The organism is Stenotrophomonas sp. AS1 (genome assembly GCF_048957655.1).
Classification (GTDB): Bacteria; Pseudomonadota; Gammaproteobacteria; order Xanthomonadales; family Xanthomonadaceae; genus Stenotrophomonas; species Stenotrophomonas bentonitica_A.
In genome coordinates this window covers 115344-230686 of record NZ_JARVXM010000010.1, presented here as the reverse complement: position 1 = coordinate 230686, position 115343 = coordinate 115344, and the positions used below count along the sequence as shown (strand labels likewise).

99 protein-coding genes (1 of these 99 only partly in view) are annotated in these 115343 nt (G+C 67.6%); 57 read left to right on the top strand and 42 right to left on the bottom strand.

The window, feature by feature from the left end; genetic code table 11:
- The first annotated feature begins 157 nt into the window (after positions 1 to 157).
- The gene (locus tag PV764_RS19930; RefSeq protein WP_284128145.1) at positions 158 to 841 is read left to right on the top strand and encodes a pentapeptide repeat-containing protein; all 684 of its coding nucleotides are present in this window, start codon (positions 158 to 160) and stop codon (positions 839 to 841) included.
- Positions 842 to 1012: 171 nt separating this feature from the next.
- On the opposite strand, the gene dapE is transcribed toward PV764_RS19930, so the two are convergent.
- From dapE to map, 5 genes are read right to left on the bottom strand one after another with little or no spacing between them, the layout of a single operon-like run.
- Positions 1013 to 2140 carry a succinyl-diaminopimelate desuccinylase gene (gene dapE, locus PV764_RS19925; protein WP_343312141.1) on the bottom strand — a complete coding sequence of 376 codons (1128 nt, stop codon included), beginning with the start codon at positions 2138 to 2140 and terminating at the stop codon, positions 1013 to 1015.
- Positions 2137 to 2499 carry an arsenate reductase gene (locus PV764_RS19920; protein WP_046272041.1) on the bottom strand — a complete coding sequence of 121 codons (363 nt, stop codon included), beginning with the start codon at positions 2497 to 2499 and terminating at the stop codon, positions 2137 to 2139. The genes dapE and PV764_RS19920 overlap by 4 nt, the downstream gene beginning before the upstream one ends.
- A gap of 12 nt (positions 2500 to 2511) precedes the next feature.
- Complete coding sequence (dapD, locus tag PV764_RS19915; protein ID WP_019184386.1) at positions 2512 to 3591, bottom strand: 2,3,4,5-tetrahydropyridine-2,6-dicarboxylate N-succinyltransferase; 1080 nt, start codon at positions 3589 to 3591, stop codon at positions 2512 to 2514.
- Complete coding sequence (locus PV764_RS19910) at positions 3591 to 6212, bottom strand: [protein-PII] uridylyltransferase (RefSeq protein WP_421117409.1); 2622 nt, start codon at positions 6210 to 6212, stop codon at positions 3591 to 3593. The genes dapD and PV764_RS19910 overlap by 1 nt, the downstream gene beginning before the upstream one ends.
- 20 nt (positions 6213 to 6232) lie before the next feature.
- A complete protein-coding gene (gene map, locus PV764_RS19905) occupies positions 6233 to 7006 on the bottom strand; it encodes a type I methionyl aminopeptidase (protein WP_026069972.1) in 774 nt (257 codons plus the stop codon).
- 273 nt (positions 7007 to 7279) lie between these two features.
- Between map and PV764_RS19900 the strand changes: the two genes are divergently transcribed.
- The 24 genes from PV764_RS19900 (at position 7280) to PV764_RS19785 (ending at position 35423) form a co-directional block, all read left to right on the top strand.
- Positions 7280 to 7804 (top strand): spore coat U domain-containing protein, encoded by a 525-nt coding sequence (locus tag PV764_RS19900; RefSeq protein WP_421117398.1) that lies wholly within the window; start codon positions 7280 to 7282, stop codon positions 7802 to 7804.
- 8 nt (positions 7805 to 7812) lie between these two features.
- Entirely contained in the window at positions 7813 to 8559 is a 747-nt protein-coding gene (locus tag PV764_RS19895; protein ID WP_284128147.1) for a fimbrial biogenesis chaperone, read from the top strand.
- 7 nt (positions 8560 to 8566) lie between these two features.
- Positions 8567 to 10921, top strand: coding sequence for a fimbria/pilus outer membrane usher protein (locus PV764_RS19890; protein ID WP_421117397.1), 2355 nt, complete (start codon positions 8567 to 8569; stop codon positions 10919 to 10921).
- The gene (locus tag PV764_RS19885) at positions 10918 to 11967 is read left to right on the top strand and encodes a Csu type fimbrial protein (RefSeq protein ID WP_284128149.1); all 1050 of its coding nucleotides are present in this window, start codon (positions 10918 to 10920) and stop codon (positions 11965 to 11967) included. Before PV764_RS19890 ends, PV764_RS19885 begins: the two co-directional genes overlap by 4 nt.
- A 75-nt stretch (positions 11968 to 12042) precedes the next feature.
- Positions 12043 to 12333, top strand: a complete 291-nt coding sequence (locus PV764_RS19880) for a hypothetical protein (protein WP_019184393.1) — start codon at positions 12043 to 12045, stop codon at positions 12331 to 12333.
- Complete coding sequence (locus PV764_RS19875) at positions 12333 to 13043, top strand: molecular chaperone (RefSeq protein ID WP_421117396.1); 711 nt, start codon at positions 12333 to 12335, stop codon at positions 13041 to 13043. Before PV764_RS19880 ends, PV764_RS19875 begins: the two co-directional genes overlap by 1 nt.
- Before the next feature lie 214 nt (positions 13044 to 13257).
- Positions 13258 to 14085, top strand: coding sequence for a 30S ribosomal protein S2 (rpsB, locus tag PV764_RS19870; RefSeq protein ID WP_102789182.1), 828 nt, complete (start codon positions 13258 to 13260; stop codon positions 14083 to 14085).
- A 126-nt stretch (positions 14086 to 14211) separates the two neighbouring features.
- The gene (gene tsf, locus PV764_RS19865; RefSeq protein WP_019184396.1) at positions 14212 to 15090 is read left to right on the top strand and encodes a translation elongation factor Ts; all 879 of its coding nucleotides are present in this window, start codon (positions 14212 to 14214) and stop codon (positions 15088 to 15090) included.
- A gap of 192 nt (positions 15091 to 15282) precedes the next feature.
- On the top strand, positions 15283 to 16782 hold the full coding sequence (locus tag PV764_RS19860; RefSeq protein ID WP_046272043.1) for a GGDEF domain-containing protein: 1500 nt from the start codon (positions 15283 to 15285) through the stop codon (positions 16780 to 16782).
- Between the two features lie 133 nt (positions 16783 to 16915).
- Positions 16916 to 17644: a UMP kinase gene (gene pyrH, locus PV764_RS19855; protein WP_019184398.1), complete on the top strand. Its 729-nt coding sequence runs from the start codon at positions 16916 to 16918 to the stop codon at positions 17642 to 17644.
- Between the two features lie 99 nt (positions 17645 to 17743).
- Positions 17744 to 18301 (top strand): ribosome recycling factor, encoded by a 558-nt coding sequence (gene frr, locus PV764_RS19850; protein WP_046272044.1) that lies wholly within the window; start codon positions 17744 to 17746, stop codon positions 18299 to 18301.
- Positions 18302 to 18342: 41 nt separating this feature from the next.
- Positions 18343 to 19077: a polyprenyl diphosphate synthase gene (gene uppS / locus PV764_RS19845; RefSeq protein WP_087947514.1), complete on the top strand. Its 735-nt coding sequence runs from the start codon at positions 18343 to 18345 to the stop codon at positions 19075 to 19077.
- Positions 19074 to 19898 (top strand): phosphatidate cytidylyltransferase, encoded by an 825-nt coding sequence (locus PV764_RS19840; protein ID WP_046272045.1) that lies wholly within the window; start codon positions 19074 to 19076, stop codon positions 19896 to 19898. The genes uppS and PV764_RS19840 overlap by 4 nt, the downstream gene beginning before the upstream one ends.
- 2 nt (positions 19899 to 19900) lie before the next feature.
- Positions 19901 to 21091, top strand: a complete 1191-nt coding sequence (locus tag PV764_RS19835; RefSeq protein WP_070473284.1) for a 1-deoxy-D-xylulose-5-phosphate reductoisomerase — start codon at positions 19901 to 19903, stop codon at positions 21089 to 21091.
- Between the two features lie 34 nt (positions 21092 to 21125).
- Positions 21126 to 22484 carry an RIP metalloprotease RseP gene (gene rseP / locus PV764_RS19830; RefSeq protein WP_266085645.1) on the top strand — a complete coding sequence of 453 codons (1359 nt, stop codon included), beginning with the start codon at positions 21126 to 21128 and terminating at the stop codon, positions 22482 to 22484.
- Positions 22485 to 22557: 73 nt separating this feature from the next.
- Positions 22558 to 24924 carry an outer membrane protein assembly factor BamA gene (gene bamA / locus PV764_RS19825; protein ID WP_070426936.1) on the top strand — a complete coding sequence of 789 codons (2367 nt, stop codon included), beginning with the start codon at positions 22558 to 22560 and terminating at the stop codon, positions 24922 to 24924.
- A gap of 512 nt (positions 24925 to 25436) precedes the next feature.
- Positions 25437 to 26459, top strand: a complete 1023-nt coding sequence (gene lpxD / locus PV764_RS19820; RefSeq protein ID WP_421117395.1) for a UDP-3-O-(3-hydroxymyristoyl)glucosamine N-acyltransferase — start codon at positions 25437 to 25439, stop codon at positions 26457 to 26459.
- Positions 26456 to 26911, top strand: coding sequence for a 3-hydroxyacyl-ACP dehydratase FabZ (gene fabZ / locus PV764_RS19815; RefSeq protein WP_019184406.1), 456 nt, complete (start codon positions 26456 to 26458; stop codon positions 26909 to 26911). Before lpxD ends, fabZ begins: the two co-directional genes overlap by 4 nt.
- 19 nt (positions 26912 to 26930) lie before the next feature.
- The gene (gene lpxA, locus PV764_RS19810; RefSeq protein ID WP_421117394.1) at positions 26931 to 27722 is read left to right on the top strand and encodes an acyl-ACP--UDP-N-acetylglucosamine O-acyltransferase; all 792 of its coding nucleotides are present in this window, start codon (positions 26931 to 26933) and stop codon (positions 27720 to 27722) included.
- Positions 27723 to 27781: 59 nt separating this feature from the next.
- Positions 27782 to 28999: a lipid-A-disaccharide synthase gene (gene lpxB, locus PV764_RS19805; protein ID WP_343312385.1), complete on the top strand. Its 1218-nt coding sequence runs from the start codon at positions 27782 to 27784 to the stop codon at positions 28997 to 28999.
- Complete coding sequence (locus tag PV764_RS19800) at positions 28996 to 29658, top strand: ribonuclease HII (protein WP_421117393.1); 663 nt, start codon at positions 28996 to 28998, stop codon at positions 29656 to 29658. Before lpxB ends, PV764_RS19800 begins: the two co-directional genes overlap by 4 nt.
- A 203-nt stretch (positions 29659 to 29861) precedes the next feature.
- Entirely contained in the window at positions 29862 to 33443 is a 3582-nt protein-coding gene (dnaE, locus tag PV764_RS19795) for a DNA polymerase III subunit alpha (protein WP_070473290.1), read from the top strand.
- Positions 33444 to 33477: 34 nt separating this feature from the next.
- Entirely contained in the window at positions 33478 to 34350 is an 873-nt protein-coding gene (locus PV764_RS19790) for a hypothetical protein (protein ID WP_019184411.1), read from the top strand.
- A 113-nt stretch (positions 34351 to 34463) separates the two neighbouring features.
- The gene (locus PV764_RS19785) at positions 34464 to 35423 is read left to right on the top strand and encodes an acetyl-CoA carboxylase carboxyltransferase subunit alpha (RefSeq protein WP_421117392.1); all 960 of its coding nucleotides are present in this window, start codon (positions 34464 to 34466) and stop codon (positions 35421 to 35423) included.
- A gap of 222 nt (positions 35424 to 35645) precedes the next feature.
- Here the strand turns inward: PV764_RS19785 and PV764_RS19780 are convergent, their stop codons facing one another.
- Positions 35646 to 36101, bottom strand: a complete 456-nt coding sequence (locus tag PV764_RS19780; RefSeq protein ID WP_019184413.1) for a CopD family protein — start codon at positions 36099 to 36101, stop codon at positions 35646 to 35648.
- Between the two features lie 160 nt (positions 36102 to 36261).
- Here PV764_RS19780 and PV764_RS19775 point away from each other — a divergent pair, with 160 nt between their 5' ends.
- Entirely contained in the window at positions 36262 to 36858 is a 597-nt protein-coding gene (locus tag PV764_RS19775; protein ID WP_046272054.1) for a class I SAM-dependent DNA methyltransferase, read from the top strand.
- A 57-nt stretch (positions 36859 to 36915) separates the two neighbouring features.
- Positions 36916 to 38271 (top strand): polyhydroxyalkanoate depolymerase, encoded by a 1356-nt coding sequence (locus PV764_RS19770; RefSeq protein WP_172838054.1) that lies wholly within the window; start codon positions 36916 to 36918, stop codon positions 38269 to 38271.
- A gap of 252 nt (positions 38272 to 38523) precedes the next feature.
- On the opposite strand, the gene PV764_RS19765 is transcribed toward PV764_RS19770, so the two are convergent.
- Entirely contained in the window at positions 38524 to 39504 is a 981-nt protein-coding gene (locus PV764_RS19765; RefSeq protein WP_421117390.1) for a sensor domain-containing protein, read from the bottom strand.
- The gene (locus tag PV764_RS19760) at positions 39501 to 39866 is read right to left on the bottom strand and encodes a PadR family transcriptional regulator (protein ID WP_070473296.1); all 366 of its coding nucleotides are present in this window, start codon (positions 39864 to 39866) and stop codon (positions 39501 to 39503) included. Before PV764_RS19760 ends, PV764_RS19765 begins: the two co-directional genes overlap by 4 nt.
- A 150-nt stretch (positions 39867 to 40016) precedes the next feature.
- Between PV764_RS19760 and PV764_RS19755 the strand changes: the two genes are divergently transcribed.
- Positions 40017 to 40916, top strand: coding sequence for a peptidylprolyl isomerase (locus tag PV764_RS19755; protein WP_421117389.1), 900 nt, complete (start codon positions 40017 to 40019; stop codon positions 40914 to 40916).
- A gap of 79 nt (positions 40917 to 40995) precedes the next feature.
- Here PV764_RS19755 and PV764_RS19750 read toward each other — a convergent pair whose 3' ends face one another.
- Positions 40996 to 41874 (bottom strand): DMT family transporter, encoded by an 879-nt coding sequence (locus PV764_RS19750; RefSeq protein ID WP_019184419.1) that lies wholly within the window; start codon positions 41872 to 41874, stop codon positions 40996 to 40998.
- A 159-nt stretch (positions 41875 to 42033) separates the two neighbouring features.
- Here PV764_RS19750 and PV764_RS19745 point away from each other — a divergent pair, with 159 nt between their 5' ends.
- Both PV764_RS19745 and PV764_RS19740 read left to right on the top strand, forming a co-directional pair.
- Positions 42034 to 42984 carry a LysR substrate-binding domain-containing protein gene (locus PV764_RS19745; RefSeq protein WP_421117387.1) on the top strand — a complete coding sequence of 317 codons (951 nt, stop codon included), beginning with the start codon at positions 42034 to 42036 and terminating at the stop codon, positions 42982 to 42984.
- 87 nt (positions 42985 to 43071) lie between these two features.
- Positions 43072 to 43365, top strand: a complete 294-nt coding sequence (locus PV764_RS19740) for a hypothetical protein (RefSeq protein WP_019184421.1) — start codon at positions 43072 to 43074, stop codon at positions 43363 to 43365.
- A 45-nt stretch (positions 43366 to 43410) separates the two neighbouring features.
- Here the strand turns inward: PV764_RS19740 and PV764_RS19735 are convergent, their stop codons facing one another.
- Entirely contained in the window at positions 43411 to 44181 is a 771-nt protein-coding gene (locus PV764_RS19735; protein ID WP_421117386.1) for a DUF4349 domain-containing protein, read from the bottom strand.
- Positions 44182 to 44337: 156 nt separating this feature from the next.
- On the opposite strand from PV764_RS19735, the gene PV764_RS19730 reads away from it, so the two are divergent.
- A complete protein-coding gene (locus PV764_RS19730; protein ID WP_421117385.1) occupies positions 44338 to 46146 on the top strand; it encodes a DUF885 domain-containing protein in 1809 nt (602 codons plus the stop codon).
- Positions 46147 to 46274: 128 nt separating this feature from the next.
- On the opposite strand, the gene smrA is transcribed toward PV764_RS19730, so the two are convergent.
- Both smrA and PV764_RS19720 read right to left on the bottom strand, forming a co-directional pair.
- Positions 46275 to 48107: a multidrug efflux ABC transporter SmrA gene (gene smrA, locus PV764_RS19725; protein ID WP_046272060.1), complete on the bottom strand. Its 1833-nt coding sequence runs from the start codon at positions 48105 to 48107 to the stop codon at positions 46275 to 46277.
- A gap of 89 nt (positions 48108 to 48196) precedes the next feature.
- The gene (locus PV764_RS19720; RefSeq protein ID WP_284128156.1) at positions 48197 to 49774 is read right to left on the bottom strand and encodes a serine hydrolase; all 1578 of its coding nucleotides are present in this window, start codon (positions 49772 to 49774) and stop codon (positions 48197 to 48199) included.
- Positions 49775 to 49885: 111 nt separating this feature from the next.
- On the opposite strand from PV764_RS19720, the gene PV764_RS19715 reads away from it, so the two are divergent.
- On the top strand, positions 49886 to 50326 hold the full coding sequence (locus tag PV764_RS19715) for a VOC family protein (RefSeq protein WP_399622275.1): 441 nt from the start codon (positions 49886 to 49888) through the stop codon (positions 50324 to 50326).
- Complete coding sequence (locus PV764_RS19710) at positions 50323 to 51141, top strand: DUF72 domain-containing protein (RefSeq protein ID WP_341986612.1); 819 nt, start codon at positions 50323 to 50325, stop codon at positions 51139 to 51141. Before PV764_RS19715 ends, PV764_RS19710 begins: the two co-directional genes overlap by 4 nt.
- 4 nt (positions 51142 to 51145) lie before the next feature.
- Here the strand turns inward: PV764_RS19710 and PV764_RS19705 are convergent, their stop codons facing one another.
- Positions 51146 to 51802, bottom strand: coding sequence for a Pr6Pr family membrane protein (locus tag PV764_RS19705; RefSeq protein ID WP_046272063.1), 657 nt, complete (start codon positions 51800 to 51802; stop codon positions 51146 to 51148).
- A 77-nt stretch (positions 51803 to 51879) separates the two neighbouring features.
- On the opposite strand from PV764_RS19705, the gene PV764_RS19700 reads away from it, so the two are divergent.
- Complete coding sequence (locus PV764_RS19700) at positions 51880 to 52827, top strand: DMT family transporter (protein ID WP_019184429.1); 948 nt, start codon at positions 51880 to 51882, stop codon at positions 52825 to 52827.
- Between the two features lie 48 nt (positions 52828 to 52875).
- On the opposite strand, the gene PV764_RS19695 is transcribed toward PV764_RS19700, so the two are convergent.
- The 5 genes from PV764_RS19695 to PV764_RS19675 form a co-directional block, all read right to left on the bottom strand.
- Positions 52876 to 53946: a GGDEF domain-containing protein gene (locus PV764_RS19695; RefSeq protein WP_421117383.1), complete on the bottom strand. Its 1071-nt coding sequence runs from the start codon at positions 53944 to 53946 to the stop codon at positions 52876 to 52878.
- Positions 53947 to 54014: 68 nt separating this feature from the next.
- Positions 54015 to 54737 (bottom strand): pseudouridine synthase, encoded by a 723-nt coding sequence (locus tag PV764_RS19690; protein WP_019184431.1) that lies wholly within the window; start codon positions 54735 to 54737, stop codon positions 54015 to 54017.
- A 56-nt stretch (positions 54738 to 54793) separates the two neighbouring features.
- Positions 54794 to 56428, bottom strand: coding sequence for a diguanylate cyclase (locus PV764_RS19685; protein WP_399622292.1), 1635 nt, complete (start codon positions 56426 to 56428; stop codon positions 54794 to 54796).
- Positions 56429 to 56530: 102 nt separating this feature from the next.
- Complete coding sequence (locus PV764_RS19680; protein WP_421117381.1) at positions 56531 to 58912, bottom strand: putative bifunctional diguanylate cyclase/phosphodiesterase; 2382 nt, start codon at positions 58910 to 58912, stop codon at positions 56531 to 56533.
- Positions 58913 to 59135: 223 nt separating this feature from the next.
- Positions 59136 to 61079: a DEAD/DEAH box helicase gene (locus PV764_RS19675; RefSeq protein WP_399622278.1), complete on the bottom strand. Its 1944-nt coding sequence runs from the start codon at positions 61077 to 61079 to the stop codon at positions 59136 to 59138.
- Positions 61080 to 61347: 268 nt separating this feature from the next.
- On the opposite strand from PV764_RS19675, the gene PV764_RS19670 reads away from it, so the two are divergent.
- A complete protein-coding gene (locus PV764_RS19670; RefSeq protein WP_019184435.1) occupies positions 61348 to 61578 on the top strand; it encodes an RNA-binding S4 domain-containing protein in 231 nt (76 codons plus the stop codon).
- A 23-nt stretch (positions 61579 to 61601) separates the two neighbouring features.
- Here PV764_RS19670 and ubiM read toward each other — a convergent pair whose 3' ends face one another.
- The 4 genes from ubiM to PV764_RS19650 all read right to left on the bottom strand — a co-directional run bounded on the left by ubiM (position 61602) and on the right by PV764_RS19650 (position 65004).
- Complete coding sequence (ubiM, locus tag PV764_RS19665; protein ID WP_019184436.1) at positions 61602 to 62774, bottom strand: 5-demethoxyubiquinol-8 5-hydroxylase UbiM; 1173 nt, start codon at positions 62772 to 62774, stop codon at positions 61602 to 61604.
- A gap of 89 nt (positions 62775 to 62863) precedes the next feature.
- Positions 62864 to 63253 carry an MAPEG family protein gene (locus tag PV764_RS19660; RefSeq protein ID WP_019184437.1) on the bottom strand — a complete coding sequence of 130 codons (390 nt, stop codon included), beginning with the start codon at positions 63251 to 63253 and terminating at the stop codon, positions 62864 to 62866.
- Positions 63254 to 63271: 18 nt separating this feature from the next.
- A complete protein-coding gene (locus PV764_RS19655; RefSeq protein WP_421117378.1) occupies positions 63272 to 63802 on the bottom strand; it encodes a DUF4019 domain-containing protein in 531 nt (176 codons plus the stop codon).
- A 59-nt stretch (positions 63803 to 63861) separates the two neighbouring features.
- Positions 63862 to 65004 (bottom strand): hypothetical protein, encoded by a 1143-nt coding sequence (locus tag PV764_RS19650; protein ID WP_421117407.1) that lies wholly within the window; start codon positions 65002 to 65004, stop codon positions 63862 to 63864.
- 177 nt (positions 65005 to 65181) lie between these two features.
- Between PV764_RS19650 and PV764_RS19645 the strand changes: the two genes are divergently transcribed.
- The 3 genes from PV764_RS19645 to PV764_RS19635 all read left to right on the top strand — a co-directional run bounded on the left by PV764_RS19645 (position 65182) and on the right by PV764_RS19635 (position 68476).
- A complete protein-coding gene (locus PV764_RS19645; protein WP_421117377.1) occupies positions 65182 to 66648 on the top strand; it encodes an AlkA N-terminal domain-containing protein in 1467 nt (488 codons plus the stop codon).
- The gene (locus PV764_RS19640; protein WP_421117376.1) at positions 66645 to 67136 is read left to right on the top strand and encodes a methylated-DNA--[protein]-cysteine S-methyltransferase; all 492 of its coding nucleotides are present in this window, start codon (positions 66645 to 66647) and stop codon (positions 67134 to 67136) included. The genes PV764_RS19645 and PV764_RS19640 overlap by 4 nt, the downstream gene beginning before the upstream one ends.
- Before the next feature lie 77 nt (positions 67137 to 67213).
- Entirely contained in the window at positions 67214 to 68476 is a 1263-nt protein-coding gene (locus PV764_RS19635; RefSeq protein WP_421117374.1) for an ectonucleotide pyrophosphatase/phosphodiesterase, read from the top strand.
- Positions 68477 to 68548: 72 nt separating this feature from the next.
- Here PV764_RS19635 and PV764_RS19630 read toward each other — a convergent pair whose 3' ends face one another.
- Positions 68549 to 68731 (bottom strand): 30S ribosomal protein THX, encoded by a 183-nt coding sequence (locus tag PV764_RS19630; protein WP_019184443.1) that lies wholly within the window; start codon positions 68729 to 68731, stop codon positions 68549 to 68551.
- Between the two features lie 118 nt (positions 68732 to 68849).
- Positions 68850 to 69269, bottom strand: a complete 420-nt coding sequence (locus PV764_RS19625; protein ID WP_421117372.1) for a MerC domain-containing protein — start codon at positions 69267 to 69269, stop codon at positions 68850 to 68852.
- Between the two features lie 157 nt (positions 69270 to 69426).
- Between PV764_RS19625 and PV764_RS19620 the strand changes: the two genes are divergently transcribed.
- The 6 genes from PV764_RS19620 to PV764_RS19595 all read left to right on the top strand — a co-directional run bounded on the left by PV764_RS19620 (position 69427) and on the right by PV764_RS19595 (position 77373).
- Positions 69427 to 71628, top strand: coding sequence for a TonB-dependent receptor (locus PV764_RS19620; RefSeq protein ID WP_421117371.1), 2202 nt, complete (start codon positions 69427 to 69429; stop codon positions 71626 to 71628).
- 167 nt (positions 71629 to 71795) lie between these two features.
- Positions 71796 to 72233 (top strand): hypothetical protein, encoded by a 438-nt coding sequence (locus tag PV764_RS19615; protein ID WP_266084844.1) that lies wholly within the window; start codon positions 71796 to 71798, stop codon positions 72231 to 72233.
- 357 nt (positions 72234 to 72590) lie between these two features.
- Positions 72591 to 73832: an MFS transporter gene (locus PV764_RS19610; RefSeq protein ID WP_421117368.1), complete on the top strand. Its 1242-nt coding sequence runs from the start codon at positions 72591 to 72593 to the stop codon at positions 73830 to 73832.
- Between the two features lie 99 nt (positions 73833 to 73931).
- Positions 73932 to 74498, top strand: a complete 567-nt coding sequence (locus tag PV764_RS19605) for a TetR/AcrR family transcriptional regulator (protein WP_421117367.1) — start codon at positions 73932 to 73934, stop codon at positions 74496 to 74498.
- Positions 74495 to 76180, top strand: coding sequence for an MFS transporter (locus tag PV764_RS19600; protein ID WP_019184448.1), 1686 nt, complete (start codon positions 74495 to 74497; stop codon positions 76178 to 76180). Before PV764_RS19605 ends, PV764_RS19600 begins: the two co-directional genes overlap by 4 nt.
- Before the next feature lie 8 nt (positions 76181 to 76188).
- A complete protein-coding gene (locus tag PV764_RS19595; RefSeq protein WP_421117365.1) occupies positions 76189 to 77373 on the top strand; it encodes an HlyD family secretion protein in 1185 nt (394 codons plus the stop codon).
- Between the two features lie 157 nt (positions 77374 to 77530).
- On the opposite strand, the gene PV764_RS19590 is transcribed toward PV764_RS19595, so the two are convergent.
- A complete protein-coding gene (locus PV764_RS19590) occupies positions 77531 to 78016 on the bottom strand; it encodes a Fur family transcriptional regulator (RefSeq protein WP_019184450.1) in 486 nt (161 codons plus the stop codon).
- A 16-nt stretch (positions 78017 to 78032) separates the two neighbouring features.
- On the bottom strand, positions 78033 to 79436 hold the full coding sequence (gltX, locus tag PV764_RS19585; RefSeq protein ID WP_019184451.1) for a glutamate--tRNA ligase: 1404 nt from the start codon (positions 79434 to 79436) through the stop codon (positions 78033 to 78035).
- Between the two features lie 370 nt (positions 79437 to 79806).
- Between gltX and PV764_RS19580 the strand changes: the two genes are divergently transcribed.
- Complete coding sequence (locus PV764_RS19580) at positions 79807 to 80274, top strand: hypothetical protein (RefSeq protein ID WP_421117363.1); 468 nt, start codon at positions 79807 to 79809, stop codon at positions 80272 to 80274.
- Between the two features lie 8 nt (positions 80275 to 80282).
- On the opposite strand, the gene PV764_RS19575 is transcribed toward PV764_RS19580, so the two are convergent.
- The 5 genes from PV764_RS19575 to creB all read right to left on the bottom strand — a co-directional run bounded on the left by PV764_RS19575 (position 80283) and on the right by creB (position 85969).
- Entirely contained in the window at positions 80283 to 81869 is a 1587-nt protein-coding gene (locus PV764_RS19575) for a M28 family metallopeptidase (protein ID WP_421117406.1), read from the bottom strand.
- 100 nt (positions 81870 to 81969) lie between these two features.
- Positions 81970 to 82401, bottom strand: coding sequence for a hypothetical protein (locus tag PV764_RS19570; RefSeq protein ID WP_026069984.1), 432 nt, complete (start codon positions 82399 to 82401; stop codon positions 81970 to 81972).
- 9 nt (positions 82402 to 82410) lie between these two features.
- Positions 82411 to 83730 (bottom strand): cell envelope integrity protein CreD, encoded by a 1320-nt coding sequence (gene creD, locus PV764_RS19565; protein ID WP_019184454.1) that lies wholly within the window; start codon positions 83728 to 83730, stop codon positions 82411 to 82413.
- 89 nt (positions 83731 to 83819) lie between these two features.
- A complete protein-coding gene (gene creC, locus PV764_RS19560; RefSeq protein WP_421117360.1) occupies positions 83820 to 85277 on the bottom strand; it encodes a two-component system sensor histidine kinase CreC in 1458 nt (485 codons plus the stop codon).
- Between the two features lie 2 nt (positions 85278 to 85279).
- Positions 85280 to 85969: a two-component system response regulator CreB gene (gene creB, locus PV764_RS19555; RefSeq protein ID WP_421117358.1), complete on the bottom strand. Its 690-nt coding sequence runs from the start codon at positions 85967 to 85969 to the stop codon at positions 85280 to 85282.
- A gap of 45 nt (positions 85970 to 86014) precedes the next feature.
- On the opposite strand from creB, the gene PV764_RS19550 reads away from it, so the two are divergent.
- From PV764_RS19550 to PV764_RS19535, 4 genes are all read left to right on the top strand, one after another.
- Positions 86015 to 86872 (top strand): 23S rRNA (adenine(2030)-N(6))-methyltransferase RlmJ, encoded by an 858-nt coding sequence (locus tag PV764_RS19550; protein ID WP_019184457.1) that lies wholly within the window; start codon positions 86015 to 86017, stop codon positions 86870 to 86872.
- A gap of 127 nt (positions 86873 to 86999) precedes the next feature.
- Complete coding sequence (locus PV764_RS19545; protein WP_019184458.1) at positions 87000 to 87545, top strand: GNAT family N-acetyltransferase; 546 nt, start codon at positions 87000 to 87002, stop codon at positions 87543 to 87545.
- 215 nt (positions 87546 to 87760) lie between these two features.
- The gene (gene mfd / locus PV764_RS19540) at positions 87761 to 91228 is read left to right on the top strand and encodes a transcription-repair coupling factor (RefSeq protein WP_421117356.1); all 3468 of its coding nucleotides are present in this window, start codon (positions 87761 to 87763) and stop codon (positions 91226 to 91228) included.
- 106 nt (positions 91229 to 91334) lie between these two features.
- Positions 91335 to 91931, top strand: coding sequence for an HD-GYP domain-containing protein (locus tag PV764_RS19535; protein ID WP_070426900.1), 597 nt, complete (start codon positions 91335 to 91337; stop codon positions 91929 to 91931).
- Between the two features lie 86 nt (positions 91932 to 92017).
- On the opposite strand, the gene PV764_RS19530 is transcribed toward PV764_RS19535, so the two are convergent.
- From PV764_RS19530 to PV764_RS19520, 3 genes are all read right to left on the bottom strand, one after another.
- Positions 92018 to 94111: a M13 family metallopeptidase gene (locus tag PV764_RS19530; protein WP_046272079.1), complete on the bottom strand. Its 2094-nt coding sequence runs from the start codon at positions 94109 to 94111 to the stop codon at positions 92018 to 92020.
- A 220-nt stretch (positions 94112 to 94331) separates the two neighbouring features.
- A complete protein-coding gene (gene gpmA / locus PV764_RS19525; protein ID WP_421117353.1) occupies positions 94332 to 95081 on the bottom strand; it encodes a 2,3-diphosphoglycerate-dependent phosphoglycerate mutase in 750 nt (249 codons plus the stop codon).
- An 87-nt stretch (positions 95082 to 95168) separates the two neighbouring features.
- Positions 95169 to 96215, bottom strand: coding sequence for a cation diffusion facilitator family transporter (locus PV764_RS19520; RefSeq protein WP_319623634.1), 1047 nt, complete (start codon positions 96213 to 96215; stop codon positions 95169 to 95171).
- A 143-nt stretch (positions 96216 to 96358) separates the two neighbouring features.
- Between PV764_RS19520 and PV764_RS19515 the strand changes: the two genes are divergently transcribed.
- Together PV764_RS19515 and PV764_RS19510 are read left to right on the top strand one after the other, a co-directional pair.
- On the top strand, positions 96359 to 97783 hold the full coding sequence (locus tag PV764_RS19515) for a diguanylate cyclase (RefSeq protein ID WP_266084853.1): 1425 nt from the start codon (positions 96359 to 96361) through the stop codon (positions 97781 to 97783).
- 127 nt (positions 97784 to 97910) lie between these two features.
- Positions 97911 to 99044: a metallophosphoesterase gene (locus PV764_RS19510; RefSeq protein WP_421117350.1), complete on the top strand. Its 1134-nt coding sequence runs from the start codon at positions 97911 to 97913 to the stop codon at positions 99042 to 99044.
- 32 nt (positions 99045 to 99076) lie between these two features.
- On the opposite strand, the gene PV764_RS19505 is transcribed toward PV764_RS19510, so the two are convergent.
- The 4 genes from PV764_RS19505 to PV764_RS19490 all read right to left on the bottom strand — a co-directional run bounded on the left by PV764_RS19505 (position 99077) and on the right by PV764_RS19490 (position 104797).
- Entirely contained in the window at positions 99077 to 99352 is a 276-nt protein-coding gene (locus tag PV764_RS19505; RefSeq protein WP_046272084.1) for a hypothetical protein, read from the bottom strand.
- A gap of 69 nt (positions 99353 to 99421) precedes the next feature.
- A complete protein-coding gene (locus PV764_RS19500; protein ID WP_421117347.1) occupies positions 99422 to 102112 on the bottom strand; it encodes a protein kinase domain-containing protein in 2691 nt (896 codons plus the stop codon).
- Positions 102109 to 102711: an ECF-type sigma factor gene (locus PV764_RS19495; RefSeq protein ID WP_266084856.1), complete on the bottom strand. Its 603-nt coding sequence runs from the start codon at positions 102709 to 102711 to the stop codon at positions 102109 to 102111. The genes PV764_RS19500 and PV764_RS19495 overlap by 4 nt, the downstream gene beginning before the upstream one ends.
- A gap of 112 nt (positions 102712 to 102823) precedes the next feature.
- Complete coding sequence (locus PV764_RS19490; RefSeq protein ID WP_421117345.1) at positions 102824 to 104797, bottom strand: oleate hydratase; 1974 nt, start codon at positions 104795 to 104797, stop codon at positions 102824 to 102826.
- 222 nt (positions 104798 to 105019) lie between these two features.
- Between PV764_RS19490 and PV764_RS19485 the strand changes: the two genes are divergently transcribed.
- From PV764_RS19485 to PV764_RS19475, 3 genes are all read left to right on the top strand, one after another.
- Entirely contained in the window at positions 105020 to 105406 is a 387-nt protein-coding gene (locus PV764_RS19485) for a BlaI/MecI/CopY family transcriptional regulator (RefSeq protein WP_019184470.1), read from the top strand.
- Positions 105403 to 106905, top strand: a complete 1503-nt coding sequence (locus tag PV764_RS19480) for a peptidoglycan DD-metalloendopeptidase family protein (protein ID WP_421117343.1) — start codon at positions 105403 to 105405, stop codon at positions 106903 to 106905. Before PV764_RS19485 ends, PV764_RS19480 begins: the two co-directional genes overlap by 4 nt.
- Positions 106906 to 107021: 116 nt before the next feature.
- The gene (locus PV764_RS19475; RefSeq protein WP_080341431.1) at positions 107022 to 109196 is read left to right on the top strand and encodes a TonB-dependent receptor; all 2175 of its coding nucleotides are present in this window, start codon (positions 107022 to 107024) and stop codon (positions 109194 to 109196) included.
- A 6-nt stretch (positions 109197 to 109202) separates the two neighbouring features.
- On the opposite strand, the gene PV764_RS19470 is transcribed toward PV764_RS19475, so the two are convergent.
- Together PV764_RS19470 and PV764_RS19465 are read right to left on the bottom strand one after the other, a co-directional pair.
- Positions 109203 to 110336: an acyl-CoA desaturase gene (locus tag PV764_RS19470; RefSeq protein ID WP_046272090.1), complete on the bottom strand. Its 1134-nt coding sequence runs from the start codon at positions 110334 to 110336 to the stop codon at positions 109203 to 109205.
- A 2-nt stretch (positions 110337 to 110338) separates the two neighbouring features.
- The gene (locus PV764_RS19465; RefSeq protein ID WP_421117341.1) at positions 110339 to 111412 is read right to left on the bottom strand and encodes a ferredoxin reductase; all 1074 of its coding nucleotides are present in this window, start codon (positions 111410 to 111412) and stop codon (positions 110339 to 110341) included.
- Between the two features lie 93 nt (positions 111413 to 111505).
- On the opposite strand from PV764_RS19465, the gene fabR reads away from it, so the two are divergent.
- On the top strand, positions 111506 to 112168 hold the full coding sequence (gene fabR / locus PV764_RS19460; protein WP_026069985.1) for an HTH-type transcriptional repressor FabR: 663 nt from the start codon (positions 111506 to 111508) through the stop codon (positions 112166 to 112168).
- 150 nt (positions 112169 to 112318) lie between these two features.
- On the opposite strand, the gene PV764_RS19455 is transcribed toward fabR, so the two are convergent.
- A complete protein-coding gene (locus PV764_RS19455; protein WP_019184476.1) occupies positions 112319 to 112681 on the bottom strand; it encodes a glycine zipper 2TM domain-containing protein in 363 nt (120 codons plus the stop codon).
- 386 nt (positions 112682 to 113067) lie between these two features.
- Here PV764_RS19455 and PV764_RS19450 point away from each other — a divergent pair, with 386 nt between their 5' ends.
- Complete coding sequence (locus PV764_RS19450) at positions 113068 to 113463, top strand: barstar family protein (RefSeq protein WP_019184477.1); 396 nt, start codon at positions 113068 to 113070, stop codon at positions 113461 to 113463.
- 140 nt (positions 113464 to 113603) lie between these two features.
- Here PV764_RS19450 and PV764_RS19445 read toward each other — a convergent pair whose 3' ends face one another.
- A complete protein-coding gene (locus tag PV764_RS19445) occupies positions 113604 to 113891 on the bottom strand; it encodes a hypothetical protein (RefSeq protein ID WP_421117339.1) in 288 nt (95 codons plus the stop codon).
- Between the two features lie 524 nt (positions 113892 to 114415).
- Here PV764_RS19445 and mutS point away from each other — a divergent pair.
- On the top strand, positions 114416 to 115343 hold the 5' portion of the coding sequence (gene mutS, locus PV764_RS19440) for a DNA mismatch repair protein MutS (RefSeq protein WP_421117337.1). 1628 nt of this gene lie beyond the right edge of the window; the window shows 928 of its 2556 coding nt (coding positions 1-928); the start codon lies at positions 114416 to 114418; the stop codon falls past the right edge of the window.

The following is a 115343-nucleotide window of genomic DNA, read 5'->3' as shown; positions in this document are numbered from 1 at the left end:
GGCTGCACGTGTCGCCCCATGTGTCTGCACCAACGGCAGCCGGCCAACGGTCGGCTCTACGCCGGGGGGACCACGTATGCGCGCCGGTGACGCTGTACACACTCCGCCGCTGCCTTCAAGACTGCCGCCTGCGCCGCCCATCACCCAGAATGGCCGCATGACCACCGCCATTTTCCGCGACGACACGCTCACCCGCGAGCGCATGCAGGCCATCATTGCCGCGCATCCGCGTGCGGCCGCCTTCGAGAACTGCACGTTCGATCACGGCGACTTCTCGCGGCTGGACATGGATGGGTTCCAGTTCAACCAGTGCTCGGTCACCGGTGCGAACTGGCTGGCCGCCTCGCTGGAAGAAACCCAGTGGACGAAGTGCCGCGGCAGCCAGTGCGATTTCAGCTCGGCGCTGCTCAGCGACGCACGCTTCTCGCACTGCGATCTCAACAACAGTCATTGGCGCCGCGCGACGCTGTCCTCGGTGCGGTTCCAGGACTGCAAGCTGACCGGCGCGCATCTGCAGGAAGTGACCGGCTGGGCGCTGGAGTTCCGCGAGTGCCTGCTGGTCAGCGCCGACCTGCGCGGGATGTCATTCCGCAAAGCGCAGCTGGACGGCATGGACTTTTCCGAAGCGGAGTTGTCCGGCTGCGATTTCCGCGATGCGGTGTTCAACGGCGGCAGCCTGCGCAATGCACAGACGCGGCTGACGCGCTTCGAAGGTGCCGACCTGCGTGGCACCGACATCAGCGGACTCAACGTGATGGATGCCAAGCTGTTCAAGAAGGCGGTGATTTCGCAGCGCCAGGCGGCGGCCGCGTTGGCGTCGTTCGGGTTGATCGTGGCGTAAGGGCAAACCGACCCTCGGGCGGTTGCTGCCGCACGGTAGCCGCCGACCGCGGCTCGGCGCAGCACTGCACCCGGTCGTGCCGGCCGCTGGCCGGCTCTCATGACTGCCAGACCGACGGAGCAGCCGGCCAGCGGCCGGCACTACCGCGACCGTCGGTTCCATCCGCTGTATTCAGGCCAACAGGCGCTCGATCAAGCGCTGGTACAACGCCGGCAGCGCTTCCAGATCCGCCACGCGGATGTTCTCGTCGACCTGATGGATGCTCGCATTGACCGGCCCTACTTCGATGCACTGCGCGCCCAGCGGTGCGATGAAGCGCGCATCGGAGGTGCCACCGCCCGTGCTCTCTTCCGGCGGCGCACCGGCGAACTCGCCGAGCACCTCGCGGGCGACACGGCGAAGCGTGCCTTCCGGGGTGTAGAACGGCTCGCCGCTGCGATGCCACTTCAGCGTGTACTCCAGCGCATGGCGGTCCAGCAGCGCGGCGATCTCCTGCTCCAGCGCCGGCGCATTCCAGTGCGGGTTGTAGCGCAGGTTGAACAGCACCTGCAGCTCGCCGGGGATCACATTGTTGGCGCCGGTCCCGGCATGGACGTTGGAGACTTGCAGGCTGGTCGGCGGGAAGCTTTCGAAACCGTCATCCCAGTGCCGGGCGGTGAGTTCGGCCAGGGCGGCAGCGGCCAGATGGATTGGATTGCGTGCCTTGTCCGGGTAGGCGACATGGCCCTGCACGCCCTTCACCGTCAGCGTGGCCGAGAGGCTGCCGCGCCGGCCGACGCGCAGCAGATCGCCAAGCACCGCGGTGGAAGACGGCTCACCGGTGATGCACCAGTCGATGGCCTGGCCGCGCTCGCGGAAGAGGTCGGCCACCCGGCGCACACCGTCGATGGCATCGCCTTCCTCATCGCTGGTCAGCAGCACCGCCAGCGTGCCGGGGTGATCCGGATGCGCGGCGACGAACTGCTCGGCGGCCACCACGAAGGCGGCCACGCTGCCTTTCATGTCCGCCGCACCGCGCCCGTACAGCACGCCATCACAGATCTGCGGATCGAACGGATCGCTGGCCCAGGCCGAGACCGGGCCGGTCGGCACCACATCGGTATGCCCGAGCAGCACCAGTACCGGCGCGCCCTGGCCATGCGTGGCCCACAGGTTGTCGACCTCGCCCAGGCGCAGGTGTTCGCAGTGGAACCCTGCGCGCTCAAGACGGCCCGCCAGCAACGGCTGGCAGCCGGCATCCTCCGGCGTGACCGAAGCGCGCGCGATCAGGTCACAGGTCAGCGCGACGACGTCATTCACGCGCCCACTCCGAACCGCTGCTTGAAACCATTGTCCGAAAAGCCCTGGGTCATTGCCCCGTCCGCGCTCACCACCACCGGACGCTTGATCAGCTGCGGGTACTCGCGCAGCAGCAGCTTCCACTCAGCCTCCGAATCGGCCGCCTTGCGGTTCTCCGGCAGCTGCCGCCACGTGGTGGAGGACCGGTTGATCAATGCGGGGAATCCACCCGCCTGGGCGGCCCAGTCGATCAGGGTTTCCGGCGTTGGCTTGTGCTCGCGGTAGTCTACGAAGGTGTACGGCACCTGGAAACGGTCCAGCCACTTGGTGGCCTTCTTGCAGGTGTCGCAGTTCTTCAATCCATACACAGTGGTGGTCATGGCGTGCCCGGCTCAGTCGGCCAGGCCGCGCAGCAGGTCGTTCACGCTGGTCTTGCTGCGGGTCTTGGCATCGACCTGCTTGACGATCACCGCGCAGTACAGCGAGTGCGAGCCGTCCTTGGACGGCAGCTGGCCGGACACCACCACGCTGTACGGCGGCACCGAGCCGTAGCTGATTTCGCCGGTGGCGCGGTTGTAGACGCGGGTGCTCTGGCCGAGGAACACGCCCATGCCGATCACGCTGTGGTGGCCGACCACGAAGCCTTCCACCACTTCCGAACGCGCACCGATGAAGCAATGGTCTTCGATGATGGTCGGGCTGGCCTGCAGCGGCTCGAGCACGCCGCCGATGCCGGCGCCGCCGGACAGATGGCAGTGCTTGCCGATCTGCGCGCACGAACCCACCGTGGCCCAGGTGTCGACCATGGTGCCCTCGCCCACGTAGGCGCCGATGTTGGTGAAGCTCGGCATCAGCACCACGTCCTTGCCGAAGTAGCTGCCGCGGCGCGCGATCGCGCCGGGCACCACGCGCACGCCGGCGCGGCGGAACTTGGCTTCATCGAAGCCGGCGAAGCGCGATTCGACCTTGTCCCAGAACGGCGCCGGACGCGCGTCGACCACGGCCATGTCGTTGACGCGGAAGTACAGCAGCACCGCCTTCTTCAGCCATTCGTTGACCTTCCAGCCACCGTGGCCATCGGGCTCGGCGACGCGGAATTCGCCGGTTTCCAGGCCATCGATGACGCGGCCGACCAGCGGCTTGGTGGAGCCTTCGATCTCGTGCAGGGTCAGCGTCGCGCGGCGCTCGAACGCGCTTTCGATGCCAAACTTGAGTTCTTCCACGCCCGGCGTGGCCGGCTTGCGCAGCGACTTGCGCGCAATGGTGGCATCACGGCTGGCGCTGCGCTTGGCAGCGCTCTCGGCCGGAGTGGCGGCGACCTTGCGTGCCGGCGCCTTTTTCGCGGCGGCCTTCTTGACTGCCGGCACCGCCTTCTTTGCCGCGGCGGTGGTCTTCTTCACCGCGGGTGCGGCAGCAGTGGTCTTGGCCGCCGGGGTCTTCGCGGCGGTCTTCTTGGCAGGCTTGGTGGCCATCAGTGGGGGTCTCCGGCTTTTCGATCAGGGTCCAGGCAGGCGAGCATGGCGTCTTGCAGCTGCTGTCTGGCGGATTCGGTGAGGGCGTGATCATGCTCATCGCTGATCACGAACATGTCTTCGGCGCGTTCGCCGAAGGTGGCGATGCGCGCATCATGCACGCGCAGCCGCTGGTTGCGCAGCACGAACGCCACGTCGGCCAGCAGGCCGGGGCGGTCGGGCGCGACCAGGCTGAAACGGGTGCTGGTGGTCTCGCCATCGGTGACATCGCGGAACTCGATGCGCGGGGCGAAACGGAAGTGCCGCAGCTGGCGCGGAATGACCCGCCGCGACGGGCGCAGCCGGGTCAGGTCGCCGGACAGCGCTTCACGCAGGCCGGCCTCCAGGCGCAGCGCATCGCCATCGGCGAAGCTGTCGGCCGGGGTCACTTCGAACGTATCGAAGATGGTGTCCACCGGGCCGTCCAGCACACGCGCGCGGTGGATGCCGTAGCCCTTGCGGTCCAACGTCATCACGATCGCGGCGAACAGGCCATCGCGATCCGGCGAGTGCACGAACACCTCCAGCGCGTGGTCGTCCGGGGTGATCCGGCGCACCTTGACCAGGGTCTGGCCCTGCTTGACCGGTACCAGCGCGGCGGCCTGCCAGGCAAGCTGCTCGGGCCGCAGCCGGATGAAGCTCTCATCGGGCATCACGGTGAACTGACGCTCGATCGTCGCGTCGTCGTAGCCGCGCTCGCGCACCAGCTGGCGCACCGATTCGCGCGCTTCGGCAACACGCTCGGCGGCCGGCATCTGGTTCTCCAGCCCGTCGCGCAGCGCGCGCCGCGCCGCGAAATACAGGTCGGCCAGCAAGCGGTCTTTCCATGCATTCCACAGTTTGGGGCTGGTCCCGGCAATGTCGGCGCAGGTCAGCAGATACAGGTAATCGAGCCGGTCGCGGCTGGCCACCAGGGTGGCGAAGCGGTGGATCACGTCCGGATCGGAGATGTCCTGCTTCTGCGCGGTGACCGACATGCGCAGGTGCTGTTCGACCAGCCACGCCACCAGTTCGGTGTCGGAACTGCTCAGCGCCAGCGCCTGGCAGAATTCACGCGCGTCCACCGCACCGAGTTCGGAATGATCGCCGCCGCGGCCCTTGGCGATGTCATGGAACAGGCCGGCCAGCAGCAGCAGCTCCGGTTTGCGCAGGCGCGGCCAGACCTCATGCGCGATCGAGAAACGCTCGTCGGCGCGGCTGCTGGCGAACAGGCCGATGTTCCGCAGCACCATCAGGGTGTGCTGGTCCACGGTGTAGACGTGGAACAGATCGAACTGCATGCGCCCGGAGACCTGCGCGAATGCGGGGATCCACTGACCGAGCACGCCCAGGCGCGCCATCCGCGCCAGCGTGTCGACCGCGCGCGGGCTGCGCAGCAGGGCCAGGAACTGCTCGCGTGCGGCGGGACTGGCGTCGGTATACGCGGCCAGGTCCGGCAGCGCTTCGGCCAGCGCGCGGGCGGTCAGCGAGTGCAGGCCGCGCACATCCGGGTTGTAGGCCCAGCTGGAGAACAGCGCGAACACCTGTTCGATGTCGCCCTCGGGCCAGGCCGGATCGTTGGCCGCCAGGTAACCACGGCGCAGCGAGAACCCCACGCTGACCGGCTCGGGCACCGCCTCGCCATCGAACTGTTCCTCGAAGCGCTGCAGCAGGCGGTCGCTGATCCGCCGCACCACGGTGGCACTGCGGTAGAAGCCCTGCATCATTTTTTCCACGGCCAGGCTTTCGATGTCGTCTTCAAAACCCAGGCGGGCGGCAAGTGTCTTCTGGTAATCGAAACGCAGGCGCTCTTCGGGCCGGTTGGCGACCAGATGCAGGCCGAAGCGCAGCCGGGCCAGGGCGCAGCGTTCGCGCTTGAGCGCGGCCGCTTCATCCGGGCCGAGGTGGCCCAGGCCGACCAGTGCTTCCAGGTCGCGCACGCCGAAGGCACGCAACGCCATCCAGCCCAGGGTGTTGAGATCGCGCAGACCGCCGGGACCGTCCTTGATGTCCGGTTCCAGGTTGTCGGCGGTATCACCGAAGCGCTGATGGCGGGCCAGCAGCTCTTCACGCTTGGCGAGGAAAAACTCGCGCGGCGGCCACAGGCCGTCCACGTTCACCGCGGCCTTCAAGGCCGCGCGCGCGGTGTCGTCGGCAACCACCGGGCGCGATTCGATCAGTGCGGTCAGCACGGTCTGGTCGGCGCTGGCCTGGGTGCACTCGGCTGGCGAACGCACCGCGTGACTCACGGGCAGGCCGCAATCCCACAGCAGCGCGAAAAAGCGCGCAAGCCCGGATTCGTGCCGCCGCTGCTGTTCCGGCGTACCCAGCACCAGCACGTCGATATCCGAGCGCGGGAACAACTCACCGCGCCCATACCCACCGACGGCAAACAAGGCCAGTCCAGACCCGGCCGGCAGGCAGCGGTGCCACGCCAACCGGATCAGGTGGTCGGCCGCGCGGGCGCGCAACGCGAGCAGGCGCTCGATGTTGTCGCCCTGGTCGAAACGGCGGTACAGCCGTGCGTCGGTCTGTTGCAGCGACTGGCGCGCCAGCGCCGCCCAGTCCGGGTCGGCGACGGATTCGGCCGGCGCGTCCAGCATCGGGCTCGCCGGCAGCATGCTCAGACCTGCGATTCGCCGGGCGAGAGGGTCAGCACGTCGACGCCGGTCTCGGTGACCGCGACCATGTGCTCCCACTGCGCCGACAACTTGCGGTCCTTGGTGACCACGGTCCAGCCATCGGGCAGCACCTTGTTGTAGCGGGTGCCCTCGTTGATCATCGGCTCGATGGTGAAGGTCATGCCCGGCTGCAGGACCAGGCCCTGGCCCGGACGACCGTAATGCACCACCTGCGGCTCGTCGTGGTAGACCTTGCCGATGCCATGGCCGCAGTACTCGCGCACCACGCTGAAACGCTCGGATTCGGCATAGCTCTGGATCGCGTGGCCGATGTCGCCCAGCGTCGCGCCCGGCTTGACCGCGCGGATGCCGCGCCACATGGCTTCGTAGGTCGCATCGACCAGGCGCTTGGCCATGACCGACGGCGTGCCCACGTAGTACATGCGGCTGGTATCGCCGTGCCAGCCATCCTTGATCACGGTGACATCGATGTTGACGATGTCGCCGTCCTTGAGGACCTTGGCTTCACTGGGAATACCGTGGCAGATCACGTTGTTGACCGACGTGCAGACCGTCTTGGGAAAGCCGCGGTAGCCGACATTGGCCGGTGTGGCCTTCTGCACGTTGATGATGTGGTCGTGGCAGATGCGGTCCAGCTCTTCGGTCGTCACGCCCGGCTTGACGTGGGGGGTGACGATGTCGAGCACTTCGCTGGCCAGACGGCCGGCGATGCGCATCAGTTCGATTTCCTCGGGGGTTTTCAGATTCACGCTCATGGCGCCCATTATCGCCGATCCGGGGCCAATCTGAACGGGATCGGATAGAACGCTGACAGCCGCGGTTTGGGCGGCCGGGCCGGTCAGGTCCATGAATGACTGCGATGCACGTCCCAGAACGCAGGATTGTGCCGAAAACGGCCATTGAATCTGTCAAATCTCACGGCCTCCCAACAAGGCGAAACCTATAACCGGGTCAACACCGTTCCATCGCCCCACCCGTTCGGCAGCATCGTGTTGTTCAGCAAGGACCCGCGTCCAAGGAGCATGCCCATGCGATTTCTCTGTCCTGCCCTGTTGAGCCTGGCCATTGCCAGCCTCGCTGCGCCCGCCCTGGCGGCCGATACCACGACCTTCAACGTCAAGATCATCATCACCAAGGCCTGCACGATCACCGCAGCGGCCGCCACCGATGTGGATTTCGGCTCGGCCCTCTCCACGGCCACCACCCCGTCCAACGCCCAGGGCACGATCACCGCCCAGTGCTCGGCATTGACCCCGTACACCGTCGCCCTCAATGCCGGTGCGAACGCGGGAACCGCCAATGACGTGACCACCCGCCGGATGAAGAACACCGATGCGAGCGTGACGGCGAACAATTTCGTCGGCTACCAGCTCTATCGCGATGCCGCCCATACCAATGTGTGGGGCGCGACCACCGGCACCAATACGACGGCGGGCATCGGCACTGGCCTGGCGCAGACATTGAATGTCTACGGCCAGATCGCCAACCCCAGCGTCAACAACGCCGCTGCGGGTAACTATCAGGACACGATCACCGCCACCATCACCTATTGAGGTCCGCCATGCCGATTTCCGCAGGGCGTCGCCCTGGGCGGTTCGGGTGCGCGGTGCTGGGCTGGCTGTGGCTGCTGATGGGGAGCGCCACCGCCGCAAGCCTGCAGGTCGCCCCCACCTCATTGCAGCTGACGCCACGGCAGAACGCCGATGCGCTCTGGCTGACCAACAGCGGTACGACGCCGGTGCAGGTGCAGGTGCGGGTCTTCGAGTGGCGCCAGGACACCGGCCAGGACCAGCTCCTGCCCACCACCGACCTGCTGGTGAGTCCGCCGATGCAGTCGTTGGCGGCCGGCCAGCAGCAGCTGATCCGCGTGGTGCGCAGCGACGCTGAGGCACCCTCATCGCAGCGCGCTTACCGGGTGATCGTCGATGAACTGCCCACGGTGGATCCGCGTCGCAGCGGGATGCAGTTCGTGCTGCGCTATTCGATGCCGGTGTTTGTCCAGCCCGGTGCGGAGGGCCCGCTCGAACACGCGCTGCAGGTACGCCTGATACGCCTGGATGACGGGCGCCCGGCCCTGGAGGTGCACAACAGCGGCAACAGTTACGCGCAGCTGGCCGACATCGGCCTGGGGCCCGTCGACCGACCGCAGATCGTCCATCCTGGCCTGCTCGGTTACGTACTCGGTGGACAGACCATGCGCTGGCCGCTGGATGTCCCGGCCGCCCGCCTGGCGGGCGCCACAGTCTCGGCAAAGATCAATGGCGAGTCGGCCCAGACGCCACTGCCCGCCGCGCCGCCGGCTCGCTGAGGCCTGCATGCGGATGCTGCTTACCGCGACGCTGGCCCCGTGCGCCGCGATGGCAGCGGACGCCGACGCGGGCATCGACGCATCGGCCGACACCCTGTTGCCGCCGCCGACGCCGTTGACGGCCGCACAGACGCTGTACCTGGATGTGACCCTCAACCAGGCACCGCGTGGCCTGCTGCCATTCACCGAGCTGCAGGGCAGGCTGATGGCCTCGGGCGCGACGCTGCGCCAGCTCGGGTTTTCCGCACGGGGCGAAGAGCAGGTCGCGCTGGACCAGCTCAGCGGGATTGTCGTGCGCTACGACGCAGCGCTGCAGACGCTGGCCCTGGACGTCCCGCTGGAACAGCTGTCGTTGCCTACCACGCGGCTGGAGCGTGCAGCCGATACTGCGCCGCCTGCGGCGTCCTCGCTTGGCATGCTGGTCAACTACGACCTTTACGGCAGCCACAACGAGGGCGGCGGCAACCTGGCCCTGACCACCGAACTGCGCCTGTTCGGGGTGGGCCACGGCGTACTGGAAACGAGTGCATTGCAGCGCACCTGGCAGGATCCGGCCGATCGTCGGTGGCGGGGCGAAAGCGTGCGGCTGGATACGGCGTGGCGCCTGGACTTCCCGGACGCGGCCGTGTCGCTGACGGTGGGCGATTTCTACAGCGGCTTCGTCGACTGGAGCCGGCCGGTGCGCATGGGCGGTGTGCAGATCGGCCGCAACTATGGCCTCCAGCCCTATCGCGTGCTGAGCCCCACCCCCACGTTCCTGGGGGAAGCCGTGGTTCCGTCCAACGTGGAGCTGTATGTGGATGGCCTGCGCCAGTACAACGGCGAGGTCCCGGTCGGGCCCTTCCAGCTGGCGGCCCAGCCGGGCATCAACGGGACCGGCAATGCCCAGGTCGTGATCACCGATGCGTTCGGCCGGATGCAGACCCTGGACTTCGCCTTCTATGGCACGCAGCAACTGCTCGCCAAGGGCCTGTCCGACTGGTCGGCCGGCGTGGGCAGGATGCGGAAGGACTACGGCATCCGTTCGTTCGCCTATGAAACGCCCGTGATCGGCAGCGCCACCTGGCGCTACGGCGCCAGCGATCGCTTCACGGCCGAAGCGCACGTGGAAGGGGGCGGCGGCGTGGTCAATGGCGGCGCTGGCGGCTGGTGGCTGCTGGGCGGTGCCGGCGTGGTCAACGCCGCCTACGCACACAGCCGCCATGACGCTCTCCAGGGAGGGCAATACGCGCTGGGCTACAGCTGGAACAACCGCCGGTTCAACGTCAACCTGCTGACCCGGCGAACCCACGGCCACTACCGCGACCTGGGCGCGCTGCAGGACACCCTGCCCCCGGATATCAGCGAACAGGCTACCCTGGGCATCAACCTGCAGCGCGCCGGCTCGCTCAGCGCCAGCTACCTCCGGCTGCGTTACCCCGACGGCGACGACAACCGCTACGCCAGCGTGTTCTGGTCGCGCAGCTTCGGCGATCGCTGGTCGGCCTATCTCTCGTTCAACCAGAACCTGGCCGACAGCGATGACCGCAGTGCCTATCTGTCGGTCTCCGCTGCGCTGGGACGCAACCGCCAGAGCAGCCTGTCGGCACAACGCAACGGCGAACGGATGACCTATGTCGCCGATCTGTCCCAGCCCGTGCCCGGCGATGGCAGCCAGGGCGGCTACGGGTGGCGGGTGCAGGCGCGCGGCGGCGACGATGGCGGCGGCGGCCTGGCCGAACTCGGCTGGCTCAACCGGGTCGGGCGCTACTCGATGGGCTACGCGCGCCAGGGCGATCTTGACTACGGCTACGCCAGCGCCAGTGGCAGCGTGGTGTGGATGGGCGGACATGTATTCGCCGCGCGCGAGGTGCCCGACGCCTTCGCCGTGGTCTCCACCGACGGCTACCCGGGCATCCCGGTGCGGCTGGAAAACCGGCTGATCGGCAGTACCGACAGGAACGGCCTGCTGCTGGTGACCCCGCTGCTGTCGTGGCAGCGCAACCGGCTCTCCATCGATACGCTGGACCTGCCGGCGGACATGCGCGCCGACCGGGTGGACACCTGGGTGACGCCGCGACAGAGCGCCGGGCTGGGCGTCGACTTCGGCCTGCGCCGCACCCGGGCCATTCGCGTGATCCTGCACGATGACGCCGGGGCCCCGCTGCCGGTCGGCAGCAGCGTGCGCCTGCCCGCTGGCGGCACTGCCACGGTGGGCTACGACGGGGAGACCTATCTGGAAGATGTCGTGCTGCCGGCCCAGTTGCAGGTCGAGTTGCCCGAAGGGCACTGCAGCGTACGCCTGGACCCGCCCGTCACCGCCACCTCCCCCGGCGTACCCCGAGTCGGGCCGCTGCGCTGCGTGCCGACCTCCCGACCATGACCGGCGCGCGTACGCTCATGGTCGTGCTGATGCTGATGGCCCTGTGCTGGGCACCCGGGGCACGTGCGGATACGACCTGCACGGCCACGGCGCCAGGCGCGTTGGCGTTCGGCACCATCACCAATGGCGCGGCCAGCGCGACCGATGCCATGACCAGCTTCACCATCACCTGCAACACCACCGCGCTGAGCGTGCTGGGCAGCGCCAGCGTGCGCGCCTGCCTGAAGATCGGCACCGGCAGCACCGGCAGCACGCTGCTGCCGAGCCGAAGCATGAGCAACACCACCGCCGATCCGATGGCATTCCAGCTCTATACCAACGGTGGCCGCACCACGGTGTGGGGCGCGGTGCCGGGCGGTTCGCCGCCGGCAGCCATCGTGACCCTCGGCTACAGCGTGCCATTGATCACCGGCGGCAGCGGCGCCCAATCGGTCACGCTCTACGGGCAGGTGCCCGCCGCGCAGGTGCTGTCGGCCGGCGCCTTTGCCAGCAGCTTCACCGCCGCCAACGTCAGCCTGGAGTATGCCTACAACGAGAGCATCATCGGCACCGCCCAGCCGCCGGCGCTGTGCACCAGCACCAGCGGGGTCAGCGGCCACAAAACAGCCGATGGCGCCTTCCCGTTCACGGTCAGCGCCAACGTCCTGCCCCAGTGCAGTACCTACGTCACGACCGACATGGATTTCGGCAGCAACGCGGGGGCGATCACCGCCAACCTGGACCGCACCTCGACGATCGGCCTGACCTGCATCAACCGCACCGCCTACAGCATCGGCCTGAACAACGGGCAGAACGCATCGGGCAACGTGCGCCGCATGCGCTTCACTGCACTGGACGGCAGCGTCTACTACATCCCCTACGAGCTGTACCGGAACGCTGCGCGCTCCCAGCGCTGGGGCAACACGCTCAACACCGACACCCTGGCCGGCACCGGCACTGGCGCCGCGCAGACCCTCACCGTGTATGGGCGTGCCCCGCCGAGCGTCGGCGCGGTGCCCGCCCAGGGCAGCTACAGCGACGTCATCACGGTCACGATCACCTACTGAACAGCGCCGGCCAGGCCCTCAAGCCGTGGCCGTCGCGGCCGCTAACGCTCGCATCCCTCCGCAGTGCGATGCACGATGCCCGCGCGACCACCCTCCTTCGTCCTCGCCTGGCTGCTGGCCGTATACGCCGCTGTGTACGCCGCCGTACCGGCCGCCGCGCGGCCCGGCGCAGGCAGCGCGGCCACGTTGCAGGTGGCGGTAAGGATCGTTGCCGATTGCGGCAGCCCCGGGGCGGAGGCGCTGCCCACCTGCCGGCCCGCGCGCCAGCGAGGCGACGCGCTGCATCCGGTGCCCGCGCAGGTGGCCGCATTGAGTCCGGCCATCGCGGATACCGGGCGCACCGCGCCGGTCACCGTGACCTACTGATGCAGTGGCTGCCGGCTGCCCTGCTGATCGCCGTGACCGCCCTGCCCGCGCAGGCACTGGAAATCCGTCCGGTCCGTGTCTCGGTGCCGGCCGATGCGGCACAGGCCGACCTGTGGCTGGACAACCCCGGAAGCACCGCCTGGCGCGGCCAGGCCCGGCTGTACCGATGGGAGCAGGCGGGCGACCAGGAACGCCTGCTCCCCGCCGACGACGTGGCCGTGAGCCCGACCCATCTGGCCATCGCCCCGGGCGGCGGCCAGCGCGTGCGCGTGGTCCGGCTGGGGACGGCGCCGGCGGCCGTTGAACAGGGATACCGGCTGGTGCTCAGCCCCGGGCCGGAAGCCGCCGCCGGCGCCGCGCGCTATTCCCTGCCGGTCTTCCTCGAACCCAGCATCCCTGCCACCGGCTCGCGCCTGCGCGTGGCGGCGACCGGCAGCCCCGCCGCGCCGGTGTTGCGCCTCTATAATGAAGGCGCGGCCCATGCCCACCTTGCCGATCTGGTGTACGTGGATGCGCGCGGCCGACGCCAGCCCCTGATCGATGGACTGGCCGGGTACGTCCTGCCGCACAGTACCCGCAGCTGGGCCCTGTCGCCCCGCCCTGACGGCTATGCCAACGGCCGTTTCCTTGCCCGCCTGGACCATGCCGCCGAAGCGATCCTGGCCGCCCCGCCCGCCGAGATTGCGGCGCGGGCCGGGGCCGGGCTATAATCGACCGGATCTCCTGCCTCATCGAAGCAGGGAACACGTCAACACCGGACGTCACCGGTGAATCCACACCTGCCGCCCATATCCGTGCCGGGGTGCTCCGCAAGGAGTTCGGTCACGGAAGCGACAGGGAAGCCAAACCCCGGAACCACCCGCCTTGCGGCGGACCGCCCAACTATTACCCGTGGCGGCCGGTTCCCTATCAGGAGTTACTGCAATGCCCCAGGTCACCATGCGTCAGATGCTGGAAGCCGGCGTCCATTTCGGCCACCAGACCCGTTACTGGAACCCCAAGATGGGCCAGTACATCTTCGGCGCCCGCGGCAAGATCCACATCATCAACCTGGAAAAGACCGTTCCGCTCTTCAATGACGCGATGAACTTCATTTCCAGCGTTGCGCAGAAGCGCGGCACCATCCTGTTCCTGGGCACCAAGCGCAGCGCCCGCGAGTCGATCCGTGAAGAAGCCGAGCGTTGCGGCATGCCGTTCATGAACCAGCGTTGGCTGGGCGGCACCCTGACCAACTTCCGTACCGTGAAGCAGTCGGTTGCCCGCCTGAAGGAACTGGAAGCCGGTGAGACCGACGGCAGCTTCGACAAGCTGGTCAAGCACGAAGTGCTGGGCCTGCGTCGCGAGCGCGACAAGCTGGAAGCTTCGCTGGGCGGCATCAAGGACATGAACCGTCTGCCGGACGCGATCTTCGTCATCGATATCGGCCACGAAGACATCGCCATCAAGGAAGCCAAGAAGCTCGGCATCCCGGTGATCGCTGTGGTCGATACCAACTACAACCCGGAACTGGTCGACTACGCGATCCCGGGCAACGACGACGCCATCCGTGCCGTGCAGCTGTACGCCCGCGCCGCTGCCGACGCCGTGCTGGAAGGCAAGGCTGCTGCGCCGCACGCTGCCACCGTCCGTGAAGAAGAGTTCAGCGAAGCCGCTGCTGGCGAAGAAGCCAAGCCGGCCCGCCGCGCTCCGGCCAAGAAGGCTGCTGCTGCTCCGGCCGCCGACGCGCCGGCTGCTGGCGAAGCCCAGGCCTGATCCAGGCCCGCGGTGGGCGCAGCGCGCCCACCGCTCCTGTCCGCTGCCGATGGCGCGACGACAGGACACTGTCATACGGGCCGGCCACCATGCCGGCCCAACCCCTTTCTTTCGTGAGGAAATCCCGTGGAAATCACTGCTTCCCTGGTCAAGGAACTGCGCGAGCGCACTGGCGCCGGCATGATGGAGTGCAAGAAGGCACTCGTCGAAAACGGCGGCGACATCGACGCCTCGGCCGAATGGCTGCGCAAGTCCGGCCTGGCCAAGGCCGACAAGAAGGCTGACCGCGTGGCTGCCGAAGGCATCATCGTGGCGGCCCAGGACGGCGGCAAGGCCGTGCTGGTCGAAGTCAACTCGGAAACCGACTTCGTCGCCAAGGACAGCAACTTCCTGGACTTCACCAAGGCTGTTGCTGCCACCGCGCTGAGCTCGGGCGCTGCCGACATCGACACCCTGAAGGCCGCCAAGCTGCCGTCCGGCGAGACGATCGAAGAAGCCCGCGCCGCCGTCATCGCCAAGGTTGGCGAGAAGGTCGACGTGCGTCGCATCGTGCGCCTGGAATCGACCAACAACGTCGCTGCCTACGTGCACGGCGGCCGCATCGGCGTGCTGGTCGAGCTGGCCGGTGGCAACGAAGAGCTGGCCCGTGGCCTGGCCATGCACGTGGCTGCCATGAACCCGCCGCACAACAAGGCCGCCGATGTGCCGGCCGAGTTCGTTGCCAAGGAAAAGGAAATCGAACTGGCCAAGATGTCCGACAAGGACAAGTCCAAGCCGGCCGATATCCTGGAAAAGATCATCAGCGGCAAGATCGCCAAGATCGTCAACGAAGTGACCCTGTACGGCCAGCCGTACGTGCTGGACACCAACCAGTCGGTCGAGCAGGTCCTCAAGGCCGCCGGTGCCGACGTGGTCGGCTTCCAGCGTCTGGCGGTCGGCGAAGGCATCGAGAAGGTGGTGGAAGACTACGCCGCCGAAGTGATGAAGCAGGCCGGCCTGGCCTGATCTTCACCGCTCGAATGTGTTACGAAAGAAGCCGCGGACTCCGCGGCTTCTTTTTTTTGTCCACTGGCTTTGCTTTGTGTGCCGGATCAGGGCAATACTCCCAAACCGATCTGCCGCGTCAACGCAAGAAATCAAGGACGAAACTGTGATGCACCTCAGGTATTCTTGCCCCAACATACTGACAACCCCGCCATGCCTCCCGAGCTGACAGCCGCCCTGGCGCTCTGCCGCAACCTGCCCTCCCCGCCCGGTATTGCCCTGCGCATCATCGAACTGGCGCAGGATCCGGAAGCGGACATCACCACCGCCGCCGACATCATCGCCATCGACATGGCGCTGAGTGCCCGCATGCTGCGCATCGCCAATTCGCCGCTGTATGCCAGCCGCCGCCGGATCGAGAATCTCGGTCAGGCGCTGACGATGCTCGGTCTGAATGCCACGGTCAGCCTGGCCCTCGGCTTCACCGTGACCCAGAACCTGACCGCCGCCGGCGACGGCCAGGACCTGCGCGAGCGCGCGTGGCGCCGCAGCATCCTCAGCGCCCTGGCCGCCAGCCTGCTGGGGCAGGCGCGCGGCCTGCGCAAAGCCGAAGAGCTGATGCTGGCCGGCCTGCTGCAGGATATCGGCGTGCTGGCCCTGGCCCAGGCGCAACCGGACACCTACCTGCCGCTGCTGCGCCAGGCCACCGACAACGACGCGCTGGTCGCCCTGGAGCGCGAACACCTGCAGTGCAGCCACGCCGACGTCGGCGCGTGGGTCGCCGAAGAATGGGGCCTGCCGCGCTACCTGGTGGACAGCATCGCGCACAGCGAATCGCCCGCCACCGGCGATGACAATTTCCAGAACTGCGTCGCCCTGTCCGGCGCGGTGGCCGATATCTGGCTCGGCACCGATGCCGATGCCGCGCGCGAGCACGCCCTGCAGCAGGTACATGACACGCTCGGCCTGGACAGCGCCCAGTTCGACCAGGTGCTGGCCCGCATCGGTGAATCGCTCCCGGACATCAGCACCCTGTTCGAGACCCCGCTGTTCTCGCCCTCGCGCGTGCAGCAGCTGATCGACCATGCCCAGGAGCTGGCCACCCTGCGCAACCTGCGCGAGATGCAGGACGCCGCCCTGGCCCGCAAGCGGGCGGATGAATTCGAAGCGCGCGCCAACCGGCTGGCCGAGCAGGCGCACCGTGACGCCCTCACCGGCGTGCTCAACCGCCGCCAGCTGGAAGCCGTGCTCGAGCAGGAATTCCTGCGCGCCACCCGGCATGGCTGGCCGCTTTCGGTCGCCTTCATCGACCTGGACGACTTCAAGAAGATCAACGACGCCCATGGCCACCTGATGGGTGACCAGGTGCTGCGCATGTTCGCCACCAAGCTGCAGGAGCAGCTGCGCAACAGCGACACGGTGGCCCGCTTCGGCGGCGAGGAATTCATCGCGCTGCTGCCCAACACCACCGAGCCGGTCGCGCTGGAAGTGGTGCGCCGGGTCCTGGCCAGCATCGTCAACACGCCGATGGCCGAAGTCGCCAGCGGCCCGCTGTTCGTGACCTTCTCGGCAGGCGTGGCGACCCAGGGGGGCTATGAGCGTTTCGCCGATGTCCAGGATCTGCTCAAGGCCGCCGACGACGTGCTGTACCGCTCCAAGAACCTGGGCCGCAACCGGGTCATCGCGCGCTCGCCCAGCACCGCACCGGCCTGAGCGTTAGCCCCGCGCGGGGCCGTCATCACGGCCCCCACAGCGCCCCCATGCGCCGCACCGCAGCAAATTTATGCTGCCCGATGGCCCGGCTTCCAGTAGAATCCGGGCGTTTTCCACGCACCCAGAGATCGCCATGTCAAAGCTCGCCTATCGCCGCATCCTGTTGAAAGTTTCCGGGGAGGCGCTGATGGGAGACGAGGACTACGGCATCGACCCCAAGGTGATCCACCGCCTCGCCCGTGAGGTGATGGAAGCCCAGGCGGCCGGCGCCGAAGTGGCCCTGGTGATCGGCGGCGGCAACATCTTCCGCGGCGCCGGCCTGGCCGCAGGCGGCATGGACCGGGTCACCGGCGACCAGATGGGCATGCTCGCCACCGTCATCAACGCGCTGGCCATGCAGGACGCCCTGGAAAAGCTGGGCGCCAAGGCCCGCGTGATGAGCGCGATCAAGATCAATGACGTCTGCGAGGATTACATCCGCCGCCGCGCCATCCGCCACCTGGAAAAGGGCCGCCTGGTGATCTTCGCCGCCGGCGTCGGCAGCCCGTTCTTCACCACCGATTCCGGCGCTGCCCTGCGCGCGATCGAGATCGGCGCGGACCTGCTGCTGAAGGCTACCAAGGTCGACGGCGTGTACGACAAGGACCCGAACAAGTACAGCGACGCGGTCCGTTTCGACAGCCTGACCTACGACGAAGTGATCCGCCGGGGCCTTGAAGTCATGGATACCGCCGCCTTCGCGCTGGCCCGCGACAGCGACCTGCCGCTGCGCGTGTTCGACATGGGCCAGCCGGGCGAGCTGCTCAAGATCCTGCACGGCGACAACATCGGCACCCTGGTCCAGGGCCGCGACAACGCCTGAGCCTGAGCGGCGCCCGACGCCGGGCGCCCTGAACGGCCCGGAAAGGGTCGGTATTCGCCTATAATCGCCCGATTCCCAGTTACATCCAGGATTCGGGCGATGCTCAACGAAATCAAGCAGGACGCGCAGACGCGCATGGCAAAGAGCATCGATGCTCTGAAGCACACCCTCACCTCCATCCGCACCGGCCGTGCTTCCCCGGCCCTGCTGGACCGCATCACCGTCAAGGCCTACGGCACCGACACCCCCCTGAACCAGGTCGCCTCGATCAGCGTTTCCGAGGGCCACTCGCTGGTCATCACGCTGTTCGACAAGGGCATGATCAAGGACGTCGAGAAGGCGATCTACGCCTCCGATCTGGGCCTGACCCCGAACGTGGCCGGCACCGTCATCCGCCTGAACCTGCCGCCGCCGACCGAAGAGCGCCGCAAGGAGCTGGGCAAGCAGGTCCAGAAGGAAGGCGAAGGCGCCAAGATCGCCATCCGCAACATCCGCCAGGATGCCAACAAGGCGATCGCCAACCTGATCAAGGACAAGGCGATCAGCGAAGACGACAAGAAGCGCGGCGAAGATGACATCCAGAAGCTGACCGACAAGTCCATCAAGGACGTCGACAGTGTGGTCGCCGAGAAAGAAAAGGAACTGATGGCGGTCTGAGCCCCATGTCCCAGGCCCCGACCAGCGGCACTGCCGCGCCCATGCCGCGCCACGTTGCCATCATCATGGATGGCAACGGGCGTTGGGCACAGAAGCGTCGTCGCCCGCGCGTGATCGGCCATCGTGCCGGCGCGCGCGCGGTCAACCGCACCATCGATTTCTGCCTCGACAACGGCATCGCCGCATTGACCCTGTTCGCCTTCTCCAGTGAAAACTGGGGCCGGCCGACCGATGAGGTCGATGCGTTGATGAAGCTGTTCCTCAATGCGCTCGACCGCGAAGTGGACGAGCTGCATCGCCGTGGCGTGCGCGTGCGTTTCATCGGCGAGCGCGAGCGCTTCGGCGCCGGGCTGGTCAGCCGCATGCAGCTGGCCGAACAACGCACCGCCGACAACCGTGCGATGACCCTGAGCATCGCCGCCAGCTATGGTGGCCGCCAGGACATCGCCCGCGCCGCTCGCGAACTGGCCGCCGAGGTCGCGGCCGGCCGCCTGCTGCCCGAGCAGATCGACGAAGCGATGCTGAGCAGCCGCGTGGCCCTGGCAGACCTGCCGCCGCCGGACCTGTTCATCCGCACCGGTGGCGACACCCGCATCAGCAATTTCCTGCTCTGGCAGCTGGCTTACACCGAACTGTGGTTCACCGACGTACTGTGGCCCGAGTTCGACGCCGCCGTCCTGCAGCAGGCGATCGACGCCTATGCTTCGCGTGAACGCCGTTTCGGCCTGACCAGCGCCCAGATCGCCGCCTTGGCCACCGAGACCTCTTCCCCATGACCAAGACCCGAGTCATCGCCGCGCTGATCATGGCGCCGGTCGCCATCCTCGCCATCCTGATGCTGCCGACCCAGTGGCTGGCCGCTGCCGCTGCCGCGGTGTTCCTGATCGGCCTGTGGGAATGGCTGAAGCTGGCCGACGTGGAAGACACCCTGGCCCGCACCATCCTGCTGGTGCTGAACCTGGTGCTGATGGTGCTGATCGTGTGGGCCGATGCCGGCTCGCTGGTGCTGTACCAGATCGCCGCGCTGGTCGGCATCGGGTGGTGGTTGCTGGCCCTGCTGTGGCTGCGCTTCTTCAACTTCGGCGCCAGCCCCAGCAGCCCGGCGCGTGCCCTCAAGCTGCTCGCCGGCACCCTGGCGATCGTGCCCGCCTGGGCATCGCTGGTGCTGATCCATGCCAGTGGCGAGAACGGCCACCTGTGGCTGCTGACCGCGCTGGCCGTGGTCTGGGCCGCCGATTCGGGCGCCTATTTCGCCGGCCGCACCTTCGGCCGCACCAAGCTCGCCCCGCGGATCAGCCCCAACAAGACCTGGGAAGGTCTCGGCGGCGGCATGGTCGCCGGCCTGATCGTGGCCCTGGGCTTCGGCTGGCTGGCCGGGATCGACAGCGGCCACCTGATCGGCCTGGTCATCACCGCCGTGGTGACCGTGTTCGCCTCGGTGCTGGGCGACCTGTACGAAAGCCTGATCAAGCGCCACGCCGGTGCCAAGGACTCGGGCCATATCATCCCGGGCCATGGCGGCGTGCTCGATCGTATCGACGGCGTCCTCGCCGCCCTGCCGGTGTTCGCACTCGGCAAGGAAATCTTCGGGTTCTAACCATGGCCAGCGCTTCCGCCCCCCGCCAGGTCGCCGTGTTCGGCGCCACCGGTTCGATCGGCGCATCCGCGCTGGACGTGATCGCACGCCATCCGGACCGCTACCAGGTCACCGTGCTCGCCGCCGGCCGCCAGGTCGATGCGCTGGTTGCCCTGTGCGCCCTGCATCGCCCGGCCCATGCCGTGATCGCCGATGAATCGCGGTACGCCGCCCTGCGCGACGGCCTGCGTGACGCCGGCCTGGCCACCCAGGCCCATGCCGGCGCCGGGGCGCTGGACCAGCTGGCCGCCAGCGATGTCTGCGACACGCTGGTCGCGGCGATCGTCGGCGCGGCCGGACTGTCCTCGACCCTGGCCGCCGCCGCGGCCGGCAAGCGGATCCTGCTGGCCAACAAGGAATCGCTGGTGCTGGCCGGCGAGCTGCTGATGCGCCAGGCCGCTGCCGCCGGAGCCGAGATCATCCCGATCGACAGCGAGCACAGCGCGATCTTCCAGTGCCTGCGTTCGCGCGATGCCAGCCTGGACGGTGCCGGCGTGCGCCGGATCATCCTGACCGCCTCCGGGGGCCCGTTCCGTGGCCGTACCCGCGAACAGCTGGCCCAGGTCACCCCGGCCCAGGCCGTGGCGCACCCGAAGTGGTCGATGGGCCCGAAGATCTCGGTCGATTCGGCGACGTTGATGAACAAAGGGCTGGAAGTCATCGAAGCCCACCACCTGTTCGGCGTGCCGGGCGAGCGTATTGACGTCCTGGTCCACCCGCAAAGCCTGGTGCATTCGCTGGTCGAGTTCGTCGACGGCTCGACCCTGGCCCAGATGGGCCTGCCGGACATGCGCACCACCCTGGCCGTCGGCCTGGGCTGGCCGCAGCGGATCGAATCCGGGGTCGGCGGGCTGGACCTGCTGACCCAGGGCCGGCTGGATTTCGAAGCCCCGGACACCGAGGCGTTCCCCTGCCTGAAGCTCGCCTGGCAGGCCATGGCCGCCGGCGGGACCGCCCCGGCGATCCTCAATGCCGCCAACGAAGTCGCGGTTTCAGCGTTTCTTCAGGGGCGGGCAGCTTTCCTTGCCATTCCAGCGCTGGTCGCTAACGCTCTGTCAACACTGTCCAGCGAGTCCGCCGATACACTGGAGGGCCTGCTGACCGCCGATCAGCGCGCCCGCCAGATCACCCAAGCCGCCATCGACCACGCCTGAATGCCCCACACGCCCCCTTACAGTGCTGATCACCATGGGTGATTTCATCGGATCCGTCTGGTGGATGATCGTCAGCCTTGGCCTGCTGGTGACGTTCCACGAGTTCGGTCACTACTGGGTCGCCCGCCGCTGCGGGATCAAGGTGCTGCGCTTCTCTGTCGGTTTCGGCAAGCCGCTGTGGTCGCGCCGCAACCGCGCGGGCACCGAATTCGCGATTGCCGCCATTCCACTGGGTGGCTACGTGAAGATGCTGGACGAGCGCGAGGTCGAAGTACATCCCGCCGAGCGCGGCCAGGCCTTCAACCACAAGACCGTGTGGCAGCGGATCGCGGTGGTCGCCGCCGGTCCGGCCGCCAACCTGATCCTGTGCATCGCCCTGCTGTGGGCGATGTTCGTGATCGGCAAACAGGATTACTCGGCCACCATCGGCCGCACCACCGGCATGGCCCAGACCGCGGGGCTGCAGGCCGGGGACCGTGTGGTCAAGGTCGATGGCCGCAGCGTGGCCACCGCCGGCGAGGCCAGCATGGCGCTGACCACCGCGGCGATGGATCGTCACGATGCCCAGGTCGAGGTCCTCGATGGCCTGGACCAGGTACGCACCCGCACCCTGCCCCTGTCGCAGCTGCCGACCGGCTTCGATGAACGCCGCGTTCCCCAGTTGACCGGGCTGAGCTGGCAGTTCTGGCTGCAGCCGGCGCTGGTGGACAAGGTCCTGCCCGATGCGGCTGCCCAGGGCGTGCTGCTGCCCGGCGACCTGATCGTGGCCGTGGACGGCCAGCGCATCGAAGGTGCCGACCAGGTCCCGGCGCAGATCGCCGCGCTCGGCCAGCGCGGTGGGCCCGGCATGATCGACGTCCTGCGCGGCGGCGAGCGTCTGGCGCTGGAGATCACCCCCCGCCAGGGCGTGGACGGCCGCGGCCAGCCGACCTGGCAGATCGGCATCGGTTTCCCCGAGACCCATGCCCCGGCATACGACGCTGAGCTCAAGTTCGGGCCGTTTGCGGCAGTGCCGGTCGCCCTGCGTGAAACCGCCCGGATGGCGGGGGATTCACTGGGGATGATGCGCCGCATCGTCACCGGCAATGCCTCGCTGCAGAACATCTCCGGCCCGGTCACCATTGCCCGGGTCGCCAATGTCTCGGCCAAACGTGGCCTGGACTGGTTCCTGTATTTCCTGGCCCTGCTGTCGCTGAGCCTGTGCATCATCAACCTGTTGCCCATCCCCATCTTGGACGGCGGGCACCTGCTGTATTACCTTATCGAGTTGGTCAAGGGCAGCCCGCTGAGCGAGCGCGCCATGGCTGCCGGGCAGTATGTGGGCCTGGCGCTGCTGGCCGGGCTGATGGGATTGGCGTTCTACAACGACATCCTCGGCCTGGTCCCGCGATGAACTTTTTTCCTTTTGTCGTCGTCTTATGCGCCGGCATCCCGCAATGTTGAAATCGACTCCAACCGGACGTGACATGACGCGACTCCCCAATCGCCGCCTGCTGGCCCTCGCACTCGTTGCCGGTTTCGGCGCGCCCGCCCTGGCGCAGGCAGCCGAGCCCTTCACCGTCAGCGACATCCGCGTGGATGGTCTGCAGCGCATCACCTCCGGTACCGTGTTCACCTACCTGCCGGTGGAACGTGGCGACACCATCACCGACAACAAGGTCGGTGAAACCATCCGTGCGCTGTACAAGACCGGCTTCTTCGAAGACGTCCAGCTCAACCGCCAGGGCGACATCCTCGTGGTCACGGTCAAGGAACGCCCGGCGATCAACAAGTTGACCGTCACCGGCAACAAGGACATCAAGAGCGACCAGCTGCTCAAGGGCCTGAGCGACATCGGCCTGACCGAGGGCGGCACCTTCGACCGCCTCAGCCTGGACCGCGTGACCCAGGAATTGCGCCGCCAGTACAACGACCGTGGCAAGTACAACGTGGACATCACCCCGACGGTGAGCCCGCTGGACCGCAACCGCGTGGACATCGCCATCGCGATCAAGGAAGGCAAGGCCGCCAAGATCCAGCACGTCAATCTGGTCGGCACCGAGAAGTTCCCGGCCAAGGACATCCTGGAAACCTGGGAATCCAAGGAGCACAACTGGGCCTCGTGGTACCGCCGCGATGACCAGTACTCCAAGGAAAAGCTGTCCGGCGACCTGGAAAAGCTCAACGGCTGGTACCTGGACCGCGGCTACGTGGATTTCAGCATCGATTCCACCCAGGTCTCGATCAGCCCGGACAAGCGCGACATGTTCATCACCGCCGGCGTGACCGAGGGTGAGCAGTACAAGATCTCCGAGATCAAGGTCACCGGCGACACCATCCTGCCGCAGGAAGATGTCGAGCGCATGGTGATCCAGAAGTCCGGCGACACGTTCTCGCGTGCGCTGCTGGAATTCAGCTCGGACCAGATCACCAATTCGCTGTCCAACATCGGCTACGCGTTCGCCAAGGTGAACCCGATCCCGACCAGCAACCGTGCCGACCGCACGGTGGCCATCAACATGCAGGTCGTTCCCGGCCCGCGCGTGTCGGTGCGCCGCATCACCTTCAAGGGCAACACCCGCACCTCCGACGAAGTGCTGCGTCGTGAAATGCGCCAGTTCGAGAACAGCTGGTACTCCCAGGCTGCGATCGACCGCTCCAAGATCCGCCTGCAGCGCCTGGGCTACTTCGAATCGGTGGACGTGGAAACGCCGCCGGTCACCGGCAGCAACGACCAGGTCGACGTGGTCTACAACGTCAAGGAAACCACCTCGGGCAGCTTCGTGTTCGGCCTGGGCTATTCCCAGTCCTACGGCATGACCACCTCGGTGCAGCTGTCGCAGAACAACTTCCTCGGCGGCGGCAACCGCGTGTCGGTCGAAGCCTCGCGCAGCAGCTACCTGCAGCGCTACGGCTTCAGCTACACCAACCCGTACTTCACCGATGACGGCGTCTCGCTGGGCTACAACCTGTCCTGGCGCGAACTGGATTACTCCGACTTCAACACCGCGCAGTACAACAGCACCAACGGTGCCGCGCAGGTGGTGTTCGGCGTGCCGATCACCGAGAACGACACCGTCTCGCTGATGGTGGGCATCGACAGCAACCAGATCACCACCTACCAGGGCTCGACCCCGCAGGCGATCATCGATTACATCGACGCCATCGGCCAGCGCACGTTCCATTCCTGGCGCACCGAGCTGGGCTGGGCGCGCGATACCCGCAACGACTACTTCATGCCGACCCGCGGTACCTACCAGCGCGTGGGCCTGGAAACCACGCTGCCGGGCTCGACCGTTGAGTACTACAAGCTGAACTACCAGTTCTCCAAGTACTGGCCGATCATCCCGCAGCTGGTCATCAACACCCGGGCCGAAGTCGGCTACGGCGACAGCTACGGCAATGACACCACCCGCGTGATCACCAACCCGGATGGCAGCACCCGCGTGGTGACCGCCTCGGGCCTGCCGTTCTACGAGAACTTCTACGCCGGTGGTACCAACTCGGTGCGCGGCTTCGAGGACAACACCCTCGGCCCGCGTTCGGAACCGACCCTGAGCTACAACCGCGGCCAGCCGCTGGGTGGCTCGCTGAAGACCGTCGGTTCGGTCGAAGCCTACTTCCCGCGCCTGTTCGACAGCCCCTCGGCCCGCATCTCGGCCTTCGTGGACTTCGGCAACGTCTACAACGGCGTGGACAACTTCAAGGCCAACGAACTGCGCGTCTCCACCGGTGTGGCCCTGCTGTGGCGCGCCCCGGTCGGCCCGATCTCGATCAGCTACGCCTTCCCGCTCAAGAAGGAAGACGGCGACGAAGTCGAGCGTCTGCAATTCACGTTCGGCGGTCAGTTCTGACCGCCGAACGTGAATTGCCCAAGGTTTGCGCAGCAAACCTTGGGGCCCAACGATTCCTCCTATCCCCCGCGCCGTCGGCGCGGCCCCCTTGACAGAAGGGGGCCTCTCCACCAGACGCGGTACGCATTCGCCGGGCTTTGCCCGGCGTTTTCGTTTGGGCGCTGGGAGCGATCATGGCTCCGTGCCGATCGGGGTTCGAACCAATCATGGGTCGGCGCCGCTTTGGGTTGGGATTGATCGTTCGATGCCGCTTTGGGGTGGCACTGGTCGTTCGATGCCGCTTTGGGTAGGTGCCGACCGTTGGTCGGCACGAACGTCCGGGATCAATGCGAGCCGGCCAGCGGCCGGCACTACCCTGCCGCGCGCGGGTTGAACCATCGGGGTCCGTGGTGGCTGCCCGCCACGGAGCCGCGCGATCGCCCCGGATGCGCCGGGCCGCAACAAACCGCCCAACACACCCCGGAACCCCCGCCCCGCATGACCGTTTCGGCATCACACGGTAAACTCCCCCGGTGAACACTCCTACCTATACCGCCCAGCAACTCGCCGAGCAGTTTGGCCTGCAGGTCCATGGTGATGGCAGCACTGCCATCCATGGCGTGGCTACGCTCGCCCATGCCGGCCCCGGCCAGCTCACCTTCCTGGCCAACCCGCGCTACCGCGCGCAGCTGGCCGATAGCCAGGCCTCCATCGTCGTGCTGCGTGCCGAGGATGCCGAGGCCGCGCCCGGCGCCGCCCTGGTCGCCAAGGACCCGTACACCACCTTCGCCAAGATCGCCGCGCTGTTCGACATCGCACCGCCGCGCGCGCCGGGCATCCACCCCAGCGCCTGTATCGATCCGGACGCCCAGGTCGCCGCCAGCGCCCACATCGGCCCGTTCGTCACCATCGGTGCCCGCAGCGTGGTCGGTGAGAACTGCATCGTCGGCCCCGGCAGCGTGATCGGCGAAGACTGCACCCTGGAGACCGGCTGCGAACTGATCGCCCGCGTGACCCTGGTCACCCGCGTGAAGCTCGGCAAGCGCGTGCGCATCCATCCCGGCGCCGTGCTCGGTGCCGACGGCTTCGGCCTGGCCATGGATGCCGGCCACTGGATCAAGGTGCCCCAGCTGGGTGGCGTACGCATCGGCGACGACTGCGAGATCGGCGCCAACACCTGCGTCGACCGTGGCGCGCTGGAAGACACCGTGCTGGAAAACGACGTGCGCCTGGACAACCTCGTCCAGATCGCCCACAACGTCCAGATCGGCGCCCACTCGGCCATCGCCGGCTGCACCGGCATCGCCGGCAGCGCCAAGATCGGCCGTTACTGCCTGCTGGGCGGCGCCGTCGGCGTCGTCGGTCACCTCGAAATCTGCGACAAGGTCGTCATCACCGGCAAATCGGTGGTGCGCAACTCCATTCATGAGCCGGGCGAGTACTCCTCCGGCACCCCACTGACCGACAACCGCACGTGGCGCAAGAATGCCGCGCGCTTCAAGCAGCTCGATGCGCTCGCCCGGCGCATCCTGTCTGTGAGCAAGGAGAAGGAATGAGCAACAACCAGAATCTGCCGGACATCAACCAGATCCAGCAGTTGATCCCGCACCGCTATCCGTTCCTGCTGGTGGACAAGGTGATCTCGCTCGATTTCGAGAACCGGAAGATCGTCGCCACCAAGAACGTCAGCATCAACGAGCCGTTCTTCCAGGGCCACTTCCCGGGCCAGCCGATCATGCCCGGCGTGCTGATCATCGAAGCCATGGCCCAGGCCGGCGGCGTGCTCACCCAGCTCACCCTTGGCCGCGATGCGCAGTCCAAGCTGTTCTACATGGTCAAGGTGGACAAGGCCCGTTTCAGCAAGCAGGTCGTGCCCGGCGATGTGCTGGAAATGCACGTGGAGATCAAGCGCGTGATCCGCAACATGGCGGTGTACGACTGCGTGGCCAAGGTCGATGGCGAGATCGTCGCCTGCGCCGAAGTGCTGTGCGCCGGCACCCGCGAATGATCCTGGCAGGAGAACTGCAATGAGTGACAACGCCCCTCTCATCCACCCCACCGCGGTCATCGACCCGTCGGCGACGCTGGCTGCGGATGTGCGCGTGGGTGCGTTCTGCCTGATCGGTGCGGACGTGGAGATCGGTGCCGGTACCGAGATCGGTCCGCACTGCTCGATCCATGGCCCGACCCGGATCGGCCGCAACAACCGCTTCATCGGCCATGCCGCGATCGGTGGCGAGCCGCAGGACAAGAAGTACAAAGGCGAGCGCACCGAACTGGTGATCGGCGATGACAACGTCATCCGCGAATTCGTCACCATCAACCGTGGCACCGCCGGTGGCGGCGGCATCACCACGGTCGGCAACGACAACTGGATGCTGGCCTATACCCACGTGGCGCATGACTGCCACGTCGGCAGCCACTGCGTGTTCTCCAACAACACCACGCTGGCCGGCCACGTCACCGTGGGCGACTACGTGATCATCAGCGGCTTCGCCGGCGCCCACCAGTTCTGCCGCATCGGTGCCCACGCCTTCCTCGGCATGGGTGCGCTGACCAACGGCGACGTGCCGCCGTTCACCATGGTCGGCAGCGACAGCCTGGGCCGCCCGCGCGGCATCAACAGCGAAGGCCTCAAGCGCCGTGGCTTCGACGCCGAACGCATCGCCAGCATCAAGCGCGCCTACCGCACGCTGTACGTGGCCGGCCTGCCGCTGGCCGAAGCCAAGGTGCAGCTGGCCGAACAGGCCAGCCACAGCGCCGATGTGAAGGACCTGCTGGACTTCATCGAAAGCGCCGAGAGGCCCCTGCTGCGATGACGGGTCCAGGCGGGCACACCCCGGGCATCACGACCGCCGAGATCATTCCGCTCGCTGCGATGGCGACCAGCGTCGAACAGACGCTGGCCGTGCGCACCTCCGACCGCCCGGTGCGGATCGCCCTGGTGGCCGGCGAAGCCTCCGGCGACCTGCTCGGTGCCGGCCTGGTCCGCGAACTGCGCCTGCGCTTCCCGAACGCCGAGTTCGCCGGCATCGGCGGCGATGCCATGCGCAGCGCCGGCTGCCAGACCTGGTTCGATGCCAGCGAACTGGCGGTGATGGGGCTGACCGAAATCCTGCGCCACCTGCCGCGTCTGCTCAAACTGCGCCGCGAGTTCCGCGCGCGTGCGCTGGAGTGGCAGCCGGACGTGTTCATCGGCATCGACGCACCGGACTTCAACCTCGGCGTCGAGCGCTGGCTGAAGGACCGCGGCATCCGCACCGTTCATTACGTCAGCCCTTCCGTCTGGGCCTGGCGTGAGAAGCGGGCCGAGAAGATCGGGGCCAGCGCCGACCTGGTGCTGTGCCTGTTCCCGATGGAACCGCCGATCTACGCCAAGCACGGCATCGACGCCCGCTTCGTGGGCCACCCGATGGCCGATGACATCCCGCTGCACAATGATCGCGAACAGGCGCGTGCCGAGCTCGGCCTGCCCTCCAATGCCAAGGTGCTGGCGGTCCTGCCGGGCAGCCGCCTGGGCGAGATCGGCAAGCTCGGCGAGCCGTTCTTCGAAGCCGCCTGGCAGGTCTCCGAACGCATTCCGGGCCTGCACGTGGTGGTGCCGGCGGCCAACGCCGCCTGCCGCCAGCTGATCAGCGAACAGCTCTCCGCCTCGGCCCTGCCGGTCGCCCATTCGCACCTGCTCGACGGCAACGCGCGCACCGCGATGATCGCCGCCGACGTGGTCGTGCTCGCGTCCGGTACCGCCACCCTGGAGACGATGCTGGTCAAGCGCCCGATGGTGGTCGGCTACCGCGTGGCCGAACTCACCTACCGCATCGTCAAAGCGCTGGGCCTGCTCAAGGTCGACCGCTTCGCCCTGCCCAACATCCTGGCCGGCAAGGACCTTGCCCCGGAACTGATGCAGCACGACTGCACGCCGGACAAACTGGCCGCCGCGATCCTGCAGTGGTTCGACCACCCCCAGCGCGTGATCGACCTGCACGACACCTACGAACGCCTGCACCTGCAACTGCGCCGCGATGCCTCCGCACGCGCCGCCGACGCGGTGACCGACCTGCTCGAACGCGGCCCCAACGGCGGTCGCGCCGCATGAGCCGTCGCCACGCCGCTGCCGCCTCGCTGGCCCTGTTCGACGGCGCCGCCCTGGCCACCGTCGCCCCGCGCTACGTGGCCGGCGTGGATGAAGCCGGCCGCGGCCCCCTGGCCGGCCCGGTCGCCGTCGCCGCCGTCGTGTTCTGCCCCGACCGCCCACGCCTGAACGGCCTGGACGACTCCAAGCAGCTCACCGCTGCCCGCCGCGACCAGCTCTACGACAAGATCTTGGACCGCGCCCTGGCCTGGCACGTGGTGATGGTGGACGTCAGCGAAATCGACACGCTCAACATCTACCAGGCCACGATGCTCGGCATGCGCCGCGCCGTCGAAGGCGTCGCCCACGTCGCCCAGTTCGCCCGCATCGACGGCAACGTCGTCCCCAAGGGCCTGCCCTGCCCGGCCCAGGCGTTGATCGGCGGCGATGCCCTGGACCGCGCCATCATGGCCGCCTCGATCCTGGCCAAAGTCAGCCGCGACCGCTTCATGCAGCGCCTGCACGACGCCCATCCCGAGTACGGCTTCGACCAGCACAAGGGCTACGGCACCCCGGCCCACCTCGCCGCCCTGCGCAACCACGGCCCCTGCCCCCAGCACCGGCGCAGCTTCGCCCCCGTGCGCGCGTGCCTGGAACCTGCGCTGAGCAGCCTCCCCGCCTGAGCGCTGCCATGGCCGGACGGCACCCGGCACCACAGCGCTGGACATACGGGGGTTGCCCGCCACTGCGCATCGGCCAGCGGTGGCGTCGGATGCCCCGGCAAACCTGAACCCCAGCGCCCGCGCGCGCCCCCGCAACACCCCTGTCAAGCCTTGTTAGCGTCCACCACCACCGCTACCCTGACCGGGCATCACATTGGTTCGGCATGTCCACTTCCCGTTTCGTACATCTCCACGTCCACACCGAATTTTCGCTGGCGGATTCGACCATCCGTGTCCCGGCGAAGCCGGATCAGGCTGACCCGAAAAAAGCCAAGCAGGCCAACCTGCTCAGCCGCGCGGTCGAACTGAAGCTGCCTGCACTGGCAGTGACGGATCTCAACAACCTGTTCGCGCTGGTCAAGTTCTACAAAGCCGCCGAAACCGTGGGCATCAAGCCCATCGCCGGCGCGGACATCATGATCGCCGAAGAAGGCATGACGCCCTGGCGCATGACCCTGCTCTGCCGCGACCGCGAAGGCTACCTCAGCCTCTCCAGGCTGCTCACCCGCGCCTGGATGGAAGGCCACCGCCCCGAAGGCGGCGTCGCTGTGCACCCGGAGTGGCTCAAAGCCGGCTGCCACAACCTGTTTGCACTGGCCGGCCGCGACAGCCTTGCCGGCCGCCTGGCCGGCGATGGCCGCCATGACCTGGCCGAGCAGCAACTGGCCGACTGGCAGCGCGTGTTCGGCGATGGCCTGCACCTGGAGCTGACCCGTACCGGCCGCGACGGCGAAGAAGCCTTCAACCAGTTCGCCCTGCAGGCCGCCGGCCAGCGCGGCCTGCCGGTGATCGCCAGCAACGATGTGCGCTTCCTGCAGCCGGAAGACTTCAACGCCCACGAAGCCCGCGTGTGCATCTCCTCCGGCCGCGTGCTGGACGACCCCAAGCGCCCGCGCGACTACAGCGACCAGCAGTACCTCAAGTCCGCCGAGGACATGTGCGCGCTGTTCGCCGACATCCCCGACGCGATCGACAACACGCTCGCGCTGGCCGAGCGCTGCAACATCGAAATGCGCCTGGGCACCTACTTCCTGCCCAACTACCCGGTGCCCGAGGACGAAACCCTCGACAGCTGGATCTGCAGCGAATCGCGCAAGGGCCTGGAAGCGCGCCTCGAAAAGAATCCGCTGGCGCCGGGCAAGACCCGCGCCGATTATTTCGAGCGCCTCGAGTTCGAACTGGCCACCATCATCAAGATGGGCTTCCCCGGCTACTTCCTGATCGTGGCCGACTTCATCCAGTGGGGAAAGAACCAGGGCATTCCGATCGGCCCCGGCCGCGGTTCCGGTGCCGGCTCGCTGGTCGCCTGGGCGCTGCAGATCACCGATCTGGATCCGATCCCGTACAACCTGCTGTTCGAGCGCTTCCTCAACCCCGAACGCGTGTCGATGCCCGACTTCGACATCGACTTCTGCATGGACCGCCGCGACGAGGTCATCGACTACGTCGCGCGTAAATACGGGCGCGACCGGGTCAGCCAGATCATCACCTACGGCACCATGGCGGCCAAGGCCGTGGTGCGCGACTCCGGCCGCGTGCTCGGCTTCCCGTACGGCCTGGTCGACGGCGTTTCCAAGCTGATCCCGAACATCCTGGGCATCTCGCTCAAGGATGCGATGGGCGAAGGCAAGGATTCGGAAATGGCCTCGCCGGAGCTGATCCAGCGCTACCAGAACGAAGATGATGTCCGCGACCTGATCGACCTGGCACGCCAGCTCGAAGACCTCACCCGCAACGCCGGCAAGCACGCCGGCGGCGTGGTGATCGCACCCGAGCCGCTGGCCGAATTCTGCCCGCTGTTCGCCGAACATGACGAAGGCGGCCGCGGCCGCAACCCGGTCACCCAGTTCGACAAGAACGACGTCGAAGAAATCGGCCTGGTGAAGTTCGACTTCCTCGGCCTGCGCACGCTGACGATCATCGACTGGGCGGTCAAGGCGATCAACAAGCGCCACGAACGCGCTGGCATTCCGCCGGTGGACATCACCGCGCTGCCGCTGGATGACGTCCCGACCTACAAGGACATCTTCGCCAACGGCAACACCGGCGCGGTATTCCAGTTCGAATCCTCGGGCATGCGCCGCCTGCTGAAGGACGCGCGCCCCGACCGTTTCGAAGACCTCATCGCGCTGGTGTCGCTGTACCGCCCCGGCCCGATGGACCTGATTCCCTCCTTCAACGCGCGTAAGCACGGGCAGGAAGAGATCATCTACCCCGATCCGCGCACCGAAGCGATCCTGAAAGACACCTACGGCATCATGGTGTACCAGGAGCAGGTGATGCAGATGGCGCAGATCGTGGGCGGTTACTCGCTCGGCGGCGCCGACCTGCTGCGCCGCGCGATGGGCAAGAAGGTGCCGGCCGAAATGGCCAAGCACCGCGAGATCTTCCGCGAAGGCGCGGCCAAGGACGGCGTCGTCGAAGCCAAGGCCGACGCGATCTTCGACCTGATGGAGAAGTTCGCCGGCTACGGCTTCAACAAGTCGCACGCCGCCGCCTACGCGCTGGTCAGCTACCAGACCGCCTGGCTCAAGCGCCATTACCCGGCCGAGTTCATGGCCGCGACGCTGTCCTCGGACATGGACAACACCGACAAGGTGGTCGGCTTCCTCGCCGAAGTGCGCAACCTCGGCCTGACCGTGCTGCCGCCGCGCGTGAACGAATCGGCGTACATGTTCGAAGCCTCCAGCGCCGACACCATCGTGTACGGCCTGGGCGCGATCAAGGGCGTCGGCCAGGGCGCCTGCGAAGCGATCGTGGAGGAGCGCCAGCGTGGCGGCCGCTATGCATCGCTGCTGGATTTCTGCATGCGCGCCGAGTCCGGCAAGCTCAACCGCCGCACGCTCGAAGCGATGATCAACTGCGGCGCGATGGACGGGCTCGGCAAGAACCGCGCTTCGCTGATGCTGCAGCTGCCCGAAGTGCTCAAGGCCACCGACCAGATGGCACGCGAGAAGGCCTCCGGCCAGAACTCGTTGTTCGGTGCGCCCGATCCGGTCACCACCGCGATGCAGCTGGAACTGCCCGAAGCCAAAGAGTGGGCGCTGGGCCAGCTGCTGGAAGGCGAACGCGAAACGCTGGGTTTCTACCTCAGCGGCCACCCGTTCGATCCCTACGCCGATGACGTCAAGGATCTGGTCGGCACCGACCTGGGCATGCTCGAGAAGCTGATCCCGCCGGCACGCCCGAGCAAGGATGGCGAGAAGCGTGCCTGGCGCCAGGAAACCCCGGTGATCCTCGCCGGCCTGGTGGTCGGGGTGCGCCGCAAGGGCGAGAGCCAGATCTTCATGCAGCTCGAAGACGGCAAGGGCCGCGTGGAGTGCAGCGCCTTCACCGATGGCCTGGCCGAGTTCGGCCACCTGATGACCAAGGACCGCATCCTGGTGGTCAAGGGTGGCCTGCGCGAAGACGAGTTCAACGGTGGCTACGCGCTGCGCATCCGCCAGGTCTGGGATTACGAAGACATCTGCGCCAACTACGCCACGCGCCTGTCGCTGCGGCTGGACCTGCGCCAGGACGGCGCCGTGTGGAACCGCATCAACGCCCTGCTCGACCGCCACCGCCCGGGCCGCACGCCGCTGCGCCTGGATCTGCTGCTCGGCTCGGCGCAGGGCCCGGTGGCCGGCATGCTCGATGTGGCCGGTGAGATCGCCGTGCGCGTGGACAGCCAGCTGGTCGATGCGCTGCGCGCCGACCCTGCGGTACGCACGGTGAAAGTGCGCTACAGCCCGCCCTGGGCGAACTGATTCTTTTTTTCTGTTGCAACACAGGTGTTTTGTTTTGATCAAGCGTTTTACCGGGCTGCTGATCGCAGCCGCTGCCCTCACCGGCTGTTCCAGCCCCGCCCAGACGTTCGAGATCGACAACCCGGGCGATACCCCGCTGACCCTGCGCATCGATGGCAACGAACTGCCGATCGCCGCGCACGCCTCGCGCCCGGTCAAGCTCAAGCCCGGTGAACATCATCTGCAGACCGAACGCCTCGGCGACGTGCGCTTCATCGTCTACGCCAAGGGCAAGGGTGGCCTGATCAACCCGACCCTGGCCGAGTACGTGATCGCCAACGAGATCTACGTCACCGGCGAAGACAAGCTGAAGAACTTCGGCGACCTGAACAACCAGATCGAGCTGGGCGGCGTCAACTTCGAGGGGCCGTACCAGAGTACCCACGCGCTGTTCATCGACAAGACGTGGAACTTCGGCGTCCACGAGCCGTTCCCCGAAGAGCAGACCGTGATGCACGTGGACGCCAGCGGCGGCCGGATCAACGCCAAGATCTTCACCGCCCCGGCCTTCATCGACTATGTCGAAGACAACCTGGGCGACCCCGGCGTCTATGTGCGCCACCAGCCCAAGGGCTATGTCGCGCCCACCTACACGCTGGAAGCCGCTCCGACCGCCCTGCCTGCGCTGGACCCGGCCTTCGAGGCCCATGCCGGCCCGCTGCGCGAGCTGTACACCCGCTACCTGCATGCCACCACCGCCGATGCGCAGCTGCAGCTCCAGCAGGAGGCCTTCCAGGCGCAGATGGCCTTCACCGCCGCGACCGCCACGCTGGGCTCGGGCCTGCCCAAGGAGGCCAACGAGGGCTACAACACCTTCGTGCAGACCCGCAGCAGGCTGATGGGCAGCGCGGCGTTGGTCGTGCCCTGACCTCACTGGCGCCCCTGGCCCCGCTGCGCTACCGTCGGTTTCCAGACGACGGCGTACGGGGCTTTTCGGCGCATTCGGCTACACTTTCCCTCTTTTCTTCACGACGGTTTCCGATGAATCCGAACTACCTCGACTTCGAGCAACCCATCGCTGATCTGGAGGCGAAGATCCAGGAACTGCGCAGCGCCAGCGCCGGACCTGCGGTCAATGTCGAGGCCGAGGTCAATGCCCTGCAGGACAAGCTGCGGGTGCGCACCGCGCAGATCTTCCGCAACCTGACCTCCTGGCAGGTCCTGCAGCTGGCCCGGCATCCGTCCCGCCCGTACACCGAGGACTACATCCGCATCATCTGCGATGAGTTCCAGGAACTGGCCGGCGACCGCGCCTTCGCCGACGACAAGGCGATCATCGGCGGCCTGGCCCGTATCGGCGGCCGCTCGGTGATGCTGATCGGCCATCAGAAGGGCCGCGACACCAAGGAAAAGATCAAGCGCAACTTCGGCATGCCCAAGCCGGAGGGCTACCGCAAGGCGCTGCGCCTGATGAAGATGGCCGAACGCTTCGGCCTGCCGGTGCTGACCCTGATCGACACCGCCGGTGCCTGGCCGGGCATCGACGCCGAATCGCGCGGCCAGTCCGAAGCGATCGCACGCAACCTGATGGAAATGGCCGAACTGAAGGTGCCGGTGGTCTGCACCGTGATCGGTGAAGGCGGCTCCGGTGGCGCACTGGCGCTGGGCGTGGGCGACCGCACCGTGATGCTGGGATACAGCGTCTACTCGACCATCAGCCCGGAAGGCTGCGCCTCGATCCTGTGGAAGGACCCGGCCAAGGCCAAGGATGCCGCCGAACAGCTCGGCCTGACCGCCCCGCGCCTGAAGAGCCTGGGCCTGGTGGACAAGGTCGTGCGTGAGCCCACCGGCGGCGCCCACCGCAACCCGAACCAGATGGCCAAGCGCCTGAAGGCTGTGCTGCTCAACGAGCTGGACGTGCTGGAGAAGCTGCCCGTGGATGAGCTGCTGCAGAAGCGTTACGAGCGCCTGCGCAGCTACGGAACCTACGAAGTAGCCTGACCGGGCTGCGGCGGAAACGAAAAAGCCGGACGCGCGAGCGCCCGGCTTTTTTTGTGCTGCACGCCGGCGGCCTGGCTCGGCGGTAGTGCCGGCCGCTGGCCGGCTCCTCCGTTATCCGGCATCCCCGGCATCACCGTGAGCCGGCCAGCGGCCGGCACTACCCGGTTTCGCACGCGGGTCCGAGGTAATTGGCCTGCGGCCGGCACCACCGCTGCGGATCGCTTAGAACGGCTTGGCGATCACCAGCCACACCACGCCGATGAACAGCACCAGCGGCAGTTCGTTGAACCAGCGCAGCGCGCGCGAGGACGGCAGCACCCTGCCCTTCACCGCGCCTTTCAACAGCCGGCCGGTCCACGAGTAGTACACCAGCAGCAGCACCACCAGGCCGAGCTTGGCATGCAGCCAGCCTGCCGCACCGGGGGCGACCATGGTCGGGAAGTCCGGAATCACGCGATAGCCCAGCCACAGCACCACGCCCAGGATCAGCGCAAGGCCGAACATCATGTGCCCGAACCTGTACAGGCGCAGGCCCATCAGCTGCAGCCGCTCGGTCACCGGCAACTGGCCGGCGGTCTCGCTGAGGTTGACCAGGATCCGGGGCAGATAGAACACCGCCGCCATCCATGCCACCACGAACAGCAGGTGGAAGGTCTTGACCCAGTAATAGGACTGCATGCGCTTGCTCCCGCGGCTGGCGTAGGTTGGCCGCCATTCTCGCATGCCCGGTTGCGCCGCCCCACGGGTGGCCGACGCGACCCTTCGCCGCACCCCGGCTGCGCATCCGCGGGCGTCACACCGTACGATAGGCGCCGCTTTCGCCCACGTGCAGATCCCCATGGACAAAACCTACGACGCCGCCTACTTCCAGCGCTGGTACCAGCCTGACCAGACCGGTGGCGCCGCGCGCCTGGCGCGCAAGGTGGCACTCGCCGTGGCCAGTGCCGAGTACTACCTGGAACGCCCGATCCGCAGCGTGCTGGATATCGGCTGCGGCGAAGGCGCCTGGCGTGCGCCGCTGCTCAAGCTGCGCCCGCGCGTGCAGTACCTGGGGTTCGACAGCAGCGATTACGCGGTGCATCGCTACGGCCGCAGCCGCAACCTACACCCGGCCAGAGTCGGCGATTTCGCCTGGCTGCGTCCGTGCGCGCCGGTCGATCTGCTGATCTGTTCGGATGTGATGCACTACGTGCCCAGCCGCGAACTGCGCCCGGCCTTGGAAGGCTTCGCCGAACTCACCGCCGGCGTCGCGTTCCTGGAGGCGTTCACCGCCGAGGATGACTTCGATGGCGACCATGAAGGCTTTCAGGCCCGTCCGGCGCGCTGGTACCGCAGCCAGCTCAAGCGGGTCGGATTCACCGCGTTGGGCTCGCATTGCTGGCTGTCACCCGCACTGTCCGGGCAGGCGGCGGCACTGGAGCGCGGCGCGCCCTGAGTCTCGATAACAATTGAGACAGGACCCGCATTAACGCGCCCGCGCGACGGGTGCGCTATGCTGCGCGGCAACATAAGACCATACATATCGGACGTCATGCTATATCAGCTGCATGAGTTGACCCGCAACCTGCTCGCCCCGTGGGTGCACCAGGCCCAGGCCAACGCGAAGTTCTTCGCCAATCAAGGTCATTGGTGGTCGCAGATGCCCGGCGCGGATCGCCTGGCCGCTGTGAACGAGCTGTTCCACCGCATCGGCAAGGATTACGAGAAGCCCGAATGGGGCATCAACGAGATCGACGTCGAGGGCGAGCGCGTGCCGATCGTCGTCCACGAAGAGGTCAGCAAGCCGTTCTGCAAGCTGCTGCGCTTCAAGCGCCACAGCAATGAAGCCGACCAGCTGCACACCATGCTCAACCAGCCGTTCGTGCTGGTGGTGGCGCCGCTGTCCGGCCACCACGCCACGCTGTTGCGCGATACCGTGCGCACCCTGCTGCGCGACCACCGCGTGTACGTGACCGACTGGGTCGATGCGCGCATGGTGCCCGGCAGCGAAGGCGAGTTCGGGCTGGAGGATTACATCGCCTATGTGCAGGAATTCATCCGCCACCTCGGCGCGGAAAAACTGCACGTGGTCAGCGTCTGCCAGCCGACCGTGCCGGTGCTCGCCGCCGTCTCGCTGATGGCCAGCCGTGGTGAAGCCACGCCGCGTTCGCTGGTGATGATGGGCGGCCCGATCGATGCGCGTTGCAGCCCGACCGCGGTCAACAACCTGGCCACGCAGAACCCGATGTCGTGGTTCGAAAACAACGTCATCCACACCGTGCCGGCCACCTTCCCGGGTGCAGGCCGCCGCGTGTATCCCGGCTTCCTGCAGCATGCCGGTTTCCTGTCGATGAACCCGAGCCGCCATTTCAGTTCGCACTGGGATTTCTATGCCGACCTGGTCAAGGGCGACATGGAAGATGCCGACGCGCACCGACGTTTCTACGACGAGTACAACGCTGTGCTCGACATGCCGGCCAAGTACTACCTCGACACCATCCGCGTGGTCTTCCAGGAGTTCCTGCTGCCGCGCGGCGAGTGGTACGTGCAGGGGGAACGCGTGGATCCCAGCGCGATCACCGGCACCGCGCTGCTGAGCATCGAAGGCGAGCTGGACGATATCGCCGGCCTTGGCCAGACCGAAGCGGCGCAGGAACTGTGCACCGGCATTCCGGCTGCGCACCGCGAGCATTTCATCGTGGAAGGCGCCGGCCATTACGGCATTTTCAGCGGCCGCCGCTGGCGCGAAACCGTCTACCCGAAGGTGCGTGATTTCTTCGCGGCCCACGCGCAGACCGTGGCCAGCAAGCCGAAGAAGGCCGCGAAGATCGCGAGCAACGTGACGCCGCTGCGGCGTAAAGCCGGCTGACGCCACGCGATATGCGGTAGTGCCGGCCGCTGGCCGGCTCCACGCAACGCAGAACGAAACCAGGTAGTGCCGGCCGCTGGCCGGCTCCACGCAACGCAGAACGAAACCAGGTAGTGCCGGCCGCTGGCCGGCTGCGCTTTCATCCAGCAGTCTGGCGAGCCGGCCAGCGGCCGGCACTACCGGATCCTCGGGTTCTGCAGCGCCGGTAGGTGGCGACCGTTGGTCGTCACCCTCGCCATCCTCGTGTCCCGTTTACAACCGCACCAGCAGCTGCTTGGCCATCATCCCGTGCAGGCGGCCGATGCCGCGGGCCAGGTGCAGCGTGGCGAACAGCAGCAGCACGCCGACCACGGCCAGCAGCGGCGTGATCCAGACCGGCAGCATCTGGATGCCGTCGATGTGGATGCCCACGTAGTCGCTGGAGAACAGCGCCGCCACCGGCGCCCAGATGAAGCCGATCGAGGTCGACAGCAGCGTGGTGGCGATCGTGAAGTAGACGATGCCCAGCGGCAGCATCAGCACGAAGTACAGCAGGGTCAGCCAGGTCCGCCCGTCGGTGAACATGTCGCCGATGCGCTGCAGCCAAGTGCGGCTGCGGTCGGAGTACGTCGGCCGGCGCGGCATGCGCTCGCCCAGCAGCGCTTCCACCAGGCGCCCTTCCAGCAGGGACAGGCCGCGCACCGAGCCGAAGAACAACACCGCCACCGGGATGCCGATGATCAGCACCATCAGGCCCAGCGACAGCGACAGCCCGGTCACCACCCAGGTGAAGAAAAACGTGCCGGTGGCCAGCGACAGCAGCATGTAGAACAGCGCGCCGTAGGTGCGGGCCTCCAGTGCGACACCAAAGAAGCTGGCCAGCGCAGAGCGCGGCCTGGGCGGGGCATGCGGGGGCGGCACGGCGCCCATGCCGGGGCCGCTGGGCGCCGCCTGGCGCAGGGGTGCCGCGCCGGCGCTCGGCGTGCGCAGCGCGCGGTTCACCGTGATCTCGGTTTCGCGGTAGATCTCGGCCACCTCTTCCGGCGCCCCGTAGCTGCCGGCGACATCGGCGATCACCTCGGCCTCGCTGCGGCCCGGCTGTGCGGCCAGTTCCGAGCGCAGGTATTCCTCGGCGTCGTAGAGCGCGTCCTGCACCATCGCCGGATCGGCGTCGTGCAGTGCCGCACGCAGCTGCGCCAGATACGCGGGAATGGTGGTCGGCAAGGCTCGACCGGCCACGGATTCGATGTTCATTCGGTTACCCCTTCCAGGACGGAATCGACGGAATCACGGGTGGCACGCCACGCGGCGGTCCAGTGCCTGAGCACTTCGCGCCCCGTGTCATTGATGCGGTAATAGCGACGCGGCGGACCGGCCACCGACGGTTCAACATGGCTTTCCAGCAACCCGGCCCCTTCCAGGTTGCGCAGCACCGGGTACAGCGCGCTCTGCTTGCCGCTCAGCACCCCCTCGCCGACCCGCTCCAGCTCCTTGGCGATCAGGTAGCCGTACAGCGGCTCGCCCGCCCTGGCCAGCACCGCCAGCAAGGCCAGGGAGACCGTGCCGGAGCTGAGCTCTTTCTGGAACTTCTTGAGATGGACCTCGTGGTCGCTCATGGCGGTCTCCGCTAGCGTGGAGTCCACACTAGTCCGAAGTTCGCTATAGCGGATGTGTCGTTAGTCACCGTGCCGGTTGGGCAGGGCCGGGTGGCGGTGGCCGGCGTGCTTCGCGCACAATCGGGGAACACCTTCCTGAACGGGTCTGCCATGTCGCCACGTCGTCCTGCCCTGCTTGCCCTCGCCCTGGCCTGCCTGCTGCCCCCCGGGGCCGGTGCGGCCACGCCCTACCGCAGCCCGCAGCAGATTCTGGACGCCTCGCCGGACAGCGACTGGCGTACACCGGACCCGGCCAACCTGCTGTACATGAACCTGCCCACTGGCCGGGTCATCATCGAGCTGGCCCCGGCATTCGCGCCGCAGCATGTGGCCAACATCCAGACGCTGGCCCACGAGCACTTCTGGGATGGCGAAAGCATCTACCGTGCACAGGACAACTTCGTGGTGCAGTTCGGCGATGCCGACGCTGATGATGCCGCCAAGGCAAAGCCGCTCGGCAGCGCCAAACGCAAGCTCCCCGCCGAGTTCCAGCGCGACAGCAAGGGGCTCACGGTCAGCCTCCTGCCCGATCGTGACGGCTGGGCCGACCAGACTGGCTTTGTCGATGGTTTCCCGGTGGGACGGGACCGCAAGGACGGCAAGACCTGGCTGGCGCATTGCTATGGCGCGCTGGGCGCTGGTCGCAACAACGAGGAAGACAGCAGCATCGGTGCCGAGCTGTACGTCGTGACCGGGCAGTCACCGCGCCAGCTGGACCGCAACATCACCCTGGTCGGCCGCGTACTGCAGGGCATGGAGCTGCTCAGCGCGCTGCCGCGTGGACCGGCACCGATGGGCTTCTACACCGACCCGGCGCAGCGCACCGCGATCCAGTCGATCCAGCGCGCCAGCGATGTCCCGGCTGCGCAGCGACCCAGACTGCAGGTGCTGCGCACCGACTCCAGGACCTTCGCCGAGGCGACCGAAGCGCGCCGCAACCGTGTCGACGATTTCTACAAGCGCCCGGCCGGCCACATCGACCTGTGCAACATCCCGGTGCCGGTGCGCTGAGGATGAGATAACCGACGCGTCAGCGTCCGGATGCCTCGGTAGAGCCACCTCATGGGTGGCTGCACGCGGACCCGACGGCCTATCGCTGCGACACCGCCACGCTCCCAAGAATCAACACGCCCGCGATGACCATCGCGCCGGTCACCGGTTCGCCCAGGAACAGCCAGGCGAACAGGGCGCCGAACATCGGCACCAGGTAGGTCACGGTCGAAGCGCGGGCCGGGCCGATGCGGGCGATCAGGCGGTAGAACATCAGGAACGCCAGACCGGTGCAGACCACGCCCAGCGCGATCGCGCAGGCCCAGGACAGCATCGGGATCGGTGCGGCCGGCCAGTGGGTCAGCGCCATCGGCAGCAGCAGGATCGCCGCGCAGCCCAGCGTGGCACCGGCGGAGGCGGCCGGCGGCAGGCCGGTCATGTGGCGCTTCACCAGGTTGACGCCCAGCCCGTACAGCAACGCGGCCAGCGCACCGGCGACCACCGCTGCGCCGATGCTCAGCCCGGCAACCTTGGCCGTGGCCAGCACGACCACGCCGGCAAAGCCGACCAGCAGGGCGATCGCGCGGCGCACGCCGATTTTTTCGCCGAAGAACAGGAAGGCGATCAGGGCGGCAAACAGCACCGTCATCGCGTTGCAGATCGCCCCGATCGCGGCGGGGGCGCGCTGCGCGGCCCAGGCGAACAGCACGAACGGAACCGCCGAATTGATCAGGCCGATCGGCGCCAGCCACAGCCAGCGCTGCGCCGGGAACTGCGCCCGCGCCTGCCACAGGAACGGCAGCAGCACCAAGGCACCAAGCAGCAGCCGTACCTCCACCAGTGCGTAGGGCCCGAAGGCGGGCACGGCCACGCGCATGAACAGGAACGAGCAGCCCCAGATCGCGCCGAGCACGGTCAACTCCAGCGGCGTGCGCCAATCACGATCCACGCTGCCCGCCGCCAGCGGCGCCCCGCTCACGCCGGGTCTCCGCAAGGACGCTTACATGCTGGAGTAGCGGTAAAGGACGGCAACATGCGCGTGGATCCGGAGAGGAAGGGCGACAGCATCCGCCTGCCGTCGCGCGCCCACAAGCGCGTAGTATCCGTGCAAGCCACAAATATGATTTGGGTCTCGACCATGATCCTTCGCCCTGCCCTGCTGCCCGCGCTGGGGGTGTTCGCGGTGGCTGCACGCCATCAGAATTTCGCCCGTGCCGCCCAGGAGCTGCACCTGACCGCCAGCGCGGTCAGCCACCATGTGCGCCGGCTGGAAGAGCTGCTGGGCACGGTCCTGTTCCAGCGCCACGCGCGCGGCGTGCGGCTGACCGCCGAGGGACGCCAATTGGCCGATGCGGCGGCCGCCGCGCTGAGCGATCTCAATGCCGTGGCCGGCAACCTCCACCCGCAGGCGGACATCGTGCCGCTGCGGGTCACCACCATCCGCTCGCTGTCGTACTGCTGGCTGATCCCGCGGTTGCCGCGCTTCACCCGACAGCATCCACGCATGCGCATCGAGCTGCAGACCAGCACGGAGCTGGTGCGCTTCGACGAGAGCGGCCCGGAGCTGGGCATCCGTTACGGCCTGGGCCAGTGGCCGGGAATGACCGCGCACCACCTGATGGACGACGAACTCTGCCCGGTCGCCTCGCCGGCATTGGCGGGGGTTTCGGCGCTGCGCGACGCCGCGCAGATCGCCGCGCTGCCCCTGCTCAGCGACATGTCCCCGCAGGGCTGGCGCGACTGGTTCCGCGCTGCCGGTGTCCGCGGCCTGGACCTGCCCTCGCTGCACACCTTCAGCGACAGCACCGATGCGATGCGCGCAGCGGTGTACGGCATCGGCGCGGTGCTGGCGCGCAAGCACATCGCGCAACCCTATCTGCAGCGTTACGAACTGGTGCGCCTGCCTGGCCCTACGCTCAAGGCACGCTACGCTTACTACGTGGTGCACGCCGAGCACCGTCCGCTCAGCCCGACCGCGCAGGCCTTCATGGATTGGCTCAAGCGCGAAGCGCTGGATGAGCGCACCCCGCTGCCGGCCCTGCCTGACGAACTGCTGGGCCTGCCACCCGCCGACCCGACGCGCGACTGAACCGGACACCACGGCCCAGCGCGCATCCTCACCCGACCTTTTCCGACCGCTGGCTAGGCTGGAGTCCCTTTCCCCGAGGCTCACCCCATGGCCCTGTTGCGACTGCGAATCACCGGCACCGAAGACGATGCGCGTGCCATAACCGACCTGCTGCAGAGCATCGAGGGGATCGAACACGTCGAAGAAACCGACGACCTGATGCCGCACATGGACGACGACGATTCCAGCTCGGCCGGCCTGTCCGATGACATCGGCCCGGGCACCCACGAACTGGAAGTGGAAGTCGGCAATGCGCTCGGCGCCCAGCGCGTGCGCGACGCCGTGCAGGAACTGGCGCTGGAGCTGGACGTCTTCGTGGAATACGAGCAGGACGAAGGCTGACTCGACCGTCGTGCCGCGCTGTCACGCGCGGCACGACAGGCAGGCTCAGCGTGCGGCCGCCGCAGCCTTGCGTCGCTTGCGGCGGCGCCACAGCGCCACGACCACGGCACCGACTGCCCAGGCCACCACACCAACCGGCAGCAGCGCGGCAACCGCGCGGATCACGAACGCGATGCTGGTGGTGACGATGGAGCCGAACTCACTGACCGCCTTGCCGATCTCGCTGCGGCTGCGCTGCCCGGCCGGGCCTTCGAAGCGCATCGTAACCAGCTGGGTATCGATCCGGCGACGCTGCTGCGCGGCGTCCTTGTTGGCCTGCTCCAGCCCCGCTTCAATCTCGGCCATGCGCTGTGAGACCGCCAACAGATCGGCAACCTTCATGTCGCTGCGCTGCTGGTACGCCTGCAACTGGGCATGCTCCTTCTGCAGCCGCGCCTGGGTCAGCGCGGTATCGGCCACCTGCTGGGCAAGATCTTCGGCATGGGTATTGCGCGAGGCCACATCGCCGCCTTCACCGGCCAGGGCGATGATCGGCTCGACACCCTTGGGCGCGATGCGCACGCGGATCGAGCCGGAGCGGGTCTCACCGCCCTCTTCGCCCACCTGCAGCACGGCGCAGTCGCCGAACCGGTTGCTCTGGCACGCGTCGGACACGGCCTTGACCCGCTCGCTGATGCGCTTGGCATCGAGCTGGATGCGGATGTCATGTTCATAGGCCAGGAACGCACCCTCCGGCGAGGCGACCGCCCCGGCGGCCGCATCGGCCGCGTAATCCTGTCCGCCGCGGCCACAGGCCACCAGGCCCAACAACAGCATCCCTGCCAGCCCGGCGCGGGCCCGTCGTGTCCATCCAGTCACAGTGCAGCTCCAGTCAATACGGTGATCTTCACGGCGCATGGTAATCCAATGGCACGGGGACAACGGGGGCCATCGGCCCTATGCTCGGGGATTGTCCCCAGTACAGGAACACCGATGCGCCAGCATCTGCTTGCCCTCGCCCTGATCGCCGCCCTTGGTGGCTGCCAGCAGGCCGACTCCCCTGCGCCCGCCACCGGCACCGAAGCGGCTGCCCCCGCCGGCGATGCCGCGGTCGATGCGGCCTTCGCCGATCTGTCCAAGCGCGCCCTGGACACCTGGATGCAGCTGTCCCCGATCAGCGCCACGCAGATCGGCGACCACCGCTATGACAGCGAGATCGATGACCTGAGCGCCGCCGGCCAGCAGAAGGTGCTGACCGCGTACAAGGCCCTGCTCGCCGATCTGGACAAGATCGACGTGAGCAAGCTCTCGCGCGAGAACCAGGTGGACGCGGCGATCCTGCGCAACCAGCTGCAGTCCGAAGTCTGGACCGCCGAAGTGCTGCAGTCGCCGAAGTGGGACCCGCAGATGTACAACGGCATGGCCGGCAGCGCGCTGTACGGCCTGATGGCGCGTGAGTTCGCGCCGCTGCCCGAGCGCCTGAAGTCGGCCACCGCGCGCATGGAGAAGCTGCCGAAGATCTTCGCCCAGGCCCGTGAGAACCTGGACCCGGCCCGCGTGCCGAAGATCCACGCCGAAACCGTGGCCAAGCAGAACCGCGGCATCCTGAGCATCGTCGATACCTTCATCACCCCGCATATCGGTGAGCTGCCGGCCGAAGACCAGAAGCGCCTGCAGGCGGCGATCGAGGGCCTGAAGAAGGCCGTCGAGGAGCAGCAGACCTGGCTGGACAAGACCCTGGTGCCGAATGCCAAGGGCGACTTCCGCATCGGCGCGGACCTGTATGACCAGAAGCTCAAGTTCGCGCTGAACTCCTCGCTGTCGCGTGCCGAGATCGGCGAGCGCGCGCGTGCCGAACTCAAGCGCGTGCGGCAGGACATGTACGGCATCGCGCAGACCGTGCTCAAGGACAAGCCGGGCGCCCCGGCGCTGCCGGCCAACCCGAGTGACGAGCAGCAGCAGGCGGCGATCGAAGCCGCGCTGGAGCTGGCCTATGCCGACAAACCGGCCCGCGACAAGGTCGTCGAAGACGCCAAGGCCGCGCTGGAACAGTCCACCGAATTCGTGCGCAAGCATGACCTGATGACGCTGCCGGATTCACCGGTGGACATCATCCTGATGCCGGAATTCCAGCGCGGCGTGGCCGTGGCCTACTGCGATTCGCCGGGCCCGCTCGACAAGAACCTGAAGACCTTCTACGCGGTCTCGCCGATTCCCGACGACTGGACCGACAAGCAGGTCGATTCGTTCCTGCGCGAATACAACAGCCGCATGATCCACCTGCTGAGCATCCACGAAGGCACGCCGGGCCACTACCTGGAAGGCTGGCACTCGGGCAAGTTCCCCTCTACGCTGCGCGCGGTGCTGCGTTCGGGCCTGTTTGCCGAAGGCTGGGCGGTCTACACCGAGCGGATGATGCAGGAACAGGGTTACCTGGACAACGATCCGCTGTTCCACCTGGTGCAGCTGAAGTTCTACCTGCGCACCATCTCCAACGCGATCCTGGACCAGGGCGTGCACGTGGACAACTGGACGCGCGAGCAGGCGATGCACCTGATGACCCACGACGCCTTCCAGCAGGAAAGCGAAGCCTCGGGCAAGTGGGTGCGTGCGCAGCTGACCTCCGCGCAGCTGCCCACCTACTTCGTCGGTGCGCAGGAGCACTTCGACACGCGCAAGGCCGTGCAGGACAAGCAGGGGGCCAAGTTCAACCTGAAGGCCTACCACGACCAGATGCTGTCCTACGGCGCGCCGCCGGTGCGTTTCGCGCGCCAGCTGATGCTGGACCAGCCGATCGAGTAAGTACTGCCTGGTTCCTCGTCAGACAGGCAAACGGCCCGGGGTGACCCGGGCCGTTTCTTTATCTGCACAGCGCCCGTGGATGCAGGTAACGGGCACGTGGGGCGAGTGCGACGTGGGTGAATCGAGGGTTACGCGTCGGCGGCCACGAATCCACCGGTCTGCCGCGCCCACAGACGGGCATACAAGCCGCCGGCCGCGATCAGTTCGGCGTGCGTGCCGGTCTCCACAATGCGGCCCTGGTCCATCACCACCAGCCGGTCCATGCGCGCGATCGTGGACAACCGGTGCGCGATCGCGATCACTGTCTTGCCGGTCATCAGTTCGTCCAGGTTGTCCTGGATCGCCGCTTCCACTTCCGAATCCAGCGCCGAGGTCGCCTCGTCCAGGACCAGGATCGGGGCGTCCTTGAGCAGCACCCGCGCGATCGCGATGCGCTGGCGCTGGCCACCGGACAGCTTCACCCCGCGTTCGCCGACGTGCGCGTCGTAACCCTGCCGTCCTTCGCCATCACGCAGGGTGTCGATGAAGGCCGACGCCCGTGCCTTGGCCACCGCGGCATGCAGCTGTTCCTCGGTCGCGTCCGGGCGGCCGTAAAGCAGGTTGTCGCGGATCGAGCGGTGCAGCAGCGAGGTGTCCTGGGTGACCACGCCGATCTGCCGGCGCAGGCTTTCCTGGGTCACGCCGGCGATGTCCTGGCCGTCGATGCGGATCTGCCCGCTCTCCAGGTCGTACAGCCGCAGCAGCACATTGACCAGGGTCGACTTGCCGGCACCGGAGGGGCCGACCAGACCGATCTTTTCACCGGGCTTCACCTGCAGGTCCAGCCCGGCGATGACGCCACCGCTTTTGCCGTAGTGGAAATGGATGTGATCGAAATGCACGGCGCCCTGGCTGACCACCAGCGGCACGGCATCGGCGCGGTCCTGCACAGTGAGCGGCTGGGATATGGTGGTGATGCCGTCCTGCACCGTGCCGATATCCTCGAAGATGCCGTTGATCGTCCACATGATCCAGCCGGACATGTTGTGGATGCGGATCACCAGGCCGGTGGCCAGGGTGATCGCACCGACCGTGATGTGCCCGCCGTTCCACAGCCACAGCGCCAGGCCGCAGGTGCCCACGATGAGGAAGCCGTTGACGATGGCGATGGTGACTTCCAGCCCGGTGGTGACCCGGGTCTGGCCACGGTGCTTGACCGCCAGTTCGTCGATCGCCTCGGCCACGTAGGCCTGCTCGCGGCCGCCATGGGCGAACAGCTTCAGCGTGGGCACGTTGGTGTAGCCATCCACGATGCGGCCCATCGCCTTGGAGCGCGCCTCCGAGGCGATCCACGCGCGCTCTTTGGCCCGCGGCACGAAGTACCACATGATTACCGCATAGCCGGCCATCCACAGCCCCAGCGGAATCATCAGCCGCCAGTCGGCCTGCGCGAACAGGTACAGCGCGGTGCCGGTGTAGACGATGATGTACCAGAGCGAATCGACCATCTGCACGGCCGATTCGCGCAGCGAGGTACCGGTCTGCATGACCCGGTTGGCCATGCTGCCGGCGAAATCGTTCTGGAAGAAGCTCAGGCTCTGCCGCACCACGTAGTTGTGCATCAGCCAGCGCGAGCGGTTGCTCAACCCCGGCACGATCGCCTGGTTGACCAGCAGGCTGTGCAGCGAGACCAGCAGCGGCCGCGCAATCAGGGTGATGCCGGCCATCCACATCAACGTGTTGGCATGCCGGGCGAAGAAGTCGCTGCCTGGCTGCTCGGCGACCATGTCGACGATGCGGCCCAGGAAATCGAACATCGCCACTTCCACCAGCGCCAGCAGCAGCCCGGCGATCAACGTGGCCAGCAGCACCGGCCACACCGGACGCAGATAGTGGATGTAGAACGGCACCACCTTGCGCGGCGGCATGCGCCCATCGATCGGCGGGAAAACCGGAATCAGCGATTCGAACCAGCGGAACATCGCAGTGCACCGAAAACAAAACAGGCCGCGATTATCCCACCGCGGCCTGCCCTTTTACTCTCACCTCCATCACACGCCGGCGACGGGGTTCAGCCCTTGGTCTCCGGCGCGATCGGGGTCAGCAGCAGGTCCTGGAAATCGAAGCTGAAATCGGTCAGCGACGACACCGCCTGCATGCGCACCTCGCGGACCTTGCCGTCCGGATCCAGGCTGAAATTCACGAAGGCATCGGCATTGAGCGAGCGGTCGTCCCAGCGCACCAGGAAGGTGTCGTGCTGCCAATGTTCCAGCGTCCCGATCAACTGCGCGGTCCTGCCGAAGCGCAGGCGCAGTTTGCCGCCCTGCTGTTCAACGAATACGTCGCCGTACCACGCATCGCGGTAACCGCCCGCGTAGCGTGCCAGCGGCAGCGACGGCGTGGACTTCGCATCGCGCGCCGCCTGGTGCCTGGCCCAGCCCTCGTCCGCCTTCTCCTGCGACTTGGCCACGGCTGCCGCATAGGCGGCGACCCAGTCGGTGGCCGGCGCCTGCAGGTAGGCATCCAGCGCTTCCATGGTGATTGCGTTGAAGGCGGCACCCACTTCCTGGTTGGTCAGCACCACGATGCCGAGCTTGTGCTCCGGCACCAGGGTCACGCGCGAGACCATGCCCGGCCAGCCGCCGGTGTGCCAGACCAGCTTCTGGCCACGGTAATCACTCAGGCTCCAGCCCTCGCCATAACCGGCGAAATTCGGCCGTGCCGCCGCAAGCTGCGGCACGCTCGGCTCGGGCACGACCTGCGGGGTGATCATCTGCCACATCGCCTGCTGGGTCTTGGCGGTGAACAGCGGCTGGCCGTTCTCCAGCGTGCCCTGGGCCAATTGCACGTTCATCCAGCGCGCCATGTCATGCACGCTGGAATAGATGCCGCCGGCGCCGGCATTGTTGGACCAGGTCAGCGGGGCGACGGTGCGCAGCTGGCTGAAATCGTACTTGGCATGACCGACCGCGGCGTTGTCGCCGGGCTGCAGATGATCGGCGTTGTAACGTGTGCCGCGCATCCCCACCGGGGTGAAGATGTGCTGCTGCAGGAAGTCCGCATAAGTCTGCCCGGACACCTGTTCGATCACCTGCTGGGCGACCGCGTAGAGAATGTTGTCGTAGGCGTAGCGATCGCGGAACCCGGCCTTGAGCGGCACCTTGCCCAGACGCTGCACCACCTCTTTGTTGCTGTAGGAGGTGGTCGGCCAGAACAGCAGGTCGCCCGCGCCCAGGCTCAAGCCACTGCGATGCGAGAGCAGATCGCGGATCCGCATTTCACCGGTCACATACGGATCGGACATGCGGAAGCCCGGCAGATGATCGATCACGCGATCGTCCATCTTCAGCTTGCCCTGCTCGGCCAGCAGGTTCAGCGAGGTCGCGGTGAACGCCTTGGTGTTGGAGGCAATCGCGAACAGCGTGTCGGCCTGGACCGGCGCCGGCTTGCCCAGCTCGCGCACACCGTAACCGCGTTCCATCACGACCTTGCCGTCCTTGACCACCGCCACGGCGATGCCGGGGATGTCGAACTCGGCGCGGGCCCGTTCGATGGTGGCGTCCAGCCGCTGCAGTTCGGCCGGCACGGCGGCCGATGCCAAGGGTGCGCATGCGAGCAGCACGGCGCCTCCGATCCAGGATGTGTTCAAGCAGTGTCTCCGGTTGCGTGTGGCGGGGGCGTCGAAGGTGCCGATGCCCCGGTTTCGCACGATGGTAACGCGGGCCGGATCAGGCTCGCCTGTGCCAGAAGGAGGCCCGCCATGACCGCGCCCGCGCAGACCACCGCCACGATCATTCCCTGCCTGCGCTACCGCGATGCACACGCCGCCATTGCCTGGCTGCAGCGCGCGTTCGGGTTCCAGCAACAGGCGGTGTACGCCGAGGGCGATATCGTCCACCACGCCCAGCTGGTGTATGGCCACGGCATGATCATGCTCGGCTCGGTCGACAACGCCAGCGAATGGGGCCGCTACAGCGTGCACCCCGATGAGGTTGACGGCCGCCAGACCCAGACGGCCTGCGTGATCGTGGCCGATCCGGATGCGCATCATGCGCGCGCGGTTGCCGCCGGCGCCCGGATCGTGATCGACATCGCCGACCAGCCCTATGGCGGCCGTGGCTATGCCTGCCGCGATCCGGAGGGCTACCTGTGGTGGTTCGGCAGCTACGACCCGTGGGCCGGCCACGCGGGCGGCGCATGAGCGCACCGCCCGGCATCATCCGCACCGGTATCGGCGGCTGGGTCTTCCCGGCGTGGCGTGGTGGCACCTTCTATCCGGCCGGGCTGCCGCAGCGCGAAGAGCTGGCCTATGCCAGCGAGCAGCTCGGCTGCATTGAAATCAACAGCACCTTCTACCGCGCGCAGAAGCCTGCCATCTATGCACAGTGGCGCGAACAGACGCCCGAGGGTTTCCGCTTCTCGGCCAAGGCGCCGCGCACGATCACCCAGACCCATGACCTGACCACCGTCGGCGAACGTGCCGAGCGCTTCATCGAGGGCATCAGCGCGCTGGAGGACCGGCTGGGGCCGCTGATCTGGCAGTTCGGCGAAAACCACCCGGCCGCCGCGGCCGAGTTCGATGCGTTCCTGGGCATGCTTCCGCGCAAGGTTGGCGGCGAGCGCCTGCAGCACGCGCTGGAGGTGCGCAACCCGGCTGCCTGGACACCGGAACTGCTGGCTGCTGCCCGGGCCCACGGCGCCGCGCTGGTGTTCAGCGGCTCGGACGATTACCCCAGCTTCGCCGACCCGACCGCGGACTTCATCTATGCGCGGCTGATGCGCTCACGCGCCAACCTGCGTGCCGGCTATCCAGCGCGGGCGATGGAGCAGTGGTGCCTGCGTGCGATGCGCTGGGCGCGCGGCGAGGACAATGCAGACCTGCCCCACCTCGCCGCCGACGTGCCCGCGCAGTCGCCGCGCGAGGTCTATGTGCTGTTCATTGGCGCCGCCAAGCAGCGCAATCCCGGCGCGGCGATGGCTCTGCGCGACCAACTGCGGCAGCTCGGCGGCGGCTGATCCTTCACCGCTGCCGGCGGCGCGCCGCGAGCGCCGCATCCAGCCACCACAGCAGGGCACCGGCCACAATGAACACCACCGCCACGGCCAGCACATTGCGCGCGACCAAGCCGATGCCCAGCGCGCCCAGGTCCAGGAACGGGTACGGGTACTGTCCGCTGAGCCGCCCGACCAGCAGCGCCCAGCCCAGGTAAACGATCGGAATCGCCAGAACGCCGGCCAGCCCGCGCCGAGGCAGCCGGCCGTGCGGCCCGGCCAGCCAGCCCAGCAGATACATCACGGGCACCGCGTAATGCAGGCCGGCATCGGCCCACCATTGCGCACCCTGCGGGTGCCACAGCGGACGCAGGATGATCACGTAGATCAACCCGGTGATGCCGATGAACAGCGCCACTGCCACGCGCGGGACCGGCGCGGCCAGGCCAGTGCGACGGCCGCAGGCCAGGGCAACGCAGACCACGGCCACCCCGATGTTGCTGAGGATGGTGAAGTAGCCCAGGTAGCGCAGCGTCGCCTCCGCTGCACCCGTGCCGGGGATGCGCAGCAGCAGGTGATACTGCAGCAGCAGCGAGGCCACTGCGACCACGGCGGTGAGGCCGGCCCAGGCGCGCAGCGCGGGTGGCGTTGAGGGGGCAAGGGAATCGCTTTGCAGAGGTGTCATGGGCGCAGGATGCCACGGCCCGGAAAAGATCACGTGGAAGGCGTCCGCCACGTCGCGGCTTGTCGCACAATACGCCGATGCCGATGACCGATACCCGCAGAGCCCTGCTGCAAATCCATTTCTGTGTGCTGCTGTGGGGCGTCACCGCCATCCTCGGCAAGCTGATCACCCTGCCCGCCCTGCCCCTGGTGTGGTGGCGCATGCTGCTGGTGGTGGCCATGCTGGCGCTGGTGCCACGGGTGTGGCGCGGGCTGCGGCAACTCTCGCCGCGATTGGTCGCCGGGTACTGCGGCGTCGGCGCGCTGGTCGCGCTGCATTGGCTCACCTTCTATGGCGCCGTGAAACTGGCCAATGCCTCGGTGGCCGCGACCTGCATCGCGCTGGCGCCGGTGTTCACGGCGGTGATCGAACCGTGGGTGGCCAAGCGACCCTTCCAGTTCCGCGAGCTGGCCTTCGGCATCCTGGTGCTGCCCGGCGTCGCACTGGTGGTGGGGGGCGTTCCCGATGGCATGCGCCTGGGCGTGCTGATCGGCGCACTGTCGGCATTGCTGGTGGCCGTGTTCGGCTCGCTCAACAAGCGCCTGGTCAGCCATGCCGACCCGCTCACCGTGACCGCGCTGGAACTCGGCGCGGGCACGCTCACCCTGACCCTGCTGGCGCCGGTGCTGCCCTTCCTGCTGCCGGCGCTGGCCAGCGACCTGTGGGTGATCCCGGATCTGCACGACGGCCTGCTGCTGTTGGCCCTGGCCGGTCTCTGCACGCTGCTGCCGTTTGCGCTGGCGCTGGTCGCGCTGCGCCACATCAGCGCCTACACCTCCCAGCTGGTGACCAATCTGGAACCGGTCTACGCGATCCTGCTGGCGATGGTGCTGCTCAGCGAGCAGCGTGAGCTGACGCCGCTGTTCTACGCCGGCGTGGCGATCATCGTCGGGGCGGTGTTCCTGCACCCGCTGCTCAACCGCCGCCGGAAGGTGCAGCACCCGGAAATCCTGGCAACCTCGGAAGCGCGCAACATCGCCGATTGAGCGCGCGTACCGGCCAACACCCGGCACGCCAGGGATAGGCCGTGCGCTTCAGTCGGCGCGCAGGACCCGGTTGCGGCCCTCGCCCTTGGCCCGGTACAACGCCGCGTCGGCCCGTGCCAGGGTCTGCTCGATCGCATCGCCGTGGCGGTGCGCGGCCACCCCGATGCTGATCGTCAACGGCAGGCCCAGTGGCAGGTCGGCCACCGCCATGCGCAGGAAATCACACTGCAGCTCAGCGGTGGCCAGCGGCGTATCGGGCATCAGCACTACGAATTCTTCGCCACCGTAACGCGCGGCCAGGCCGTGCCCGGCGAAATGCGCACGCAGCAGCCGGGCCAGTTCGGCCAGCACGTGATCGCCGGTGGCATGGCCGTAAAGATCGTTGACGGTCTTGAAGTGATCGATGTCCAGCAAGGCGACGGCCGTGGCGCGTGGCTGGCCGTCGCCGTCCACCACCGCCGCTTCCAGCGCAGTGCTCATCGCACGGCGGTTCGGCAGGCCGGTGAGCGGGTCGGTGCGGCTCTGTTCGGCCAGGTCGGCGTTCTGCTGTTCCAGCAGTTCGTTGTACTCGGCCAGGCGCTGCTCGTACCAGGCGCGGTCGGTCATGTGCTGCTGTATCTCGTGCGCGTAGCGGCGCAGCTCCATCACCAGCGAGACCTGCCGGGACAACGCGGACAACGCGTCGCGCTGGCCCGGGCTGAGCTGCCGGGGCGCCGCATCGAACACGCACAGGGTGCCCAGGGGCAGCCCCTCGCTGCTCAGCAGCGGCGCACCGGCGTAGAAGCGGACATGCGGGTCATCGACCACCACCGGGTTGTCGAAGAAGCGCGGATCGTTGCGCGCATCCTCGACCACCATCACCTGGTCCGGCTGCAGGATGGCGTGGCCGCAGAAGGAGATGTCGCGACTGGTTTCGGCCGCCTCCAGCAGCTGGCGCGCCTTGAACCACTGGCGGTCCTGGTCGACCAGGGTGACCGCGCCCATGCGCGTGCCGCACAACGCCGTGGCGATCGTGACCAGATCGTCGAACGACCGCTCGCGGGGGGAATCCAGGATCTGGTAGCGCTGCAGCGCCAGCAGGCGCTGCGCTTCATTGTCCGGCTTGGACGGCTTGATCATCGTGGCAGGCAGTAGCGTGTGCCTGCGCAGTCTAGCCCGAGTATCGCGCCATCACGTGACGCACAGCATCACCAGTCCAGCTGCTTGGGCAGCAGGCCCTTGAGCTCGGCGTCGGTGAGGTTGCGCCACTGGCCCGGCTTGAGCGCCCCGAGCTTGATGTTGTCGATGCGCACGCGGCGCAGCTGGGTGACCCGGAAGCCGAACGCAGCCGCCATCAGGCGGATCTGGCGGTTCAGGCCCTGCTGCAGGGTGATCCGGAACCCGAACTTGGCCAGCTTGCTGGTCCGGCACGGCAATGTGACTTCGTCACGGATGCGCACGCCGCGGGCCATGCCACGCAGGAACTCATCGGTGACGGCCTTGTTGACCGCGACCATGTATTCCTTCTGGTGGCCATTTTCGGCGCGCAGGATCTGATTGACGATGTTGCCGTTGCTGGTGAGCAGGATCAGGCCTTCGGAATCCTTGTCCAGGCGGCCGATCGGGAAGATGCGCTGCTCGTGGCCGACGAACTCCACGATGTTGCCCTTGACCGAGCTTTCGGTGGTGCAGGTGATGCCCACCGGCTTGTTCAGCGCGATATAGACGTGCTTGCGGCCACCGGCCTTCTTCGCTTCACGGGCGCGCAGCGGCTGGCCGTCGACCAGCACCACGTCCTGTTCGCCCACCACCGCACCGGTACCGGCCGGATGGCCGTTGACGGTGACGCGGCGCTCGCCGATCAGGCGGTCGGCTTCGCGGCGGGAACAGAAGCCGGTATCGGCGATATGCTTGTTGAGTCGGGTTGTCATCGGCCCATTATCGGGCAAAAGGTGGCCGCCGCTGCGTTTTTCCACGTGCCGGTGGTTCAGGCCGGCAATGGATCGCCGGCGGTCGTGGTGCGTTCGCCGTCGTGGATCTGGTTGCGGCCGTTGCGCTTGGCGCAGTACATGGCGTGGTCGGCCCGGCGCAGCAACCCGGCCAGATCGTCGCTGCCCGGCTGGAGTACCGCCAGGCCGATGCTGGCCGAGACGGTCAGGCCCGGGATGCCCAGCGTCTGGGTCACCGCCGCCACCTGCTGACGGACCGTCTCCAGCCGGGCCACGGCCGCGGCATGGCCGGCACCGGGCAGCAGCACCAGGAATTCCTCACCGCCCATCCGGATCACATCGTCATGGTTGCGCACCGAGCCGCGCAGCGCGCGCGCCACCGCGACCAGCACCTGGTCGCCCACCTCATGCCCGAACTGGTCGTTGATGTCCTTGAACAGATCGATGTCCAGGAAGCCGATCGCCAGCGCATGCGGCTGCTGGCGCGCCCGTTCAAGGTACTGCGCGAGCAGGCGCAGGCCGGCGCGACGGTTGGGCAGGCCGGTGAGCACGTCGGTGTCGGCCAGCTGGCGCATTTCATCGCGCTGGCGGCGCAGCCTGCCCAGCCGGAGATTCAGGGCGTAGGCGGCCATCATCAAGAACCAGGTGGCCGACAACTGCAGCGCTTCGATCCGATAGGCCACCAGCCAGCGCGCGTCCAGCGCGTCGGCCCCGATCATGATCCACCAGGGGGCCAGCGCGGCCAGCCCCGGCAGCGCATGCGCATCGCCCCGCCACAGCCCCCACAGGCCCGCACCGAGGCACAGCGTGCAGACGACCAGGAAACTGCCTTCCAGCGCTGCCGCCCCGGCGCTCAGCCCGTCCAGCCCCCAGAGCGGCACGCTCAGCCCGAGCGCGATCAGGCCCCACAGCACGAGGTGCTGGGCCGGACGCGAGCGCGGCCAGCGCCGGTCACCGCCGGTGAGGCGCCACAGGATCGGCAGCAGCAAGGCCTGGCTGAACGCAGTGAGTGCGATCAGCCACCAGGAGGCGCGGTCGTACACCGGCAACCACGGCTCGGGATAGCCGCTCAGCCCGCCAAGCACCGCCTGCCAGAGCACGAACACAACGCAGGCGCCGACATACACCAGGAAAGACCGGTCGCGGGTGGTGGCCCAGCCCATCAGCGCAGACAGCGCCAGGGCGATCGCCACGGCGATGCAGGCTGCGCGCACCAGCAGCCGGGCGGTGTCGTTCTGCTGCACCGGACTGGGCGCGCCAAGCTGGATGGTCGGTACCCAGCGCGGCTTCAGCGGCCGGGTCCAGGACACCACGATCGGCTCGTGATCGCCGGCCTTGGGCACCACCACCAACCCGACCCCGGCCCGGAAGCGCGAATCGCGCGTGCGGGCATCGTGCATGCTGCCGCAGATCTCGCGATCGCCATGGCTGATGCGGACCTCGCCGGTAAGGACCCCGAATACGTCCACGGCCTGTGGCTTGCCCGACCAGCCGGCGGCGGGCGCCGGGATCGAGAGGACTTCCTGGTGGCGTGCCAGTACATCCGGCGCGCAGGCGCGCTGCGGCGTCACCTCATCGGTGGCCCCGCCCAGCAACAGGAAGTCCTGCCCCACGCGCGGCGCCGCCTGCAGGCTCCAGGGCAACAGCCACAGCAGCACCAGCGCGAACGCCATCCACCCGATTGAGTCACCGACCCCGTTGCTCACACCTGCGTCCTGCCCGCCCGTGTTCGTCCGCGCACACCGTGTCCGGAACCGTCGACGGCGATTATCGCATCATGGCATGCCCCGCCAGGCGTCGGAGGACAGGCCCGCCCGCACCGGCCGTATCGCCAGCTGGGTCATCCGCTCCAGCGGGATCGGGCGCTCGATCGCATACCCCTGCAAACCCTCCACGCCCATCTGTGCCAGCTGGTCGGCCACCACCGCCGATTCGACCCACTCGGCGACGACCATCATGTGCAGCTCGCGGCCCACCTCGGTGATCGCGCGCACGGCGGCGCGGTTGACCGGATCCACGTTCATGTCGCGCACGAACACGCCATCGATCTTGAGCATGTCCGCCGGCAACTGGCGCAGATAGCCGAACGAGGACAACCCGGAGCCGAAATCATCCAGCGCCATGCGGCAGCCGCGCGCCTTGACCGCGTCGATGAAGGCACGCGCCTGGGCCAGATTGCTGACCGCGGCGGTTTCGGTGATTTCAAAGCAGAGCTTGCGGGCCAGGCCGCGGTTGCGTTCCAGCAGATCGGTGACGAAGGCCAGGAAGCTGGGCTCGGCGATCGACTGCGCCGACACGTTGACGTTGCACAGGCCCAGTTGCTGCACGTGGCTCGGGCACACCTGCAGATGCCGGAACAGCAGCGACAACACGTGCCGGTCCAGCGCCATGCCCATGCCGTAACGTTCCACCGCGCCCATGAACTCGGCCGGCCCCTGCAGGGCACCCTCCGGGCTGCGCATGCGCACCAGCACTTCGTAATGCAGGAACTCCGGATCGCCGACCCGCTCGATGCGCTGGGCATACAGCAGCATGCGGTTCTCGGCCATCGCGCTGGAGACATTGGCCAGGCGCTCGGCTTCGCGCCGACGTTCGTCCAGCGCCATGCGGCTTTCGTTGTAGCAATGCACACGGTTGCGACCGGCCTCCTTGGCGGCATAGCAGGCGCTGTCGGCCGCGCTCATCAGCCAGTTCACATCTGGTGCCTCGGCAGTCACTTCCACCACGCCGACGCTGCAGCTCACCCGGGGGGCGCCGTCGCCGTGATGCAGGCTGACCTGGCCCAGCGTGCGGATCACCCGTTGCAGCACCTGCTTGGCCTCGTCCTGGCCGGCGTTGGCCAGGAACAGGGCAAACTCGTCCCCGCCCAGGCGGCCCACCCAGTCGCCATCGCGCACGGCGCCGACCAGGTAATCGGCGAAACTGCGCAGCAGCTGGTCGCCTGCGGCATGGCCGAGCCCGTCGTTGACCAGCTTGAAGTAATCCAGATCGATGTAGCACAGCGAGTGGATCCCGCCCTCGGCGCGTACCGCCACCAGCGCCTGATCGAGCAGCCGCTCGATCTCGCGGCGGTTGATCAGCCCGGTCAGCGGGTCATGACTGGCGTGGTGTTCCACTTCCCGCGCCAGCGCATGGTTCTGCGAGACATCCTCCACCAGCGCGAACACCGCCGGCGCGCGCGCCCGGGTATGCACCACCGTCCCGCTCCAGCGCCCCCACATCAGGCTGCCATCGGCGCGCAGGAAGCGCAGCTCGCCCGGGCGCAGCTGGCGTGGCCAGTCGATCCGGCCGCGCTCGTCCAGAACCAGTTCCCCCTCCACCAGCAGATCGGCCAGCGACAGGCTGAGCAGCGCCTCACGGCGATGGTCGAGGATATCGGCCATGGCCTGGTTGGCCTCCATGATGCCGCCCTCCTCGTCGAGCTTGAGCATGCCGACCGTGGCCTGGTAGAACGCCGCGCGGAACCGGCTTTCCTGCTCGGTCAGGTCGTTGCGCACGCGCCGCGCGAGCAGCACCGCGATCAGCGTGATCGCCAGCACCGACAGCCCCCCGACGATGAAGGTGGTCATGCGCACCATCGCCGCGGTATGCAGCAACGCGCTGGAGAACGCCCGCGCCTGGTTCTGCATGTCCACGTCCAGCGCCTGCACCCGGCGCAGCAGTGCCTGCTGTACCGCCGGGGTCAGGCTGCCGGCGGCGTGTCCGGCCTGGACCCGGTCGGTGATGGCCACCAGCTGCAGCAGATCGTCGTCGGTGTCGCGCCACAGGCGCACCGCGTCGCGGAAATACGGCTGATCGCGCAGGTAGCGATACGACAGGATCAACCGGTTGATGTCGCCGCGGGCGTTGCCGCCTTCGATGAAGCCCCGGCGTGCGGCAGCGATGTCCGGGGCGGCCTGTTCCAGTGCACGGCGGGCGGTGAGGTCGCCCAGCGGCACCCGCAGCGCCTGCCGGGTCAGCGCAAGATCGGCCGGATCGGCCGAGGTGATGTACCGCGACAGCGCGTGGGTGGCCTGCTGCTGGCCGCGCGACCAGTGGCTCTGGCCCATGATCCATGCGGTGGAGGCCGCCTGCAGCTCCTGGATCAGGGCGGAAATGCCGACCAGGCCGATGGCCATGCCGGTCAACAGCACGAAGCGCAGGGTCAGGCCCCGCATGGAATACGGTATCGCGGTGCCGCCACTCTCCCTGCGACCTCCATACATCGCCGATCCCCCCGGGGCTGCGGATGTGGAAACTCATTCCATTGGAGCATGGTCCAACCCGCAGGCTAGGGCCAGTGTTGTTGAGACGGCGCGAAACCGGTGGCCAGGGACGTGGGGGCCGGAAACGACGACGCCAGCCCGGAGGCTGGCGTCGCGTCGATCACCCGAGGGGGGATCAGAAGTTGCGCGGACCGCGCGGCTTGAAGCCATCACGGCGCGGCGGACGGTCGTTGCCGCCGGGACCGCTGCGCGGGCCACCCGGACCACGCGGCTTGCCCTGGCCGAACTTCGGCTTGAACGCCGGACGCGGCGACGGGGTCAGGTCTTCACCCGGCTCGACCTTGCGCATCTGAAGCTGCTGGCCCGAGACCCACACCTTCTTCAGGTGGGTCAGCAGGTCCTGCGGCATTTCGGCCGGCAGGTCCAGCACCGAGAAGTCGTCGTGGATGTCGATGCGGCCGATGAAGCGGCTTTCCAGCCCGGCTTCGTTGGCGATCGCGCCGACGATGTTGCCCGGCTTCACACCGTGCACGTGGCCCACTTCGATGCGGAAGGTTTCCATGCCCGGCTCGGCGGCACCGCGCGGGGCGATGTCACGGCGCGGTGCGCGCTCGAAGCCGCCTTCGCTGTTGCCGAAGTCGCCTTCCGGACGCGGCGGGCGCGGGCCGCGGTCGTCTTCACGACGCGGGCCACGCTCGAAGCGCGGCTCGAAACGGGCCGGGCGCTCGCCACGGTCGTTGCTGCGCTCGTTGCGCTGGTGCGGCGCACGCTCTTCACGGGCACCACGCACCGGCGGGGTCAGCAGGAACGGCGAATCGCCCTGCAGCAGCTTGGCCAGTGCAGCGGCGATGTCGATCGCCGGCACGTTCTTCTCGCCTTCCAGCTTCTGCAGCAGGTCGCGGTAGAACTCGGTACCACCGGCATCCAGGGCATCGCTGATGCGGCTCATGAACTTGGTGATGCGGGTATCGTTGACCGCATCCACGCTCGGCAGCTGCATTTCTTCGATCGGCTGGCGGGTGGCGCGCTCGATCGCACGCAGCATGCCCTTTTCGCGCGGGGTGGCGAACAGGATCGCGTCACCGGTGCGGCCGGCACGACCGGTACGGCCGATGCGGTGCACATAGCTTTCGGTGTCGTACGGGATGTCGTAGTTCAGCACGTGGCTGATGCGCTCCACGTCCAGGCCACGGGCGGCCACGTCGGTGGCCACCAGGATGTCCAGCTTGCCTTCCTTGAGCATGCCGATGGTGCGTTCGCGCTGGGCCTGCTGCATGTCGCCGTTGATGGCGGCCGCGGCCAGGCCACGTGCCTGCAGCTTCTCGGCCAGCTCTTCGGTGGCCGCCTTGGTACGCGAGAAGATGATCATCGCGTCGAAGGGTTCCACTTCCAGGATGCGGGTCAGCGCGTCCAGCTTGTGCATGCCGCTCACCCACCAGTAGCGCTGGCGGATGTTGGCCGAGGTCGTCGTCTTGCTGACGATGGTGACTTCAGCCGGGTTCTTCAGGTAGGTCTGCGCGATGCGGCGGATCTGCGACGGCATGGTGGCCGAGAACAGGGCGACCTGGCGGGTCTCCGGCAGCTTCTTCAGCACGGCTTCGACGTCGTCGATGAAGCCCATGCGCAGCATTTCATCGGCTTCGTCCAGCACCAGCGTCTTCAGCTCGGACAGGTCCAGGGTGCCGCGCTCGAGGTGATCGATCACACGGCCCGGGGTACCGACGATGACGTGCACGCCACGGCGCAGGGCCTGCAGCTGCTGGCCATACGGCTGACCGCCGTACACCGGCAGCACGCGGAAGCCGGGGATGCCGGAGGAATAGGTCTGGAACGCCTCGGCGACCTGGATGGCCAGTTCGCGGGTCGGTGCCAGCACCAGCACCTGCGGCTTGGTCTGGTTGAAATCGAGGTTGGACAGCACCGGCAGCGCGAAGGCGGCGGTCTTGCCGGTACCGGTCTGGGCCTGGCCCAGCACGTCACGGCCTTCCAGCATCGCCGGAATGGTGGCGGCCTGGATCGGCGAGGGGGTTTCGTAACCGACGGTGGCGACGGCCTGCATGACAGCGTCGGACAGGCCGAGATCTGCGAACCGCAGCGGCGTGGTGGAATCTTGGGACATGGGGAACTCCGAAACACCGCCGTTTTACGCGGCAGTGAGATAAAAAAGGGGGATGGTCCGCGCTTTGGGCGCCCTTTCTTATCGCGTGCCCTGGCGCTGCTCGGTCGGAGGAGAATTCACTCACTCAGGGGGCGATGATACCGCATCGTTCCTGAACAACGTGTACAGATTGCCACGTGGATGCCGTTCTGCCGCGTGCTGGCGCACAATACGCGCCCTCTCCCGGCCGGGCCCAACGCCCGCGCCTCTTCCCAGGATACCCGTTTTCATGCAGACCCTCGAATTTGAACTGGACCGCGACTACGTCGAGCTCAAGCAGCTGCTCAAGCTGGCCGACCTGGTCACCAGCGGGGGCGAAGCCAAGACCGTGATCGGCGACGGCCAGGTCCTGGTGGATGGTGAAGTGGAGCTGCGCAAGGCCTGCAAGATCCGCGCGGGCCAGCAGGTGCAGTTCGCCGACACCGTCATCCACGTGATCGCCGACAGCGACGCGCCCTGACCCTGTGTGACGACCAACGGTCGTCACCTACCGGTGAGGTGGGCGGCGATCAACTGGCGGAACGGGGCCACGCCGTGCGCCAGCCGCAGCCCGGCCCGGCGCAGGAGCCGCGCCGGCAGGCGGTCATCGGTATACAGCGAGGCGATCGCATTGGTCGCCTCGTAGAGCGGCCGCGAGGCCAACCGGTGGCCGCGCTCGTACGCGGTCAGCCCGGACGGCGCGGCGATGTCGCGCCCCTGCCCCGCCGCCCTGCGCACGATCCCGGCCAGCCGATGCTGGCTCTGCAGGCCCAGATTGAAGCCATGGGCCGTCACCGGATGCATGCCGACCGCGGCATCGCCGATCAACGCGCAGCGGTCGCCGGCGAACGCGTGCGCGTAAACGCCCACCAGCGGATACGCGACCGGCGTGGCCAGCGGCCGCATCGCGCCCAGTCGATGCTCGAAGAACGCGCTGATGCTGCGGCCGAAGTCGCCTTCGTCCTGGGCAATCAAGCCTGCGATCTGGCGCGGCGGCAGGGTGATCACCGCCGAGGCCTGGTCGCCGTTGAGTGGCAGCAGCGCCATCGTGCGGCCATAGCCGAACCACTCCCAGGCCGTGTGCCGGTGCGGCACCTCGATCTGCATCCGGCACACCAGCATCGATTTACCGAAGTCGCGCATCTGCGCCCCGATCCCCAGCAGGCGACGGGTCGCGGAGAAGCGGCTGTCAGCGGCGACCACCAGGCGCGCGGCCAACTGGCGGCCATCGGCCAGGGTGACCGTGCTGTGGGTGGGGCCGGGGGCGACGGCCGTCACGCTGGCCTGGTCCACGATGTCCAGCCCGGCCTGGCCCTGCACGCTCTGCCACGCGGCGCGGCGGATCAGATGATTGGGCACCAGCCAGCCCAGGTCATCGCCGGTACGCTCGTGCGCAGCGAAGGTCAGCGCGAACGGCGAGCCGCCGTCCATCACCTTGGCATCGCGCAGCGGGGAAATCTCGGCCGGGTCCAGCCGCTCCCACAGGCCCAACGATTCCAGGATCTGGCGCGAGGCGTGGGTCAGCGCGATCTCGCGGCCATCGAAGGCCGGGTCGGCCAGCGCCGCGCGCGGCTGCTGTTCGATCAGCGTCACGCTCAGGCCGGTATCGGCCAGCGCGCGTGCGAAGCACAGCCCGGTCGGGCCGGCACCCACCACCACCACATCCACAGACTGCATGATCCCATCCTGCCGTTACGTGTCAGGTGCAGCTTAGCGCCGTGGCGTCGGCGCCGTCCTTGATCTGGATCAGGCGCGCCAGCACCGGTTCACAGCAACGCCCACAGCAGCATCACGATGCCCAGCAGCGAGACCAGCCACACCAGGCTGCGCACATAAGGCACGCCGGCGGCGTACAGCGGCAGGTAGATCAGGCGCGCCCAGAAATACAGCTGCACGGCCACGGCAGTCATCCCATCCTGGCGCTGGGTCAGCACCACCGCCAGCACCGCGGCCGCAAAGAACGGGAAGGTTTCCATGAAGTTGCTCTGCGCGCGCTGCAGGCGGCCGGCCAGCGGGCCCGGCGGTGGCATCGGCTGATCGCGCGCGGAGGCGTTCCAGCCGATGCCGCGCTCGCGGGTGATCAGCGTGGAGGGCGCGAACACGTGCACCAGACCGAGCACCATCGACCACACCAGCATCTGGATCTCGATACTCATCTGCGCAGGCTCCGGCAATCAGGGGGTGGCGGCACGCACGCTGTAACCGGCCAGGCGCCAGATGCGGTCTTCGTCGAACCGGAAGGAGACCAGTTCGCGCACCGGCTGGGCACTGTTGGCAAAGCGTGTGGGGAAACTGACGTTGATGTAGAGCCCTTCGGGAACGGTTGCCCCGGCGGCGTACTTGACCCGGGTCACCACCGGTTGGCCGCGCGAGGCCAGTGCGCCAAGACGTTGGCGATCAGCGCTGAGCTGGCTGACGAACGCCTGCTCGGTCACCGACTTCTTCGCCACGGCCGAAGCGCCTTTCCACGCCTCGCCGGCGCGGTTGGCATCGACCAGCTTGGCCACCTGCAACGCGGCGGCGGTCATTTCCGCATCCTGCTTCTGCACCTGCGCCTGCTGCGCCGGGCTCAGTGCCGGACGCGCTGCGGGCGCGGCCGCAGGCGCGGAGCGTGCCGGCGCGGGTGCAGGGGTGGCCGGTGGTGGCGCCTGGGCCAGCGTGGCGAAAGGCAGCAGAGCGGACAACAGCAGCAGCGGAACACGCATCAGGACACCGTTGGCTGGAAGGAACGGGCCCAGTCTACGGGAAGCACGTGAGTCCTCCGTCAGTTGCGTTCGGCGGCCTCGGCCGATGCCGGACGGGCGTCACCGAGGGTCCGCTCGGCGGTCTCCGGCTGGTCCGGGGCCACGGTGGTCGGCAGCAGAGTGGAGACATCGATTTCCGACAGCGGACTCTCGTCCGGACACGTCTCGTCGGGGAAACCGAAGCGCTGCTTAAGCGCCTGCCCGCAGCTGTTGACGGCCTCCAGCTCGCTGCCCTCGCGCTTGCACTCCTGATCGAAGGCGACCAGGAAGGCATCCTTGCGGCGCACGAACGCATCGCCGCATTTGCGCATCTGCTTGATCCGCTCCAGATCGTCCTGCACGGCGTTGGTGCCGTCCAGCCCGAACTGACGCAGCTCCTCGGCGGTCAACAGGCGCAGGCTGCGGTTGGGCACGGTCATCATCAGGTCGGCCACGCCCACCGCCACGCCGTTGCGCTGCAGGTAATCCTTCACGTTGTCATAGACCTCGTGGAGTTCGCGGTTGAGTTCAGCGCGCGAGGTCGCCTTGGAACTGATCCGCATCATGCGATGGATGCCGACCTTGCCCGAGACCAGCCGGTTGTCGCCGGCGGCGAGCACGAACACGCAGGCACTGTGGCAGACCGAGCCTTCGCGCACCCAGATCGTCCAGTTGGATTCACCGATGCGGTCGCCGGCCACGATGGCGGCTTCGACCTGGCCGCCACTGGAATCCAGGTCCAGGATGCGCCGCGAAATCCGCTGCGCATCGGCGACCACCGCCAGCCGGGCGACCAGCTCGGAGAAGCCCGGATTGATCTTGCCCACATAGCGCACGCGCAGCAGGCCGCGCTCGGCGCAGGGCTGCAGCGCGGCCTCGATGCTGGCCCGGTCCAGCGCCTCCAGCGGGGCGCCATCGCCGGCGTCACCGGCGTAGTCGGTATCGCAGCTGATCCACGCCTTGCCGTTTTCCAGCGCGGCCTGCGGCCAGCTCAGATCGCCCCGCTTGGGCGCGGGCGGCGGCGGTGGCGGCGCATCGGCTGCATTGATGGACACCATGTGATCGCCATCGGCCGTCTGCGCCCGCACGGCCTTGTCGGCGGCGGTGACATTGCCCGGGTTCTCCAGCTGGCTGCAACCGGCCAGGCCCAGGTACAACAACGGCAACCACCACGACTTGAGCAACATGGACAACCCGGAATCCTTGCAAGGGGGGAATGCGCGGCAAAATGAGCGCGCACGCACAGTCTAGTGCGCGGCCGGCGCATCGCGGCAACCTGCCCTGAACCGGGCGACCCTGGCATGGCATTGCTGTCCGAAAATGGCGAGCCAGGCCCGGGCGGCGGGCATAGACTGGCCCCCATGGAGACCGCCCTGCCCCTGGACCACACCGCCTGCGAACGTGCCCGCCTGTCCCGCGACGCGCGCTTTGACGGGGTGTTCTTCACCGCCGTGCGCAGTACCGGCATCTACTGCCGTCCGGTCTGCCCGGCACCGGCGCCGAAGCCTTCCAATGTCACCTACTACCCGACCGCGGCCGCCGCAGCGGCAGCCGGTTACCGCCCCTGCCTGCGCTGCCGTCCCGAGCTGGCGCCCGAGGCCCAGGACGCGCTGGACAATGAAACCCTGCAGCGCGCGTTGGCGCTGATCCATGAGGGTTATCTGCAGGATCAGCCGGTCGCCGATCTGGCCGCGCACGTCGGCCTGAGTGCCCGCCAGCTGCAGCGCCTGTTCGTCGCCCGCCTCGGCGCCGCGCCAGCGCAGATCCACGCCACGCGGCGGCTGCTGCTGGCCAAGCAATTGCTGACCGAAACCGCGCTCCCCGTGACCGATGTCGCGATGGCATCGGGCTACAACAGCCTGCGCCGTTTCAACGCGGCCTTCCTGGATGGCTGCGGCATGCCCCCGACCGCGATCCGCCGCCAGCGTGGCGCGCTGACCGATGGCGCGCTCACGCTGCGCCTGGGCTATCGGCCGCCGCTCGATTTCACCGCGATGCTCGGTTTCCTGCGCCGCCGCGCGATTCCCGGCATCGAGCAGATCGGCACGGACAGCTACCAGCGCGTGATCGGGCCGCCCGAGCGCCCCTCACTGCTGAGCGTGACCGCCGATCCACGGCGCCCCGAACTGCTGCTGCAGCTGGGCCAGGTCGATCCGCGCGCGATTCCGGGCATCGTCCGGCGCGTGCGGCGCATCTTCGATCTGGATGCAGATCTGCTCAGGGTGCACGCCACGCTGATGCAGGAGCCGCTGCTCGCTGCGGGCATCGCGCAGCGCCCGGGGCTGCGCGTGCCCGGCGGTTGGGATGGCTTTGAAGTGGCCGTGCGCGCCGTGCTCGGCCAACAGGTCAGCGTGGCCGCCGCCGCGACGCTGGCACGCCGCGTGGTGGACCGCTTCGGGGCCACCCTGGAAGGCATGCCGGCAGGACTGGACCGCCAGTTCCCCTCGCCCGCGGTGCTGGCCCAGGCGCCGCTGGAAACGATCGGCCTGCCGCGTACCCGGGCCGCCACCGTGCGCGGTGTCGCCCAGGCGGTGGTCGAGGGCCGGCTCGATTTTGGCGTCGGCCAGTCGTTGGCCGGCTTCGTCGAACGCTGCGTCGCCCTGCCCGGGATCGGCCCATGGACCGCACACTACATCGCGCTGCGCGCCTTGGCCCTGCCCGATGCGTTCCCCGCCGGCGATCTGGTCCTGCAACAGGTGCTCGGCTATGGCACGCGCTTGAGCGAGCGCGCCACCGAGGCACGTTCGCAATCGTGGCGCCCCTGGCGCGCCTACGCCGTTCTGCACCTGTGGCACCTGGCCACCCCTGCTCCGGGAGTTCCCTCATGACCCTGCTCTACGACACCTTCGACAGCCCGATCGGCGCCCTCACCGTGGCCGGCGACAGCCAGGGCATCCACCACATCCTGTTCCAGAACAACCTTTACGACGCCAAAGGCCGCGAGCACTGGCAGCGCGACGCCCACGCCCTGCGCGGCGCACGCGGGCAGCTGCTGGAGTACCTGCGCGGCGAACGCATGCGCTTCGATCTGCCACTCGCCCCGCACGGAACGCCGTTCCAGCTGCGCGTGTGGAAAGCGCTGGCCGATATTCCCTTCGGCCAGACCTGGAGCTACGTCGAACTGGCGCGTCACATCGATCACCCCACCGCCAGCCGCGCAGTCGGTGCCGCAAATGGCCGCAATCCGCTGCCGATCGTGCTGCCCTGCCACCGCGTGATCGGCGCCGGGGGCGCATTGACCGGTTTCGGCGGCGGACTGGAAACCAAGGCGGCCCTGCTGCAGCTGGAAGCCCGGCACGATTCATTGTTCGCGTAGCTGCAGGTCATGCGTCATGCGTGGCGTGTGCCATTGGTTGTCTTCGACGCGTCACCGCCACGCACTATCATGGCGCGATGATTTCCGCTCGCCTTTCCCTGGCGCTTGCCGCCGCTCTTTCGTTGGCCGCCTGCGCCACGACATCATCCACCCCGCCTGTCGCGCCTGTCGCCAGCGCAGCGCCGAGTGTCCCGGCCGCGCAGCAGAAAGTGCTGTTGATCTCCATCGATGGCCTGCGGGCGGACATGATCGATCGGGGCATCACCCCGAACATCAGCCGGCTTGTCCAGGAGGGTGTGCGGGCGCAATGGATGACACCGTCGTATCCGGCACTGACCTTTCCCAATCACTACACGATCGTGACCGGACTGCGCCCGGATCACCACGGCATCATCCACAACAGCATGCACGAGGACGGACTGGGCCAGTTCCAGCTGCACATGCGCGATTCGGTGGCCGACTCGCGCTGGTGGGGCGGTGAGCCGATCTGGGTCGGTGCGGAAAAGGCCGGCCTACGTACTGCCGTGTGGTCCTGGCCTGGCAGCGAAGCCGCGATCCAAGGCATCCGCCCCAGCCAGCTGCATGGTTACGATGAAGCCGTGGCCCTGCCCGATCGCGTTGACCAGGTGCTGGGCTGGCTGGGCCAGCAGGGCCCGCAGGCGCCGCGCCTGGTCACGTTGTACATGGAGCAGGTCGACAAGGCCGGCCACAATCACGGCCCGGAATCTCCGGCGTACGCCGCCGCGGTGGCATTGGCCGACAGCGCGCTGGGTCGCCTGCTCGATGGTCTGCAGGCCGAAGGACTGGCCGATACCACCAACGTGATCCTGGTGTCCGATCACGGGATGGCCAGCGTACCGGCTGGCCACGTGGTGGCGACCGAAGACATGATCGATCCGACGATTGCCCGCGACATTTCGGTAGGGCAGTCGATCGGGTTCGCGCCCTTGCCAGGCAAGCAGGCCCAGGCCGAGCAGATCCTGCTGGGCGCGCATGCGAACTACGATTGCTGGACGCGTGAAACCCTGCCGGCGCGTTGGAAGTACGGCAGCAACCCGCGCATTCCACCGATCATCTGCCAGATGCATGAGGGCTGGGATGCCCTGACCCGGGAGCGGATGGCCAAACGCGGCCCAGGTGACCGGGGTTCGCACGGCTATGACAACGCCCTGCCGTCGATGCGCGCGGTGTTCGTCGCGCGCGGTCCGGCATTCAAGCAGGGGCAGTCGCTGCCTGCCTTCGACAACGTGGATGTGTATCCGCTGCTGACCCGCCTGCTCGGCATTCCGGCCGCACCCAATGACGGCAACCCCGAGCGCCTGCTGCCCGCATTGCGCTGAGGCGATCCCGGCGCGCAGGCAAAAAAAAACGCGGCGCAAGCGCCGCGTTTTTCATGGACCCGCCTGGCTGGATCAGCCGGCCTTGGCCACCGCTTTCTTGGCAACGGCCTTCTTGGCCGGCGCCTTCGTCACGGTCTTCTTGGCAACCGGCGCAGCTGCGCCCACGGCCGCCTTGCTCACGACGTGCGAACGCGAATTGCCGTAGCTGGCATTGAAGCGCTTGCCCTTGGCGGTCTTGCGGTCACCCTTACCCATGTCGTAACTCCTTAGTCTGAATGCTGCGAAATCTGATTACCCCGTACTGACACGGGTTCGGCGGGGCCGCCCTCTCAGGCGCCCCCGCGCACGATCGGAAAGCCTACCATGCGCGCTCTCAATGAGCACAGCTGGCGTCGTGGACGTGGCCGTGGCCGTGGTTCAGCCGCAGATTCACCAGATGGGCCACACCGACCAGCACGCCGCCCAGGGTCATCACCACCGCATGCGGCACCGCCGAGTGGTGCAGCGGGTCGTACAACAGCCCCGCCCAGAGGGCGCTCAGGCCTGGAATCAGGAAGCCCAGCGCGCGCAATGCGCCATGACGGCGCCAGCCCCAGACCAGGCTGAACAGGCCCAGCAGGGTGACGAAGCTGACCAGGGCCAGCTCCACCCCGTCGCTCATCCACACGGACAGGCCGAGCGATGGCGCAGCGGCCAGCAGCACCGGAAGCACAGCGCAGTGCACGGCACACAGCAGCGAGCCGGTGGCACCGAAACGATCCAGCAGATGGCGAACTCGAGCGAACAGGGGCATGACTTCCAGCAGGGTCGGCGAAGCGTTATGGAATAATATAACATCAATCCCGACGCGCACCCTGCCTCCCCCTGACTTGCCCTCTACCCGTCCCATGACGGGATTCGCGCGCCCCACCATTGATATATTGTAACAATTGACCGAAGGCCCTTGCCCTATGCGCTCCAGCTCCCTCCTGCTCAAACCCCATGCCCTCTCCCTGGCCCTTGCCGCGGCGATGCTGCCTTCGCTGGCGCTTGCCGCCGATGACGCCAGCAGCCACCGTGACCGTCACCTGACCGAACTGTCCACCGTGAAGGTCACCGCCTCGCCGCTGCAGGGCGATGCCGAATCGCTGGCCCGCCCGGTCGACGTGCTGGCCGGTGAGCGCCTGGACGAGCAGAAGGCCGGCACCCTTGGCGACACCGTGGCCAAGCTGCCCGGCGTGCAGAGCACGTTCTTCGGCCCCGGTGTCGGCCGCCCGATCATCCGGGGCCAGGAAGGCCCGCGCGTGGCGGTGCTGTCCAACGGCATGGGCAACATGGATGCCTCCACCGTGAGCGCCGACCATGCCACCAGCATCGAACCCTTCCTGGCCGATCAGATCGAAGTGCTCAAAGGCCCGGCCACCCTGCTGTTCGGCAGCGGCGCAATCGGTGGTGCGGTGAACGTGGTCGATGGCCGCATCGCCCGCGAACTGCCGGACCGTCCGCTCAGCGGCCGCGCCGAACTGCGTGGCAACTCGGTCAACGACGAGCGCAGCGGCATGTTCCGGCTGGATGGTGTCAGTGGCAACGTCGTGCTGCATGTCGATGGCCTGGTCCGCAATGGCGATGACTACCGGATTCCCGGCTATGCCGTGATCGATGGCCTGGAAGACCACAGCGGCCACGACCACGAGGAAGGCGATTCGGACGAGCCGCGCCGCGGCCGCCTGGACAACAGCTCGGTCCGCACCCGCGCCGGCGGCGTCGGTGCCACGTGGCTGGGCGATGACGGCTACTTCGGCGTCTCGGCCAGCACCTACCGCACCAACTACGGCATTCCCAACGGCGCGCACGTGCATGCCGAGGACGACCACGGTCATGACCACGATCATGATCACGACCATGGCGACGAGGAAGAAGGCGACGAGCATGACGTCCGCATCGACATGGTGCAGAACCGCTTCGAGACCAAGGCCGGCATTTACAACCCGGTCTCGTTCCTGAAGAACATCAACGCGCGCGTGGCCTATACCGACTACGAACACGTGGAGCTGGAGGCGGGCACCCCGGCCACCCGCTTCACCAACCGGGGCATCGAAGGCCGCCTGGAAGCCGTGCAGGAGCAGATCGGCGGCTGGGATGGCGCGTTCGGCCTGCAGTTCGGCAACAGTGATTTCGGTGCCAAGGGTGAAGAGGCGTTCGTTCCGGATACCGGCACGAAGAACATCGGCCTGTTCGTCCTGCAGGAAAAGCAGTTCGGCCCGTTCAAGCTGGAACTGGGCGGCCGCCACGACCAGGTCAAGCTGGACCCGACCGGTGATTACCGCGCCCGCAGGTTCGACGCCACCAACCTCTCCGCGGCCGGAATCTGGACGCTCAACGATGCCGTCGACCTGCGCTTCGGCATCGACAGTTCCGAGCGCGCCCCGACCAACGAAGAGCTGTACGCCGCAGGTGCGCACATCGCCACCCGTTCGCTGGAAATCGGCGATGCCAACCTGAAGACCGAGCGCGGCCAGCGCGTCGAGCTGGGCATCCACACCCACAGCGACCGCGTCGACTTCTCCGCCTCGATCTACCAGACCAGGTTCAAGGACTTCATCTACCTGGCCGACACCGGCGTGGTCGAATCGCTGCCGGTCCGCCTGTGGACCCAGCAGGACGCCACCTTCAAGGGGGCCGAAGCCGAAGCCCTGTTCCACCTCTTCGAAGGCAACGCGGGCGACTGGGACCTGCGCGTGTTCGGCGATTACGTGAAAGCCGAACTGGATGGCAGCGGCAGCCGCAGCGTCGACATCGCCGTCCCGCACGGTGACCACAACCACAACTACACCGTGGACCTGGCCAACACCGGTTACCTGCCGCGGATCGCGCCGGGCCGGGTGGGCGCGGACCTGCGCTGGTCGCGTGACGGCTGGCGGGCATCGGTGGGCGCGGTGCGTTACAGCAGCCAGAAGGATGTGGCGCAGAACGAGGATCCGAGCAAGGGCTACACGCTGGTGGACGCACACCTGGCCTACCGCTGGGACCGCAACGACAGCAATAGTTACGAGATCTTCCTGGACGGCAGCAACCTGACCAACCAGGAAGTGCGCCCGCACACCTCGCTGCTGCGCGACTACTCCCCCCTGCCGGGCCGCGGCGTCGCCTTCGGCATCCGCGCGTACTTCTGATCGACTTGCGGGATTTCTGTATCGCTAAAGGGGGGCCGAATGGCCCCTCCTTTTGTCGCAAATGGCACGAACTTCAAGGAGTGGTGCGCCTCCACCAGATCCCCATCGGCGCCTCAGCTAGACTTATCCAGAATGCGATTCAATGTACAACTGTAGGAGACATCCACATGGCTCTGAGCCTCGGCGCGGATCTGGAAGAGCGCTTCCTTGCCATAGCCAAGCGCGGGAGAACCGCGTGGCTGACGGGAGATATTGCTGAGGCGGAGCATCATTTCCTTGAAGGCTGGGGAATGATCCCTGAGCCGAAATCTGCGTATGACTACGGGCAGATGTCATCGTATGGCATTGCGGTCTTCTATCGCGACACCGCCCAGTTTGAGAAGGCCAAGGAGTGGGCAGCGATGGCCAGAAACACTTATGGAGAAGGCGAAGCCTCGACCGAGTACATGGATGAGCTTGCCGCCACCATCGAGTTCGAATCGGGAAACCTGGATGCGGCCTTCGCCCTGTTCGAGCCTCAGTATCGGAAGTACGGCCGTCGCGTCTTTGAGGGCCATAAGAAGGAGTTCATCGATTTTATCAAGAGCAGAAAGAAGACAGGATAAGCGCCCAGCGCGTGGAACTTGGCATCCGCCTCCACAGCGAGCGCCTGGACTTCTCTGCGACTACCAGACCAAATTCACGGACTTCATCCACCTGGCCGACACCGACGCTAACGAAAACCTGCCGGTCCGTCCGCGCCTTGACTCAGCGGGACGCGGTGTTTCCGCGGATCCTCGGCGTCGCGTTCGGCATCCGCGCGTACTTCTGATCGATTCATTGGGTGGTTGTGTTACCCGAGGGGGCCGAAAGGCCCCCTTTTTTGTGCGCGGCCATCGGCGTGCTATGCCCTGCCCGCACACTGTGGCAACGTGCACACCGAGCGTGCCGTTCGCCCACGCCCTGCCCGCCGGAGCCGACGCATGAGCACGTCCACCACCGCTGCCCGCGCCCCTACCCTGCACTGGGCCCTGCTGGTCGCCGCCTCGGCCATTCTCATGGTCACCATGGGCGTGCGCCAGACCTCCGGCCTGTATGTCGATCCCATCCACCGCGGCACCGGCGTCAGCATCGTCGAGATCAGCTTCGCGCTGGCCATCGGCCAGTTTGTCTGGGGCGCGGTGCAACCCGTCTTTGGCGCCGTTGCCGACCAGCGCGGCGCATTGCCCGTGCTCATCGTCGGCGCCCTGCTGCTGGCCGCCGGCCTGCTGCTCGCACCGCTGCTGACCAGCCCGCTCGGCATGACCTTCACCCTTGGCCTGCTCATGGCCGCCGGTGCCGGGGCCGGCAGTTTCTCCGTGCTGATCGGCGCTACCGCGCACCGCCTGCCGGCCGAAAAACGCTCGTTCGCCGCTGGCCTCATCAATGCCGGCGGCTCGCTGGGCCAGTTCGTGTTCGCGCCGCTGGTCCAATGGATCATCGGCACCGCCGGCTGGGCCCGCGCCATGATCACGATGGCCGTCATCACCCTGCTCTCAGTGCCCTTGGCCTGGCCGCTGCGGCGTCGCGCCGGTGACCATGCGCCTGCTGCCGGTGCCACCGATGACGGGGGCCTGCGCGCACAACTGCGCATCGCCCTGCGCGACCGCAGCTACTGGTACCTGCACCTGGGCTTTTTCACCTGCGGCCTGCACATCGCGTTCCTGGTCACCCATCTGCCCGGCGAAATCGCGCTGTGCGGCCTCTCGCCCACCGTCGCCTCGTCCTCCATCGCCCTGATCGGCCTGTTCAACGTCGCCGGCAGCCTGATCATTGGCGCGCTCGGTCAGCGCTACCGCATGAAGTACCTGTTGTTCTGGATGTACACCAGCCGCGCCGTGATGATCGGCGTCTATCTCGTCTCGCCGCCGACACCGCTGACCTTCTACCTCTTCTCCGCCGCGCTCGGCTTCACCTGGCTGGCCACCGTTCCGCCCACCGCCGGCCTGGTCGGCAAACTGTTCGGCCCGCGCTACCTCGGCACCCTGTTCGGCCTGACCTTGCTCTCGCACCAGCTCGGCGGCTTCTTCGGTGCCTGGCTCGGCGGCCTTGCCTTGGCGCATACCGGCAACTACCTGTGGATGTGGTACGCCGACATGGGCCTGGCCATCCTTGCTGCGCTGGTCAACCTGCCGATCCGTGAAGCCCGGATGGGCGGCTGTCACGGCGTGGCCGCCCCGCGCTGAGCTCACCTGCCGTCGACATTGCCAAGCGCGGGCCAACCAAGGCGCGCGGTAAGCGACATCTCCCCTTCCGCCCCGGACAGTTCTGTCCGATGATGGCGCATGCCTACCCAACGTGCCGATGCGGCGGCCCGCCGCGCCCAGATCCTCGACGCTGCCGATGCCGTGTTCGGCCAGCATGGCGTGAACGCACCGCTGGACCTGGTGGTCGAACGCGCCCAGGTCGGCCGGGCCACGCTGTACCGCAACTTCCCCGACCGCACCGCACTGGTCGAGGCGCTGCTCCAGCGCACCGTCAACCGCATCGCGCGCCAGGTACAGAGCCTGGGCGATCGCGACGACGCGCTGTTCGAGGTGCTCGAAGGCATGGCCAACCGAATCGTCCAGTCGCCCGCGCTGTCGGACTACTGGCGCGCGGTGGATCCAGATCAGATCCCGATCCGGACCGCGCGCGAGACCATCTACGAACTGCTGCGCGAACCGATCGCCCGCGCGGTCGCCGCCGGCCTGTGCCGCCCGGACCTGGAAACGACGGACATTTCACTCATCTCAGGCATGCTGGGAGCCGCGCTGCGTGGCAAGACGCGTGACGAACGCGCCCGGCTGGCCACGCGCGCCCTGCAATTGCTGCGTGGCGGATTGCGGGGGCCTGCCGACGGGGAGGGATGATGCCGCAGTACCTCAAGCCGGTTCCGGACTGGGAGGAGCACGAAAAACCGACCCTGCCGGGCTCGGCTTCGATGCCGTGGCATCCGCCGCACCGCCGCCTCGCCTATGCCCTGGTCGCGCTGCTGGTCGGCATCACCGGCGGCCTGGGCAACGCCCTGGTCAGCGCCAACCTGCCGTTCCTGCAGGGCCAGCTCGGGCTGACCCCGGCGCAGGGCAGCTGGCTGGTGGCCGCCTATGCGATGGTCAACGTCACCGCCAATCTGCTCGCCTTCAAGTTCCGCCAGCAGTACGGCATCCGCCTGTTCGCCGAGATCGGGCTGGGCCTGTATGCCGCGCTTGCGGTACTGCACCTGTTTGTCGGCACCTTTGAAACCACCGTGCTGATGCGCGCGGCCAGCGGCTTCGCCGGCGCGGCCTGCAGCACCCTGGGCACGCTGTACATGCTGCAGTCGCTGCCGCGCAAATACACCGGCAACCTGCTGGTGATCGGCGTCGGTATCGCGCAGTTGGCCGTGCCGATCGCCTGGCTGGTCTCGCCGGGCCTGGTCGATACCGGGCAGTGGCACAACCTGTATCTGTTCGAGGCCGGCCTGGCGCTGTGCGCATTCGCCGCCGTCGTGGTGCTCAAGCTGCCGCCCGGTGCGCAGATCAAGGCCTTCGAGCCGCTGGACTTCCTCACCTTTGCCCTGCTTGCCCCCGCGGTCGGGTTGCTCGTGGTGGTGCTCGCGCAGGGCTACACGCGCTGGTGGCTGGACACGCCATGGCTGGGCTGGGCGCTGGTCGCCTCGATCGCGCTGTCCACCACCGCTTTCATCATCGAACACTACCGCCGCAATCCGCTGCTGCAGACGCGGTGGTTGGCCAGCCTGCCGGTGATCCACTTCATCATCGGCGCGTTCCTGATCCGCTTCCTGACCACCGAGCAGTCCTACGGCGTGGTCGGCCTGATGCGCACGCTGGGCATGGGCCCGGACCAGATGCGCCCGTTGTTCGCGGTGATCCTGGCCGGCGTGATCACCGGCATCGCCGCCAGCTCGCTGACCTTCGGGCCGAAGCGGCTGATCCCGCAGTTGCTGATGGCGATCCTGCTGCTCGGCAGCGCCGCCCTGCTCGACCAGAGCCGCACCAGCCAGGACCGTCCGCACGACTTTTTCGCCAGCCAGTTCCTGGCCTCGGTCGGTGCCGGCATGTTCATGGGACCGCTGATCATGCTCGGCATCACCCAGGCGCTGAAACAGGGCGTGGACCACATGATCACCTTCCTGGTCACGCTCTCCATCACCCAGACCCTGGGCGGTCTGGCCGGCTCGGCCGTGCTGGGCACCTATCAGCTGCACCGCGAACAGGTGTATTCCGGCGCGCTGGTCAGCCAGCTGGATCCGGCCGACAACGTGGTCGCCCAGCGCCTGAAGCAGCAACAACAGGTTTACGCCAGGCTGATCACCGATCCGGTGCAGCGCAGCGCGCAGGGCACCGCGCAGCTGGCCCAGATCACCCGCCGCGAAGCCAACGTGCGCGCGTTCAATGACGTGTTCGCGCTCAGCGGCCGCGTCGCGCTGGTCTTCCTTGGCTGGTTGCTGCTGCTGGCGGTCCGCACCGCCGTGCTCAAGCAATGGCGCAAACGCCACGCGCCGACACCTCCCCTTTCCGCGCCGACGCCTGGCAGCGTCGCGCCCCGATGAGCCCGCCCATGTCGACCCAACCTCCGCACGACGATAACGCCCCGGAAAACGTCAATCCGCCGCCACCGACCGACGCCGCGCCCGCTCCCGCGCCGCCACCGGCGGCCGCGCCCTCCGGCGTGCCCAAGTACCTCAAGCCCAGCCTGCGGAGTGTCATCATCATGATCGTGATCGCGCTGATCGGCATCGCACTGATCCTGCGCGCGTGGTCGCTGTGGCCGTTCGAAACCTCGCGGGTGACCACCGACAACGCCTATGTGCGCGGCCAGATCACCGTGCTGGCACCACAGGTCAGCGGCTACGTCACCGAGGTGCTGGTGAAGGACTTCCAGCACGTCAAACAAGGCGAACCGCTGCTGCGCATCGACGACCGCATCTACCGCGAGAAAGTCGTCCAGGCCGAAGCCGATCTGGACAGCGCCAAGGCAGCACTGGCCAACTCCGATCAGTCGCAGGCGCAGAACCGCGCGCAGATCCAGGCGGCGCAGGCCAACCTTTCCGCCGGCCAGGCCGAGCTCTCGCGCTCGCGCACTGAACTCAAGCGCTACGAAGAGCTTGCCGCCCAGCAGCTGATCGCCCTCAACGACCGCGACAAGTTCCGCACCACCACCCAGTCCGCGCAGGCCAGCGTGCTGCAGTCGCAGGCGCAGATCCGCATCGCCGAAGAAACCCTGACCTCCACCCAGGTTGCCCGCAAAGGCCTGGAAGCCCGCGTCGAAACCGCCCAGGCCCAGCTGGAGCTGGCGAAGATCGACCTCGCCAACACCGTGATCCAGGCGCCGCGCGACGGCCAGGTCAGCGAGGCCTCGGTGCGCCTGGGCCAGTACGTCACGGCCGGCTCGCAGCTGCTGTTCCTGGTGCCCGACGCCCTGTGGGTGGTGGCCAACTTCAAGGAAGGCCAGACCTGGAAGATGCGCATCGGGCAACCGGCCACCTTCTCCGTGGATGCCTTCGACGGTCAGAAACTGCATGGCCACATCGAACAGATCGCCCCGGCGACGGGCTCGGAGTTCAGCGTCCTGCGTCCGGACAACGCCAGCGGCAACTTCACCAAAGTGGTCCAGCGCCTGCCGATCCGCATCGCCATCGACCCCGACCAACCGCTGGCCCCGCGCCTGCGCCCCGGCATGTCGGTGATCGTCAAGGTGGATACCGCCGCGGAAGTGCATGAGCCGGCCGGTGCGAAGCGGTGATGCGCTTGCAGCCTTTCCTCGCCCCAGGCTGCGTTACATCCGCTCTCGTGCAGAAACGAAAACGCCGCGCAGATGCGCGGCGTTTCAACATCAACAGCGTACCGACCAACGGTCGGTACCTACCGGCAGATGCAGCACCCCACGGTCGGTACCTGCCTTACCCCGCACACCGCGCGCACAGGCCATGCACTTCCAGCGTCTGCGCCTGCGGCTGGAAACCGAGCTCCTTGGCCCGCTTTTCCAGCTGACTGACAATCTCCTTGTCCTCCAGCTCCACCGCGCTGTGACAGCTGTTGCAGATCAGGAACGGCACCGAATGCTGGGCACTGCTCGGATGGTGGCAAGCCACGAAGGCATTCACCGATTCCAGCTTGTGCACAAAGCCATTGGCCATCAGGAAATCCAGCGCGCGGTACACCGTCGGCGGGGCGTCGGCACCGACGCCCTTGCCATTGCGCACCCACTCCAGCAACTCATACGCCTTGACCGGTTTCCCGGCCTCGGCGATCAGGCGCAGCACGTTCGCGCGGATCGGCGTCAGCCGCAGCCCGCGTTCCGAGCACACGCGTTCGACCACCTTCACGAAGTCGGAGGCGTCGTGAACGTGATGGTGCGGAGCGGTACAAGCGGTCTTGGCGGACATGCGCGGTCTCCTGTGGTCAGGCCGTCGGTACTTTAGTGAGTGCGACCTCGATGCGTTTCAAGGCCTCTTCACGCCCGGCCAGGAACACCGTCTGCGAAATGTCGGGGCTGACCTGGGTGCCGGTGATGGCCACGCGCAGCGGCTGCGCCACCTTGCCCATGCCGATCTCCAGCGCAGTGGCGACGTCGTGCAGTGCCGCCGAAACGCTCTCCACCGTCCACTCGCCGGCCGCGCCCAACAGCTCGCGGGCCTTGCCCAGCGCCAGTTCCGCACCCGGCTTGAAGTGCTTGGCCACCGCCGCTTCGTCGTACTCGGTCAGCGGCTGATACCAGACCACCGCCTTCTCGGCCATTTCCTTCAGCGTCTGCACGCGGTCGCGCAGCGCCACCACCACGTCCGCCGGCGCGGGACCAGCGTTCAGATCCAGGCCCAGCTTGTTCAGCTGGTAGACCAGGTGCGGGGCAATGCTGTCCGGCGCTTCGGTCTTCAGGAAGTGCTGGTTGACCCAGCCCAGCTTGGCCATGTCCAGGCGCGCGGCCTTGGAGTTGCAGTTGGTCACGTCGAACAGATCGATCAGCTCCTGGCGGCTGAACAGCTCCTGGTCACCGTGCGACCAGCCCAGCCGGGCCAGATAGCTCAGCAGCGCGTCGGGCAGGTAGCCGGCGTCCTTGTACTGCATCACATCGGCCGCGCCGGTGCGCTTGGACAGCTTGGCGCCCTGCTCGTCCAGGATCATCGGCATATGGCCGAACTTCGGCACGGGCGCACCAATGCCCTCGTACAGATTGATCTGGCGGGGGGTGTTGTTGATGTGGTCGTCGCCGCGGATGACCTCGCTGATGCGCATGTCCCAATCATCCACCACCACCGCGAAGTTGTAGGTGGGGAACCCGTCCGGACGGAAGATCACCATGTCGTCCAGTTCGCTGTTGGCGATCTCGATACGGCCCTTGATCAGGTCGTCGAACACCACCGTGCCCTCCAGCGGATTCTTGAAGCGGATCACGCGGTTCGGGTCGTCCTTGTACGGCAGGCCCAGATCGCGCGCGGCGCCGTTGTAACGCGGCTTTTCCTGCTTGGCCATGGCGGCCTCGCGCATCGCGTCCAGTTCTTCCTTGGTCTCGTAGGCGTAATACGCCTTGCCCTGCGCGACCAGCTGCTCGGCCACTTCCTGGTAACGGGCCACGCGCTGGGTCTGGTAGATCGGGCCTTCGTCATAGCCCAGGCCCAGCCATTCCATCGCCTCCAGGATCGCGTCGATCGCGCCCTGGGTGCTGCGCTCGCGGTCAGTGTCTTCAATGCGCAGCACGAATTCGCCGCCACGGTGACGGGCCTCCAGCCAGCAGTACAGCGCAGTGCGGGCGCCACCGATGTGCAGGTAGCCGGTGGGACTGGGGGCAAAACGGGTGCGGCAGGTCATGGGGGGCTCAGGGCGGGAAACGGAATCCCGGCAATTTTACCTGTCCGGGCCGGACCCTGCCTAAATCGGATAATCCCTACTGCCTACTGGGCGTGGACATGCTCTGATGGCGGGGTTGCCCGCTTTTCATCAATCGACCGTGACAATCTCCCGCCTTGAGCCGCCTTCCCTGCACCACACCGCCACACGCGCTGTCACCGCCCTGATCCTGCTCGCTGCGCTGGGCGCGTGTTCTGCACCGGGCACCGATGGCGCGGTGGCTGCCTCAGTGGCCACGACCCCACCCGCCCAGCAAGCGGTACCGGCGGACGCCGGGTCCAGCGCGTCCACGCGGCCACCCGGCACGGCCCCTTCGGGGACGCTCGCTCGCATGCAGACGCCAGCCGTCAACGCCTCGACGGCAGCCGGCGACACGGAACGGGCGCTCGGCCTGGCTGATGGCTTGGCTTCGGATGAGCTGCGGCAGTTGCTTATTGACGGCCCGCGCTTCGACCAGGCCATGGCGGCGCTGGACCGCGCCTACGCCACCGATGGGGACGCGCAGGACGTTCGCAGCAGCTATCAGCATGCCTTGCAGCAACGGCTGGGCACCGGCCCGGACGCGCCGCGGCTGAGCCGCCTTCACTGCGGCATTTCCCATTGTCTCGGCGAGATCACCGGCACGCTGGAGAATCCGTCCGTGCTGTTTGGCGCCCCCCGTGATGCGGTAGGCCGTCAGTTGCCGGTCAACGAGGCGATGGTGCGCAGCATTCTGGCCGCAGAAGGCGGGCCCACAGGCTACCGCCTCGCCTTCTCGCTCGATCCCACGCCCCGCACCGGGCCGTCGACGGCCCGGTAGACCGTGCCTCAGGGGGTCAGCAACGGCTTGCGCGGCAGCTTTTCATCGCGCATCGCCGCGTTGTAGACGAACGAAGCCACGATCGCGGCGGCCTGCTTCAGGTCCTCCGGCTCGGCGTGGTCCCAGGTATCCAGGTTGCTGTGGTGGACGTTGGTGAAGTAGTCCAGCCGATCCTGGATGAACTGGAACCCGGGCAGGCCGACGCGATCGAACGCGATGTGGTCGGTGCTGCCGGTATTGCGGGTCGCCACGGTGGTCGCGCCCACGTCATGGAACGGGGCCAGCCACGCTTCGAAGATCGGCACCGCGGCCAGGTTCTCCTGCGCGTAGATGCCGCGGAAGCGGCCCGAGCCGTTGTCCATGTTGAAGTACGCCGAGAACTTGTCGTAATCGCGCTGGCGCTGCAGGGCGCCGGTGGGTTCACGCATCGAGGCCGGCAACTTGAGCTGCGCCGGGTCGGTCGGTTCGGGGTAGCGCGCGAAGTGCCTGGACACGTAATCCTGCGAGCCGATCAGGCCCTGCTCCTCGCCACTCCACAGCGCCACGCGGATGGTGCGCTTGGGCTTGGCACCCACCGCCTTGAGGATGCGCATGGCTTCCATCATCACCGCCACGCCGGCGGCATTGTCGGCTGCGCCGGTGCCGGTGTGCCAGGAGTCCATGTGCGCGCCCAGCATGACGATCTCGTCCGCCTTGCCGCTGCCGCGGATTTCGGCCAGCGTGTTGTAGCCGGGCTTGTCCTGCTCGTCGGTGAAGCGGGCCTCGACATTCACGCGCAGCTTGACCGCCTGCTTCTGGTCCACCGCGCGCACCAGCTGGTTGTAGTGCTCGGCCATCATCGCCAGCTCGGGCACACCGACCGGTTCACCGGCCTTGCGCGAGCCGCCGCCACCGACACGGATGATGCCATTGTCCCAGCCGCTGATGCTGATCGTGGCCAGCACGCCCTGCTCGGCGAAGAACGCATTGGTGGCGCGGGTCAGTTCCTGCTTTTCAAGGTATTCCTTGGCCTTCTTGGCACGGTCGGCCTTGGCATCGGCGACGTCCTTGGGCACCGCGAAGACCTGCAGCTCGGCCAGGCCGGCGTCGTCGTGGCGGTGCGAATCGGACGTGGTGGCCCGCTCGTAATCGCGTGCATCGTTGAGCAGCAGGATCTTGCCGGCGAGCTTGCCCTTGTACTGATCCAGGTCGGCCAGCTTCTTGATCTCGACCTTGATCACCTCGCCTTCCACGGGGCCGTTGGTGCCCGGGGTCCAGGCCTTCGGCAGCGCATACAGCGGCGCCACGCGCGGGCTCAGCAGCTCCACGCTGGCGTTGCTGAACTCCCAGCCGCGGCCGAATGCATCGAAGGCCTCGTCATGCACATTGACCAGGCCCCACTCGTTGAACTTGCTGCGGGTCCAGGTATTGGCCTCGCCCATGGCCGGGGAATTGGTCAGGCGCGGACCGATCTGCTCGGTCAGATGGCTGAAGGTCGCCATTACCTGCGACCGGTGGAAGGCTTCCTGGCGGATGCGGCTGACCATGTCCAGGTCCACCGTTTCCTTCGTCTGTGCATCGGCGACGCCGCTCAATGCCAATGCCACGCTCAACATGCCCCACTTGAACACGATTACCCCCGCCTCTCGGCCAGACCACGAACAATCCCCGAGTCTATCCAGCACGGGGCCGGTGCCCCCGGGCCAAGAGTCATGGTCATTCCATCCAGCCGTACCAGAGCTGGCTGCGGGTGGGCAGCACCAGCAGCCAGCGGCTGCGGTCCACCGAGGCGCTGGCGTAGACCGGCGCATGCACCGGCCAGTCACCCGGCAGCCCGCGGATGCCGATCTCGCGCAGGGCCTGCGCGCCTTCGCGCCACGGCCGGTACGCGCCACACCAGTGCGGGATCGGCAGGCGCCCACGCGCCTGCCGTGCCTGTTCCAGGAAGCCAAGCCCGTGTGCGGCGATGGCCGCGCAGGTGGCCGGCGCCAGGCCGAAGCGCACCAGCCCCGGCGCTCCCTGCACGCCGGGCAGCGCCATCAACGGTGAGGGCCAGCCCGAAGCCTCCCCCTCCAGGAGTGAGGCCACCTCCAGCCGGGCAGGGAGCGCCCGGCGCACACGTTCGTGCAGACAGCGATGCAGGCTCATCATCGTTGCTCAGCTCAGGCGTGCGCCGAGTTCGTACCAATCCACCCGGCGGGTCACCCACATCACCGCGGCCAGCACGCCGAACAACAGCAGCGAGCCCATCAGCAGCGCGTTGTTCTCCGAGATCAGCAGGCCATACAGCGCGCCGTACAGGGCGCTGAGCATCACCGCGAAACCCAGGCCGCGTTGCCAGCTCTTCAGTACGCCGGACAGATACACGGTCTGGATGCCGATGCATGCCAGGGCCGAGAGCGCGTAGGCCTGCCAGAACGCGATGTGCTCGGAGAGGCTGAGCAGCAGCAGGAAGAAGATCGCCAGCGCCAGGCCCACCATCAGGTACTGCAGCGGGTGGATGCGCAGCTGCTTGATCAGCTCGAACAGGATGAAGCCGACGAAGGTGAGCAGGATGAAGAGGATGCCGTACTTGCTGGCACGATCAGCCTGGGTATACACGTCGACCGGATTGACCAGCTCAACGCTCACGGCCTCGGCATCGATGTCCGGGCGGTTGCGCAGCTGGTGCTGGGCGCGCGACGCCAGCGAGGACACCGCCCACTGTGCATCGAAGCCCTGTGCATCGACCTTGCGCTCGTTGGGCAGGAAGCTGCCACCGAACAGCGGATGCGGCCACGGCGAGCGCAGCGCGATGCGGCTGTCATCGCCCACCGGCACCACCGACAGCGAGCGCGTGCCATCCAGCACCAGCTCCAGCTCGACCTTGCTGCCCTTGAGCACGCCACCGCGCTCATCCTCCAGGCCCGGCAGGCCCACGTGCAGGCCAGTGCCGATGCCACTGACGCCGCCAGCGTCGGGCAGCAGCGCCAAGGCCGAGCCATCCACACGCAGGTTCGGCGAGCCGACCAGACCGCGCACGTCGGCGATGCCCACGGTCAGGAACGGGGCGCCATACACGCGGCCGGCCTTCACGGGATAGTCGTCATCGGCGAACTCGGCGCTGATCGTCGCCTTCCAGCTGTAGACCGGCACGCGGAACAGGCCGACGCGGCGCTCGTCCGGCTGCATCACGCCGTCCACCTTGAGCGTGGCCGGCATCTGCAGCCACTGCCCCTGCTCGACCTGCTTCTCCTTCTTCTTGGTGCCTGCCGCATCCACCACCTCGACCTCGCGGGTTTCGGTCCACGGCACCACCCGGATCGGGCCGGTCAGGATCTGCGCGCCGGCACGGCTCTGCGCCACGCGCTGGTAAGCCTCGTCGCGGTAGGCCTCGCGCTCGCGGATCACGCCCTTGATCAGGCTCAGCGGAATCAGCAGCAACAGGATCAGTCCGCCCACGATGGCGAACCGCAACAGCATCTTCAGGGATTTCATGACCCGTCCTCGGTTGGGAGGGGGCCAGCTTCCCGCGTGCCGGTGTGCGGGGTTTGTGCCGAGGTTGAAGTCTGTGTGAAGTGGCGCGGTCAGCGCCGCGGTGGTACCGAGGGCAGCCGCGACGGCAGCCACAACACCGCCTGCGCGCCGCCCTGCTCGCGGTTGCGCAGGCTGATGCGCCCGCCGTGCAGGCGCGCCACTTCCTGCACGAACGACAGGCCGAGACCGGAGCTGCGCTGGCCGGTGCCCGGGCGCGCCAGCGAATAGAAGCGCTCGAACACGCGGTCGAGCGCATAGTCCGGCACGCCACTGCCGTGGTCGGCCACGGTCAGGGCGAGGCCATCGTCTTCTGCATGGGCGCCAACCGTGATGACCGTGCCGGCCGGTGAGAAGGCCACCGCGTTCTCCAGCAGATTGTTCAGTGCCTGGCGCAGCAGATAGCCATCGCCCTGGATGCTTTCGGCCCCGGCTTCCACCCGGATCGCTACGCCGGCCGCCTGCGCACGCACCGCCACCGCATCGGCCGCGGCCTGCAGCAAGGGCGCCAACGCAAGGCGCTCACGCTTCTGCAGCCAGCCGTACTGCTCCACCTCGGCCAGCGCCAGCAGCTTGTCGATGGTTTCGGTGAGGCGCTGCGCCTGGCTTTCGATGCTGCGGGCGAAATGCGCGCGGTCGGCATCCGGCAGCGGCTCCTGCAGCAGCTCGGCCGCGCCGCGGATGGCCGCCAGTGGGCTCTTCATCTCATGCGTCAACGACTGCACGTACTGCTCGACGTAGGCCTTGCCCTCCAGCTTGCGGCGCATGGTTTCCAGGGCCTGGCCCAGATCGCCGATCTCATCGCGGCGCGGCTTCGGCGGCGGGACCGGTTCCCCGGCGCTGACGGCCTTGGCATAGCGGTTGAGCCGGTTCACCCCGTGCATCAGCCACGCCGTCATCAGCAGGCCGATCAGCGCTGACAAGCCGATCAACCACGCACCACGCTTCATGATGGCGCGCTGGCTGGCCGCGATGAAGGGATCGATGCTGCGGTTCGGCTGGGCCAGGCTGAGGACGCCGATCAAGCGGCGGCCATCGGCGGGATCGAAGATCGGCGCGGCCACGTGCATCACCGAGTGGGTATCGTCGCCGGGGGTTTCCGGGCTGGACCGCGCACCGTACTCGCCGCGCAGGGTGCGATAGACATCGTTCCAGCGCGAGTTGTCGCGGCCGACATCGCGGCCGGTCGAGTCATACACCACGATGCCCCTGGCATCGGTGATGGTGACCTGGTAATCCAGCGTGCGCTTGGGAAAGCGCCACACCATCGCCTTGGGGTCGCGTCGCTGCGCACGCGCCAGGTCGGCGACGAAGCGGCCGTCGCGGATGTGCCCGGCCTTGAGATCGGCCGCCGCCATTTCCGCCAGCACGTTGGCCGCATCGACCAGGGTCGATTCCATCGCCTGGCGCACGCCCGGCTTCACTTCGTTGACGAAGATGCGCATCACGAAGAACGCGGCGATGCCCACGATCAGGAAGAAGCCCAGGAACAGTTTCAGGCCCAGCCGCATGCCTACACCTCCAGTGCGTAGCCCAGGCCACGGTGGGTGCGGATCGGGTCGGTCTCGGCACCGGCGGCACGCAGCTTGGCGCGCAGGGTCTTGACGTGGGTATCGACGGTCCGGTCGGCACTGTCGGCGTCGCTGTCCCAGCCACGGTCCATCAACTGGGCGCGGCTGAGGATCGCGCCGGGTCGCTGCAGCAGGGCGGCCATCAGCGCGTATTCGTAGCGGGTCAGGTCCAGCGGCTGGTCGCCGAACCGGATCCGGCTGCCCTCGCGGTCGATCGCAAAGCGGCCGTGCTGCTGCCAGCCCGACGCCTCGGCGGGGGCCGCGGCACGGCGCAGGCGCGCGCGCACCCGTGCCACCAACTCGCGTGGCGAGAAGGGCTTGGCCATGTAGTCATCCGCACCCAGTTCCAGGCCGAGCACGCGATCGAACTCGTCGTTGCGGGCGGTCAGGAAGATCACCGGCACCTCGCTGAAGGTACGCAGGGTGCGGCAGACCTCGAAGCCACTCATGTCCGGCAGGCCGACATCCAGCACCACCACGTCGAAGGCGTGCTGGCGCAGGCGGGCCAGCGCCTGCCCGCCGAGCAGGCAGTGCTCGGCGCCGTAGCCTTCGCTGCGCAGCGCATACAGGACGGTGTCGGCGATGGCGGTTTCGTCCTCGACCACCAGGACGTTGTGCAGGGGGTGGCTCATGCGCGCAGCATAGCCGCTGGGCCCGCCGCCCCGTACACTGCGCCGATGAATTACCGCCACGCCTTCCATGCCGGCAACCATGCCGATGTGCTCAAGCACATCGTGCAGCTTGCCCTGCTCGACACCTTCAAGCGCAAGGACAGCCCGTTCTTCGTGCTGGACACCCACGGCGGCGCTGGCCGCTACCTGCTGGCCAGCGAGGAAAGCCGCAAGACGCTGGAGGCCGAAGACGGCGTGATGCGCCTGATGGCCCAGCCCCAGCTGCCGGCCGTGGTCGAGCGCTACCTCAAGGCGGTTCAGGCCGACAACCCGGTCGGGGCGATGATCAGCTATCCCGGCTCACCCCTGTTGACCGCCCAGACCCTGCGCGAGCAGGACCGCATGGCCGTCTGCGAAGTGCAGGACGCCGAGGCCGCGGCGCTGAAGGCACTGTTCGCCCATGACAGCCGGGTCGGCGTGTACCACGCCGATGGCTATGCCCAGAACAAGAAACTGCTGCCGCCCAAGGCCAACGGTGTGAAGATCGGCCGCGGGCTGGTCCTGATCGACCCGCCTTACGAAGGGCAGGACGCCGAGTACCAGGCCATCCTGGCCTCGGTGACCGAGATCCTGGGGCGCTGGCCGCAGGCCAGCTTCGCGATCTGGTTCCCGATCAAGCAGCGCCGGACGATCCTGCATTTCCTGCGCAAGGCCTGCGCCCTGCCGGTGAAATCGGTGCTGACCGCCGAGCTGCTGATCCGCCCGGACGACTCCCCGCTGCGGCTCAACGGCAGCGGCATGCTGCTGCTCAACCCGCCGTGGCAGTTCGACCAGGTGCTGGCCCCGGCGATGCCGGCGCTCAAGCAGCACCTGGGCGAGGCAGGCGCCTCGACCCGCCTGCAGTGGCTCAAGCAGGCCGAATGACCCCCGGAATCCCAGGCCGGCACCCCGGCCTGGCCGGCGCCTCCCGGCCGACACGGCGTGAGTGATCCGTTCACGGAACGCTGCCCCCGGGATGCGAGAATCCGAAGACCACCAAGGAATCACCGGTATGGCTACCCGTAACCGCATGCCGCCCTGGCACGAGATTTTCAAGGCACCCAGTGGCCACGAGCTGCTGATCCGCCCCATCCGGCCCGAAGACGGCCCGCCGCTGCATGCCGCGTTCAGTCTGTTCGGTCCCGAAGAGATCCGCGACCGTTTCCTGCAGTCGGTGACCGAACTGTCGCCGGAAACGACGCAGCGCCTGACCCACCCGAATCCCAAGAGCGAAATCACCCTGGTCGCGGCCGAGTCCCTGCCCGCCGGTGAAGCCGTGGTGGGTGCGGTTGCGCGCGCCTCGATCATTCCCGGCACCCGCGAAGCAGAGTACGCGATCCTGGTCAGCCGCTTCCTGGTCGGCCAGGGCCTGGGCCGCCAGCTGATGCGCAAACTGGTCAAATGGGCGCGCGGCAAGTACCTGGATCGTCTGTACGGCGATGTCGCCGAAGAGAACGAGCCGATGAAGCAGCTGGCCGCCTCGCTGGGCTTCCAGCCGATCCCGCACCCGAACGGCACCCCGGGCCTGGTGCGCATGGTGCTGGAACTGGACAGCTGAAACAGGGGCGCGTGTCCGCGCCCTGATCCTGATCCTGATCGGTAGAGTCGGCCGCTGGCCGGCTCGCGGACGTCATGCATCGCCTGGAGCCGGCCAGCGGCCGGCACTACCGCACTACCGGCACGATCGGCACGACCGGGAACGGGATCGTCCCTGCGCTTGCCGCTGCTGGATGACGCGGCCGCCACGTTGCGGTCTGCTAAAATCGACGGTTCATGTCACGCACCTCCTATCCCGCTCCGCCGCTGCCACGTCCTGGACAGCTCCGCGCCTGGTGGCGCGCTCCCGCTTCGGCGACAGCGCTGGCGTGGTACATCGCCCGCGCGGCACAGTCGCACGACGGGCCGTTGCTGGTGGTCGCGCGCGACAACCATGGCGCGAACCAGATCGAAGCCGACCTGCACACCCTGCTGGGCAGTGCCGGCGATGTACCGATCGTGGCCTTCCCGGACTGGGAAACCCTGCCCTACGATGCCTTCAGCCCGCACCCGGACATCATTTCCCAGCGCCTGGCGGCGCTGCACGCCCTGCCCGCGCTCAAGCGCGGCATCGTCGTGGTGCCGGTGCAGACGCTGCTGCAGCAGTTGGCCCCGCTCAAGTACGTCATCGGCGGCAGCTTCGACCTGACGGTTGGGCAGCGACTGGATCTGGATGCGGAAAAGCGCCGCCTGGAATCGGCCGGCTACCGCAACGTGCCGCAGGTGATGGACCCGGGTGATTTCGCCGTGCGTGGCGGCCTGCTGGATGTCTATCCGATGGGTGCCGATGCGCCGCTGCGGGTGGAACTGCTGGACGAAGACATCGATTCGATCCGCGCCTTCGATCCGGAATCGCAGCGTTCGCTGGACAAGGTCGAGGCCGTGCACATGCTGCCCGGCCGCGAAGTGCCGCTGGACGATCTCAGCGTCTCGCGGGTGCTCGCTACGCTGCGCGAACGCTTCGACGTGGATACCCGCCGCAGCGCGCTGTACCAGGATCTCAAGGCCGGCATCGCACCGGCCGGCATCGAGTATTACCTGCCGCTGTTCTTCGACCAGACCGCGACCCTGCTCGATTACCTGCAGCCCAACGTACTGCCGGTGCTCGCGCCGAACGTGTTCGATGCTGCGGCCGCCTTCTGGGCGCAGACCCAGAACCGCTACGAACAGCGCCGCCATGACGTGGAGCGCCCGCTGCTGGCCCCGGAAGAGCTGTACGCCAGCCCGGAACAACTGCGCGCCACGCTCAACGGGCTGGCCCGCGTTGAAGTCTGGCCGCCGGATCACGACCGCATCGCCGATGCGCAGCCGCTGGGTGACCAGCCGCTGCCTCCGCTGCCGGTCGCCGCGCGCGATGCGCCGGCCGGGGAAGCGCTCAAATCCTTCATCGGGCATTACCCGGGCCGGGTGCTGATCGCCGCCGATTCCGCCGGCCGCCGCGAAGCGCTGCTGGAAGTGCTGCTCGCCGCGGAGCTGAAGCCGCCGGTGGTCGCCGACCTGCCCGGCTTCCTGGCCGATGACAGCGTGCGCTTCGGCATCACCGTGGCGCCGCTGGAAGATGGCTTCGCACTGGAGAACCCGCCGATCGCGGTGCTCACCGAGCGCCAGCTGTTCCCGGAACGGGCCGGCCAGCAGCGCCGCAGCCGCCGTGCCGGGCGTGAGCCGGAAGCCATCATCCGCGACCTAGGCGAGCTCAGCGAAGGCTCGCCGATCGTGCATGAAGACCACGGTGTCGGCCGTTACCGCGGCCTGATCGTGCTCGATGCCGGCGGCATGCCCGGCGAGTTCCTGGAAATCGAATACGCCAAGGGCGACCGCCTGTACGTGCCGGTCGCCCAGCTGCACCTGATCAGCCGCTATTCCGGTGCCTCGCCGGAAACCGCTCCGCTGCATTCGCTCGGTGGCGAGCAGTGGACCAAGGCCAAGCGCAAGGCGGCCGAAAAGGTCCGCGACGTCGCCGCCGAACTGCTGGAAATCCAGGCGCGCCGCCGTGCCCGTGCCGGCCTTGCGCTGCATGTGGACCGCGCGATGTACGAGCCGTTCGCGGCCGGGTTCCCGTTCGAGGAGACGCCCGACCAGCTGGCCGCGATCGACGCGACGCTGCGCGATCTGGCCAGCAGCCAGCCGATGGACCGCGTGGTCTGCGGCGACGTCGGCTTCGGCAAGACCGAAGTCGCCGTACGCGCCGCGTTCGCCGCGGCCAGTGCCGGCAAGCAGGTGGCCGTGCTGGTGCCGACCACGCTCCTGGCCGAACAGCATTACCGCAACTTCCGCGATCGTTTCGCCGATTGGCCGCTCAAGGTGGAGGTGCTGTCGCGCTTCAAATCCACCAAGGAGATCAAGGCCGAACTGGAGAAGGTCGCGGCCGGCACCATCGATGTGATCGTCGGTACGCACCGGCTGCTGCAGCCGGACGTGAAGTTCAAGGATCTGGGCCTGGTCATCGTCGATGAAGAGCAGCGCTTCGGTGTGCGCCAGAAGGAAGCGCTCAAAGCGATGCGCGCCAACGTGCACCTGCTCACGCTGACCGCCACGCCGATCCCGCGCACGCTCAACATGGCCATGGCCGGGCTGCGCGATCTGTCCATCATCGCCACGCCGCCGCCGAACCGCCTGGCGGTCAAGACCTTCATTACCGCCTGGGACAACGCGCTGCTGCGCGAGGCGTTCCAGCGCGAGCTGGCCCGTGGTGGCCAGCTGTACTTCCTGCACAACGACGTGGAGAGCATCGGCCGCATGCAGCGCGAGCTGGCCGAGCTGGTGCCCGAGGCCCGCATCGGCATCGCGCACGGGCAGATGCCCGAGCGCGAGCTGGAGCGGGTGATGCTCGACTTCCAGAAGCAGCGCTTCAACGTGCTGCTGTCGACCACGATCATCGAATCGGGCATCGACATCCCCAACGCCAACACCATCATCATCAACCGCGCCGACCGCTTCGGCCTGGCCCAGCTGCACCAGCTGCGCGGCCGTGTCGGTCGCTCGCACCACCGTGCCTATGCCTACCTGGTGGTGCCGGACAAGCGCGCGATGACGCCCGATGCCGAAAAGCGCCTGGAGGCGATCGCCTCGATGGACGAACTTGGCGCTGGCTTTACCCTGGCCACCCACGATCTTGAGATCCGCGGTGCCGGCGAACTGCTCGGCGAAGACCAGAGCGGGCAGATGGCCGAGGTCGGTTTCAGCCTGTACACCGAACTGCTCGAACGGGCGGTGCGCAGCATCCGCCTGGGCAAACTGCCGGACCTGGATGCGGGCGAAGAAGTGCGCGGTGCCGAGGTCGAACTGCATGTGCCGGCGTTGATCCCGGACGACTACCTGCCCGACGTGCACACCCGACTGACCCTGTACAAGCGCATCAGCAGCGCGCGCGACAGCTGTGAGCTGCGCGAACTGCAGGTGGAGATGATCGACCGCTTCGGCCTGCTGCCGGACCCGGCCAAGCACCTCTTCGCCATCGCCGAACTCAAGCTGCAGGCCAACGTGCTGGGTATCCGCAAGCTGGAACTGGGCGAGAACGGTGGCCGCATCGTGTTCAATCCCAAGCCGGAGATCGACCCGATGGCGGTGATCCAGCTGATCCAGAAGCAGCCCAAGCTGTATACGATGGATGGGCCGGACAAGCTGCGCATCAAGCACCCGTTGCCGCTGCCTGAAGACCGCTTCAGTGCCGCCAAGGCATTGCTGCTGACCCTGTCCCCGCGCTGATTTCACGCCTGGCGCCGGTCGCCAGGCGGTATCTTTCCACCGGCACGGGCGGCATGCCGTCCTGCCAGGATGGCGGTCTTCCGGCCGCCCACCACCGGACGCCCCCATGTTCGACTCCCCCCGGTTCGACGCTGTCCATCCGCAGGCGTGTTCCATCGATGCCCTGTCGATGTCACTGCAGATGCGCGACCAGTACACCCGATTCCATTGCGACCGCGTCGGCCTGCTCGGCGAGCAGCTCGGCCGCCTGTGCGATCTGGATGACGCGCAGCGCGCACACCTGGCCCTGGCTGCGCGCTTCCACGACATCGGCAAGATCGGCATTCCGGACAATGTGCTGCTGCACCCGGCCCGGCTGGATGACGAACAGCGCGCGATCATGCGCACCCACCCCGAGCGCGGTGAACGCATCTTCGCCGCGACCGGGCGCAGCGACGCGGCCGAGGTGGCGCGGCTGATCCGCGCACACCACGAGGCCTTCGACGGCGGCGGGTATCCGGATGGGCTCAAAGGCAGCGCGATCCCGCTGGGTGCACGCGTGCTGACCATCGTCGATGGCTACGACGCGATGACCAGCGCCCGCCCGTACCGCGGGCCGATGCCGCATGCCAAGGCGATGGGCATTCTTGCCGACCAGCAGGGCGGCCTGATCGACCCGGAAGTGTTCGGGCTGTTCACCCGGATGATGGCCGCCACTACGTAGTCTCGGCCTGGGTTTGGCGCGAGCGTGCGGGAAAAGAAAAACCCGGCTTTCGCCGGGTTTTTCATGTCTCACTCAACCGCGTGCGATCACCAGATCACAACGCGCTTGTCGTCGGCCCGCACCATCGCATCGCCGGCCTTGCACTCGAACGCCTGCGCGTACGCCGGCATGTTCGACGGCGCACCGTTGGCACGGAAGTTGGCCGGGGCGTGCGGATCGGTGTTCAGGCGCACGCGCAGCTCGCCTTCATTGAAGTTGCGGCGCCACACGGTGGCCCAGTTCATGAAGAAGCGCTGGTCCTGCGAATAGCCGTCGACCTCGACGTTGGCCTTCGGGTCTTCCTTCAGCGCCATCTGCAGCGCGTCGTACGCCACGGTCAGGCCTCCCAGGTCGCCGATGTTCTCGCCCAGGGTCAGCTTGCCCTTCACGTTCACGCCCGGCAGCGACTCATAGCCGTCGAACTGCGCCACCAGCTGGTCAGTGCGCTGGGTGAAGGCGGCACGGTCGCTGTCGGTCCACCAGTTGTCGAAGTTGCCGTTGGCGGCGAACTGGCTGCCCGAATCGTCGTAGCCGTGCATCATCTCGTGGCCGATGACCGCACCGATGCCGCCGTAGTTCAGCGCCGGATCGGCCTTGGCGTCGAAGAACGGCGCCTGCAGGATCGCCGCCGGGAACACGATCTCGTTCTTGGTGGCGTTGTAGTAGGCGTTGACGGTCTGCGGGGTCATGCCCCACTCGGTCTTGTCCACCGGCTTGCCGATCTTGTTGAGCATGTAGCGGTAGTTGAACGTGCGCGCGGCCTGCATGTTGCCCAGGTAGCTGTCGCCGTTGGTTTCCAGGCCCGACCAGTCACGCCACTTGTCCGGATAGCCGATCTTCGGGGTGAAGCTGGCCCACTTCTCCAGCGCCTTCTTGCGGGTGTCTTCGCTCATCCACTCCAGCTTCTCCAGGCGCGCCTTCAGCGCCACCGAGAGGTTCTCCACCAGGTGCTGCATCTGCACCTTGGAGTCGGCCGGGAATACGGCGTCGACATACATCTGGCCCAGGCCTTCGCCGATGGCGCCGTTGACCGACTCCAGCACGCGCTTCCAGCGCGGCTGCATTTCCTTCTGGCCACGCAGGGTGGTGCTGTAGAAATCGAAGTTGGCCTTTTCGAAGGCGCTGCTCAGGTACGGCGCAGCGTCATCGATGGTGTGGAAGCGCAGGTAGGCCTGCCAGGTGGCCGCCGGCACGTCGGCCAGCATCTTGTCCACTTCCCCGAAGAAGCCCGGCTGGGCCATCGAGAACTTCTGCGCGGCCGGCACCTTCAGCGTGTCGAACAGCGCGGTCCAGCTGAAGTTCGGGGTGAGCTTGTCTGCGTCCGCGGCGCTGACCGGGTTGTAGCGCTTGGCGGGGTCACGCATTTCGATGCGCGACATCGAGGCCTTGGCCAGGCGCGTCTCGAAGTCCATCACGGCCTTGGCCTGGGTCTTGGCCTGCTCGGCATCGACGCCGGACAGGGTCAGCACCTGGGCGATGTAGGCAACGTACGCATCGCGGATCTTGGCCTGCGAATCGTCGAAGTAATAGCCCTTCTCCGGCAGGCCGAGGCCGCCCTGGCCGACATAGGCGATGACGTTGGCCGAGTCCTTGTAATCGGCGTTGGCGAACAGCGAGAACAGCACGCCCTGGCCCACCGCCTGGCTGTCGCGCAGGTACTGGGTGATGGCGGCGGTGTCGTTCAGCGCGGCGATCTTGTCCAGCTGCGGCTGCAACGGGGTGATGCCGGCGGCCTCGATCTTGGCCTCGTCCGAACCGGTCTTCCAGATGTCGCCGATCTTGGCTTCCACCGTGCCGGCCTTGGCCTGGCTGGCGGCGGCCTGCTGGACCAGCGCGTGCTGCACTTCCAGCGAGCGCTCGCGCAGGATTTCGAAGCTGCCCCAGGTGGTCTGGTCGTTCGGGACCGGGTTGGCCTTGAGCCACTTGCTGTTCACGAACCCGTTGAGGTCGGTACAGGCGGCGATGGCGGTGTCCAGATCGGCATTGTTGAGCGAGATCAGCGCGGTCTTGATCTGCGACTGATCGAATGCCGGCTTGGCATCGGCAGTGGCGGCAGGCGCGGTATCGGTCTTGCCACAGGACGCCAGCGACACGGCGATGGCGGCGGTCAGGCCCAGCGGGACCAGCTTGGAAAACTTCATTCGACTCTCCGGCTACAGATGGATGCATCGCCCGGATCACGGGCAATCGGGCAGCGTAACGCGGGAGGGGCCGGGACGGACCGGCCAAAGGTCACACCATCGCGCAGCGGTAGAGCCACCCCATGGGTGGCTGCAGGAAGCCGGCGTCGCGTGCAGCCCCCCATGGGGTGGCCCTACCCGGGGGGGTAAAGAAAGGCCGGCTTGCGCCGGCCTTTCGTTGTTATTTCGCCTTGCCCTGGTTCGCCACGGCCTCAGCCGCCTTGCGCGCCGCTTCCGGGTCGCCCAGGTAGCGGAACGACTGCACGGTCAGGTCGTCGTTGAGTTCGAACAGCAGCGGGATGCCGGTCGGGATGTTGAGCTCCAGGATGGCTTCCTGCGAGACGTTGTTGAGGTACTTGTACAGCGCGCGCAGCGAATTGCCGTGGGCGGTGACCAGGACGGTCTTGCCATCCTTCAGCTGCGGGGCGATGGAATCGAACCAGTACGGCAGCACGCGGTCCAGCGTGGTGGCCAGCGATTCGGTGCCGGGCAGCGCGTTGCGGTCCAGGCCGGCATAACGACGGTCATGGATCGGGTGACCCGGGTCTTCGATGTCCATCGCCGGCGGCGGGATGTCATAGGAACGGCGCCAGATCTTGACCTGGTCCTCGCCGTGCTTGGCCGCGGTCTCGGCTTTGTCCAGGCCCTGCAGGCCGCCGTAATGGCGCTCGTTCAAGCGCCAGCTCTTGCTGACCGGCAGCCAGTCCTGGTCCAGCTCGGCCAGGGCGCCCTGCAGGGTGTGGATGGCGCGCTTGAGCACCGAGGTGTGCGCGACATCGAGCTGCAGGCCTTCTTCACGCATCAGGCGGCCGGCGGCGACAGCCTCGCGGCGGCCCTGTTCAGTCAGTTCCACGTCCACCCAGCCGGTGAAGCGGTTGTCCAGGTTCCACTGGCTCTGGCCGTGGCGCAACAGTACGAGTTTCCGGGTCACTGCAGTATCTCCGACAGATGGCAAGGCAGACCCGCATTGTAGCGGCAACCCTGCCCTGCCCGTCCGCCGCCGGGCCGCCCGTGGCGCTCAGGGATGCGGATGCCCGTGGTGGCCCTGCGCGTCCGGTGCGGCGCGCCGGCTGTCGTTGCCGCCGTGTGCGTGGCTGCCGTGTGCATGGCCGGCATGATCGTGCGTGGCGTGGTCATGCCCGGCATGGTCATCGGCATGCGGGTCACGCGGGGTGCCGACGCTGCAGGGGTCGCCGCAGTGGTCCGTCTCGATCTGCAGGGTCACGTGGTCGATGCCGTGCTGCTCGTGCAGCCGGGTGCCCAGCTCGCGGCGCAGACGGTCCGCATCCACACCGGCCCCCATCACCACATGCGCGGTCAGTGCCGGGGTACTGGAGGCCAGCGCCCAGACGTGCAGGTCGTGCACATCCACCACCCCATCGTGCGTACACAGCGTGCGGCGCACCTCAGCGACATCCATGCCCTTGGGCACGCCTTCGAGCAGCACGTTGATCGCCTCGCGCATCAACACCCAGGTGCGCGGCAGCACCCACAGGCCGATCAGCACGGCCAGGATCGGATCGATCGGTTTCCAGCCGGTCCAGCGGATGAGCAGCGCGCCGAGAATCACTGCGACCGAGCCCAGCATGTCCGCCCAGACTTCCAGGTACGCCCCCTTGACGTTGAGGCTCTCGCCGCTGCCAGCCCGCAGCAGGCGCATCGAAATCAGGTTGATGACCAGCCCGAACACCGCGATCACCAGCATGCCGGTGGAGGCGATCTCCTGCGGCGCGCGGAAACGCTGCACCGCCTCCCAGAGAATGTAGCCAGCGACCACGAACAGCATGCCGCCGTTGATCATCGCGCCGATGGCCTCCAGCCGCGCATAGCCATAGGTGCGCTTGGCATCGGGCGGGCGTCGGCTGAGCCGGACCGCGACCAGCGCGATCATCAGCGCGAGGGTGTCGGTGGCCATGTGCGCGGCATCGGACAACAGGGCCAGGCTGTTGGTCCAGAACGCGCCGGCCACCTCCACCAGCAGGAAGGTGGTGGTCAGGCCCAGCGCCCACCACAGCGGCTTCTCGTGGCGGATCTCGCTGGGCAGATGGTCGTGGTCGTGACCCATGAAAGCTCTCCTGGACAATGCCGGCAGGTTAAGCAGCGCCTCGCGCGGAGACTATTACACTTACCGCAGCGTTCAGTTTGCAATTCAATAACAACAGCGCCCGGCCGCTACCTCTCGACGGCCTGTGTGGCGGGAAGACAATCGTGCATAACGTTCCAAATCTTGATGAGGCCAGCCAACCGCTGGCGCTGGCCTGGGCCGATACGCTGGCGCGGACGCCGGCGGCGGCGGCGACACTGCTGGCTGGCCTGTCGGCGGAGAGCCCGCCCGGGCTGGCCCACCATTTCTACGACGTGCTGCTCGAAGACCCGCGCGCCAGCCGCTTCCTCTCGCACGACCAGGTGCGGCTGCGGCTGAAACCGGCGATGCAGCGCTGGCTGCAGCAGATTCTCACCGCTACCCCGGACAGCATCAACGCGCTGGTCGCCGCCCAGCGCGTGATCGGTGACGTGCATGCCCGCGTGGGCATTCCGGTGGATCTGGTGGCCCGCGGTGCGCGTGTACTCAAGCATCGCCTGTTCGACCGCATCATCGCGCAGGCCGACGAAAGCGCGACCGCCTTCGCGGCGATCCACTGCCTCAGCGCCTCGATGGACATCGCGCTGGAAGGCATGACGCTGGCGTATACGCATGCACGCGAGCGTTCCTCGCGGACGGATGCGGCTTACCGCCTGTTCTCGCTGGTGCAGAACGTCAGCACCGAGCGCGAACGGCAGCGTGCCCTGCTGCTGGATTGGGAAAACGCCCTGCTCTATGCGATGGCCAGCCAGAATGCCGAGGCCGAGCTCACCGGGCTGGCCCAGTCCGAGTTCGGCCTGTGGTTTACCCACAAGGGCATTCCCAGCTTCGGCGAAAGCAGCGAAACCGGCCAGGTCGGCGCGCTGGTGGCCGCGGTCGATACACAGCTGCAGGAAGCCTTGGCGCATGCTGATTTCGCGGCGCGCTTCGGCGCATTGCAGGGGATCCGCGAGCGGCTGGCGCAGATCCGCACGCTGATGGGCATGTTGTTCGAACGGATCGGTGAGCTCGATGCCGGCAGCGATGCCCTGACCAACCTGCTCAACCGCCGCTTCCTGCCAACCGTGCTGCGCCGGGAGATCGAACTGGCCAATTCCACGCAGACACCGTTCTCGGTGTTGCTGCTGGATCTGGATCACTTCAAGGCCATCAACGACGCGCACGGACACGATGGGGGCGACCGCGCCCTGCAGCACGTGGCCGCCCTGCTCGGCCAGCTCACCCGCGGCAGCGACTACCTGTTCCGTTATGGCGGGGAGGAGTTCGTGGTGGTGCTGGTCGCCGCGACTGCCGCGCAGGCCGAGGTGATCGCCGAGAACCTGCGCAAGCACATCGCGCAGAGCCCGGTACAGCTGGCCAACGGCCACAGCTTGTCGTTGACCACCAGCATCGGCGTGGCCGCACACGATGGCCACCCCGATTACGAGCGGCTGATGGCACGCGCCGATGCAGCGATGTACCAGGCCAAGAAGCGGGGCCGTGACCAGGTGGTAGTGGCTACCGACGCACTCCCCGACGCCCCGGGCCGGCAGGCCCTGCAGCGCGGGTGATCCCCCGGCGCGGATGCCGCCCCCTCATCCGCCTGTTGCGGCAAGGGTGGCTGACCAATGGCGCATGCCTGGCGTGCCCGGTGCGGCGTAGCATCGCGATACTGCCGTCCGCTACAGGAACCTCCCGATGTCGATCCGCCGCGCCCTGACCCGCCCTGCTCTGCTGCTGCTCCAGTCGGCGCTGCTGATCACACCGATGCTGGCCACCGCACGCGAGGTGGCGGCGCCAGCCGAGCACGTCGATGCCGATGGTCCCTATGTGTTCCGTACCGCCACGGGGCTGGAGGCAGCCTGGGTGTGCAAGGACCATGTGATCCGCCGCGAGCTGCCGGCAGGCGAACAGGCCACGATGGTCGCGCCCGAATGCGGCTATCCGCACCCGCTGAGCGTGCTGCCACCGCGCACGGCGGAGGTCGCGCGCTTCCCGGCCACGCCACGGATCGTCGCGCTATCGGACATCCATGGCCAGTACGGCCTGCTGGTGAAACTGCTGCGGGCCCATCACGTGATCGACAACGACGACCGCTGGTCGCTGGGTGATGCCACGCTGGTGGTGGCCGGGGATGTCTTCGATCGCGGCCCGGAGGTCACCGAGGCGTTCTGGCTGCTGTACAGCCTGCAGCAGCAGGCCGCAGCGGCCGGCGGTGCGGTGCACTTCGTGCTCGGCAACCACGAGACGATGGTGCTCTACAACGACCTGCGCTATGTCAATCCGAAGTACCTCAAGAGCGCGCAGCTGCTGGGCCGTTCCTATCCCGCGCTGTATGGGCCGGATTCGACCATCGGCCAGTGGCTGCGCACCCGTCCGGTGCTGCTGCGCATCGGCGATACCCTGTTCCTGCACGGCGGCATCGCCCCGGAGAACCTGGACCTGGTGCGCAACATGGAGGCCACCAATGCCGGCTACCAGACGGCGGTCGGTCTGCCGAAGGAGCAGGTCAAGGCTGCACCGGACACCGCTCGCCTGTTCGATGGCAAGACCAGCCCGATCTGGTACCGCGGCTACTTCGATGGCCGCATGGACACCGCCCAGGTCGAGGCCCTTCTCAAACAGCTCGATCTCACCCGCATCGTGGTCGGCCACACCTCGATGCCGCATGTCAGCAGCTTCCACGGCGACCGCATCATCGCCATCGACAGCAGCATCAAGAACGGTGAGAACGGCGAACTGCTGTTCATCGAGAACGGCGCGCTGAGCCGCGGCCTGCTCGATGGCTCGCGGGTGCCGCTGGCCGAAGGCAGGATGGGCGAGAGCGACTGACCGGGCTTCGCCTGCCGGTCAGCCCGTCCGCGTCAGCGCGGCTTGTAGATGCGCGAGACCATCCAGCCACCGTGGCTGCGGAAGCGGCCGCTGTCGCCGGTCAGGGCGAAGCGAAGCGCGACCACCGCGGCGCGCCCCCGCGAACAATGCCAGTCGCGCGCTTTGCCGTAGGCCTTGCGGAACGCACGGAACGGGCCGCGTGCCTGCGTGATGTCCAGCTCGGCGTCATGGAGGTCCATGGCGTCGGCCGGGGCTGCCGGCGGAGGCGCGGCAGTGCGGCTGGCATCGGGATGGAGATGGTCTGACATGGCTTCCCTTCGATCAACGAGGCCCGGAATCGGCCCCCTGATCGATAAACCGTGAAAACCATCACAAACCTATCGCGTCCCGGCCAGATCCTGCGCATGGCCGCCGTCGAGGCGTTGTTCCAGCACGGTGATGCGGCCGAGGAACTCCGACGTCGGCGCCAGTTCCTGCAGGTGCGGCCGGGCCCGGGCGATCTGGGCGCGGGCCCCGGCGGCATCGCCGTTGGCGTACATGGCCTCGGCCAGCGGGATGCGCCATTTGGCGGTGGCCGTGGAATCGGCGCCGTAGAAGCCGGTGAACGTCTCGACGAGTTGCGCCGACAGCGGTACCGCCGCAGGATCGCCACGGCGCTGGGCCAGCAGCGCCTGCTGCATCTGCAGGCGCAGTTGCAGCCACGGTGGCAGGCTGGGATGGTCCTGGCCGAATGTGGCAAGGGCACGGGCGGCCTCGGCCAGTTGCCCGGCACGGGTCAGCCATTCGATCTCGACCAGGCGCAGTACCAGCAGCTGGGGCGACTCGGGCGGCAGCTCGCGTCGCCACAGGGCGGCCACCTGCTGCAGCGGTGCCTGCGCCTCGGCCGTGCGATCGGTGCGCAACAGCAACCGGGCCAGCACCATCTCCACGTCGAGTGTGTCGGCGTGCCCGGGCCCGAGCAGCGCCCGATAGCGCGCCAGCGCGGCGCGGTAGTTCTGCTCGGCCCGCGCATAGTCGCCGCGCGCTTCCTCCATCAGCCCATGCGCGTACTGCTTGACCGCGTAGGCGCGGCTGTCCACGCCATCGACGGCGGCGCTGGTCTGCAGGCTGTTGCGAAAGTGCTGATCTGCGGCCTGGTAACGGCCCAGGTCCAGGTACTGGCCCGCCAGCGCGGCTTCGGCCGAGGCGGTGTAGCTGCTGCCTGCGCCGAACATCTGCCGGGTCAGCGCGAAGCCGCGCTCGGCCAGTGCCAGCGCTTCATCGATACGACCCTGGTTGAGCAGGGTCGAGGACAGCGCGCGGAGGACCCGCTGGTACTCCGCCCCCTGCACACCCTGTTCGCGGGATGCCTCGGCCATGGCCTGGCGCAGGATCGCTTCGGCCTTGTCCAGCTCGCCCTGGCTGCGGTACAGATCGCCCAGGTTGGCCATCGTGGCCAGGGCGCCGCGCTGCAGCGGTGCACGGTTGCCGCCCCGGCTCAACGCCAGTGCGGCGCGGAAGGACTGCTCTGCGGCAGTCGGCTGCTCCAGCCGCGCCTGGGCCAGGCCGCGGGCGTTCAAGGCCTTCAGTCGTACCACCGGATCATCGTCCTGCTCCAGCAGCGCCAGTGCGTGCCCGGCACTGGCCAGCGCCTCCTTTTCCTGCCCCGCGCTGAGCAGCTGCACAGCCAGGCTGGCGCGCGCGTCGGCGATCTCGTGCGGCGCGGCGCCGGTGCGCACCAGGCCATCGACACTGTCGCGCAGCAGGGTCTGCGCATCGAGGGGTTGACCAAGATTCTGGTAGGCGCGCCCCAGCGCGGCCTGCATGCGTGCGCGCAGCGCGGGCGACACGGTACGGTCATGCGCGAGCCGGCGTGCACCCAGATCGAGAACCTCGCGCGCGGTCATCGGCGTGCCGTTGCGCAGGCCCGGATCGGCTGCGTCGAACGCGGCCACCAGCACATCGGCGATGCCTGCCGCGGCGGCCGCATTCTGTTCGGCCTGGTGGCGCGCCTCGCTCAGCCGCAGCACGAAGGCCAGCACCATCACTGCCACCAGCGCGACGATCACACTGGCGCGCCATTGCCGCCGCAGCAGCAGGCGCGCGCGATGCCAACGGCCTGGCCGCCGCGCACGCACCGGCCGATGGGCCAGATGCCGTTCAACATCCTCGGCCAGCGCTTCGGCGGAGGCATAACGTTCGGCCGGATCCGTGGCACGGGCCTTGCTGGCCACCGCCAGCAGGTCGGCAGGCACCCTGCGCACCGGTGGCGGTGTGGGCTGCAGCAGCTGCTCCAGCATCACGCCAAGACTGTAGACATCGCCCACCACGCTGGCTGGGCGCCCCGCCAGCCGCTCGGGGCTGGCATAGGCCGGAGTAAGGAATGGCGCGCTATCTTCGGCGTCACCCAGCAGATGCGCGATGCCGAAATCCAGCAACACCGGCTGGCCGTCGGCCCGCACCAGCACATTGCCGGGCTTGAGGTCGCAATGCACCACCGACTGCGAATGCGCGGCCTGCACCGCGCGGCAGATCTGCACGAACAGCCGCAGGCGGGCGGCCAGGTCCAGCGTGTCGCAGGCCCGATCCAGCGGCTCGCCCGGTACGTGTTCCATCACCAGAAAAGGCTGCCCGCCCTCGGCCACGCCAACGTCGTAGAGCCGGGCGATATGCGGATGCTGCAGATCGGCCAGGATCTGGCTTTCACTGGCCAGCCGGGTGGCCAACAGCGGATCGTAGGCCCGGCGCATCAACTTGATCGCCACTTCGCGCCGGTACAGCGCATCGGCGCGCTCGGCCAGGAACACCACGCCCATCCCGCCAACGGCGAGCAGGCGGCTCAACCGCCACGGCCCCAGCCGCTGCCCGACCAGTGCGGCTGGATCGTCCATCGCGGCCATCACCGCCGCCAGCGCCTGCTCGATACCGCCCAGGTCTGCCGTCTGCGCACGCAGAAGCTGCAGGGTTTCGTCGATCGTGGCCGGGTCGTCACAGAGCTCATACAGGGCCGGACGCCAACGCGCCTCGGGCAGGTCACAGACCGCGTCGAACAGCCCGCGCACGCTCTGCCAGTGACCGGCCTCACTCATGCGCGCGTGGCCGGTCCGGCCAGGTGGCGGTTCAACCACGCCTTGGCGAACCGCAGGTCGCGATCGACCGTGGGTACCGAGACATCCAGCGCCAGGGCGATCTCTTCGCGGCCCATCCCGCCGAAATACATCCATTCCACCGTACGGGCGGCACGTTCATCCAGTCGTGCGAGTGCTTCCAGCGCGCGATTGAGCGCCAACACCTCCAAGGCGTCATGGTCCGTGCTGGCTTCCCGATCGACATGGGACAGGGTCAGGTTGACCACGCCACCGCCGCGTTTGGAGGCGGCCATCGCGCGCGCGTGGTCGACCAGGACGCTGCGCATCTTCAGGGCCGCCAGGGAAAGGAAGTGGACACGGTCGCGGTAACCGACCTCGCCATCGATCATCCGCATCAGCGCTTCGTGCACCAGCACCGTCGGCTGCAGCACGCCATCCTGGGGCGTGCCCAGGCGCGCCACGGCCATGCCACGCAGCTGCGTATACAGCAGTGCAAGCAGCTGATCGCGAGCGGCGATGTCGTGCTGCTCGCTCCAGCGGCGCAGCAGGCGGGTGACATCCTGGCGTTCGGCCGCAGGCGGTGTCGCATCAAAAGGCATGTGGGGCGGGTCCGTGCATCACAGCAGGCGATCAGCCTGCAGTATCGCCGATCCCCCTCCGCATGCAGAGGGGGCCGCGGTGATCCCCGGTCACCGCGGCACCGGAACCGGCCTACTTCCCGCGCTTGGACAGAGTCTCGCGCAGCGTTTCCAGCTGCGTGGAGAGATCCTTCAGCGCGCTGCTGCCCTTGCCGACCAGCCAGGACATTTCCTCTTCGACGAAACCGCTACGGCTGCGTTCGGTGTCCGGCAGCGGCGGCAGGATGTGCGCGAAGTAGGTCTTGTCCAGCACGCGCCGGAGCAGCCGCTCACCGGGGAAGGGCTCGTTGTTGTTGAGCGCACGCGCGGCCTTGACCAGGTTGCGGATGTCGTACTGGGTCGGGCTCAGGTCCGGCACCTGCTTGGGCAGGTCCAGCAGCGTATACACCGCCACCCGCGCGGTACGCACCGAGCTTTCCATGGTGAACACCACATCGTTGCGGGTCTCCACGAACTGGCCGAGCAGGCCCAGGTTGGTACAGCCCCTGGGCACGACGTGTGGGCGATCACCGGCAGCGCGCGGCATGAACTGCGCGGTGATGTACGGCATCAGCGCGGTGCGCACCTTGGTGTTGGCAGCGATCTCGTCAAGCTGGTGGACGATGCCCAGGTGGTAGCACAGCTCGGCCAGGATCTCGCGGCCGGTACAGGCCGGCATCGGCTTGGCCACGTGGTTGCCGTTCTGGTCCATCAGCAGCGCATACACCCACACCACCAGCACGTCCTTGGGCTGATCGACGAAGTGCGGCTGGCGGTTCACGGTGAAGCTCAGCACCCAGTTGGAGTCGGTGAAGGTGATCACACCGCCGGTCACGGTCCTGCCCGAGTATGGGTCGTTGACCGAGAGCGCCTTGATCTTGTCCACCAGCGGCGAGGGCCGGCAGGTCAGCGTGGCCGACTCCCACATCGAGCGGTCGATATCGCCATGGAATTTCGCCGGCTTGCCGAAGATCGGCGACTGCGCGGCGAGGTTGTGCCACAGCGCCCAGTCACTGTCCTGCCCGGGCGTTTCGCGGGGGCGCTTCAGCACCGGTACCGTGTCCATGTCGCCGTAGGCGGTGCCCTCGGTCATCGAGCCGGTCAGCGCGAACACCAGATCGCCCTGCGCAACCGGCAACAGGGTGTCGTTGCCCTCCACGCGGCAGCGCAGGCCGATGACGGTACGCGTCTCCCCCTCCACGCGCATGTCCAGGTCATATACCCGGGTGCCGAAGGTGACCTGCACACCCTGCTCGCGCAGCATCTTCACCAGCGGTTTGACGAAGCTTTCGTACTGGTTGTACTTCGGGAACACCAGCGCGGACATGTCGTTCAATCCGTCGATGGCGTCCAGGAACCGGTGCATGTAGAGCTTCATCTCCAGCAGACTCTGCCAGTTCTCGAAGGCGAACATCGAGCGCCAGAAGAACCAGAAATTGCTCTGCAGGAAGCCGTCGCTGAAGTAGTCCTCGATGGTCACATCGTCGAGGTCTTCCTTGCGCTTGAGCATGAGCTTGACCAATTCCCACTGCTGCGGCTTGCTCAGCCCGAACGTGGAGAAATCCTGGATCTTCCCCTGCTGGTGCATCAGCCGGGCCTTGGAGTAGTTCGGGTCGTTGTCGTTCACCGCCCGGTACTCGTCGAGTACGCTGTAGCCGGCGGGCAGCTCCAGCGCCGGCACATCCTGGAACAGATCCCAGAAGTTGTCGTAGTTCCAGTTCATTTCGCGCCCGCCGCGAACGAGATAACCCTGCTCGGGGTCGCCGGCGCCATCGAGCGAGCCGCCTTCGATGTCCAGGCTGTCGATCAGGGTGATGTTGCCTGCGGGCATGCCGCCATCGCGGATGAGGTAGAACGCGGCGGCCAGGCCGGCGATGCCGGTGCCGATGATCCACGCCTTGCGTGTCGCCACCCCCTCCGGTGCCACCGGGCGGTTGCGCATGTAGGCGCCCATCATGTCCGGCGGCGGCAGCGTGTTCTCCGGCCGGTTGGACCAGTAACCACCCGTTGCGTCGGGTTCCTTGTCGATCACCGTCGCGGTGTGCACGTTCTTTTCCTCGGCAGCCATATCTCCACTCCTTATTCGATGGACCCACGGAAGGCACCGGATGACCCGGCGCCCGGCAGCACGGCTTCCCTACCGCTCGCGGCCCCCTCCTGGCACCGCGCTGCACACCACGATGGTACGCACCCCACCTGTGACGGCATTGATCCGCATCAATGCCCTTGCGGTTGCATTCCGTGCGACAGATGTCGCACACTTGCGACACTCCGCCAAACCGGGATTCCCATGTCCGCGCTGCCTACCCCCTCCAACGCCGAGCTCGAACTGCTCAAGGCACTGTGGCGCCAGGGCGCCTGCAGCGCGCGCGAAGTGCACAACGGCGCCGTGGCCGCGCTCGACTGGTCCTATTCCTCCACGCGCAAGACGCTGGAACGGATGGTCGACAAGGGACTGGTCGAAGAAACCGTCGAGCACGGGTTGAACATGTACCGCGCCCGGGTCGGCAAGGTCGCCACGCTGGCCGCCCTCAGCACCGACTTCGCGCGCCGGGTGCTGGAAATCGATGGCGCATTGCCGGCCCAAGCGTTCGCCGACAGCCGCTTGCTCAGCGAACAGGAGCTGCAGCAGCTCGACGCGCTGCTGCGTGCACCTGCCAAGGACGACCAGGCATGAGCCTGACGCTGGGATTCTGGGCGGTGCAGGCCGCGGGCGCCCTCGCCGCTGGCGGGCTGGCCTGGGTTGCCGGACAACGCCTCCACCGCCACCTGGGCCTGTCCCACGCGGCCTATGGCTACTGGCTGGGGCTGTGGTTGCTGGCGGTGATGCCCGTGCTGCTGTCGACGCTGGTGGCGCTGTGGGTGCCCGCACCGCTTGTCGCGCTGCCGCCCGTGCTGACGATGCCGCTGCCGGTCGCGTTGGACCTGGGAGACGCCGGCACCGCCGGCGGCGTTGCGGCGACCTCCCCCTGGGTACGTCCTTCCACCGCCATGCTGCTGGCGGCGCTGTATTTCGCCGGCCTGGGCGTCGCCTTGCTGCGCGTGGCCTACGGCATGCGGGCCACGGCCCGGCTGTGCCGCGCCACGACCCCGATCACGCCCGCAGACTGGCCGGGACCGCGCAGCCGTGCCTGCGCGCAGCGGCTGATGTCGGCCGGCGTTGTCTGTCGCGTCAGCGCAATGCCAATGAGCCCGTTCGCAGTGCGCTGGCCACGACCGATGATCGTGCTGCCCCGGTCGGCCCTGGCACACCTGGAGGACCGTGCGTTGAGCCTGATCCTCGGCCATGAAGCAGCGCACCTGGTGCGCCGCGATCCGCAGCGCGCGGGTCTGATGGCGGTGATCAACGCCCTGCTGTGGTTCAACCCGTTCCTGCCCCGCCTCACCGCACGCGTGCAGCTGGCGGCAGAACTGCGCTGCGATGCGCGGGCACTCGCAGACGATGCCCAGGGCGGGCGCGAGTTCGCCACCGCCTATGTGCGCACGCTGCGCCTGTCCGCCGCCGCCCACACGCCTGCCCAGGCACTGACCCACCGCGATCTGGCCGGCCATGAAATCCGCATCCGCCACATGCTGCATGGCGATGCCGCGCGGCCGCTGGCACGATCACGGCGCGTGATGCTGCTGGGCAGCGCGCTGCTGGTCGGGAGTCTGCTGATGGTGATGCAGGCGAGTACGGCGCGGCCGCTGCCGGATCCTGCCGCCGGCAATGCGCCGCCTGCGGCCTCGATGACGCATGCCGTACTGCCCCTGCCATTGCCACCGTTGCGCCAGCGCTCCAGCGAGATACGTTTCCAGGCGCCGCTGGAGACACCGCGGGTCACCGGTCACTTCGGCGACACCGGCAGCATCCGGCAGCGGCCGCACCGCGGCACCGATTTCGGTGCACGCTCCGGCACGCCCGTGCTGGCCCCCGCCGACGGGCGCGTCGTCGCGGCCACGACTGCCTACCCGGACGGTCCCCAGTACGGCACGGTGGTGGTGATCGATCACGGCCAAGGCTGGCAGACGCTGTATGCGCACCTGCAGGGCACCGATGTCGTGGTCGGGCAGCAGGTGCAGGCCGGCGAGCAGATCGCCCGCGTCGGCAGCACCGGACGCGTGACCGGTCCGCACCTGCACCTGGAAATGCTCCGCAACGGCGAGCGCGTCGACCCGCAGGCGCATCTGCCATGACCGGCTGACCGCTCCCCCCACACATCCGCCCCTCCGCTGCATTTCGTTTTCCTGGCCACAGGAGGGGCGCGTGTTGCCCCGCGAAATGCCCCCTGCCCTCCTGCACGGACCGCCCCATGTCACCCACGTTTCGCACCGTACTTGCCCTGACTCCGCTGTGTGCCGCGTTCTCCAGCGCTGCACAGTCACTGCCCGCACCGCAGGCACCGCCGCCCACTGAACTGGAGACCGTGCAGGTGCAGGGCACCGTGTACGACGCACGCCGCGAGGACACCGCCACCCGGATCGTGGTCGGCGCTGAAGCGCTGCGCCAGTACGGCGACATCGGCCTGGTGGATGCGCTCAAACGCCTGCCCGGCATTACCGTCGGCACGGGTGCGCCCGGCCGCAGCGGCACGCTGTCACTGCGGGGGTTGGGTGCGGGCTATACCCAGATCCTGCTCAACGGCCAGAAAGCGCCCGCCGGGTTCGACCTGGACTCGCTCACGCCGGAGATGGTCGAGCGCGTGGAGATCATCCGCGCACCCACCGCCGACCAGCGCGCCGAAGCGATCGCCGGCTCGATCAACATCGTGCTGGCCGCAGGCGCGCGCAAGGACAGCGGGCAGCTGTCGGTGGCCTGGGGCAACAGCAATGGCCGGAACACGCCCTCGGTCAGCTGGCAGCGCAACCGGCGCGCCGACCACCGCAGCAGCGCGATCACGGCGACCGCATCGCGCCGCGAGTTCCTGGTCGAGGAAACCGGTACCGAGCGTGCATGGAATCGGCAGGGAATACCAACCACCCTGCGTGACACCTCCCTGCGCGCCAGCGGAAACCGCGATGTGCTGTCACTGGCCCCCAGCCTTGAAGCGACGCTGGAGAACGGGGATACCTTCGCGCTGCAGGGCTTCGCCGATGCGAGCCGGTTCAACCGCATCACCGACATCGACTGGGCCACCACGCTCGGCGCCCCACTGCAGACCACCCGCTATCAACAACGCACGCGCATCGACGTGACGCAGGCCAATGGCAGCATGACGTGGACGCGGGCGTTCGAACGGGGCGGCACGTTCACCACCAAACTGCGCCTGGGCGGCAACCGCGAGCGCTACACCTATCGGGAACAGGGCCAGGCAGCGGATGGGCGACAGAACCTGGAGGACCACACCGACGCGCGGTTGACCGTGGGCGATCTGAACAGCAGTGGCAAGTACACGCTGCCCGCCCGCGGGCGGCATGCGCTGCAGCTCGGCTGGGAGGGCAGCGAGGATCGCCGCGATGAAGCACGCGTGCAGCAGCTGTTGCCTGTCCACGAGGGCGACATGTTGGCGATCAGCGATCTGGCTTTCGACGCGCGCATCCGTCGCCTGGCGCTGTACGTGCAGGATGACATTTCACTGAGCGAGCGCTGGTCCCTCTATGCCGGCGCACGCTGGGAACAGATCGATACCCGCAGTGACGGCAGCAGCTTCAGCGGCATCCAGCGCCGTGACCAGGTGCTCTCACCGGTGTTGCAGTCACTCTGGAAAATGCCCGGCACCCGGGGCGACCAGCTGCGCGTCGCGCTGACCCGCACCTATCGCTCGCCTACGCTGGCCTCGCTGATCCCGCGCCCGTACACCTCGACCAACAACCGCCCGCTCAACCCCGACGAACGCGGCAACCCGGCGCTGCGGCCCGAACTGGCGACCGGCGTGGACCTGTCCTACGAAACCTACGGCAAGGACGGCGCGCAGCTCAGCATCGGCGGTTATGCGCGCCGGATCAGCGAGGTGATCCGCACTGAAACACATCTGCAGGACGGTCGCTGGGTGGCCACGCCGGTCAACGGCGGCACCGCGATGACCTGGGGGCTGGAGATGGATACGGCATTCCGTCTGCCGCAGCTGATCGCAGGCGCGCCGGCCGTGGCGGTGCGTTTCAATGCGACCGCCAACGATTCGCGCGTGGATGATGTGCCCGGTCCGGACAACCGTCTTGATGAGCAGGTGCGCTTCAGCGGCACCCTGGGCGCGGACTACGAGATCCGCACCGGCTGGACGGTCGGCGGCAGTTACACCTACCGCACCGGCGGCACGGTACAGGTCAGCCCCGGCCAGTTCGAGATCAGTGCGTACGGGCGCGAGTTGGACCTGTACTCGCTGTGGTCGCTGCGCGCAGGCAGCAAGCTGCGGCTGAGCCTCAACAACGCGCTGCACCGGGCGCTGCACACTGGGCAGGAGCGGGTCAGCGAAGACGGTACCGAGCAGCTGCGGCGCCAGCGCAGGGCATCGCCACTGCTGCGCCTTCAGCTGGAACTGCCGCTCTAGCCGGGCTCAGCCGGGCTGTCGGCTGGCCTCACCCACCGCCGGCAGTGCCCGTGCGCGGCCGGGCTTGCTCGGGAAGGCATGGCGCACGATCCGCCACATCACTTGGCCGAACTGCCGCGGCAGCGAACCGGTGTTGTAGTGCTGGCCGTAGCGCGCGCAGATGTCCTTCACGTCCACGGCGATCGCGGCATAGCGGTTGGCCGGGATGTCCGGGTAGAAGTGGTGCTCGATCTGGTGGCTGAGGTTGCCCGACATGACATTCATCAGCTTGCCGCCGGTAAGGTTGGACGAGCCGCGCAGCTGGCGCAGGTACCAGTGGCCGCGGCTTTCATCGCGCACGCATTCCTTCGGGAAGGTCTCCGCGTCGGCGGTGAAGTGGCCGCAGAAGATGATCACGTAGGTCCACACGTTGCGGATCAGGTTGGCGGCCACATTGCCCAGCAGCACCGGCAGGAAGAACGGGCCGGCCAGCGCCGGGAACAGCAGGTAGTCCTTGAACATCTGCTTGCCCATCTTGCGGCCGACTGGACGGAACTGCGCGCCCAGCTGACGCAGCGTCATCTTGCCGGCGAACACGCGACCCAGGCGCAGGTCCTGTATCGCGATGCCCCATTCGAACAGCAGCGCGAACACCACCGCCACCACCGGCTGCATCAGGTAGAACGGGCGCCAGCGCTGCTCGGGGAAGATCCGCAGCAGGCCGTAGCCGATATCGTCGTCCAGCCCGCGTACGTTGGTGTAGGTGTGGTGGCGGAAGTTGTGGGTCTTGCGCCAGTTGTCGGCGGTGCCGACGATGTCCCACTCATAGGTGCTGCCCTGCAGCTGCGGATCGCCCATCCAGTCGTACTGGCCGTGGATGACGTTGTGCGCCAGCTCCATGTTTTCCAGGATCTTGGACAGCGCCAGCATCACCACGCCGGCGATCCATGCCGGAATCAGCACGCTGTGTACGAACGCCCCCAGGAACAGCAGCGCGCGGCCAGCCACGCCGGTCCAGCGCACCGCCGCGACGACGCGGCGGATATAGCGCGCATCGCGCGCACCCAGCGTGGCCAGATGGCGCGCCCGCAGGGCATCGAGTTCATCGCCGAAGGCCTGCAGTTCGGCCGGGGACAGCGCGCGGTTGTGCACGGAAGACATGGTCACAGCTCCAGGATCAGGTCGGTGCTGGCGCTGTTCACGCACAGCTTCACTTGCGTGGCCGGTTCGGCCGCGTGTTCACCGGTGAGGGTGTGGCGGGTAACGCCGGACACCTTGCCGCAGACGCAGGTATTGCAGATGCCCATCCGGCAGCCACTGGCCGGGCGCAGCCCTTCGGCTTCCAGCGCCTGCAGCAGCGAGGTGCCGCGCGGCAAGGAGAGCGTGCGGCCGCTGCGGCGCAGCTCGACCTGCACCGTGCCGCTCTCGGCCTCGGGCAGGACCGGCGGGGTAAACGCTTCGGACTGCAGCGAGGCGACCTGGCCGTGCAGGCGCGCCTGCGCCGCTTCGACGAAGCCGCCCGGGCCGCATACCAGCGCACGGGCGCCGCTCAGATCGCCCAGGGTGTCCAACGCGAACGCATCGACCCGCGAGGCAGGCGCCGCCGGATCGCGGGTCAACGCGATGTGCAGCGTGAACGACGGATGGCGTGCCGCGAGGGCGGTCAGCTCATCGGCAAAACACACTTCCTCGCGGCGGCGTGCCCAGTACACCAGGTCCACCTGGCCGGGCATCCCGGCGCCATCAAGCTGGCGCAGCAGCGCGCGCATCGGGGTGATGCCGCTGCCAGCGGCCAACAGCAGCAGGCGTTCGCTGGAGGGCGTCGGCAAGGTCATCTCACCGAACGCCTGGCCGAGTTCGAACACCTCACCGATCGCCGCGGCACCGGCCAGATGCTGGCTGACCGCGCCGCCGGCAATCGCCTTGACGGTAATGGCCAGCCGCCCATCGGCCAACACGGTCGGGCTGTAGCTGCGCGACAGGCGGCGCCCGTCGACCTCCACGCCGAGGGTCACGTGCTGGCCCGGCAGCAGGCCGCGGAAATGGCGGTTGGGCGTGAGCACCAGGGTTACCGCATCCGCGCTCTCGGCCGTGCGCGACACCAGCCGGGCCAACGGGCGGCGCAAGGTCCACAGCGGATGCAGGCGGGTGCCCCAGAAGTCGAACAGCTCCTCGGAGACCCAGCGGCGGGGGCTGGCGGCGTGACGGCGGGCGGCAATGCGCGGGACGGTGCTCATGCTGTGCACTATACGGCCGAGCATACGACTGTGTATACAGGTGTATATTGCCGGGACGGGCTATGATTCAGGGACTTGACCGCGCTGCCCCTGATGACCTCCCCAGACCTGCCCCTGCCCGCCTCCGACGACGCCCATCCCGCGCGCAAAGCCTCGATCTCGCGCGAGGATCTGCTGGCCGCCGCGTTGGCCCTGATCGGGCCGCACCGCAGCGTCTCCACGCTGAGCCTGCGCGAGGTCGCGCGTGAAGCCGGGATCGCCCCGAACTCGTTCTACCGCCAGTTCCGCGACATGGACGAGTTGACCGTGGCCCTGATCGACCTGGCCGGGCGCTCGCTGCGCACGATCATCGGCGAGGCCCGCCAGCGGGCAGCCTCCTCCGACCGCAGCGTGATCCGCCTCTCGGTGGAGACCTTCATGGAACAGCTGCGCGCCGATGATCGGCTGCTTCACGTGCTGCTGCGCGAGGGCACCGCGGGTTCGGATGCGTTCAAGCACGCGGTCGACCGCGAACTGAACTACTTCGAAGACGAGTTGCGGGTGGATCTGATCCGCCTGGCCGCCGCCGACGGCGCGCGCCTGCACGAACCGGCGCTGGCCTCCAAGGCGATCACCCGGCTGGTGTTTGCGATGGGCGCTACGGCGGTTGACCTGCCGCCGGAGAAAGATCCGGAACTGATCGAGCAGCTGACCCAGATGCTGCGGATGATCATCACCGGCGCGCGCACATTGGCAGGCAGTCCGCCGCTGCGGTGATCACGCCCTTGAACGGCCAGCCCGGCTGCGTGCGAACCAAGGCATTCAGTGCTGCGCAGTATCACGGTCCATGAAAATGGCGGCCCGGAGGCCGCCATCTGATTTCATCACCACGGGCGCGACAGCCAAGGCTGCAGCGACTACGATCGATCAACGGTACTGACGCTCACAGCGACGCTCGACCACGCGGTCACCGTTCTTGGACTGCTGGTTGCCCTGGATCTGGCGCCCGGCCGCGCCGCCTGCCACGGCACCGGCAACGGTGGCCAGCTTCTTGCCGTTGCCGCCGCCCACCTGGTTGCCAAGCAGGCCACCGACCACCGCACCTGTCGCCGTGCCGGTGATGCGATTGGGATCCTTGGAATTACGCTGGACCTCGACGTTGTGGCAGACGACCTTGCTGCCGTCATTGAAGCGGCGTCCTTCGTCCTTGGGGCCGTAGGTCTGTGCGCCAGCCACTGCCGACACCGCCAGCAAACTACCCAGGCACAACACGCGGATGCTCGTCTTCATGGTCGATCCCTGTTTATGGAACATGGGCCGAGTGTCTGCCTGCCTGCGGCAAGCCCGGGTGAATTCGCGTCGACACTGCGTCAAGGCACGTGGGGGCGTTCAGGCCGCAGCCACCCGACGGAGCTTGCCGCCGTGTGCAGGTCGTCTGACGCATCGAACGGGACGCCGAAGTGGATACCCGGGCATTCATTGGATGGCAAAGCGCCGTGCCTCACCCTGTTGCGCACACAATCGATCACTGGAACCCGCCAGGGTGACCGACGATGTCGCGTCCCGGACGATCACCCACCCAACGCATCATGAGGACTGCTGCCGATGCATGACACCGCCCTGCCCTCGACAACCATCGCCCGGTGCACGCGGCCCCTGCACGCACGGACCCGGGCATGACCGGACCCACCCTGGTGCTGGACGGAAGCGCCATCGACGACATCGCCGGCTTCTACGCCGAGATCAACCGCGTGTTCATGGCCAACGAGGACTGGGAACTTGGCCCCAGCCTGGATGCGTTGGATGACCTGCTCTACGGCGGTTATGGCGCACTGGCCGGGCACGCATCCGCCACCGTGCACTGGACGCACATCGCACACAGCCGCGCCGCGCTCGGAGTGGCGGCCACCCGTGCCTGGCTGCAGGAAAAACAGGCGCGCCCCGGCATGTTCAATGCCGCGGGAATCGCCACCCAGCTGGACGCGCTGGAACGCGGCGTCGGCCAGACCTATTTCGACATCATCATGGAGGTATTCGCCGCCCATCCCGCATTGCAGCTGCGCACGGACTGACCGGCTGCGCGACGCGCCCATCGAGCCGACGGGTAGTTGTGGCCCTGCTCACCAGTCCGACGTGAGGGTCAGGGGTCCGGATACTGGGACCGAAATGCCTTACCGCCCCCGGCACACGCCAAGCTGTCGGCACCGGCAGATCAGTCTTTTTCGACGACCATGGTCCAGAGTACGGTGACCATTCCGGGCTTGGCTGGATCCATGGTGCTCTGCGGGAACACCGACACAACCTTCCACCCTTTCGCATACAGCTGCGGAACGGTCACTTGCCCAACCGACTTGCATTGGAAGACGGTGCTGTCACTGAAGGGGGTCATGACCCCGGCCGGTGTGATTTGTTCAGCGGCGAGGCAAACCTCTCCTTGCGCGGCAGAAGCGGAGCCGGCCACGGCGAGCAGGGAGGCAACAGCAAACGAAGTCCAGCGCATGAGCATTCCTTGGCGAGCCGACGTCGTGGCGGCGCTCAGACGATAGCGTATTGACACGGATGGGAGAAATGATTGGGCGCGGGCCCCTTCTCCCTTGAACACTGCCCACCAGCCCGCCCTCACGGGGCGCCTTGGCTCCCGATCAGCACGCCATAAGCCTTGCCGCCCTTGTCCACCGCACGTTCGACGACCCTGGCGGGCTTGGCTGCGCCCCATGGACAGGGATACGACGTACCGAAAGCTCCATCACCTGCTGGCGGGTCAGACTAAACTTGGTGACCTCGCGCCGTGTGGCGCGGCCCGTAGCACCATTTTTTGGCATCATCGTCCGCGTCCCGATTGGCGTCGCAACACGATCTTTGGCTCCCGACGAGCCGTCGCAGCACCATCGCAACAAAAAATCCCGTTACTTGCCGCCTTCGACGGCAACCCGCGTTCACCGACCGAGACGCACTCCATTGCAAGCCACTGATTCAAAACAAAAGAACAGCAGCACCAAGGCCTCGCCCGAACACACCCCGCTGATGAAGCAGTTCTTCGCCGCCAAGTCCGATTACCCGGACCTGCTGCTCTTCTTCCGGATGGGCGACTTCTACGAGCTGTTCTACGACGACGCCCGCAAGGCGGCGCGGCTGCTGGACATCACCCTGACCCAGCGCGGCAGCTCCGGCGGCGCGCCGATCCCGATGGCCGGCGTCCCGGTCCACGCCTACGAAGGCTATCTGGCGCGTCTGGTCGCCCTGGGCGAGTCGGTGGCGATCTGCGAGCAGATCGGCGACCCGGCGCTGGCCAAGGGCCTGGTGGAACGCAAGGTGGTGCGCATCGTCACCCCCGGCACCGTGACCGACGAAGCGCTGCTGGACGAGCGCCGCGATACGCTGCTGATGGCGCTGTCGCGCGGCAAGCACGGCTACGGCCTGGCCTGGGCCGATCTGGCCGGCGGCCGCTTTTTGGTCAACGAAGTCGATTCGGACGATGCGCTGGAAGCCGAGCTCGCGCGATTGGAACCGGCCGAGCTGCTGGTGCCCGATGAAGAAAACTGGCCGGCCTTCCTTCAGTACCGCAGCGGCATCCGGCGCCGTGCGCCCTGGTTGTTCGATGCCGACAGCGGCCGCCGCCAGCTACTGAATTTCTTCAAACTGCACGACCTGACCGGGTTCGGCATCGACGACAAGCCGCGCGCCACCGCCGCCGCCGGCGCCCTGCTCGGCTATGTCGAAGAAACCCAGAAGCAACGCCTGCCGCACCTCACCGCGATCGCCACCGAAACCGCGAGCGAAGCCATCGCCATGAACGCGGCCACGCGCCGCCATCTGGAGCTGGATACGCGCGTCGATGGCGATACCCGCAACACCCTGCTCGGTGTGCTCGACACCACGGTGACGCCGATGGGCGGTCGCCTGCTGCGGCGATGGCTGCACCGCCCGTTGCGCCTGCGCGAGGTGCTGGTGC

Coding starts and splice junctions, on each gene's coding strand:
- PV764_RS19875 (WP_421117396.1), top strand. CDS start 12,333: ATGCAGTGGCTGCCGGCTGCCCTGCTGATCGCCGTGACCGCCCTGCCC.
- PV764_RS19465 (WP_421117341.1), bottom strand. CDS start 111,412: ATGAGCACCGTCCCGCGCATTGCCGCCCGCCGTCACGCCGCCAGCCCC.
- PV764_RS19775 (WP_046272054.1), top strand. CDS start 36,262: ATGGACAAAACCTACGACGCCGCCTACTTCCAGCGCTGGTACCAGCCT.
- PV764_RS19580 (WP_421117363.1), top strand. CDS start 79,807: ATGCAGACGCCAGCCGTCAACGCCTCGACGGCAGCCGGCGACACGGAA.
- PV764_RS19780 (WP_019184413.1), bottom strand. CDS start 36,101: ATGCAGTCCTATTACTGGGTCAAGACCTTCCACCTGCTGTTCGTGGTG.
- PV764_RS19510 (WP_421117350.1), top strand. CDS start 97,911: ATGTCGATCCGCCGCGCCCTGACCCGCCCTGCTCTGCTGCTGCTCCAG.
- frr (WP_046272044.1), top strand. CDS start 17,744: ATGCTCAACGAAATCAAGCAGGACGCGCAGACGCGCATGGCAAAGAGC.
- PV764_RS19710 (WP_341986612.1), top strand. CDS start 50,323: ATGAGCGCACCGCCCGGCATCATCCGCACCGGTATCGGCGGCTGGGTC.
- uppS (WP_087947514.1), top strand. CDS start 18,343: ATGCCGCGCCACGTTGCCATCATCATGGATGGCAACGGGCGTTGGGCA.
- PV764_RS19615 (WP_266084844.1), top strand. CDS start 71,796: ATGGCTCTGAGCCTCGGCGCGGATCTGGAAGAGCGCTTCCTTGCCATA.
- PV764_RS19660 (WP_019184437.1), bottom strand. CDS start 63,253: ATGAGTATCGAGATCCAGATGCTGGTGTGGTCGATGGTGCTCGGTCTG.
- PV764_RS19575 (WP_421117406.1), bottom strand. CDS start 81,869: ATGTTGAGCGTGGCATTGGCATTGAGCGGCGTCGCCGATGCACAGACG.
- PV764_RS19900 (WP_421117398.1), top strand. CDS start 7,280: ATGCGATTTCTCTGTCCTGCCCTGTTGAGCCTGGCCATTGCCAGCCTC.
- PV764_RS19785 (WP_421117392.1), top strand. CDS start 34,464: ATGAATCCGAACTACCTCGACTTCGAGCAACCCATCGCTGATCTGGAG.
- lpxA (WP_421117394.1), top strand. CDS start 26,931: ATGAGTGACAACGCCCCTCTCATCCACCCCACCGCGGTCATCGACCCG.
- PV764_RS19450 (WP_019184477.1), top strand. CDS start 113,068: ATGACCGGACCCACCCTGGTGCTGGACGGAAGCGCCATCGACGACATC.
- PV764_RS19745 (WP_421117387.1), top strand. CDS start 42,034: ATGATCCTTCGCCCTGCCCTGCTGCCCGCGCTGGGGGTGTTCGCGGTG.
- ubiM (WP_019184436.1), bottom strand. CDS start 62,774: ATGCAGTCTGTGGATGTGGTGGTGGTGGGTGCCGGCCCGACCGGGCTG.
- PV764_RS19480 (WP_421117343.1), top strand. CDS start 105,403: ATGAGCCTGACGCTGGGATTCTGGGCGGTGCAGGCCGCGGGCGCCCTC.
- lpxB (WP_343312385.1), top strand. CDS start 27,782: ATGGCGACCAGCGTCGAACAGACGCTGGCCGTGCGCACCTCCGACCGC.
- PV764_RS19490 (WP_421117345.1), bottom strand. CDS start 104,797: ATGGCTGCCGAGGAAAAGAACGTGCACACCGCGACGGTGATCGACAAG.
- PV764_RS19545 (WP_019184458.1), top strand. CDS start 87,000: ATGGCTACCCGTAACCGCATGCCGCCCTGGCACGAGATTTTCAAGGCA.
- PV764_RS19640 (WP_421117376.1), top strand. CDS start 66,645: ATGACCCTGCTCTACGACACCTTCGACAGCCCGATCGGCGCCCTCACC.
- dapD (WP_019184386.1), bottom strand. CDS start 3,591: ATGGCCACCAAGCCTGCCAAGAAGACCGCCGCGAAGACCCCGGCGGCC.
- smrA (WP_046272060.1), bottom strand. CDS start 48,107: ATGTTCCGCTGGTTCGAATCGCTGATTCCGGTTTTCCCGCCGATCGAT.
- pyrH (WP_019184398.1), top strand. CDS start 16,916: ATGTCAAAGCTCGCCTATCGCCGCATCCTGTTGAAAGTTTCCGGGGAG.
- rpsB (WP_102789182.1), top strand. CDS start 13,258: ATGCCCCAGGTCACCATGCGTCAGATGCTGGAAGCCGGCGTCCATTTC.
- PV764_RS19655 (WP_421117378.1), bottom strand. CDS start 63,802: ATGCGTGTTCCGCTGCTGCTGTTGTCCGCTCTGCTGCCTTTCGCCACG.
- PV764_RS19700 (WP_019184429.1), top strand. CDS start 51,880: ATGCCGATGACCGATACCCGCAGAGCCCTGCTGCAAATCCATTTCTGT.
- dnaE (WP_070473290.1), top strand. CDS start 29,862: ATGTCCACTTCCCGTTTCGTACATCTCCACGTCCACACCGAATTTTCG.
- PV764_RS19860 (WP_046272043.1), top strand. CDS start 15,283: ATGCCTCCCGAGCTGACAGCCGCCCTGGCGCTCTGCCGCAACCTGCCC.
- PV764_RS19910 (WP_421117409.1), bottom strand. CDS start 6,212: ATGCTGGACGCGCCGGCCGAATCCGTCGCCGACCCGGACTGGGCGGCG.
- PV764_RS19920 (WP_046272041.1), bottom strand. CDS start 2,499: ATGACCACCACTGTGTATGGATTGAAGAACTGCGACACCTGCAAGAAG.
- PV764_RS19880 (WP_019184393.1), top strand. CDS start 12,043: ATGCCCGCGCGACCACCCTCCTTCGTCCTCGCCTGGCTGCTGGCCGTA.
- PV764_RS19610 (WP_421117368.1), top strand. CDS start 72,591: ATGAGCACGTCCACCACCGCTGCCCGCGCCCCTACCCTGCACTGGGCC.
- PV764_RS19625 (WP_421117372.1), bottom strand. CDS start 69,269: ATGCCCCTGTTCGCTCGAGTTCGCCATCTGCTGGATCGTTTCGGTGCC.
- PV764_RS19890 (WP_421117397.1), top strand. CDS start 8,567: ATGCGGATGCTGCTTACCGCGACGCTGGCCCCGTGCGCCGCGATGGCA.
- PV764_RS19455 (WP_019184476.1), bottom strand. CDS start 112,681: ATGAAGACGAGCATCCGCGTGTTGTGCCTGGGTAGTTTGCTGGCGGTG.
- PV764_RS19530 (WP_046272079.1), bottom strand. CDS start 94,111: ATGAAGTTTTCCAAGCTGGTCCCGCTGGGCCTGACCGCCGCCATCGCC.
- PV764_RS19500 (WP_421117347.1), bottom strand. CDS start 102,112: ATGAGTGAGGCCGGTCACTGGCAGAGCGTGCGCGGGCTGTTCGACGCG.
- PV764_RS19535 (WP_070426900.1), top strand. CDS start 91,335: ATGTTCGACTCCCCCCGGTTCGACGCTGTCCATCCGCAGGCGTGTTCC.
- PV764_RS19645 (WP_421117377.1), top strand. CDS start 65,182: ATGGAGACCGCCCTGCCCCTGGACCACACCGCCTGCGAACGTGCCCGC.
- PV764_RS19630 (WP_019184443.1), bottom strand. CDS start 68,731: ATGGGTAAGGGTGACCGCAAGACCGCCAAGGGCAAGCGCTTCAATGCC.
- PV764_RS19670 (WP_019184435.1), top strand. CDS start 61,348: ATGCAGACCCTCGAATTTGAACTGGACCGCGACTACGTCGAGCTCAAG.
- PV764_RS19620 (WP_421117371.1), top strand. CDS start 69,427: ATGCGCTCCAGCTCCCTCCTGCTCAAACCCCATGCCCTCTCCCTGGCC.
- fabZ (WP_019184406.1), top strand. CDS start 26,456: ATGAGCAACAACCAGAATCTGCCGGACATCAACCAGATCCAGCAGTTG.
- PV764_RS19730 (WP_421117385.1), top strand. CDS start 44,338: ATGCGCCAGCATCTGCTTGCCCTCGCCCTGATCGCCGCCCTTGGTGGC.
- PV764_RS19885 (WP_284128149.1), top strand. CDS start 10,918: ATGACCGGCGCGCGTACGCTCATGGTCGTGCTGATGCTGATGGCCCTG.
- PV764_RS19895 (WP_284128147.1), top strand. CDS start 7,813: ATGCCGATTTCCGCAGGGCGTCGCCCTGGGCGGTTCGGGTGCGCGGTG.
- creB (WP_421117358.1), bottom strand. CDS start 85,969: ATGAGCCACCCCCTGCACAACGTCCTGGTGGTCGAGGACGAAACCGCC.
- PV764_RS19505 (WP_046272084.1), bottom strand. CDS start 99,352: ATGTCAGACCATCTCCATCCCGATGCCAGCCGCACTGCCGCGCCTCCG.
- PV764_RS19595 (WP_421117365.1), top strand. CDS start 76,189: ATGTCGACCCAACCTCCGCACGACGATAACGCCCCGGAAAACGTCAAT.
- creC (WP_421117360.1), bottom strand. CDS start 85,277: ATGCGGCTGGGCCTGAAACTGTTCCTGGGCTTCTTCCTGATCGTGGGC.
- rseP (WP_266085645.1), top strand. CDS start 21,126: ATGGGTGATTTCATCGGATCCGTCTGGTGGATGATCGTCAGCCTTGGC.
- PV764_RS19590 (WP_019184450.1), bottom strand. CDS start 78,016: ATGTCCGCCAAGACCGCTTGTACCGCTCCGCACCATCACGTTCACGAC.
- PV764_RS19715 (WP_399622275.1), top strand. CDS start 49,886: ATGACCGCGCCCGCGCAGACCACCGCCACGATCATTCCCTGCCTGCGC.
- PV764_RS19675 (WP_399622278.1), bottom strand. CDS start 61,079: ATGTCCCAAGATTCCACCACGCCGCTGCGGTTCGCAGATCTCGGCCTG.
- PV764_RS19770 (WP_172838054.1), top strand. CDS start 36,916: ATGCTGCGCGGCAACATAAGACCATACATATCGGACGTCATGCTATAT.
- PV764_RS19570 (WP_026069984.1), bottom strand. CDS start 82,401: ATGAGCCTGCATCGCTGTCTGCACGAACGTGTGCGCCGGGCGCTCCCT.
- PV764_RS19740 (WP_019184421.1), top strand. CDS start 43,072: ATGGCCCTGTTGCGACTGCGAATCACCGGCACCGAAGACGATGCGCGT.
- PV764_RS19485 (WP_019184470.1), top strand. CDS start 105,020: ATGTCCGCGCTGCCTACCCCCTCCAACGCCGAGCTCGAACTGCTCAAG.
- map (WP_026069972.1), bottom strand. CDS start 7,006: ATGAGCGTGAATCTGAAAACCCCCGAGGAAATCGAACTGATGCGCATC.
- PV764_RS19930 (WP_284128145.1), top strand. CDS start 158: ATGACCACCGCCATTTTCCGCGACGACACGCTCACCCGCGAGCGCATG.
- PV764_RS19680 (WP_421117381.1), bottom strand. CDS start 58,912: ATGCGGGGCCTGACCCTGCGCTTCGTGCTGTTGACCGGCATGGCCATC.
- PV764_RS19705 (WP_046272063.1), bottom strand. CDS start 51,802: ATGACACCTCTGCAAAGCGATTCCCTTGCCCCCTCAACGCCACCCGCG.
- PV764_RS19690 (WP_019184431.1), bottom strand. CDS start 54,737: ATGACAACCCGACTCAACAAGCATATCGCCGATACCGGCTTCTGTTCC.
- mfd (WP_421117356.1), top strand. CDS start 87,761: ATGTCACGCACCTCCTATCCCGCTCCGCCGCTGCCACGTCCTGGACAG.
- PV764_RS19445 (WP_421117339.1), bottom strand. CDS start 113,891: ATGCGCTGGACTTCGTTTGCTGTTGCCTCCCTGCTCGCCGTGGCCGGC.
- PV764_RS19735 (WP_421117386.1), bottom strand. CDS start 44,181: ATGCTGTTGTTGGGCCTGGTGGCCTGTGGCCGCGGCGGACAGGATTAC.
- PV764_RS19495 (WP_266084856.1), bottom strand. CDS start 102,711: ATGCCTTTTGATGCGACACCGCCTGCGGCCGAACGCCAGGATGTCACC.
- PV764_RS19755 (WP_421117389.1), top strand. CDS start 40,017: ATGTCGCCACGTCGTCCTGCCCTGCTTGCCCTCGCCCTGGCCTGCCTG.
- creD (WP_019184454.1), bottom strand. CDS start 83,730: ATGAAATCCCTGAAGATGCTGTTGCGGTTCGCCATCGTGGGCGGACTG.
- PV764_RS19685 (WP_399622292.1), bottom strand. CDS start 56,428: ATGGCGTTCGCGCTGGTGCTGCTGTGGCTGTTGCCCTGGAGCCTGCAG.
- gltX (WP_019184451.1), bottom strand. CDS start 79,436: ATGACCTGCCGCACCCGTTTTGCCCCCAGTCCCACCGGCTACCTGCAC.
- PV764_RS19475 (WP_080341431.1), top strand. CDS start 107,022: ATGTCACCCACGTTTCGCACCGTACTTGCCCTGACTCCGCTGTGTGCC.
- PV764_RS19520 (WP_319623634.1), bottom strand. CDS start 96,215: ATGGGTCACGACCACGACCATCTGCCCAGCGAGATCCGCCACGAGAAG.
- PV764_RS19800 (WP_421117393.1), top strand. CDS start 28,996: ATGAGCCGTCGCCACGCCGCTGCCGCCTCGCTGGCCCTGTTCGACGGC.
- PV764_RS19605 (WP_421117367.1), top strand. CDS start 73,932: ATGCCTACCCAACGTGCCGATGCGGCGGCCCGCCGCGCCCAGATCCTC.
- PV764_RS19760 (WP_070473296.1), bottom strand. CDS start 39,866: ATGAGCGACCACGAGGTCCATCTCAAGAAGTTCCAGAAAGAGCTCAGC.
- PV764_RS19600 (WP_019184448.1), top strand. CDS start 74,495: ATGATGCCGCAGTACCTCAAGCCGGTTCCGGACTGGGAGGAGCACGAA.
- PV764_RS19840 (WP_046272045.1), top strand. CDS start 19,074: ATGACCAAGACCCGAGTCATCGCCGCGCTGATCATGGCGCCGGTCGCC.
- PV764_RS19695 (WP_421117383.1), bottom strand. CDS start 53,946: ATGATCAAGCCGTCCAAGCCGGACAATGAAGCGCAGCGCCTGCTGGCG.
- bamA (WP_070426936.1), top strand. CDS start 22,558: ATGACGCGACTCCCCAATCGCCGCCTGCTGGCCCTCGCACTCGTTGCC.
- fabR (WP_026069985.1), top strand. CDS start 111,506: ATGACCTCCCCAGACCTGCCCCTGCCCGCCTCCGACGACGCCCATCCC.
- PV764_RS19470 (WP_046272090.1), bottom strand. CDS start 110,336: ATGTCTTCCGTGCACAACCGCGCGCTGTCCCCGGCCGAACTGCAGGCC.
- PV764_RS19765 (WP_421117390.1), bottom strand. CDS start 39,504: ATGAACATCGAATCCGTGGCCGGTCGAGCCTTGCCGACCACCATTCCC.
- PV764_RS19550 (WP_019184457.1), top strand. CDS start 86,015: ATGAATTACCGCCACGCCTTCCATGCCGGCAACCATGCCGATGTGCTC.
- PV764_RS19635 (WP_421117374.1), top strand. CDS start 67,214: ATGATTTCCGCTCGCCTTTCCCTGGCGCTTGCCGCCGCTCTTTCGTTG.
- PV764_RS19835 (WP_070473284.1), top strand. CDS start 19,901: ATGGCCAGCGCTTCCGCCCCCCGCCAGGTCGCCGTGTTCGGCGCCACC.